This is a genomic window from Pseudomonas chaetocerotis, assembly GCF_015712105.2.
Taxonomy (GTDB): domain Bacteria; phylum Pseudomonadota; class Gammaproteobacteria; order Pseudomonadales; family Pseudomonadaceae; genus Aquipseudomonas; species Aquipseudomonas chaetocerotis.
In genome coordinates this window covers 225,953-338,985 of record NZ_JACFYX020000003.1, presented here as the reverse complement: position 1 = coordinate 338,985, position 113,033 = coordinate 225,953, and the positions used below count along the sequence as shown (strand labels likewise).

Annotated in this window: 105 protein-coding genes and 2 pseudogenes (2 of these 107 running past the window's edge); 49 read left to right on the top strand and 58 right to left on the bottom strand. The window is 63.8% G+C overall.

Going from position 1 to position 113,033, the window contains the following annotated elements; all coding sequences use genetic code 11:
- The 3 genes in view from antC to antA are tightly spaced (at most 19 nt apart) and all read right to left on the bottom strand, a layout consistent with a single transcriptional unit that may run on beyond the window.
- Positions 1-1,010, bottom strand: the 5' portion of a protein-coding gene (gene antC, locus H3221_RS07840) for an anthranilate 1,2-dioxygenase electron transfer component AntC (protein WP_196473389.1). 13 nt of this gene lie to the left of the window's left edge; only the first 1,010 of its 1,023 coding nucleotides appear in the window; its start codon is at positions 1,008-1,010; its stop codon lies off the left edge, out of view.
- 19 nt (positions 1,011-1,029) lie between these two features.
- Positions 1,030-1,521, bottom strand: a complete 492-nt coding sequence (gene antB / locus H3221_RS07835) for an anthranilate 1,2-dioxygenase small subunit (RefSeq protein WP_196473390.1) — start codon at positions 1,519-1,521, stop codon at positions 1,030-1,032.
- Positions 1,521-2,912, bottom strand: coding sequence for an anthranilate 1,2-dioxygenase large subunit (gene antA, locus H3221_RS07830; RefSeq protein ID WP_196473391.1), 1,392 nt, complete (start codon positions 2,910-2,912; stop codon positions 1,521-1,523). Before antA ends, antB begins: the two co-directional genes overlap by 1 nt.
- A 546-nt stretch (positions 2,913-3,458) precedes the next feature.
- Here antA and H3221_RS07825 point away from each other — a divergent pair.
- A complete protein-coding gene (locus tag H3221_RS07825; RefSeq protein WP_196473392.1) occupies positions 3,459-4,463 on the top strand; it encodes an AraC family transcriptional regulator in 1,005 nt (334 codons plus the stop codon).
- Positions 4,464-4,523: 60 nt separating this feature from the next.
- Here H3221_RS07825 and H3221_RS07820 read toward each other — a convergent pair whose 3' ends face one another.
- Together H3221_RS07820 and H3221_RS07815 are read right to left on the bottom strand one after the other, a co-directional pair.
- A complete protein-coding gene (locus tag H3221_RS07820; RefSeq protein WP_160017043.1) occupies positions 4,524-4,904 on the bottom strand; it encodes a carboxymuconolactone decarboxylase family protein in 381 nt (126 codons plus the stop codon).
- Complete coding sequence (locus H3221_RS07815; RefSeq protein WP_196473393.1) at positions 4,858-5,307, bottom strand: MerR family transcriptional regulator; 450 nt, start codon at positions 5,305-5,307, stop codon at positions 4,858-4,860. The genes H3221_RS07820 and H3221_RS07815 overlap by 47 nt, the downstream gene beginning before the upstream one ends.
- Positions 5,308-5,475: 168 nt before the next feature.
- Here H3221_RS07815 and H3221_RS07810 point away from each other — a divergent pair, with 168 nt between their 5' ends.
- The 15 genes from H3221_RS07810 (at position 5,476) to pcaC (ending at position 21,744) form a co-directional block, all read left to right on the top strand.
- The gene (locus tag H3221_RS07810) at positions 5,476-6,321 is read left to right on the top strand and encodes an IclR family transcriptional regulator (RefSeq protein ID WP_160017045.1); all 846 of its coding nucleotides are present in this window, start codon (positions 5,476-5,478) and stop codon (positions 6,319-6,321) included.
- Between the two features lie 339 nt (positions 6,322-6,660).
- Positions 6,661-7,617 (top strand): AraC family transcriptional regulator, encoded by a 957-nt coding sequence (locus H3221_RS07805; protein WP_196473394.1) that lies wholly within the window; start codon positions 6,661-6,663, stop codon positions 7,615-7,617.
- A gap of 281 nt (positions 7,618-7,898) precedes the next feature.
- Positions 7,899-9,260 (top strand): benzoate 1,2-dioxygenase large subunit, encoded by a 1,362-nt coding sequence (gene benA, locus H3221_RS07800; RefSeq protein ID WP_196473395.1) that lies wholly within the window; start codon positions 7,899-7,901, stop codon positions 9,258-9,260.
- Entirely contained in the window at positions 9,261-9,749 is a 489-nt protein-coding gene (benB, locus tag H3221_RS07795; protein WP_196473396.1) for a benzoate 1,2-dioxygenase small subunit, read from the top strand.
- Between the two features lie 172 nt (positions 9,750-9,921).
- Complete coding sequence (gene benC, locus H3221_RS07790) at positions 9,922-10,932, top strand: benzoate 1,2-dioxygenase electron transfer component BenC (protein WP_196473397.1); 1,011 nt, start codon at positions 9,922-9,924, stop codon at positions 10,930-10,932.
- Positions 10,933-11,003: 71 nt separating this feature from the next.
- On the top strand, positions 11,004-11,768 hold the full coding sequence (locus H3221_RS07785) for a 1,6-dihydroxycyclohexa-2,4-diene-1-carboxylate dehydrogenase (protein WP_196473398.1): 765 nt from the start codon (positions 11,004-11,006) through the stop codon (positions 11,766-11,768).
- A 119-nt stretch (positions 11,769-11,887) separates the two neighbouring features.
- Complete coding sequence (locus tag H3221_RS07780) at positions 11,888-13,231, top strand: MFS transporter (protein WP_196473399.1); 1,344 nt, start codon at positions 11,888-11,890, stop codon at positions 13,229-13,231.
- Between the two features lie 100 nt (positions 13,232-13,331).
- Complete coding sequence (locus tag H3221_RS07775) at positions 13,332-14,546, top strand: benzoate/H(+) symporter BenE family transporter (RefSeq protein ID WP_196473400.1); 1,215 nt, start codon at positions 13,332-13,334, stop codon at positions 14,544-14,546.
- A 240-nt stretch (positions 14,547-14,786) separates the two neighbouring features.
- On the top strand, positions 14,787-16,067 hold the full coding sequence (locus H3221_RS07770; RefSeq protein WP_196473401.1) for an OprD family porin: 1,281 nt from the start codon (positions 14,787-14,789) through the stop codon (positions 16,065-16,067).
- Positions 16,068-16,213: 146 nt separating this feature from the next.
- Positions 16,214-17,062 (top strand): CoA transferase subunit A, encoded by an 849-nt coding sequence (locus H3221_RS07765; protein ID WP_196473631.1) that lies wholly within the window; start codon positions 16,214-16,216, stop codon positions 17,060-17,062.
- A complete protein-coding gene (locus tag H3221_RS07760; protein WP_196473402.1) occupies positions 17,062-17,844 on the top strand; it encodes a CoA-transferase subunit beta in 783 nt (260 codons plus the stop codon). The genes H3221_RS07765 and H3221_RS07760 overlap by 1 nt, the downstream gene beginning before the upstream one ends.
- Entirely contained in the window at positions 17,841-19,046 is a 1,206-nt protein-coding gene (gene pcaF, locus H3221_RS07755; RefSeq protein WP_196473403.1) for a 3-oxoadipyl-CoA thiolase, read from the top strand. Before H3221_RS07760 ends, pcaF begins: the two co-directional genes overlap by 4 nt.
- 79 nt (positions 19,047-19,125) lie before the next feature.
- The gene (locus tag H3221_RS07750) at positions 19,126-20,478 is read left to right on the top strand and encodes a 3-carboxy-cis,cis-muconate cycloisomerase (RefSeq protein WP_196473404.1); all 1,353 of its coding nucleotides are present in this window, start codon (positions 19,126-19,128) and stop codon (positions 20,476-20,478) included.
- A gap of 9 nt (positions 20,479-20,487) precedes the next feature.
- The gene (gene pcaD / locus H3221_RS07745) at positions 20,488-21,276 is read left to right on the top strand and encodes a 3-oxoadipate enol-lactonase (RefSeq protein ID WP_196473405.1); all 789 of its coding nucleotides are present in this window, start codon (positions 20,488-20,490) and stop codon (positions 21,274-21,276) included.
- Between the two features lie 72 nt (positions 21,277-21,348).
- Complete coding sequence (gene pcaC / locus H3221_RS07740; protein ID WP_160017059.1) at positions 21,349-21,744, top strand: 4-carboxymuconolactone decarboxylase; 396 nt, start codon at positions 21,349-21,351, stop codon at positions 21,742-21,744.
- A gap of 81 nt (positions 21,745-21,825) precedes the next feature.
- On the opposite strand, the gene H3221_RS07735 is transcribed toward pcaC, so the two are convergent.
- The 8 genes and pseudogenes from H3221_RS07735 to pobA all read right to left on the bottom strand — a co-directional run bounded on the left by H3221_RS07735 (position 21,826) and on the right by pobA (position 31,639).
- Positions 21,826-23,520: an FAD-dependent oxidoreductase gene (locus H3221_RS07735; protein WP_196473406.1), complete on the bottom strand. Its 1,695-nt coding sequence runs from the start codon at positions 23,518-23,520 to the stop codon at positions 21,826-21,828.
- A 246-nt stretch (positions 23,521-23,766) separates the two neighbouring features.
- Positions 23,767-24,630 carry a methyl-accepting chemotaxis protein gene (locus H3221_RS25780; RefSeq protein WP_397427992.1) on the bottom strand — a complete coding sequence of 288 codons (864 nt, stop codon included), beginning with the start codon at positions 24,628-24,630 and terminating at the stop codon, positions 23,767-23,769.
- Positions 24,622-25,629 (bottom strand): annotated as a pseudogene (locus H3221_RS25775) (methyl-accepting chemotaxis protein); the annotation flags it as partial. The gene H3221_RS25780 and the pseudogene H3221_RS25775, both read right to left, overlap by 9 nt.
- Positions 25,630-25,808: 179 nt before the next feature.
- Positions 25,809-27,068: an OprD family porin gene (locus H3221_RS07725; protein WP_196473408.1), complete on the bottom strand. Its 1,260-nt coding sequence runs from the start codon at positions 27,066-27,068 to the stop codon at positions 25,809-25,811.
- A gap of 125 nt (positions 27,069-27,193) precedes the next feature.
- Entirely contained in the window at positions 27,194-28,516 is a 1,323-nt protein-coding gene (locus H3221_RS07720; protein WP_192980506.1) for a TRAP transporter large permease, read from the bottom strand.
- Positions 28,513-29,043, bottom strand: a complete 531-nt coding sequence (locus H3221_RS07715) for a TRAP transporter small permease (RefSeq protein ID WP_196473409.1) — start codon at positions 29,041-29,043, stop codon at positions 28,513-28,515. The genes H3221_RS07720 and H3221_RS07715 overlap by 4 nt, the downstream gene beginning before the upstream one ends.
- Positions 29,044-29,101: 58 nt before the next feature.
- Positions 29,102-30,154, bottom strand: a complete 1,053-nt coding sequence (locus H3221_RS07710; RefSeq protein WP_045736188.1) for a TRAP transporter substrate-binding protein — start codon at positions 30,152-30,154, stop codon at positions 29,102-29,104.
- 300 nt (positions 30,155-30,454) lie between these two features.
- Positions 30,455-31,639 (bottom strand): 4-hydroxybenzoate 3-monooxygenase, encoded by a 1,185-nt coding sequence (gene pobA / locus H3221_RS07705; protein ID WP_196473410.1) that lies wholly within the window; start codon positions 31,637-31,639, stop codon positions 30,455-30,457.
- Positions 31,640-31,774: 135 nt separating this feature from the next.
- On the opposite strand from pobA, the gene H3221_RS07700 reads away from it, so the two are divergent.
- A complete protein-coding gene (locus H3221_RS07700) occupies positions 31,775-32,644 on the top strand; it encodes a helix-turn-helix domain-containing protein (RefSeq protein WP_196473411.1) in 870 nt (289 codons plus the stop codon).
- A 55-nt stretch (positions 32,645-32,699) separates the two neighbouring features.
- Here the strand turns inward: H3221_RS07700 and H3221_RS07695 are convergent, their stop codons facing one another.
- From H3221_RS07695 to H3221_RS07685, 3 genes are all read right to left on the bottom strand, one after another.
- Complete coding sequence (locus tag H3221_RS07695) at positions 32,700-33,701, bottom strand: tripartite tricarboxylate transporter substrate binding protein (protein ID WP_160017067.1); 1,002 nt, start codon at positions 33,699-33,701, stop codon at positions 32,700-32,702.
- A gap of 67 nt (positions 33,702-33,768) precedes the next feature.
- Positions 33,769-35,283, bottom strand: a complete 1,515-nt coding sequence (locus tag H3221_RS07690) for a tripartite tricarboxylate transporter permease (protein ID WP_072424460.1) — start codon at positions 35,281-35,283, stop codon at positions 33,769-33,771.
- 13 nt (positions 35,284-35,296) lie between these two features.
- Complete coding sequence (locus tag H3221_RS07685; RefSeq protein WP_196473412.1) at positions 35,297-35,767, bottom strand: tripartite tricarboxylate transporter TctB family protein; 471 nt, start codon at positions 35,765-35,767, stop codon at positions 35,297-35,299.
- Between the two features lie 547 nt (positions 35,768-36,314).
- On the opposite strand from H3221_RS07685, the gene H3221_RS07680 reads away from it, so the two are divergent.
- From H3221_RS07680 to H3221_RS07655, 6 genes are all read left to right on the top strand, one after another.
- The gene (locus tag H3221_RS07680; protein ID WP_196473413.1) at positions 36,315-37,091 is read left to right on the top strand and encodes an IclR family transcriptional regulator; all 777 of its coding nucleotides are present in this window, start codon (positions 36,315-36,317) and stop codon (positions 37,089-37,091) included.
- Between the two features lie 395 nt (positions 37,092-37,486).
- On the top strand, positions 37,487-38,536 hold the full coding sequence (locus H3221_RS07675; protein WP_196473414.1) for a Gfo/Idh/MocA family protein: 1,050 nt from the start codon (positions 37,487-37,489) through the stop codon (positions 38,534-38,536).
- 13 nt (positions 38,537-38,549) lie between these two features.
- Complete coding sequence (locus tag H3221_RS07670; protein ID WP_196473415.1) at positions 38,550-39,368, top strand: sugar phosphate isomerase/epimerase family protein; 819 nt, start codon at positions 38,550-38,552, stop codon at positions 39,366-39,368.
- Positions 39,369-39,473: 105 nt separating this feature from the next.
- The gene (locus tag H3221_RS07665) at positions 39,474-40,358 is read left to right on the top strand and encodes a DMT family transporter (RefSeq protein ID WP_045736194.1); all 885 of its coding nucleotides are present in this window, start codon (positions 39,474-39,476) and stop codon (positions 40,356-40,358) included.
- 190 nt (positions 40,359-40,548) lie between these two features.
- Positions 40,549-42,456, top strand: a complete 1,908-nt coding sequence (quiC, locus tag H3221_RS07660; RefSeq protein WP_196473416.1) for a 3-dehydroshikimate dehydratase QuiC — start codon at positions 40,549-40,551, stop codon at positions 42,454-42,456.
- Between the two features lie 86 nt (positions 42,457-42,542).
- A complete protein-coding gene (locus H3221_RS07655) occupies positions 42,543-43,214 on the top strand; it encodes a TetR/AcrR family transcriptional regulator (RefSeq protein ID WP_196459496.1) in 672 nt (223 codons plus the stop codon).
- 70 nt (positions 43,215-43,284) lie between these two features.
- Here the strand turns inward: H3221_RS07655 and H3221_RS07650 are convergent, their stop codons facing one another.
- The 11 genes from H3221_RS07650 to H3221_RS07600 form a co-directional block, all read right to left on the bottom strand.
- Positions 43,285-44,136, bottom strand: a complete 852-nt coding sequence (locus tag H3221_RS07650; protein WP_196473417.1) for a shikimate dehydrogenase — start codon at positions 44,134-44,136, stop codon at positions 43,285-43,287.
- Between the two features lie 4 nt (positions 44,137-44,140).
- Positions 44,141-44,581 (bottom strand): type II 3-dehydroquinate dehydratase, encoded by a 441-nt coding sequence (gene aroQ, locus H3221_RS07645; protein ID WP_055987317.1) that lies wholly within the window; start codon positions 44,579-44,581, stop codon positions 44,141-44,143.
- A gap of 204 nt (positions 44,582-44,785) precedes the next feature.
- Positions 44,786-45,808, bottom strand: coding sequence for a response regulator (locus tag H3221_RS07640; RefSeq protein WP_196473418.1), 1,023 nt, complete (start codon positions 45,806-45,808; stop codon positions 44,786-44,788).
- A gap of 62 nt (positions 45,809-45,870) precedes the next feature.
- Positions 45,871-46,875: a chemotaxis response regulator protein-glutamate methylesterase gene (gene cheB, locus H3221_RS07635; RefSeq protein WP_196473419.1), complete on the bottom strand. Its 1,005-nt coding sequence runs from the start codon at positions 46,873-46,875 to the stop codon at positions 45,871-45,873.
- Complete coding sequence (locus H3221_RS07630) at positions 46,872-49,136, bottom strand: hybrid sensor histidine kinase/response regulator (RefSeq protein WP_196473420.1); 2,265 nt, start codon at positions 49,134-49,136, stop codon at positions 46,872-46,874. The genes cheB and H3221_RS07630 overlap by 4 nt, the downstream gene beginning before the upstream one ends.
- Positions 49,133-49,816: a chemotaxis protein CheW gene (locus tag H3221_RS07625; protein ID WP_196473421.1), complete on the bottom strand. Its 684-nt coding sequence runs from the start codon at positions 49,814-49,816 to the stop codon at positions 49,133-49,135. Before H3221_RS07625 ends, H3221_RS07630 begins: the two co-directional genes overlap by 4 nt.
- Positions 49,809-51,056 carry a CheR family methyltransferase gene (locus tag H3221_RS07620; protein ID WP_196473422.1) on the bottom strand — a complete coding sequence of 416 codons (1,248 nt, stop codon included), beginning with the start codon at positions 51,054-51,056 and terminating at the stop codon, positions 49,809-49,811. The genes H3221_RS07625 and H3221_RS07620 overlap by 8 nt, the downstream gene beginning before the upstream one ends.
- A 4-nt stretch (positions 51,057-51,060) precedes the next feature.
- Positions 51,061-51,555, bottom strand: a complete 495-nt coding sequence (locus tag H3221_RS07615; protein WP_196473423.1) for a chemotaxis protein CheW — start codon at positions 51,553-51,555, stop codon at positions 51,061-51,063.
- Positions 51,556-51,557: 2 nt separating this feature from the next.
- Positions 51,558-53,195 carry a methyl-accepting chemotaxis protein gene (locus H3221_RS07610; RefSeq protein ID WP_450091409.1) on the bottom strand — a complete coding sequence of 546 codons (1,638 nt, stop codon included), beginning with the start codon at positions 53,193-53,195 and terminating at the stop codon, positions 51,558-51,560.
- A gap of 146 nt (positions 53,196-53,341) precedes the next feature.
- Positions 53,342-53,869: an inorganic diphosphatase gene (gene ppa / locus H3221_RS07605; protein WP_074679082.1), complete on the bottom strand. Its 528-nt coding sequence runs from the start codon at positions 53,867-53,869 to the stop codon at positions 53,342-53,344.
- A gap of 78 nt (positions 53,870-53,947) precedes the next feature.
- Positions 53,948-54,775, bottom strand: a complete 828-nt coding sequence (locus H3221_RS07600; RefSeq protein WP_196473425.1) for a M90 family metallopeptidase — start codon at positions 54,773-54,775, stop codon at positions 53,948-53,950.
- A gap of 114 nt (positions 54,776-54,889) precedes the next feature.
- Between H3221_RS07600 and H3221_RS07595 the strand changes: the two genes are divergently transcribed.
- Positions 54,890-56,473, top strand: a complete 1,584-nt coding sequence (locus tag H3221_RS07595) for a serine/threonine-protein kinase (protein ID WP_196473426.1) — start codon at positions 54,890-54,892, stop codon at positions 56,471-56,473.
- A 27-nt stretch (positions 56,474-56,500) separates the two neighbouring features.
- Here H3221_RS07595 and H3221_RS07590 read toward each other — a convergent pair whose 3' ends face one another.
- Positions 56,501-56,956: a GNAT family N-acetyltransferase gene (locus H3221_RS07590; RefSeq protein ID WP_160017087.1), complete on the bottom strand. Its 456-nt coding sequence runs from the start codon at positions 56,954-56,956 to the stop codon at positions 56,501-56,503.
- 249 nt (positions 56,957-57,205) lie between these two features.
- On the opposite strand from H3221_RS07590, the gene mpl reads away from it, so the two are divergent.
- The 4 genes from mpl to H3221_RS07570 all read left to right on the top strand — a co-directional run bounded on the left by mpl (position 57,206) and on the right by H3221_RS07570 (position 59,879).
- Complete coding sequence (gene mpl / locus H3221_RS07585) at positions 57,206-58,558, top strand: UDP-N-acetylmuramate:L-alanyl-gamma-D-glutamyl-meso-diaminopimelate ligase (protein ID WP_196473427.1); 1,353 nt, start codon at positions 57,206-57,208, stop codon at positions 58,556-58,558.
- Between the two features lie 102 nt (positions 58,559-58,660).
- Positions 58,661-59,290, top strand: a complete 630-nt coding sequence (ubiX, locus tag H3221_RS07580) for a flavin prenyltransferase UbiX (protein ID WP_160017090.1) — start codon at positions 58,661-58,663, stop codon at positions 59,288-59,290.
- 11 nt (positions 59,291-59,301) lie between these two features.
- Positions 59,302-59,592 (top strand): DUF2845 domain-containing protein, encoded by a 291-nt coding sequence (locus H3221_RS07575; protein ID WP_196473428.1) that lies wholly within the window; start codon positions 59,302-59,304, stop codon positions 59,590-59,592.
- The gene (locus H3221_RS07570) at positions 59,589-59,879 is read left to right on the top strand and encodes a YceK/YidQ family lipoprotein (RefSeq protein WP_196473429.1); all 291 of its coding nucleotides are present in this window, start codon (positions 59,589-59,591) and stop codon (positions 59,877-59,879) included. Before H3221_RS07575 ends, H3221_RS07570 begins: the two co-directional genes overlap by 4 nt.
- Positions 59,880-60,032: 153 nt before the next feature.
- Here H3221_RS07570 and H3221_RS07565 read toward each other — a convergent pair whose 3' ends face one another.
- The 6 genes from H3221_RS07565 to H3221_RS07540 form a co-directional block, all read right to left on the bottom strand.
- Positions 60,033-60,512 (bottom strand): YbaK/EbsC family protein, encoded by a 480-nt coding sequence (locus H3221_RS07565; RefSeq protein ID WP_192980530.1) that lies wholly within the window; start codon positions 60,510-60,512, stop codon positions 60,033-60,035.
- 163 nt (positions 60,513-60,675) lie between these two features.
- Positions 60,676-61,542 carry an MBL fold metallo-hydrolase gene (locus H3221_RS07560; protein WP_196473430.1) on the bottom strand — a complete coding sequence of 289 codons (867 nt, stop codon included), beginning with the start codon at positions 61,540-61,542 and terminating at the stop codon, positions 60,676-60,678.
- Between the two features lie 104 nt (positions 61,543-61,646).
- Positions 61,647-62,825, bottom strand: a complete 1,179-nt coding sequence (locus H3221_RS07555) for an acetyl-CoA C-acetyltransferase (RefSeq protein WP_196473431.1) — start codon at positions 62,823-62,825, stop codon at positions 61,647-61,649.
- Positions 62,826-62,966: 141 nt separating this feature from the next.
- Entirely contained in the window at positions 62,967-64,739 is a 1,773-nt protein-coding gene (locus tag H3221_RS07550) for an acyl-CoA dehydrogenase C-terminal domain-containing protein (protein WP_196473432.1), read from the bottom strand.
- 59 nt (positions 64,740-64,798) lie between these two features.
- Positions 64,799-66,172 carry a solute carrier family 23 protein gene (locus H3221_RS07545; protein WP_196473433.1) on the bottom strand — a complete coding sequence of 458 codons (1,374 nt, stop codon included), beginning with the start codon at positions 66,170-66,172 and terminating at the stop codon, positions 64,799-64,801.
- A 100-nt stretch (positions 66,173-66,272) separates the two neighbouring features.
- Positions 66,273-67,892 (bottom strand): acyl-CoA synthetase, encoded by a 1,620-nt coding sequence (locus tag H3221_RS07540; RefSeq protein ID WP_196473434.1) that lies wholly within the window; start codon positions 67,890-67,892, stop codon positions 66,273-66,275.
- Positions 67,893-68,033: 141 nt separating this feature from the next.
- Between H3221_RS07540 and H3221_RS07535 the strand changes: the two genes are divergently transcribed.
- On the top strand, positions 68,034-69,944 hold the full coding sequence (locus H3221_RS07535; protein ID WP_196473435.1) for a PAS domain-containing sensor histidine kinase: 1,911 nt from the start codon (positions 68,034-68,036) through the stop codon (positions 69,942-69,944).
- Between the two features lie 136 nt (positions 69,945-70,080).
- The gene (locus tag H3221_RS07530) at positions 70,081-70,719 is read left to right on the top strand and encodes a response regulator transcription factor (protein ID WP_196473436.1); all 639 of its coding nucleotides are present in this window, start codon (positions 70,081-70,083) and stop codon (positions 70,717-70,719) included.
- A gap of 4 nt (positions 70,720-70,723) precedes the next feature.
- Here the strand turns inward: H3221_RS07530 and H3221_RS07525 are convergent, their stop codons facing one another.
- The 6 genes from H3221_RS07525 to H3221_RS07500 all read right to left on the bottom strand — a co-directional run bounded on the left by H3221_RS07525 (position 70,724) and on the right by H3221_RS07500 (position 77,457).
- A complete protein-coding gene (locus tag H3221_RS07525; RefSeq protein ID WP_196473437.1) occupies positions 70,724-73,333 on the bottom strand; it encodes an EAL domain-containing protein in 2,610 nt (869 codons plus the stop codon).
- Between the two features lie 69 nt (positions 73,334-73,402).
- Positions 73,403-74,014: a class I SAM-dependent methyltransferase gene (locus H3221_RS07520; RefSeq protein WP_196473438.1), complete on the bottom strand. Its 612-nt coding sequence runs from the start codon at positions 74,012-74,014 to the stop codon at positions 73,403-73,405.
- Positions 74,015-74,017: 3 nt separating this feature from the next.
- The gene (locus H3221_RS07515) at positions 74,018-74,359 is read right to left on the bottom strand and encodes a DUF5629 family protein (protein WP_196473439.1); all 342 of its coding nucleotides are present in this window, start codon (positions 74,357-74,359) and stop codon (positions 74,018-74,020) included.
- A gap of 16 nt (positions 74,360-74,375) precedes the next feature.
- The gene (locus H3221_RS07510; RefSeq protein ID WP_196473440.1) at positions 74,376-75,017 is read right to left on the bottom strand and encodes an oxidoreductase; all 642 of its coding nucleotides are present in this window, start codon (positions 75,015-75,017) and stop codon (positions 74,376-74,378) included.
- A 122-nt stretch (positions 75,018-75,139) separates the two neighbouring features.
- On the bottom strand, positions 75,140-76,864 hold the full coding sequence (locus tag H3221_RS07505; protein ID WP_196473441.1) for a C13 family peptidase: 1,725 nt from the start codon (positions 76,862-76,864) through the stop codon (positions 75,140-75,142).
- 137 nt (positions 76,865-77,001) lie between these two features.
- Positions 77,002-77,457, bottom strand: a complete 456-nt coding sequence (locus H3221_RS07500) for a MaoC family dehydratase (RefSeq protein ID WP_192980540.1) — start codon at positions 77,455-77,457, stop codon at positions 77,002-77,004.
- Between the two features lie 414 nt (positions 77,458-77,871).
- Between H3221_RS07500 and H3221_RS07495 the strand changes: the two genes are divergently transcribed.
- From H3221_RS07495 to H3221_RS07485, 3 genes are all read left to right on the top strand, one after another.
- Entirely contained in the window at positions 77,872-78,240 is a 369-nt protein-coding gene (locus tag H3221_RS07495; RefSeq protein WP_196473442.1) for a CidA/LrgA family protein, read from the top strand.
- Positions 78,237-78,953 (top strand): LrgB family protein, encoded by a 717-nt coding sequence (locus tag H3221_RS07490; protein ID WP_196473443.1) that lies wholly within the window; start codon positions 78,237-78,239, stop codon positions 78,951-78,953. Before H3221_RS07495 ends, H3221_RS07490 begins: the two co-directional genes overlap by 4 nt.
- 61 nt (positions 78,954-79,014) lie before the next feature.
- Entirely contained in the window at positions 79,015-79,599 is a 585-nt protein-coding gene (locus H3221_RS07485) for an LON peptidase substrate-binding domain-containing protein (RefSeq protein ID WP_196473444.1), read from the top strand.
- A 9-nt stretch (positions 79,600-79,608) separates the two neighbouring features.
- Here the strand turns inward: H3221_RS07485 and H3221_RS07480 are convergent, their stop codons facing one another.
- Both H3221_RS07480 and H3221_RS07475 read right to left on the bottom strand, forming a co-directional pair.
- The gene (locus tag H3221_RS07480) at positions 79,609-80,925 is read right to left on the bottom strand and encodes a bifunctional DedA family/phosphatase PAP2 family protein (protein WP_196473445.1); all 1,317 of its coding nucleotides are present in this window, start codon (positions 80,923-80,925) and stop codon (positions 79,609-79,611) included.
- Positions 80,922-81,641: a DNA-3-methyladenine glycosylase gene (locus H3221_RS07475; RefSeq protein WP_196473446.1), complete on the bottom strand. Its 720-nt coding sequence runs from the start codon at positions 81,639-81,641 to the stop codon at positions 80,922-80,924. Before H3221_RS07475 ends, H3221_RS07480 begins: the two co-directional genes overlap by 4 nt.
- Before the next feature lie 243 nt (positions 81,642-81,884).
- On the opposite strand from H3221_RS07475, the gene H3221_RS07470 reads away from it, so the two are divergent.
- The 11 genes from H3221_RS07470 to lipB all read left to right on the top strand — a co-directional run bounded on the left by H3221_RS07470 (position 81,885) and on the right by lipB (position 92,045).
- Positions 81,885-83,150 carry a glutamate-5-semialdehyde dehydrogenase gene (locus tag H3221_RS07470; RefSeq protein ID WP_196473447.1) on the top strand — a complete coding sequence of 422 codons (1,266 nt, stop codon included), beginning with the start codon at positions 81,885-81,887 and terminating at the stop codon, positions 83,148-83,150.
- Entirely contained in the window at positions 83,151-83,810 is a 660-nt protein-coding gene (nadD, locus tag H3221_RS07465) for a nicotinate-nucleotide adenylyltransferase (protein WP_196473448.1), read from the top strand.
- A 66-nt stretch (positions 83,811-83,876) separates the two neighbouring features.
- Positions 83,877-84,230 (top strand): ribosome silencing factor, encoded by a 354-nt coding sequence (rsfS, locus tag H3221_RS07460; RefSeq protein ID WP_003240193.1) that lies wholly within the window; start codon positions 83,877-83,879, stop codon positions 84,228-84,230.
- Positions 84,231-84,239: 9 nt separating this feature from the next.
- A complete protein-coding gene (gene rlmH / locus H3221_RS07455; protein ID WP_192980546.1) occupies positions 84,240-84,707 on the top strand; it encodes a 23S rRNA (pseudouridine(1915)-N(3))-methyltransferase RlmH in 468 nt (155 codons plus the stop codon).
- Between the two features lie 10 nt (positions 84,708-84,717).
- The gene (mrdA, locus tag H3221_RS07450) at positions 84,718-86,610 is read left to right on the top strand and encodes a penicillin-binding protein 2 (protein WP_196473449.1); all 1,893 of its coding nucleotides are present in this window, start codon (positions 84,718-84,720) and stop codon (positions 86,608-86,610) included.
- Positions 86,607-87,752 (top strand): rod shape-determining protein RodA, encoded by a 1,146-nt coding sequence (gene rodA / locus H3221_RS07445; RefSeq protein ID WP_196473450.1) that lies wholly within the window; start codon positions 86,607-86,609, stop codon positions 87,750-87,752. Before mrdA ends, rodA begins: the two co-directional genes overlap by 4 nt.
- A 19-nt stretch (positions 87,753-87,771) precedes the next feature.
- Positions 87,772-88,782 (top strand): lytic murein transglycosylase B, encoded by a 1,011-nt coding sequence (gene mltB, locus H3221_RS07440; RefSeq protein WP_160017112.1) that lies wholly within the window; start codon positions 87,772-87,774, stop codon positions 88,780-88,782.
- A complete protein-coding gene (locus H3221_RS07435; RefSeq protein WP_196473451.1) occupies positions 88,779-89,792 on the top strand; it encodes a septal ring lytic transglycosylase RlpA family protein in 1,014 nt (337 codons plus the stop codon). Before mltB ends, H3221_RS07435 begins: the two co-directional genes overlap by 4 nt.
- A gap of 111 nt (positions 89,793-89,903) precedes the next feature.
- Positions 89,904-91,079 (top strand): D-alanyl-D-alanine carboxypeptidase family protein, encoded by a 1,176-nt coding sequence (locus H3221_RS07430; protein ID WP_196473452.1) that lies wholly within the window; start codon positions 89,904-89,906, stop codon positions 91,077-91,079.
- A 64-nt stretch (positions 91,080-91,143) separates the two neighbouring features.
- Entirely contained in the window at positions 91,144-91,422 is a 279-nt protein-coding gene (locus H3221_RS07425) for a DUF493 domain-containing protein (protein ID WP_160017115.1), read from the top strand.
- Between the two features lie 5 nt (positions 91,423-91,427).
- Positions 91,428-92,045, top strand: coding sequence for a lipoyl(octanoyl) transferase LipB (gene lipB, locus H3221_RS07420; RefSeq protein ID WP_196473453.1), 618 nt, complete (start codon positions 91,428-91,430; stop codon positions 92,043-92,045).
- A gap of 177 nt (positions 92,046-92,222) precedes the next feature.
- On the opposite strand, the gene lipA is transcribed toward lipB, so the two are convergent.
- The 6 genes and pseudogenes from lipA to leuS all read right to left on the bottom strand — a co-directional run bounded on the left by lipA (position 92,223) and on the right by leuS (position 99,439).
- A complete protein-coding gene (gene lipA, locus H3221_RS07415; protein WP_192980552.1) occupies positions 92,223-93,275 on the bottom strand; it encodes a lipoyl synthase in 1,053 nt (350 codons plus the stop codon).
- Positions 93,276-93,454: 179 nt separating this feature from the next.
- Complete coding sequence (locus H3221_RS07410) at positions 93,455-94,711, bottom strand: lytic murein transglycosylase (RefSeq protein ID WP_196473454.1); 1,257 nt, start codon at positions 94,709-94,711, stop codon at positions 93,455-93,457.
- A gap of 81 nt (positions 94,712-94,792) precedes the next feature.
- Positions 94,793-94,939 (bottom strand): annotated as a pseudogene (arfA, locus tag H3221_RS07405) (alternative ribosome rescue factor ArfA); the annotation flags it as partial.
- Between the two features lie 129 nt (positions 94,940-95,068).
- On the bottom strand, positions 95,069-96,103 hold the full coding sequence (gene holA, locus H3221_RS07400; RefSeq protein ID WP_196473456.1) for a DNA polymerase III subunit delta: 1,035 nt from the start codon (positions 96,101-96,103) through the stop codon (positions 95,069-95,071).
- 57 nt (positions 96,104-96,160) lie between these two features.
- Positions 96,161-96,772, bottom strand: a complete 612-nt coding sequence (locus tag H3221_RS07395) for an LPS-assembly lipoprotein LptE (protein ID WP_196473457.1) — start codon at positions 96,770-96,772, stop codon at positions 96,161-96,163.
- A gap of 54 nt (positions 96,773-96,826) precedes the next feature.
- Positions 96,827-99,439, bottom strand: a complete 2,613-nt coding sequence (leuS, locus tag H3221_RS07390; protein ID WP_196473458.1) for a leucine--tRNA ligase — start codon at positions 99,437-99,439, stop codon at positions 96,827-96,829.
- 178 nt (positions 99,440-99,617) lie between these two features.
- Between leuS and H3221_RS07385 the strand changes: the two genes are divergently transcribed.
- Together H3221_RS07385 and H3221_RS07380 are read left to right on the top strand one after the other, a co-directional pair.
- Positions 99,618-100,046: a hypothetical protein gene (locus H3221_RS07385; protein ID WP_196473459.1), complete on the top strand. Its 429-nt coding sequence runs from the start codon at positions 99,618-99,620 to the stop codon at positions 100,044-100,046.
- Between the two features lie 88 nt (positions 100,047-100,134).
- Positions 100,135-100,905 (top strand): YdcF family protein, encoded by a 771-nt coding sequence (locus H3221_RS07380; RefSeq protein ID WP_196473460.1) that lies wholly within the window; start codon positions 100,135-100,137, stop codon positions 100,903-100,905.
- Between the two features lie 129 nt (positions 100,906-101,034).
- Here H3221_RS07380 and lnt read toward each other — a convergent pair whose 3' ends face one another.
- The 5 genes from lnt to miaB all read right to left on the bottom strand — a co-directional run bounded on the left by lnt (position 101,035) and on the right by miaB (position 106,414).
- Complete coding sequence (gene lnt, locus H3221_RS07375) at positions 101,035-102,558, bottom strand: apolipoprotein N-acyltransferase (protein WP_196473461.1); 1,524 nt, start codon at positions 102,556-102,558, stop codon at positions 101,035-101,037.
- 114 nt (positions 102,559-102,672) lie between these two features.
- Entirely contained in the window at positions 102,673-103,512 is an 840-nt protein-coding gene (locus tag H3221_RS07370; protein WP_017675494.1) for an HlyC/CorC family transporter, read from the bottom strand.
- A 6-nt stretch (positions 103,513-103,518) separates the two neighbouring features.
- A complete protein-coding gene (gene ybeY / locus H3221_RS07365; RefSeq protein ID WP_196473462.1) occupies positions 103,519-103,998 on the bottom strand; it encodes an rRNA maturation RNase YbeY in 480 nt (159 codons plus the stop codon).
- A complete protein-coding gene (locus H3221_RS07360) occupies positions 103,991-104,983 on the bottom strand; it encodes a PhoH family protein (protein WP_196473632.1) in 993 nt (330 codons plus the stop codon). The genes ybeY and H3221_RS07360 overlap by 8 nt, the downstream gene beginning before the upstream one ends.
- An 87-nt stretch (positions 104,984-105,070) precedes the next feature.
- A complete protein-coding gene (miaB, locus tag H3221_RS07355) occupies positions 105,071-106,414 on the bottom strand; it encodes a tRNA (N6-isopentenyl adenosine(37)-C2)-methylthiotransferase MiaB (RefSeq protein WP_196473463.1) in 1,344 nt (447 codons plus the stop codon).
- 189 nt (positions 106,415-106,603) lie between these two features.
- Between miaB and H3221_RS07350 the strand changes: the two genes are divergently transcribed.
- Positions 106,604-106,927 carry a DUF1820 family protein gene (locus H3221_RS07350; protein WP_013717157.1) on the top strand — a complete coding sequence of 108 codons (324 nt, stop codon included), beginning with the start codon at positions 106,604-106,606 and terminating at the stop codon, positions 106,925-106,927.
- Between the two features lie 119 nt (positions 106,928-107,046).
- On the opposite strand, the gene H3221_RS07345 is transcribed toward H3221_RS07350, so the two are convergent.
- The 5 genes from H3221_RS07345 to H3221_RS07325 form a co-directional block, all read right to left on the bottom strand.
- Positions 107,047-107,595: a tetratricopeptide repeat protein gene (locus H3221_RS07345; protein WP_196473464.1), complete on the bottom strand. Its 549-nt coding sequence runs from the start codon at positions 107,593-107,595 to the stop codon at positions 107,047-107,049.
- A 105-nt stretch (positions 107,596-107,700) separates the two neighbouring features.
- Positions 107,701-108,333, bottom strand: coding sequence for a DUF6962 family protein (locus H3221_RS07340; RefSeq protein WP_196473465.1), 633 nt, complete (start codon positions 108,331-108,333; stop codon positions 107,701-107,703).
- A complete protein-coding gene (gene hemL, locus H3221_RS07335) occupies positions 108,333-109,622 on the bottom strand; it encodes a glutamate-1-semialdehyde 2,1-aminomutase (RefSeq protein WP_196473466.1) in 1,290 nt (429 codons plus the stop codon). The genes H3221_RS07340 and hemL overlap by 1 nt, the downstream gene beginning before the upstream one ends.
- 22 nt (positions 109,623-109,644) lie before the next feature.
- Entirely contained in the window at positions 109,645-110,268 is a 624-nt protein-coding gene (thiE, locus tag H3221_RS07330) for a thiamine phosphate synthase (RefSeq protein ID WP_196473467.1), read from the bottom strand.
- A gap of 10 nt (positions 110,269-110,278) precedes the next feature.
- Positions 110,279-111,076, bottom strand: coding sequence for a hydroxymethylpyrimidine/phosphomethylpyrimidine kinase (locus H3221_RS07325; protein ID WP_196473468.1), 798 nt, complete (start codon positions 111,074-111,076; stop codon positions 110,279-110,281).
- Positions 111,077-111,219: 143 nt separating this feature from the next.
- Here H3221_RS07325 and H3221_RS07320 point away from each other — a divergent pair, with 143 nt between their 5' ends.
- Positions 111,220-112,380: an MFS transporter gene (locus tag H3221_RS07320; protein WP_196473469.1), complete on the top strand. Its 1,161-nt coding sequence runs from the start codon at positions 111,220-111,222 to the stop codon at positions 112,378-112,380.
- Positions 112,381-112,574: 194 nt separating this feature from the next.
- Positions 112,575-113,033, top strand: the 5' portion of a protein-coding gene (locus tag H3221_RS07315; protein WP_196473470.1) for an ABC transporter ATP-binding protein. It continues 309 nt past the right edge of the window; 459 of the gene's 768 nt are visible here — the first part of the coding sequence; it begins with the start codon at positions 112,575-112,577; the stop codon falls past the right edge of the window.

Sequence of the window (113,033 nt, the reverse complement as noted above, 5' to 3'; positions counted from 1 at the left end):
TGGGTGAATTTCTCGTAATACAGATGGCCATTGTCCAGGCCATTCTCTTCGAACCAGTGTTTGACCGAGTCGACCATTGGCGGTGGACCGCACAGATACATGTCGAACGCCCGGGCGCGCAGGGCCTCAGCGTCCATATGTTCGATCACGTAACCGCGCTTGCCCTGCCAGCTCTGCGCCTCGTCGCTGATCACCGGGGTGAAGCTGAAGCCGGGAATGCGCTCGGCGTAGGCCTGGATACGCGATAGTTCGCACAGATCCGCAACCTGACGTACGCCGTAGTACAGCTGTACCGGCTGGCCGCAAGCGCCGCGTTCGGCCAGTTCATCGAGCATGCCGAGGAAGGCGGACAGCCCGGTGCCACCTGCTACCAGCACCAGTGGCCGTTCGACATGGCGCAGGTAGAAGGCCCCCAGGGGCGCTTCCAGGTGAATTACGTCACCCACCCGACAGCGCTTGCGGATGTAGTCGCTCATGACCCCTTGCGGCAGCAGGCGGATCAGAAACTGCAGCTTGTTGTCCGCACCCGGCCGGTTGGCGAAGGAGTAGGAGCGGCGGGCGTCGGTGCCGGGCACGTGCAGGCGCGCGTATTGTCCTGGCAAGAAGTCCAGCTGCTGGCTGTCGCTGCCGTCCAGGTGGAGGATGGCGGTGGTCGGTGAAACCTGCTCGACGTGGCTGACCACGCCGCGCCACTGCACCGCTTGGGCGGCGCTGCAGCGGCTGGCATCGAAGTCGAAGTAGAAGGAGGCGTCCGACTTCACACGGGTCTGGCAACTGAGAATCCGGCGCTGGGCGAGGTCCTGTGGCGAGAGGGCTTCCTCATCCACATAGTCCATTTCGTAGAGACCCGACTCGCAGCGGCCCGCGCAGGTTCCACACACGCCTTCACGGCAGTCCAGTGGGATGTTGAGGCCGTTGCGCAGGGCGGCATCGAGCAGGATTTCATTGTCCTGCACGGGGAAAAACAGGGTTTTGCCGTCGGCAAAACTGAAGGCGACCTTGTGCGTCATGAGCTGTCTGTCCGGCTGTTCAGAGGTGGTAGAAGTCGAGCACCGCGTTGATGGTGTCGTTGAGCAGCACGATGTGCTTGCGGGTGATCTTCCAACTCTCGCCGTGCGGTTTGAGGTGATAGGTGGTGTAGCCGAAGAACTGGTCGCTCGCGCCTAGGCGGTGGAACAGCGTCTGCCAGTTGGTCTTCACCTCCAGTTGGCCGTCTTCAGCCTGGGCGATACGCACGTTGCTGATCATGTGCAGGGTGCGCGGCATCGGAATGGTGGAGGCGGCTTTGCCAGTGCGAATGCGGAACACGCGGTCTTCCAGGCCCGAGCGGTTGGCGTAGTAGATCAGCGACATACTGCGCTTGGGGTCCTGGGTGTAGGCGTGCTCGCTTTCCCATTGCGGCAGGTGGTACTCGCAGTGCTCATCGAACAGGTCCAGGTAGGCATCCCAATCCTGTGCGTCGCACAGCGCCGATTTGCGGTAGAGGAACTGCTCGATCTGGTAGTGCAGTTGCGCGTTCATCATTGCACCTCCTTCAGGCTCAGGGCTTTCTTGGCCAGACCTTCGAGCAAAAAGCGCTGCCAGTTGCCGTGCTGGTTCACGTAGAGACCTTCGTGGGTTGCCTCGGTGCCGGTCATCACAGGTTTGATACCGAGGGTTTCGCTGTTGGCGGTGGGACCTATGTGCCACTTGTCGTAGCCGCGCGAGATGTCACTCCAGCGCTCCAGGCGTCCCTGGAAGCCGCGCTGCTGTTCGCGAAACTCCACCAAGTCATCCGGTGTGCCCATGCCTGAGACGTTGAAGAAGTCTTCGAACTGGCGGATGCGGCTTTCACGGTCGGCGTCGGATTCACCCGTCACGCCGATGCACTGGCTGATGACTTCAGTCTTGTTCCAGGCCAGCGGACGAACGATACGCAGCTGGGAGCTGATCTGATCCATGAAGAACAGGCTGGGATAGATGTTCAGGTTGCGCAGGCGATGCATCATCCACTCGGCGCGGGCCTGGCCATAGGTTTCGACCAGACGCGGCATGACGGTCGCATAGCCGGGGCGCACACTGGGGTTGGGCATGTCACTGAACAGCACGCTATGACCGTTGTGGAAGGAAAACCAGCCGTCGTCGGTCTGCGCATCACCAGCACCGAGTTTGCTGTAGTCCAGGGTCTGGCTGGTGGTGCCGGCTTCGGCGTTGACCTGCTGGCGATGCTGTACCGTGGCCACGTAGTTGTAGTGCACGGTACTCACGTGATAACCGTCCAGGCCGTTCTCGTTCTGCAGTTTCCAGTTGCCGTCGAAGGTGTAGGTGGAGCGTCCCGGAATGACCTCAAGTTCGCCGGTGGGGGATTGCGCCACCATCATGTCGAAGAACACGCGGGCGTCGCCGAGAAAATCTTCCAGGCTGTCGCTGGCAGTGACGTCGAGACTGATGAAGACGAAGCCCTTGTAGCTCTCGATGCGCGCTTTTTTCAGACTGCGCGTGACTTTATCGAAGCCCTCCGGGTACTCGCCCGGCGCCTTGACCTTCACCAGACGTCCATCGCTCTTGTAGCACCAGGCATGGAAGGGGCAGGTGAAGGTGGACTGGTTGCCCTTGCTCACGCGCGTCAGCGTGGCCCCCCGGTGCTGGCAGGCGTTGACCAGGGCATGCAGTTGGCCATTGCCGTCGCGGGTGATGATCATCGGCTGGCGACCGGCACGCATGGTGATGAAGTCGTTCGGCTTGGCAATCTCGCTCTCGTGACAGGCGTAGATCCAGTTACGCTCGAAGATCAGCTCCATCTCCAGATCGAAGAGTTCTGGCTCGGTGAACATGTCGCGGGCCATGCGGAAAACGCCATCGTCAGGGCGAAAATCCAGGCAGCCGCTTATGTAGTCTTTCCACTGGTCAATATTTTTGTTGGAAGTATTCATGGCGTCGCACCTTGCGCGTCGGGCAATTCGAGATGCCATTAGAAAGAGTGCGGCAAATGCCGGTCTATCCGCTTAGTTGACGAAGTCGGGCCGCTTATTTGGTCGGGATGTCAGAAGCTGGAGTTTGGTAGCCCTTGGTAACGCTCCGGGGCAATTGCGGGCGATGGGGTAACGCTTTGTCGGCGTTCACCTGCTGTCAGGGAGTAGAGCGTGGTGAGCGGCGATGCGCGTTGATCAGCGTCGCTGCCTCGCCTTCCGAGCGGCCACCGGCGGGTTAAAAAACTTCGAAAATGCTGATTTAACCTGTGAAAACTCCGCTTTCCGTCTGTTTTTCCGGGCAATGTCGGCATTGCGCCGATTACTTGGCCAGAGCTTTCAGGGATGCCGACAGGCGAGGATTCACCGAGTCTGGCCGAAAAGTGCGCAATTACTATCCGTTTCTTTCGGTTCGCTGTCAGGCAGGTGTTGATGGCATACCGCTTGCGTTGAATGCATCGAGTGCATCGTCAGAACGTGCCTGCCTATTGCCGTGTCGAGAGTTACGTGATGAATAGCCCCTCCCAGCATTATCGAGATATCTCCGCCGATCATTACGATCTAGCCGGAGCCCGTGCCTGGATGGCCACTGTGTGCGGGCCGCATCATCTATATGTGGCCCGGCCTGAGTGCATTGAGTTTCACCACAGTGGAAACGTGCTGCCTTCGATGTCGACGACACTGGGTTATGTCGAGTACGGCACGGATGTCACTATCGGCATCGGTGATGGTCATGCGCTGAACTGTTACAGCCTGAGTCTGCCGCTTAGCGGCGAGCAGGAGCTGGAAAAGGGCGGTCAGCGACTGCTATCGGATCGAGGCTGTGGCGTGATCGTCTCGCCTCATGAAACGCAGCGGCTGACCATCGCCGGCAACTGCCACAAGCTGCAAGTCGCCATTGGCCGTGCGGCCATGCAGAAAACCCTCGAAGAACTGCTGCAGCGTCGGGTGGATGCTCCGCTATGTTTCGAGCCGCGAATGAATGCCTTGAAGGGTGCTGCTGCCGGCTGGTGGCGTATGGTTCGGCACCTGAGCGACGAGCTGGAGTACAGTCGCGACCTTTACGGACAGATGCTTTTCACCCGTGACATCGAAAGCGCGCTGATCAAGGGCTTGATTCTTTCTCAGCCGAGCAACTACGCCGACGAACTGCGTGAACGTCTGGCGCTCAAGTTGCCGCATTATCTGGTGCGTGCGCGTGACTTCATTCATGCCCATGCCCGCGAGCAACTGGCGCTGGATGATGTCGAGCAGGTAGCAGGCGTTTCCCGCTTCAAGCTGTTCGAGGGGTTCAACCGCTACTTTGGGCAGACGCCCATGGCGTACCTGAAAAAATACCGTCTGACAGCCGTGCGCCAGGAGCTACTGGAGGATCGCTTTGCGCGCAATATTTCGGTTATCGCCATGGCCTGGGGGTTCAATCATCTTGGGCGCTTTGCCAGCGAATACCGCAAGTTGTTTGGCGAAACGCCCACGATGACCCAGCAACGCCTGGAAGCGTTGCGACGGCCATGAGGTGTCTGCGGCGGCGGGGGCAGGTTGGCACGCGTCCTTGCGCACTCGGTCGGCCCGTACTCAGGCTGCGTTGCGGGCGAATACCTCCCTTGCAGCGCTCAGGCCATTGAGGGCAGCCGGGAAACCGGCGTAGACGGCCATCTGCATCATGATCTCGACGACCTCCTGGCGGGAAACGCCAACATTCAAGGCTCCCTGAATGTGAACCTTCAGTTGCGGGCTGGCGTTGCCCAGTGCGGTCAGTGCTGCCACCACGGCGATTTCCCGGCTGCGCAGATCCAGTCCAGGGCGCGAATAGATATCGCCAAAGGGAAACTCGATCAGGTAGCGGGCGAAGTCCGGAGCAATGTCGCCCAGGCTGTCCAGTACCTGTTCGCCGGCTTCTCCATCTATTTCACGGAGTTTCTCCAGTCCGCGCTGGTAACGGCTTTGTGTGGTCATCGGGCAGGTTCTCCTCAGGGTTGAAGGTTGAGCGGTGGCATGGTTCGAGCGAGTGGTAGTGCTCGATCTTCTCCTGCAGTGCCGCGACGCAGCGATTCATGGCCTCGAGTTCGATCTGTACTTCGGCCAAATGCGTTTGCAGCAAGTGGCGACGCTGGGAAATGGTCGAGTCCGCGGCGCTGCGCAGGCCCGCGAAGGCCAGCATCTTGCTGATGGGCATATGGGTCGTGCGCAGACGCAGGAGAAACTCGATCCAGGCGATGTCCGCCGGGCCATAGCGCCGCTGCCCTCCTGCTGCGCGAGCAATGGGGCTGATCAGGCCGATTCGCTCGTAGTAGCGCAAGGTATGCGCGGTCAGGCCGGTGCGTTTCGCGACGTCGTCGATGCTGAGATGAGATGCCATGCAAAGGAGCCTATTGGTTTGAGCGCGCTCTAAGTCAATACCCTGTTTTGTGCCACTGGCAACCCGGTACGCTGAAACTGCCGTAGCTACGGCTGTGGCAGCGAATTGCGATTACCGCACGATGGTTCGATAATCGCCTGGTGCTGTCCATTCCGTTTCGGAGGCCCCATGAGCGAAACCCGTCCGCCGCTTACCAGTCTTGCTCCGCCACCCTACGTGTCGCCGGCCAAGCGTATCGAGGAGTTCGCCGGCGATCCCAATTTCATGACCTCCCTGGCTCGCGGCCTGGCGGTGATCAATGCCTTCCAGGAGCGCAAGCGTCATCTGACCATCGCCCAGATCAGCCACCGTACCGAGATTCCTCGCGCCGCCGTGCGCCGCTGCCTCTACAGCCTGATGAAGCTGGGCTACGTCACCACCGACGGGCGTACCTATTCGCTGCTGCCCAAGGTGTTGACCCTGGGCCATGCCTACCTGTCGTCGACGCCTTTGGCGGTGTCCGCCCAGCCCTACCTCGACCGCCTCAGCGAGCAACTGCACGAGGCTTGCAACCTGGCCACCCTGGAAGGTGAGCAGGTGCTCTACATCGCCCGTTCGGCAATTCCGCAGCGGCTGATCTCGGTGGATCTCAGCGTCGGCAGCCGCTTGCCGGCCTACTGCACTTCCATGGGCCGCATCCTGCTGGCCGCGCTGGACGACGACCAGCTCCAGGACTACCTGGCTCACGCCGAACTGCAACCCAAGACCAGCCGCACCTTGCACACTCCCGAGGCGCTATGGGAATGCCTGCAGCGTGTGCGTCACCAGGGCTGGTGCGTCGTCGATCAGGAACTGGAACAGGGCCTGCGTTCGCTGGCAGTGCCGGTGTATGACTCTGCCGGCCACGTGCTGGCGGCGATGAACGTCAGCACCCACGCCGGGCGTGTGCCGGTCAGCGAGTTGGAGAAGCGCTACCTGCCGTTGATGCTCAGCGCCAGCCGCGAGCTCAGTAGCCAGTTGTTCCGGCCGGCCTGAGCGGCCGTCTCGACGCTTGTTCGCAGGCGCTGCGCTCCGGGGCGAAGGTGCGTTGCCTGCTTGATCGCTATCACCCCGGGGCGGGGCTCCTACAAAGACTGCGGGGATTGAGGTCCTGCTACGCCACTTCACGAAACCGGGCGGTAATCGCCCGCAGTGATATTCGTCCAAGGTCCGATTGCCTAAGCTCGTCGAGCCGCTAACCTGCTGCGGTCAACCGTTGATCGGTTTGTGATCAGGTATGGGCCATTTGCCTGTATCTATGGTTCGAGCGAGGAGGGCTGCCTTGGCCCGTCAGTACCCGCTACTCAAATAACAACGATAAGAGTGCCGTGAGTCATGGACTGTCGCCTGCTGAACGAGAAGAGTCGGCTGTTCGCCAATGCCGACCCCTATGCGGTATCCGACTACGTCAACCAGCATGTCGGCTCGCACTGCATCCGCCTGCCCAGCAGCGGCCGTCCGGCCGCCAGCCTCAGCCATCGCAGCTTCGCAAGTCTTGACCTGTGCCGTATCAGCTACGGCGGCAGCGTGCGCGTCACCTCGCCGGCGCTGGAGACCATTTACCACCTGCAGGTGCTGCTACAGGGCCACTGTCTGTGGCGCGGCTACAGCCAGGAACACTACTTCACCCCCGGCGAACTGCTGTTGATCAACCCGGATGATCCGGTCGACCTGACCTACTCGGACGATTGCGAGAAGTTCATCGTCAAGCTGCCGGCCCAGTTGATCGAGCGCGCCTGCAGCGACAACCACTGGCAGCGCCCGGCCGATGGCGTGCGCTTCGCCTCGCGCCACCAGCTGCAGCAGCTCGAAGGCTTCACCAATCTGCTCGGTCTGGTCTGCGACGAGGCCGAGAGCGAGCAGTCGCTACCATCGGTGCAGGAGCACTACACGCGGATCATCGCCAGCAAGCTGCTTGGCCTGCTGGGCAACAATGTCAGTCGTGTGGAGTTGGCCGAGAGCAACCCTTCGTTCGAGCGCCTGGTGCAGTTCATCGACGACAACCTCAAGCAGGACATCAGCCTCGAGCAGCTGGCTCAGCTGGCCCATATCAGCCCGCGCTCGCTCTACGGGCTGTTCGACAAGCATCTGGGCACCACGCCCAAGCACTACATCCGCCAGCGCAAGCTGGAGCGGGTGCATGCCTGCCTCAGCGATCCGTCGGCCAAGGTGCGCAATATCACCGAGGTGGCGCTGGACTACGGCTTCCTCCACCTTGGCCGCTTCTCCGAGAGCTACAAGAGCGCCTTCGGCGAACTGCCCTCCGATACCCTGCGTCGCCGCGAGGGGTAGGGGTGGTGTAGGCGGAGAGCCCCTCTCCCGCCCTTCGGGCACCCCGCTCTGCGCCCCGGCCTGATCGCTTCGCGGTCAGGCGCTCATCGGCGCAGGAAGCGATGCTTCCAAAAGCACGCCTCTTCGCCCCGCAAGCGGGAGAGGGTCATCAGTAGGCCGCGTAGCGGCCGTTTATTTATCCTGCAGAAAACGGATAAAGGTCCTGCACGAACTGGATATTGTCGGACAATCAGGCGGCATAGCCTTGGAACCGTTGAAACAATAACAACGGAGCCATGGCCATGAACCTGGGACTCGACTACCTCAATAGCCTGCTTGAAGAAGACAAGGACAAGGGCATTTTCCGCTGCAAGCGCGAGATGTTCACCGACCCCCGGTTGTTTGACCTGGAGATGCAGCACATCTTCGAGGGCAACTGGCTGTATCTGGCCCACGAGAGCCAGATTCCCAACGTCAACGACTACTACACCACCCACATGGGGCGTCAGCCGATCTTCATCGCGCGCAACAAGGACGGTGAGCTCAACGCCTTCATCAACGCCTGCAGTCACCGCGGCGCCATGCTCTGCCGCTTCAAGAGCGGCAACAAGGCCAGCTACACCTGCCCGTTTCACGGCTGGACCTTCAACAACAGCGGCAAGTTGCTCAAGGTCAAGGACCCCAAGGAAGCCGGCTACCCGGACAGCTTCAATTGCGACGGTTCCCACGACCTGAAAAAGGTCGCCCGCTTCGAGTCCTACCGCGGCTTCCTGTTCGGCAGCCTGCGTGAGGATGTGGCGCCGCTCGAAGACTTCCTCGGCGAGTCGAAGACGATCATCGACATGATCTGCGACCAGTCCAGCGAAGGCCTGGAAGTGCTGCGCGGCTCCAGCACCTACGTCTATGAGGGCAACTGGAAGCTGCAGGCGGAAAACGGCGCCGACGGCTACCACGTCACCGCCGTGCACTGGAACTATGCGGCCACCCAGCAGCAGCGCAAGCTGAAAGAGGCCGGCGACGATATCCGCGCCATGAGCGCCGGCGGCTGGGGCAAGAAGGGCGGCGGTTTCTACTCGTTCGAGAACGGCCACCTGCTGCTCTGGACCCGTTGGGACAACCCCGAGGACCGCCCGCTGTTCGCCGATCGCGAGCGACTGGCCGCCGAGTTCGGCGAAGCCCGTGCCGACTGGATGATCGGCCATTCGCGCAACCTCTGCCTGTACCCCAACCTGTACCTGATGGATCAGTTCGGCTCTCAGCTGCGCATCGCCCGCCCGCTGTCGGTGGACAAGACCGAAGTGACCATCTACTGCATCGCGCCCAAGGGCGAGAGTGCCGAGGCCCGCGCCCGTCGTATCCGCCAGTACGAAGATTTCTTCAACGTCTCCGGCATGGCCACCCCCGATGACCTGGAAGAATTCCGCGCCTGCCAGCAGGGCTTCGCCGGCCGCGCCATGGAGTGGAACGACATGTCCCGCGGCGCCAAGCACTGGATCGACGGCGCCGACGACTCGGCCCAGGAGATCGGCCTGCGGCCGTTGATGAGCGGCGTGCGCACCGAGGACGAAGGTCTGTTCGTGCTGCAGCATCACTACTGGCAGCAGCAGATGATCCAGGCGGTGAAGAAAGAACAGGACCAACTGATCCACGTGGAGGGTGCGTAAATGAGCCTTTCCTATGACGCCGTGCGCGACTTCCTCTACCGCGAGGCGCGCTACCTGGACGACAAGCAGTGGGATCAGTGGCTGGAGCTGTACGCCCCGGATGCCGAGTTCTGGATGCCGGCCTGGGACGATGCTGATCAGTTGGTGGAAAACCCGCAGACCGAAATCTCGCTGATCTGGTACGGCAACCGCGGCGGCCTGGAGGACCGGGTGTTCCGCATCCGCACCGAGCGCTCCAGCGCCACCATCCCGGATACCCGCACCTCGCACAACATCAACAACATCGAGATCGTCGAGCAGCAAGAGGGCCTGACCAAGGTGCGCTTCAACTGGCACACCCTGAGCTTTCGCTACAAGACCGTCGATCACTTCTACGGCAGCAGCTTCTACACGCTGGATACCCGCGGCGAGAACCCGCTGATCAAGGCCAAGAAGGTGGTGCTGAAGAACGATTACGTGCGCCAGATCATCGACGTCTACCACATCTAAAAATACGCCCTGAAGCTATTGCGCTTGCTCATGCTGCGTTGCAAGGCGGTTCGAAATGCTCATTCACAGTCGTGAACTGCGCTTTCTCACCCCCTCGCGCCCTGCCTGAGCCGCGCTCATGACGCTTCAGACCGCGTTTTGCCATTTTCAGAACTGCTTAGCGAGGTGCGCCATGAGCCACAAGATCGCACTGAATTTCGAAGACGGGGTTACCCGCTTTATCGACGCCAACCTGGGTGAGACGGTGGCCGACGCCGCCTATCGCCAGGGCATCAATATCCCGCTGGACTGCCGCGATGGCGCCTGCGGCGCGTGCAAGTGCTTCGCCGAAGCCGGCCAATACGACCTCGGCGAGGAATACATCGAGGACGCCCTGAGCCAGACCGAGGCCGAGCAGGGCTACGTGCTGACCTGCCAGATGCGCGCCGAGAGCGACTGCGTGATCCGCGTGCCGGCGTCCTCGCAAGTGTGCAAGACCCAGCAGGCCAGCTTCGAGGCGGCCATCAGCGCGGTGCGCAAACTGAGCGACAGCACCATCGCCCTGTCGGTCAAGGGCGAGGCGCTGAGCCAGCTGGCCTTCCTGCCGGGCCAGTACGTCAACCTGCAGGTGCCGGGCAGTGAGCAGAGCCGTGCCTACTCCTTCAGCAGCCTGCAGAAGGATGGCGAGGTCAGCTTCCTGATCCGCAATGTGCCGGGCGGGCTGATGAGCAGCTTTTTGACCAATCTTGCCAAGGCTGGCGACAGCATCAGCCTGGCCGGGCCGCTGGGCAGCTTTTACCTGCGCGAGATCAAGCGCCCGCTGCTGCTGCTGGCAGGCGGTACGGGCCTGGCACCCTTCACCGCGATGCTGGAGAAGATCGCTGCCGAAGGCTGCGAGCACCCGCTGCACCTGATTTACGGCGTGACCCACGACCATGATCTGGTCGAGCTGGACAAGCTGGAAGCCTTTGCCGCGCGCATCCCCGGCTTCAGCTTCAGCGCCTGCGTGGCCAGCCCCGAGAGCAGTTATCCACATAAGGGCTACGTGACCCAGCACATCGAACCTCAGCACCTCAACGACGGCGAGGTGGACATCTACCTGTGCGGCCCGCCGCCGATGGTCGAGGCGGTCAGCGCCTACATCCGCGAACAGGGCATCGCTCCGGCCAATTTCTATTACGAGAAATTTGCTGCCAGTGCCTGAGAAGTTGGCTCCCCTCTCCCGCAAGCGGGAGAGGGGATAGATAGCGGATACCCCGGATTGAGGTGGGCAAGATGAACAAGCGTTTCCAAGACAAAGTCGCCGTGGTCACCGGCGCCGCCCAGGGCATTGGCCGACGGGTCGCCGAGCGGTTGCTGGGTGAGGGCGCGCAGGTGGTGGCGGTGGACCGCTCCGAGCTGATCAATGAACTGGCCGAGCAGGTCGGCGTGCTGTGCCTGACCGCCGACCTGGAGCAGGCCGGCGACTGCCAGGGCGTGATGCAGGCGGCGGTCGAGCGTTTCGGCCGCCTGGACATCCTGATCAACAACGTCGGCGGCACCATCTGGGCCAAGCCCTTCGAGCATTACGCAACGGAGCAGATCGAAGCCGAAGTGCGTCGCTCGCTGTTCCCCACGCTGTGGTGCTGCCACGCCGCATTGCCACAGATGCTGAAGCAGGGAAGTGGTGCCATCGTCAACGTCTCCTCCATCGCCACCCGTGGGGTCAACCGTGTGCCCTACGGCGCGGCCAAGGGCGGCGTCAACGCACTAACTGCCTGCCTGGCGTTCGAGACTGCCGAGCGCGGCATTCGCGTCAACGCCACCGCTCCTGGCGGCACTGAGGCGCCGCCGCGCCGCATCCCGCGCAACGCCGCCGAGCCGAGCGACCAGGAGAAGGCCTGGTACCAGCAGATCGTCGATCAGACCGTCGAGAGCAGCCTGATGAAGCGCTACGGAACCCTCGACGAGCAGGTCGGCGCGATCCTCTTTCTCGCCTCCGACGAGGCCTCCTATATCACCGGCGTGACCCTGCCGGTAGGTGGCGGGGATCTCGGCTAGTCCCCTGATCGCGTAGGAGCCGGCTTGCGGGCGATCCATCAACTGCATCGCCCGCAAGCGTGCTCCTACAAACATCAACCGAGCAGTTCACAACAAAAACAAAACCGAGAACCGATGCCATGCGACAGATAGACGTTCACCCCGTTATCGACAACGCGCGTTTTTCCCGCTTTCACTGGATGGTCATGGCGCTCTGCGCGCTGCTGCTGATCTTCGACGGCTACGACCTGTTCATCTTCGGCGTGGTGCTGCCGTCGATCATGCAGGAGTGGAACCTGACCCCGCTGGAGGCCGGCGCTCTGGGCAGCTACGCGCTGTTCGGCATGATGTTCGGCGCCCTCGGCTTCGGCACCCTGGCCGACCGGATCGGGCGCAAGAAGGGCATCGCCATCTGCTTTGTGCTGTTCTCCACGGCGACCATCCTCAATGGCTTTGCCTCCAGCCCCACCGAGTTCGGGATCTTCCGCTTTATCGCCGGGCTAGGCTGCGGCGGGCTGATGCCCAACGCCGTGGCGCTGATGAACGAGTACGCACCCAAGCGCCTGCGCAGCACCCTGGTGGCGGTCATGTTCAGCGGCTACTCGCTGGGCGGTATGCTCGCTGCCGGCGTCGGTATCTACATGCTGCCGCGCTTCGGCTGGGAATCGATGTTCTTCGCCGCCGCCGTGCCGCTGCTGCTGTTGCCGCTGATCCTGTGGAAGCTGCCGGAGTCGGTGGGTTTCCTGGTGCGCCAGGGTCGCAATGAGCAGGCCCGTGCGGTGCTGGCCAAGGTCGAGCCGGGCCTGAGGATCGATGCCGCCGACCAACTGCAAATGAGCGATGGCAAGGGTCAGGGCGTTGGCGTATTCGAGCTGTTTCGCGACGGTCGTGCGCTGCGCACCCTGTGCCTGTGGTTGGCATTCTTCTGCTGCCTGCTGATGGTCTACGCGCTGAGCTCCTGGCTACCGAAACTGATGGCCAACTCCGGCTACAGCCTGGGTTCGAGCCTGTCGTTCCTGCTGGCGCTGAACTTCGGCGGCATGGCTGGAGCGATCCTTGGCGGCTGGCTGGGCGACCGCTTCAACCTGGGCAAGGTGATGGTGGCCTTCTTCGTCGCCGCCGCCGCCTCGATCAGCCTTCTGGGCTTCAACAGCCCCACGCCGGTGCTCTACGGGCTGATCTTCATTGCTGGCGCCACCACCATCGGCACGCAGATTCTGCTGTACGCCGGTGCCGCGCAGTTCTACGGCCTGTCGATCCGCTCCACTGGCCTCGGCTGGGCCTCGGGCATCGGCCGCAACGGCGCCATCGTCGGCCCACTGCTCGGTGGTGCGCTGATGGCGATCAACCTGCCGCTGCAACTGAATTTCATCGCCTTCGCCGTGCCCGGGGCCATCGCCGCCCTGGCCATGGCGGTGTTCACCCTCAGCGGCCAGCGGCGACAGGCGGCAGCGACCGCGGCGCTGGTGTCTGCCAAGGCCTGAGCCGCATGCCGAGCCCCTGCCTGTGAGCAGACAGGGGCCCGTCGTCACGACACCGAGCGCCTTCCGCTGCTGGAAGGCCACACTGACTTGCGAGGCTGACATGCACGCTTTGCTGCGCGACTGTTCTCTGCCCGCCCTGGTGGCCGGGCTGCTCGCCACCACCATCTCCTACGCCGGGCCGCTGGTGCTGATCTTCCATGCCGCGGAAAGCGCCGACCTGTCGCAGGCACTCCTGTCGTCGTGGGTCTGGGCGATTTCCATTGGCAGCGGCGCGCTGGGCCTGCTGCTCAGCCTGCGCTACCGCACGCCGGTGGTGATCGCCTGGTCGATCCCCGGTAGCGCGCTGCTGGTCGGCGCCCTGCCGGAGCTGGGCCTGAACCAGGCCATCGGTGCCTACCTGGTGGCCAACCTGATCCTGTTGTTGATTGCCCTGAGCGGCAGCTTCGACCGGCTGATCGTCAAACTGCCCGGTTCCATCGCTGCCGGCCTGCAGGCCGGCATTCTGTTCGCCTTCGGCATCGAGGTGTTCAAGGCGCTGCCGGAGCAGCCGTTGCTGATCGTCAGCATGTTCGCCACCTACGTGCTGCTGCGTCGAATAGCGCCGCGTTATGCGGTGGCCGGCGTATTGCTGGTGGGCGCGGCGCTGACCCTGCTCGGCGGCCAGCTGCGCAGCGAGGCGCTGGTGCTGGAGCTGGCCACGCCGCAGTGGATCGGCCCCGAGTTCAGCCTGGCCGCCAGCCTCAACCTGGCGCTGCCGCTGGTGCTGGTGGCGCTCACCGGGCAGTTCATGCCGGGCATGGCGGTGCTGCGCGGCGCCGGCTATGACACACCGGCCAGCCCGATCATCGGCGCCAGTGCCATTGGTGGCGCGCTGTTGGCGCCGTTCGGCTGCCACGGCCTGAACCTGGCGGCGGTCACCGCCAGCCTCTGCACCGGCCGCGAGGCTCATGAAGACCCCAAGCGGCGCTACATCGCCGCAGTGGCCGGCAGCCTGGCCTACCTGCTGCTGGGCATTGGTGGCGCCACCCTGGTGTCGCTGTTTGCCGCCTTTCCCGCCGCGCTGATCGCCGCCCTCGCGGGACTCGCGCTGTATGGCGCGTTCAGTGAGGCGCTGGCGCGCAGCCTGAACGAGCCCAGGGAGCGCGACGCCGGGCTGTTCACCTTTCTGGTGACGGCCTCCGGGGTGAGTTTTCTTGGTTTGTCGGCGGCCTTTTGGGGCCTGCTGTTCGGTCTCGCCGCACACCTGCTGTTGCGAGCACGGCAGCAATCGCCAAGCGCCATGAGTAACCCGAGGGCCGCGCCGGTGCGCGAGTGAACGACGCTATATCCGCGTCTGGACCGGCTTTCGTAGGGTGCGCCATGCGCACCAACCATTGCCACATCGCGCGTATCAACAGTTGCCGTCTGTATTGGTGCGCATGGCCTAGGCGGCCCCGCGACACCCTACAAACCGCGATATAGCTCCAATCGACCCGATCCATCTACCCCCAACCGGCTTCCCAATGGCTGCCGGGCGGGTTTCTGCAACCTCGATAACAACAAGAGCACGCTACCGATGAAACACAGCCCACGCCTTTGCCTGCTGTCCACCGCCATTGCCGCCTGCCTGCCGAGCCTGAGCCAGGCTGGTGAGGGAGGGTTTATCGAAGACGCCAGCGCCACGCTCACGGCGCGCAACTACTACTTCAGCCGCGACTTTTCCGACATCGTCGGGCCGAACCGGCAGTCCCAGGCCGAGGAGTGGGCGCAGGGCTTTATCCTCAACGTCAAATCCGGCTACACCCCTGGGCCGGTGGGGTTCGGCGTGGATGGCATCGGCCTGCTCGGCCTCAAGCTCGACAGTAGCCCGGATCGAGTCAATACCGGTCTGTTGCCGACCCGCGAGAGCGGCAAGGCCGCCGACGACTACAGCCGCCTGGGCCTGGCAGCGAAGCTGCGTGTGTCCAGGACCGAGCTGAAGGTGGGCGAATTGCAACCCAACCTGCCAGTGCTGACCTATTCCGATATCCGCCTGCTACCGCCCAGCTACCAGGGCGTCAGTGTCGTCTCCAACGAGTTCGCCGGACTGAGCCTGCAGGCCGGGCATCTCAATTCCACCAGCCTGCGCAACGAGGCTGGCGACGACAAGATGCTCGCCATGCTCGGTCACCTGCCGCAGCGCGCGGCGACCAGCGACGCTTTCAACTACGCCGGCGGCGACTATGCCTTCAACGCCGGGCGCACCACCGCCAGCGCCTGGTACGCGCAACTGGAAGACATCTACGACCAGCGCTTCCTCGGCCTCAAGCACAGCCAGCCGGTTGGCACCTGGACCCTGGGCGCCAACCTCGGCTTCTACGACTCGGCCGAAGACGGCAAGCAGTTGCTCGGTGAGATCGACAACCAAGCGCTGTTCGCCCTGCTGTCGGCCAGGCACGGTGGCCACACCTTCTATCTCGGCTATCAGGCAATGTTCGGCGATGACGCCTTCCCACGCGTATTCGCCAACGTCAGCCCGCTGGGCAACGAGGTGCCGACATTCGAGTTCGCCTCGGCCGACGAGCGCTCCTGGCAGCTGCGTTACGACTACGACTTCGCCGCAATGGGCGTACCTGGATTGGTGGCCGGGGTGCGCTATATCCACGGCGACAACGTCGACGTCCAGGCCACCAACCGTGGCGGTGCGCGCTACGAAGGCAAGGACTGGGAGCGCGATCTGGATATCGGCTACACGCTGCAGAGTGGCGCGCTCAAGGGGCTCGGTGTGCGCGTGCGCAACGTCACCGCGCGCTCCAACTACCGCAGCGATATCGACGAGAACCGCCTGATCCTCAGTTACACCTGGAACCTGCTGTAAGGCGCTGTCAGCACCATCAATCAGGAATGGTTCGATAATCGCACCATAAGGCGATTATCGGATTGTTCCGCCGCATGGCGCGCCCTAATCTGAACTCACCGCCACCCCTGCCCGGTGGCACCTGCAACCCAAGCGAGAACAACACGATGGCCGACATCATCACCCTGGGCGAAGCCATTTCGCGCCACGTCAACGACGGCGACTGCGTCGCTCTCGAAGGCTTCACCCATTTGATCCCCACTGCCGCCTCCCACGAGCTGATCCGCCAGGGCAAGAAAGACCTGCATCTGGTACGCATGACCCCGGACCTGGTCTACGACTTGCTGATCGGCGCCGGTTGTGCGCGCAAGCTGACCTTCTCCTGGGGTGGTAACCCCGGCGTCGGCTCGCTGCACCGCCTGCGCGACGCGGTAGAGAAGAAGTGGCCGAACGCCCTGGAAATCGACGAGCACAGCCATGCCGACCTGGCCAACTCCTATGTCGCTGGCGCCTCCGGCCTGCCGTTCGCCCTGCTGCGTGCCTATGCCGGCTCCGACCTGCCGAAGGTCAACCCGAACATCAAGTTCATCGACTGCCCCTTCACCGGCGAGAAGCTGGCGGCTACCCCGGCGGTGCGCCCGGACGTCACCGTGATCCACGCGCAGAAGGCCGACCGCAAGGGCAACGTGCTGCTGTGGGGCATCCTCGGCGTGCAGAAGGAAGCGGCCCTGGCGGCCAAGCGCTGCATCGTCACGGTCGAGGAGATCGTCGACGACCTCAAGGCGCCGATGAACGCCTGTGTGCTGCCGAGCTGGGCGTTGACCGCCGTCTGCCATGTGCCTGGCGGCGCGCATCCGTCCTACGCCCACGGCTACTACGAGCGCGACAACCGCTTCTACCAGGCCTGGGACCCGATTGCCCGCGACCGTGAAACCTTCTGCGCCTGGATCGATGAATACATCCGTGGCACCGCCGATTTTGCGGCATTCCAGAAAAAGATTGCGGAGGCCAAGTGATGAGCCACTACAGCACCAATGAAATGATGACCGTCGCCGCCGCCCGCCGCCTGAAGAACGGCGCGGTCTGCTTCGTCGGCATCGGCCTGCCGTCCAAGGCTGCCAACCTGGCGCGCCTGACCTCCTCGCCGGACGTCGTGCTGATCTACGAATCCGGCCCCATCGGTGCCAAACCCAGCGTGCTGCCGCTGTCGATCGGCGACGGTGAGCTGGCCGAAACCGCCGACACCGTGGTGCCCACTGGCGAAATCTTCCGCTACTGGCTGCAGGGCGGGCGCATCGACGTCGGTTTTCTCGGCGCGGCCCAGGTCGACAAGTTCGGCAATATCAACACCACCGTGATCGGCGACTACCACAATCCGAAAGTGCGCCTGCCCGGTGCCGGCGGCGCGCCGGAGATCGCCGGTAGCGCCAAGGAAGTGCTGATCATCCTCAAGCAGTCGCATCGCACCTTCGTCGACAAGCTGGCCTTCATCACATCGGTCGGTTTCGGCGAGGGCGGCGACCACCGTCAGCAGCTCGGCCTGCCCGGCAAGGGCCCGGTGGGTATCATTACCGACCTGTGCATCATGGAGCCGGAAGCCGGTAGCAACGAGTTCATCGTCACCTCGCTGCACCCGGGCGTGAGCCGCGAGCAGGTGATCGAGAATACCGGCTGGGCCATCCGTTTCGCCGACGACCTGGCCGTGACCGAGGCACCGAACGACACCGAGTTGGAAGCGCTGCGTGCCCTGGAAGCGCGTACCGCCGCCGCCCACGGTCAGGCCGGGGGTGAGGAATGAGCCGCGATGTATACATCTGCGACGCCATTCGCACGCCCATCGGCCGCTTCGGCGGCGGTCTGGCGCCGGTGCGTGCCGACGACCTGGCGGCGGTGCCGCTGAAGGCGCTGATCGAGCGCAATCCGCAGCTGGATCTGGCCGCCATCGACGAAGTCTTCATGGGCTGCGCCAACCAGGCCGGTGAGGATAACCGCAACGTCGCGCGTATGGCGCTGCTGCTGGCCGGCATCCCCGACAGCGTGCCGGGGGTTACCCTCAACCGCCTGTGCGCTTCCGGCCTGGATGCGGTGGGCAGTGCCTTCCGTGCCATCGCCGCAGGTGAGATGGAACTGGCCATCGCTGGCGGCGTGGAGTCCATGTCCCGTGCGCCCTACGTGATGGGCAAGGCCGACAGTGCCTTCGGGCGTAACCAGAAGATCGAGGACACCACCATCGGCTGGCGCTTCATCAACCCGCTGATGAAGGCGCAGTACGGCGTCGACGCCATGCCGCAGACCGCCGACAACGTCGCCGACGACTATCAGGTCAGTCGCGCCGACCAGGACCTGTTCGCCCTGCGCAGCCAGCAGCGCGCTGCGCGGGCACAGGCCGAAGGCTTCTTCGCCGAGGAAATCGTCCCGGTGGTGATCAAAGGCAAGAAGGGTGAGACGGTGGTCGACACCGACGAGCATCCGCGCGCCGACACCTCTCTGGAAGCGCTGACCAAACTCAAGCCGGTCAACGGCGAGGGCAAGACGGTCACCGCAGGCAATGCCTCGGGCGTCAACGACGGCGCTGTGGCGCTGATCCTGGCGTCCGCCGAGGCGGTGAAAAAACACGGCCTGACCCCGCGTGCCAGGGTGCTCGGCATGGCCAGCGCCGGCGTGGCGCCACGCGTAATGGGCATCGGCCCGGTGCCGGCGGTACGCAAGCTGCTGGAGCGCCTGAACCTGGGCATCGACCAGTTCGACGTGATCGAACTCAACGAAGCCTTCGCCGCCCAGGGGCTGGCGGTGATGCGCGAGCTGGGTTTGGCCGACGACAGCGACAAGGTCAACCCCAACGGCGGCGCCATCGCCCTCGGCCACCCGCTGGGCGCCAGCGGCGCGCGCCTGGTGCAGACCGCGCTGCATCAGCTGGAGAAATCCGGCGGCAAGCTGGGCCTGGCGACCATGTGCGTGGGTGTCGGCCAGGGGTTGGCGCTGGCGATTGAGCGGGTGTGAGTGTTGGTCGGTGCGCACCACAGCCCGACATTGATGCCACACTAGGCCAAATGCCCATTTCCGCAGGAATCCGCCGCTCGTGAGCAACCAACTCTTCGATGTCTACTTCACCGCACCGGCGATACGCGCGGTGTTCTGCGACGCCGGCCGGGTGCAGGGCATGCTCGACTTCGAGGCCGCGCTGGCGCGGGCCGAGGCACGCGTGGGGCTGATCCCGCCTGAGGCGGTGGCGCCCATCGCCGCCGCCTGCCGGGCCGAGCTCTACGACTTCGCCGCCCTGGCCCAGGCCATCGCCACCGCCGGCAATTCCGCCATTCCGCTGGTCAAGGCCCTGGGCAAGCGTATCGCTGCGACAAGCCCCGAGGCCGAACGTTTCGTACACCTCGGCGCGACCAGCCAGGACGCCATGGACAGCGGCCTGGTGCTGCAACTGCGCGCGGCCATTGACCTGATCGAAAGCGATCTCGCCAACCTGGGCGATGCCCTGGCGGCGCAGGCCGAGCGCCATGCCGACACGCCGCTGGCCGGGCGCACCTGGCTGCAGCAGGCCACCCCGGTGACCCTGGGCATGAAGCTGGCCGGCGTGCTCGGCGCCATCACCCGCCATCGTCAGCGCCTGAATGAACTCAAGCCGCGCCTGCTGAGCCTGCAGTTCGGTGGTGCCTCCGGCAGCCTGGCGGCGCTCGGCGAGCAGGCATGGCCGGTGGCCGAGGCGCTGGCCGCCGAGCTGCAGCTGAACCTGCCCGAGCAGCCCTGGCACACCCAGCGCGACCGCCTGGTGGAGTTCGCCTGCCTGCTCGGGCTGATCGCCGGCAGCCTGGGCAAGCTGGGCCGCGATCTGAGTCTGCTGATGCAGACCGAGGCCGGTGAAGTCTTCGAACCCTCGGCGCCGGGCAAGGGCGGCTCGTCCACCATGCCACACAAGCGCAACCCGGTTGGTGCTGCGGTGCTGATCGGCGCCGCCACCCGCGCGCCGGGCTTGGTGGCGACGATGTTCGCCGCCATGCCGCAGGAGCATGAGCGCAGCCTGGGCCTGTGGCACGCCGAATGGGAAACCCTGCCGGAACTCTGCTGCCTGGTTTCCGGCGCGCTGCAGCAGGCGCTGTTGGCGGTGCCGGGGCTGGAGGTGGATGCCGCGCGCATGCGTGCCAACCTCGAACTGACCCAGGGCCTGGTGCTGGCCGAGGCGGTGAGCATCGCCCTGGCCCAGCGCATTGGTCGCGACGCCGCCCATCATCTGGTCGAGCAGTGCTGCCGCCAGGCGGTGCAGCAGGGCGTGCACCTGCGTGCGGTGCTCGGCGCCAATGCCGAGGTCAGCGCAGAGCTGTCCGCTACCGAGCTGGAGCGTCTGCTCGATCCGGCCCATTACCTGGGACAGGCCCGCCGCTGGGTGCAGCGGGCCGTCGCCGAACACCAGCAATTTTCGCGTTAGGAGTTATCCATGCCTGCCGTACGTCTCGCCGATGGCGACCTCAACTACCAGCTCGAAGGGCCGACCGGTGCGCCGGTGCTGGTGCTGTCCAACTCCCTGGGTACCGATCTGCACATGTGGGATGTGCAGATGCCGACGCTGACCCGCGATTTCCAGGTGCTACGCTACGACACCCGTGGCCATGGCCAGTCGCTGGTGACTGAAGGGCCCTATAGCATCGAGCAACTGGGCCGCGACGTGCTGGGCCTGCTCGACGCGCTGGATATCGCCAAGGCGCATTTCTGCGGGTTGTCCATGGGCGGGTTGATCGGTCAGTGGCTGGCGCTCAACGCGCCCGAGCGCATCGCGCGCCTGGTGCTGTGCAACACCGCCGCCAAGATCGGCACACCGGAGGTGTGGAACCCGCGTATTGAAACCGTGCTGGCCGGCGGCGCGCAGGCCATGCGCGATCTGCGCGACGCCTCGATCTCGCGCTGGTTCACTGCCGGTTTCGCCGCAACGCAGCCGCAGCAGGTCGAGCCCATCGTCGACATGCTGGCGCAGACTGCGCCCGAAGGTTACGCCGCCAACTGTGCAGCGGTGCGCGACGCCGATTTCCGCGAGCTGATTGCCGGCATCCAGTCGCCAACGCTGATCGTCTGCGGCAGCCATGATCCGGTCACCACCGTCGAAAACGGCGGCTTCATGCAGCAGCGGATCACGGGTGCGCAACTGGTGGAGTTCCACGCCGCGCACCTGTCCAACGTCGAGGCTGGCGATGCCTTTACTCAGGCGCTGCTGGATTTCCTCAACCAGTGAAACCATCGGTGCGCACGGCGCACCCTACGGTAGGGTGCGCCGTGCGCACCGATGCTTACCCGGAGTGATGCTATGGACGAAAAACAACGCTACGAAGCCGGCATGCAGGTGCGCCGCGCGGTGCTGGGCGACGCCCATGTCGACCGCAGCCTGGAGAAGCTCACGCCGTTCAACAGTGAGTTCCAGGAGATGATCACCCGTCACGCCTGGGGCGATATCTGGACTCGCCCCGGCCTGCCGCGCCACACCCGCAGCCTGATCACCATCGCCATGCTGATCGGAATGAACCGCGAGGGCGAACTGAAACTGCACCTGCGCGCAGCGAAGAACAACGGCGTGACCCGCGACGAGATCAAGGAAGTGCTCATGCAGAGCGCGATCTACTGCGGCATCCCGGCAGCCAATGCCACCTTCCACCTGGCCGAGGAAGTCTGGGACGAATTGGGCGTGGAATCACTGGAAGACTGATTCGTACGAGCAATGGGGCGCTACCCGGACCACGCATCCGGGTGGCGCTTTTTTATGCCTGCCACCCATGGCCGGCCGATATCACAATGTGGCCGCGTGGCGTCCAGCGATATAGCCAAAGGTCAATGCGGGGCCGAGATTGATGCCACCCGACGGGTAGTGCCCACCCATGGGACTGGCCATGTCCGTACCTGCTGCATACAGCCCGGGTATCGGTTGGCCTGTACCATCGAGCACCCGCGCATGCCCATCGCTGCGCAGTCCGGCGAAGGTGCCGAAGCAGCCCGGTTGTACTTTCACGGCATAGAACGGCCCATGCTCGATGGGCGCAACGCAGGGGTTCGGACCGCTATGCAGGGCATCGCCGCTGCGACGGTTGAACGCTGTGCTGCCACGGCCGAACAGTGGGTCTTCACCCATGCGCGCATGCTGGTTGAACTCGTCGACGGTGGCAGCGAGCCCGATCGGGTCGATGCCACAGGCCTGCGCCAGTGCTTCCAGGCTGTGGCCGCGCTTGAGGTAGCCATTGCGGATATGTGGCCACAGCGGTATTGGCGCCGGGCGAGCGAAGCCGAGGCCGTAGCGGCGCTGGAAGCGGTGGTCGCAGATCAGCCAGGAGCAGGCCTGCTGATCCTCGGGGATGGCCTTGAGCATGGCGTCGACGTAGTCGTAGTAACCGCCAGCCTCGTTGACGAAGCGCTTGCCGTTTTGCAGCACACCGATGATGCCGGGCTTGCCGCGGTCGATGATGTGCGGGAAATGGCCGACGCTGCCGTCGGCGTAGGGCACCTTCGAAACCGGCGCCCAGGCCACCGGCGAGCGCAGGTCGTCGGCCACGTGGCCGCCCGCTGATTCGCCCAGGCGCAGGCCGTCGCCAGAGCAACTGGCAGGCGGCAGGGCGAGGTTGTCGTGGCCGCTGGCATCGCGCGGGAATATCGCCTTGCGGCGTTCGGGGTCGTTGGGAAAACCGCCGGCAGCCAGTACCACCGCTTTGGCGCGGATAGTCATTTCCTCACCGGCGTGCAGCACCATGGCACCGCATACGTTGCCGTCTTCGATGATCAGGCGCTGCGCGGGCGTGGACACCATCATTTGCACGCCGAGATCCTGCGCCGAGCGCGCCAGGCGTGCGATCAGCGCTACGCCGTTGACCAGGTGCATGGCGCGTCCGTAGCGGGCCAGGTGATACAGGTGGGTGGTGAAGCGCCGGATCACGTGCAGCAGCGCCTTGGGTGAACGGGTCATGTTGAGGAAGGCGGCCAGGTCTGCGCCGGCCATGATCGGCATGCCCATGAAGGACGTCTCGCGCATGGTCTTGCGCAGGCGCGGCAGCAGGTCGAGCACTTCGCGACCATCGTAGGGCGCGGCGATGACCTGATGGCCACCGTTGGCGGCACCAGGCGTGTTGCCGTGCATATCGGGGATGCCGTTGCCGTCGACAAACTGCAGGGCAGTGTGCTGCTCGAAGAACGCCACCATCTCGGGGCAGTACTGCAGAAAGGCGTCCACCAACTCGGCGCGGTAATGTTCGCCCAGCTCGTTACGCAGATAGGTGCGCGGTTGCTCGATGTCCTCGACGATGCCGGCGCGCCGGGCCAGCGGATTACGTGGCGCCCACAGCCAGCCGCCGGACCAGGCGGTGGCACCGCCCAATACCGGGTCCTTTTCTACCAGGATCACCCGTTTGCCCAGGTGCGCGGCGCTGACGGCGGCCGCCAGGCCGGCCGCGCCGGAGCCGACCACCAGCAGGTCGCAGTCGAGTAGGGCGTTGGCCATGGCAGATCTCCGCATTTGTTATTTATTGGAACTTGGTTCCGAATTTTATGTGGCGACTGCCGGGGCGCCAAGCACTGTCGGATGATTTGCCCGGGAAGTCGTGCGGTTAGCGGTCATTTATTGTCGGTGTAGCCGGATGCAATCCGGGAAAGGGCCGCGATTGCGTCTTGCTCGTGAGCAGCGGCGGTGGACAAGCTTCGCGTTGTCCACCCGACGGCCTTGATGATCAAGGCCAGTTTCTCGGCCTCAGGTACGAAAGCGGCCGATGCGCAGCTGCAATTCACCGCCCAGTCTGGCCAGTTCGGCGCTCGATAGCGCGGTCTGCTCGGTGGCGCTGGCGCTCTGCTCGCCGATGCCGCGTACGTTGTCCAGGCTGCGGTTGATCTCCAGGGCAACCGCACTCTGCTGTTCGGCCGCGCTGGCGATCTGCTGGTTCATCTGCTCGATCAGTGCGACCGCCTGATTGATGCGCGTCAGGCTCTGGCCGGCCAGCTTGACGCTGCTCATCGCGTCCTGGCTCAGCGTCTGGCTGGCCTGAGTCTGGGTAACGGCCGTTTGTACCCGGCTCTGCAGGCTGGTGATCAGCGCCTCGATCTCGCGGGTGGAGTCCTGAGTACGGCGCGCCAGGGCACGCACTTCATCGGCGACAACAGCGAAACCGCGACCTTGTTCACCGGCGCGTGCGGCCTCGATGGCGGCGTTGAGCGCCAGCAGATTGGTTTGCTCGGCGACTGCCTTGATTACATCCAGCACACTGCCGATACGTTGGCTCTCGCCTTGTACCAGGCCAACCGTCTGTCCGGTATGCGCCACTTCGCTGGCCAGGCGTTCGATCTGCTCGACTACCCGATGCACCTGGCGGTCGCCATCACGGGCCTGCAATTCTGCCTGTTGCGCGGCCTGCGATGCCTGCTCGGCATCACCGGCCACCTGCTGCACGCTGGTGACCATCTGTTGCATGGCGCAGGCCGTCTGGCTGGACTCTTCGCTCTGCTCGCGCACACCCGCGCGGGTCTGTTCGCTGACTGCCGAGAGTTGCTCTGCCGCAGCGGCAATCTGTGTCGCGCTGCCACCGATCTGCTCGATCAATTCGCGCAGGTGGTCACGCATGGTTTGCAGTGCGCCCAGAAGCTGGCCGACCTCATCACGCCGCACGGCAATGCGACTGCCACTGAGATTGCCGGCCGCGACCTGCTGGGCCAGCAACAGGCAGTGTTGCAGCGGCCCGACGACCAGGCGGCGGATAAGCCAGCTGGCGAGCAGAGCCAGTAGCAGTGCTGCAGTCGTGAGCAGGGCAAGGGTTTGCAGGGAGGTGCGGTTGCCTGCTTGCATGGCGCGTTGCTGGTGCTGCTGCAGGTCGTTGCCATGCTGCAGCATGCCTTGCGCCAGGTCGGCCAATTGGCTGCGACTGCGCTGCTCGGCCTCGCGACTATGGCGGTAGTGCTCGAAGGATTCGCGATAGCTGTCGAGTGCGCGCAGGGCCTCGTCCAGGGATGCCTGCTGCAGGGCCGCGAGTTGCGCGCGCAGTTGCTGAGCTGCCTCGGTCATGCTCGCGAAGCGCGTTTGCCAGAGATCGGCATCGACCTTGTCAGCGCTCCGGATGAACTGGCTTTCCGCCAGGCGCAGCTGCAACAGGGTGTGGCTCAGGCGCGCCGCTGCTTCGGCCTGGTCGACGCTGCTCTGCGTGCCCGTTTCGCCATCGTACAATTGATCGCGAATCAGGTTGAACTGGTCCTGGGTGATCATCTCGAACTGGATCAGCGCTTCGTCGGCGCGAATCGCCATGCCGGTCTGTGCGGTGCTTGCCTGAGACTGCGCCGCGCGCAGTTGAGCGAATTGCTGCAGGTAGGCGTCGTTGCCGTGCTGCAACAGCTGGAGTTGCTCGGCGTCGGTGGGCAAGTCAGCCAGCTCTGCGGCGATGCGCGCATGTTGCTCGGTGATGCCTGCGTCATGACCAGCCAGCGGCGCCAGCAGGTAATCCTTCTCCTGCAAGCGCAGTTGCAGGATCTGTTGCTTGATGTCCGCCACCTGGAGCGACTGACCGGCATGCCCGAGAATCTCGCTGGCTGTGCGCCAGCCGCCCAGGGCGACTGCCAGGGTCAGCAGCATGACCAGTGAGAAGCCCAGCAGGAGTTTGTGCCCGACCTTGAGGTCGGCGCTACGTTCGATAATCCAGCGCATGGGGGTACTTCCTCGAACAGTTGCACATCAAAAAAAAGCCCGTCACGAGGACGGGCTGAACGTGCCGTAACACTAGGAGTCACTTGTGCAGCGATGTCGCGTGATGCTTACAGGATCGACAGCGGGTAGTTGATGATCAGACGGTTCTCGTGCAGATCCTGGCCCACGTCACGGCGCACATCGGAGTTACGCCAGCGGATGCTCAGGTTCTTCAGCGTGCCTTCCTGAATGGTGTAGGCCAGCTCGGATTCACGACCCCACTCTTCGGCATCGGTACGGCCGCCGGTGTGGATGTTGGAGCCGCTGACGTAGCGGTTCATCAGGGTCAGGCCCGGGATGCCGAGGCCGGCGAAGTTGTAGTCGTGGCGAACCTGCCAGGAGCGCTCTTCAGGGTTGTCGTAGCTGTTGGTGAAGCCGTCGTTGACCAGGGTGCCGCCACTGGCGCCGTCGATGCGCATGAACTTGGTGTCACCGCTCAGTCGCTGGTAGGCCAGCATGAAGGTGTTGTTGCCGGTCTTGGCCGTGAATGCGCCTTGATAGACCTTGTTGTCCAGATTGCCGGCCTTGGCCGCGCCTTCTTCCTTGCCGGTGACATAGCCGAGGTTGGCACCCAGTACCCAGTCACCGACCGGTTGGCTGTGGGTCAACTGCACGTAGCTTTGCTGGTAGACGTCTTCCAGGCGGGCATGCCAGACGCCGACCATGGTGTTGTTGCCGTTGAAACGGTACTCACCACCACCGAAGTTGAAGTCGTCGCCCTTCACGCCACCGAACGACATGTCTTCACGGCTGGCATCGTTGCGCTGGCTGTTCTTCCAGAACTGGCCGCCGTACAGGGTCAGGCCATCGATCTCGTTGGAAGTCAGCTGGGCGCCCTGGAAGGTTTGCGGTAGCGAACGACCGTCGTCGGCGCGCAGGATCGGCAGCACGGCGAACCATTCGCCGACCTTCAGTTCGGTCTTGGAGAGCTTGGCCTTGGCGGCCACGGCGGTGCGGCCGAACTGGTCGGCGGCCTGGCCATCATCGTGGATCGGCATCAGTTGGGTGTTGGCGGCGCCACGGTTGCCATCCAGCTTGATGCTGTACAGACCGAGCACATCGAGGCCAAAGCCGACGGTGCCCTGAGTGAAACCGGAGCGGGCATCGAGGATGAAGTTCTGCGTCCAGCCTTCGGCCTGGCCCTGGCGCTCGCCACGGATCACCGGATCGGTGCCGTTGAGGTAGTTGCGGTTGAAGTAGTAGTTGCGCAGGCCGAGGGTGACCTTGGCGTCTTCGACGAAGCCGGCGGCCTGAACGCCGACCGAGAGGCTGGAGGCCATGACTGCAATGGCGATTGCGCTGGGAGCGAGGTACAGGGTTTTTTTCATTGTTATCGTTTCCTTTTTCAAGGTTGAAAGCTCCCCTCCGCAGCGGCGGATACGCTTCTACATCGGGGAGAGTGGTGGCAGTTATTCGGGGTTCAGCGGCGTTCGTCTGAATGCATCGCGAGTCCTCAGTTCAGCCAGCGCACCAGGCACAGGGTGATCGATGGGAAGAGCACAAGGATGACCACGCGCACAATGTCCGAGATCAGGAACGGCACGATGCCTCTGAAGGCTTCACTCATGGGGATATCGCGCGCCATGCCGGCAATCACGTACACGTTCATGCCCAGTGGCGGGGTGACCATGCCGATTTCCACCACCATCAGGGCCAGGATGCCGAACCAGATGGCCTTCTCGGTCTGGTCCAGTCCATAGAAGTCCAGCCCCATGATCACCGGGAAGAAGATCGGGATGGTCAGCAGGATCATCGACATGGTGTCCATCACGCAGCCGAGGATCAGGTACAGGACGAGAATTCCGGCCAGCACCAGGAAGGGCGGCAGACCTGCGCCGCTGATGGTTTCGGCGATGAAGTTGGGCAGTTGCGAGATGGCCAGGAAGGCATTCATCACATCGGCGCCGAGCAGGATCATGAAGATCATGGCTGTGGTCACGCCGGTGCCCAGCAGCACCTCCTTGAGTTCGGTCAGGCGCATCTTGCCCAGGGTGAAGGCGAAGAACCCCGTGCCCACGGTGCCGATGGCTGCAGCTTCAGTAGGGGTGAACCAGCCGCCGTAGATACCCCCGAGCACCACCAGGAAAATCAGCAGTACCGGCCACACACCCTGCTGCGCCTGCAGTCGCTGTTTCCAGCTCGAGCGCTCCTGCGCTGGCCCGGAGTCCGGGAACAGGCGCACATAGATGGCAATGGCGATCATGTAGCCGATGACGGCGAGAATGCCCGGCACGAAGGCGGCCATGAACAGCGTGGAGATGTTCTGCTGGGCGAGGATGGCGTAGATCACCAGCACCACCGAGGGTGGGATGAGAATGCCCAGGGTGCCGCCGGCCGCCAGGCAACCCACTGCCAGCGAGTTGGAGTACTTGTAGCGACGCAGCTCCGGCAGGGCCACCTGGCCCATGGTCGCGGCGGTTGCCACCGATGAGCCACAGACCGCGCCGAAGGCTGCGCAGGAACCGATGGCGGAGATCGCCAGGCCACCGCGCCAGTGCCCGACCATGGCGGCTGCGGCACGGAACAGGCCGGTAGCCAGGCCGCCACGCGAGGCGAACTGCCCCATCAGCAGAAACAGCGGGATCACCGACAGGTCGTACACGGTGTAGCGGGCGTAGGCCACCGTCTTCAGGTAGTTGAGCAAGGGGTCCCAACCGCTTATCGAGACGTAGCCGCCAATACCGGTCAGCAGCATGGCGATGGCGATTGGAATGCGGATGGCCAGTAGAACCAGGAGGAAGGCGAGGAAGAGTCCGCCCAATGCGACGCTGCTCATTGTTGGCCTCCCTCACCGCGCAGGTCGAGCCAGGCGGTGTACAGGGAAACGACGGCGAGCAGAGCGAAAGAAGGCGCGAAGGGCGTCATCGACCACCACATCGGAATGCCCATGATGATCGACTCTTCACCGTTGCGGTAAGTATCCAGGGTGCCGATTATCGAGCGCCAGGCCAGCAGTGCTGCACAGGCGGCCATCAGAAGGCAGCCGATCGTGTCGAGATAGCGCCGGGTGCTGGCTGAGGCGCGCAAGGTGAAGGCGTCGACGATGACATTGTTGCGACGCAACTGGCACAGCGGCAGGAAACTCACCACGGCAATGCCGCAGCCCATCTGCACCAGCTCGACGTCACCGAGCAGTGGCGCATCGAACAGGCTGCGCATGGTGATGCTGTAGGCCGACAGCAGGGTGATGGCGACCAGCACCAGGCCACCAGCCAGTGCCAGCCAACGTGCCAGGACATCGAGCAACTGGCCGAACGGGCGCGTGCGCTGATGCTGCCCGGGCAACGCAGGGTTTTCGATCATGAGAGGACTCCGCAAGACCGGCACCGCAGGTGCCGGCCAACACTACGAGGGTTAACGATCAGTGCGGCAGCTTGGCGTTGTAGCTTTCGATCAGGTCGCGTACTTCTTGCAGCAGCGCAGCACCGTTGTCGTTGCCTTTGCTCTCGACTTCCTTGATCCAGTCGTTGTCCAGCTTGCGGCCGATGGCCATCCACTTGGCCTGTTCTTCGGCGGGCAGTACGTAGATCTCGTTGCCACGCGATTGCGCCAGCTTGTGCCCGGTCTCGATCACGTTGGTATCCCAGATATGGCCGGCCTGGCGTGAGAGTTCACGGCCGCTGTTGGCGTCGATGATCTTGCGCAGGTCATCGGGCAGGCTGGCGTACTTGGCCGGGTTCATCGCCAGTACCAGCGCGGTGTGCATCAACGCTGGCTGACCCGGCGCCATTTCGGTGTGGTACTTGACCAGTTCCTGCAGCTTCAGTGCAGGGACCACGTCCCAGGGCAGCACGGCGCCGTCGACCACACCCTTGGACAGCGCTTCCGGCACCTGCGGTACCGGCATGGCCACCGGGGTGGCACCGAGCATGGAGATCAGCTTGGTGGAGATGCGGTTGGCCGAGCGCAGTTTCAGGCCACGGAAGTCGGCCAGGCTACGCACCGGCTTCTTCGCCGTGTGCAGCAGCGCGCCATCGGTCAGGTGAGTCGCGAGCAGATGCACGTCGGCGAACTCCTTCTGCCCGTGGGCTTCGAGGAAATCCCACATGGCCTGGCTGCTGGCTTCCGAAGAGCGGCTCATGAACGGCATCTCGAATGCAGATGCCAGTGGGAAGCGGCCGCTGGTGTAGCCAGGCAGGGTCCAGACGATGTCGGCGACGCCGTCACGCGCCTGGTCGATCAGTTGCGGCGGGGTGCCGCCCAACTGCATGGAAGGGTAGAACTGAAACTGGATTCGACCATTGGATTCGGCGGTGATCTTCTCTGCCCAGGGCTTGAGAAAGTCGGCCTGGGTCACCGAGTGCGCCGGCAGGAAGTGGTGAACCTTGAGGGTGACCTCGGCCTCGTCGGCGTTGGCCCAGGTCATGACGCTGGTGGCAAGCAGCGTCAGCAAAGCCTTGGAAAGCTTGTGCATCGCAAATGTCCTTTCTTATTCATTGTTAGTAGGCGATTCAGGTACAGCCAAATTCGGCTGCAAGACTGCCGCCGCTAGGATTCGCTGCTCGCATGGTGCGAGTTAGCGAGGGGCTATTCAATTCGATTAACGACTTAGTGTGCGATAAACGAACGAATTGCGTGAGCCTGGGACGTGCCAGAAGCGCGCCGGGCGATTATCGATCAAGGGCTCCTGTGCGAGGGCCAGGGTGCACCGTGCGCACCAATGGCCCGCAGTTTGGCTGGGTGCGCGTGGCGCACCCTAGGGCTGAGAAATGAGTCATTCGATGGCTTCGTAGGGCAGGCCGACGTAATTCTCGGCGATGGTCCTGCGGCCGGCTTCGGAGCTGACGAAGTAGTCCAGTTCGGTCTCCTGCATGCGGCGGCTGAAGGCATCGGTGTCGGGAAAGCGATGCAGCATCGAGGTCATCCACCAGGAGAAGCGCTCGGCCTTCCAGATGCGCCGCAAGCAGATCGCCGAGTAGCGTTCGAGCAGATCCACGCGGCCTTCGCGGTAGACCTTGAGCAGGATGCGGTACAGCGTGCTGACATCGCTGGCTGCCAGGTTCAGGCCCTTGGCGCCAGTCGGCGGAACGATGTGTGCGGCATCACCGAGCAGAAACAGGCGGCCGTACTGCATCGGCTCGACCACGAAGCTGCGCAGCGGCGCGATGCTCTTCTCGATCGAAGGTCCGGTGACCAACTGGCTGGCGATCTCGTTTGGCAGGCGGCGTTTGAGTTCGTCCCAGAAGCGCTCGTCGGACCAGTCTTCGACCTTCTCCTCGGCGCCCACCTGCACGTAGTAACGCGTGCGTGTCGGCGAACGCATGCTGCACAGGGCGAAGCCACGCGCGTGGTTGGCGTAGATCAGTTCCTCATGCACCGGCGGGGTGTCGGCAAGAATGCCCAGCCAGCCGAACGGATACACCCGTTCGAACTCCTGAAGTACCCCAGCCGGAATGGATTGTCGCGATACACCATGGAAGCCATCGCAGCCCGCGATGTAATCGCACGTCAGGCGCTGCGTGCGGCCCTCATGCTCGAAGGTCAGGTAAGGGCGCTCGCCCTTGAGTTCGTGCAACTGCACCTGGCTGGTGTCGTAAAGGGTGACGGCGCCGCTGGCCTGGCGTGCTTCCATCAGGTCGCGAGTGACTTCGGTCTGGCCGTAGACCATCACGCTCTTGCCAGCGGTCAGCCCCTTGAGGTCGATGCGCTCGCAGCGGCCATCGAAGGCCAGCTGAAAGCCATCGTGCGGCAGGCCTTCGCGATCCATGCGCGCGGCCACGCCGGCCTCGCGCAGCAGGTCGACCATACCCTGTTCGAGCACGCCAGCGCGGATGCGGCCGAGCACGTAGTCGGGGCTCTGGCGTTCGAGGATGACATTGTCGATGCCGGCGTTGTGCAGCAGTTGGCCGAGCAGCAGGCCGGAGGGGCCAGCGCCGATGATGGCGACCTGAGTGTTCATTATTGTTCTCCAGTACGTGATCGGCTGTATGTCGATTCACAGGCTCAGGTCTGTATTTTTTGTGGATACATGCCCGGGTAGAAGGCAATATCGAAAAGGATTCTTGGACTTTTCGATGATTTTAAGAGCCCGCTCATGACTGCTTCGAAAGCTCCCCTGGTGCCGGTATTCAAGCTGTACGGTGAGACGGCCGAATGGCCAACCCCCGACCTTATCCACTGTGAATCGATTCCCGAGCGCAGCCAGTTGCACGGTTGGGAAATCAAACCGCACCGTCACGCTGATCTGTTGCAGTTGCTCTATATGCAGTCAGGTGAAGCCGAGCTGGAGGTGGAGGGGCAGGTGCGGTTGGTGCGCAGTGCTTCGCTGCAGGTCGTGCCGGCGCTGTGCGTGCACGGCTTTCGTTTCTCGTGTGATGTTCAGGGCTATGTGCTGAGCCTGGCGCGGCCTCTGGTGGAGCAACTGGCCGCGCCGCTGGGCCAGCAATGCTTGCAGAGTCCCATGTGCTATGAGGTTGGCGAGCAGCGCCGTTATCTGGATGCCTTGTTCGAATCGATCAGCCAGGAGTACGGCCGTCTGGAGCCAGCGCGGGAGCTCATGCTGCAATCGTTGATCAGTGTCCTGCTGGTTGCCATCGCGCGCCGGCAACTGGCGCGAAGCGAGGCGCAGGAGCCTGCCGATGGCCGAGGGCGCGAGCACGTGCAGGCCTTCGTGCATTTGCTCGAAGTGCACTTTCGCGAGCATCTACCGATCGAACATTACGCCTCGCGCCTGGGGATCAGTGCCGCTCACCTCAATGCGCTGTGCCGGCGGTTGGCCGGGCAATCCGCATTGCAGCTGATCAATCAGCGTCTGTTGCTCGAGGCCAAGCGCTGTCTGGTGTACACCACCATGACGGTGAGCCAGATTTCAGACAGTCTGGGTTTTTCCGAGCCGGGCTATTTTTCCCGCTTCTTCAAGCGTGGCAGCGGGCTTTCGCCCAAGGCGTTTCGCCTGCATCGCTGAACAGCGATGCAGGCGAAAGAGAGGCAGGCGCCGAAGGCACCCGCTGGGGAAGGGCTCAGGGCTTGGCGATGCCGACCGAGTCCGGGGAAATTTCGATGGCCTTGGCCTTGTACATCGACCAGGTGGTGACCGACTGCCAGCGCTTGAGGAACTCTTCGGCTTCGGCACCGTTGAGGTTCAGGCTCTGCGCGCCGAAGTTCTTCAAAAAGCCCTGGAACTCGGGGTTGGCAACGGCCTTGGCGTAGGCATCGACCAGTTTCTGCTTGACGTCGTCCGGGGTGTCCTTGTGCACGAAGGCGCCCCAGAACGGGCCCCAGGGCAGGTACTCGGCGATGGCCGGCAGGGACTTGGTGATCGGCTCCACGCCCGGCAGTTCCGGGGTTTCCTCGGTGGCGAACACGGCCAGTGCCTTGAGCTTGCCGCTGCGTACCAGTTCACGGGCGGCGGCCAGGCTCAGGGGCATGAAGTCGATGTGCTTGCCCATCAGCGCAGTGATGCCGGGGCCGTCGCCACCGAAGGTCACTTCACGCACTTTCAGCTCGTCCACCGCGTTGATCATCGCGCTGACGGTGCTCGGCAGGCCGCCGGCGCCGGTGGAGCCCATGCGCAGGGTGTCCGGGTTGGCTTTGGCAGCGGCCATCAGTTCGGCCATGTTGTTGAACGGCGCGTCGGCGTTGGCGGCGATCACCACCACGTTCTGGCCGATGATGTTGACGGGGTAGAAGTCGGCGTAATCGAAGTCGGCGAGTTTCAGCACTTTATAGAGCTGCGGGTTCTCGGCGCCGAGCAGGACGGTGTAGCCGTTAGGACGCTGCTGCATGACGTGGGTGCTGCCGATCACGGCGGTGCCACCCGGGCGGTTGTTGAGGATGAACTTGCCACCCAGTTCCTTTTCCACGTACGGAGTCAGGCTGCGCATGACGTTATCGGTGGCGCCGCCTGCGCCCCAGGGAATGACCGCCTGGATGCTGCGCTCGGGGTATTCGGCGTGGGCTGGCAGAGCCATGGTGAGGGCGCTGAGTCCGAGAGCGGCGCCAGTCAGTAGCGATTTGAACATGTGGAGACTCTCCATCGGTTGTTGTTGTGAGCCCCTGTCGGCCGGGGCACGCCTTGGAACCTGGGTATCAGCCGCGCGCCGAAGCGGGGCTGAACTTGCTCTTGAGTTTCTTCAGCAGCGGGGTGTTGCCCAGCAGGATCAGCACCACCGCAGCGCTGAGGATCAGCGACAGCGGGCTGGTGACCAGTCCTTGCAGCAGCTCCACCGGGTTGTCACCGGCCGAGGACATGGCCTGGCGATACGAGGTGTCCATCAGTGGGCCGAGGATGGCGCCGAGGATGATCGGGCCCATCTGGAAGCCAAAGATCTTCAGCAGATAGCCGAGTACCCCGAAACCGAGCATCCAGTACACCTCGGTCATGCTGCTGTTGATCGAGTAGGTACCGACCACGCAGAGCACCAGGATCAGTGGAATCAGCACGGCCTTGGGCATTTCCACGAACTTGGCGAAGAGCTTGATGCCCATCAGGCCGAAGATCATCAGAAACACGTTGGCCAGCAGCAGGTTGCCGACGGTGAAATAGAAGATGTGCGGGTTTTCCACCATCAGCATCGGGCCGGGATTGAGGCCATGCACCACCAGGGCGCCGATGATCACTGCGGTGACTGCATCACCGGGCATGCCCAGCGTCAGCATCGGCACGTAGGCGCCACCGACCGCCGCGCTGTTGGCGGTTTCCGGGGCTACCAGGCCTTCGTAGGCACCCTTGCCGAACGGCCTGGACGGATTCTTCACGGTGCGCTTGGCGTGGTCATAGGCCATCAGCGCCGCGATGTCGCCGCCGACGCCCGGCAGCACGCCGACGATGACGCCAATGATCGAGGTGCGGATCGACAACGGCAGGAATTTCAGCACCATGGCGAAGGACGGCAGGATCTTGTCCACCTTCTGGCGGATGACCGGGCTGTCGAGGTTGTGCAGTTGATAGAAGGCCTCGGCGACGCCGAACAGGCCGATCATCAGCACCACGTAGTGGATGCCACCCATCAGTTCGACCTGGCCAAGGGTGAAACGCCCTTGCGCTGTCACCGGGTCCATACCGACCAGGCCGATCACCGCGCCGAGGGCTGCGGCGAAGATGCCTTTGGCCAGCGAACCTTCGGCCAGGCTGCCGACCAGCAGCAGGCCGATGGCGGCGACCAGGAAGTAGTCGCGCGGGGCGAAGCGCAGGGCCAGTTCGCCGATCAGCGGTGCCGCGCTGGCGAGCATGATGGTGCCGACGATACCGCCGACCACCGACATCACGGTGCTCAGGCCGATGGCGCGACCGGCTTCGCCCTGTTGTGCCAGTGGGTAGCCGTCGAAGGCCGTGGCCACCGAGGAGGGCGCGCCGGGGATGTTCAGCAGGATGGCGCTGCGTGAGCCACCGTAAACGCCGCCGATGAAGATGCCTACGATCAGCGCCAGCGCATCGTTGACATCCCAGGAGAAGGTGAAGGACACCAGGATGGACACTGCCATGGTCACCGACAGGCCCGGGATGGCGCCGATATAGATGCCGGCAAAGGTGCCCAGCGCAGTCAGCATCAGCAGCTGCGGGTCACTCCAGGCCATCAGCAGGTAGGAAAGGGTATCGCTCATCTCGGGTGCCTCGTTATGGCAGGTAAACGCTGAACGCCAGGCTGAACAGCAGATAGATCAGCACCAGCAACACAGCTGCGATCAGGATGGCGTTGAGGACGCGGCCTTTGCGCAGGTAAACGATCGACAGCACCAGAAAAAGGAAGGTGCTGACGTAGAAACTGACCCACTGGATCGCCGCCAGATACGCCACGGCCAGCAGGCCGAAGACCAGGGTGCGGCGCGGGAAGTGGGTGTCGCGAAACTGCTGGAAGGCATCCAGCCAGCCGCTGCAGTCGGGTTTGGCCTTGCCGATCAGTTCGACGCCGATCTTCACTGCGGAGAAGATCATCACCAGCGCGACGCCGATGGGAAATGCCCCGGGGGAATTGATCGAGGAGAAACCGGAAATCTGGTAAGCCAGGTAGAACACCACCAGGCTCGCCAGCACCAGCAGGACACAGAAGGTGCGCTCGCCGACCAGCATCTTGTCTGTCTTGTTCATGCTATCGCTCCGACAGGGTTGGGGAGGGGGCTGGTCAGGATTCGCACGCAGGTTGCCATTTGGCTGTCAGCGCGCTGATCAGGCGCCGCCAGGAGACCTTGCACATGCCCTGATGGGCAGGGGCGAGGACGGGCATAGCCAGAGTGGATAGAGAGGACCAGTCGTCGAGCAACGAGCTGGGCGTCGGACGAGGAGCGATCCTCGCTGTGGCGTGGGTGGCCGGGGCACGCAGGTGCATAGGCTGTGACATGACAATTGACCTTCTTATATTTATTGGCTGCTGAACATTCGAAGCGTGATGCACCAGGCAGAAGATCACTTCGGTTTCAGGCGTGGTAGGAATAGTGGGCCGACCAGGCTGGCCATTTCAATTCGCTAAACGGGGTTTTGTTCGATAACCGAACAAGAACGAACCGGTTAGTACATTGTGCGTCGCGCTGGCAGTATCGCGCGTCCGTGGCCCAGCATCCAGAGGCATGCGCCGGTCTGGCTCGCGTCACCGGGCGCTTGTCTCTTAGAATCGGCGCAAATTTTTCAGGACATTCTCATGGCCGGCAGTCAGATCGAACGCGCGCTCAGCCTTCTCGAAAGCCTCACTCGCGATGCCCGTGGCATGCAGATGCAGGCGCTGGCCGATGAGCTGGATATTCCCAAGAGCGCCACGCATCGCATGCTCGCCGAGCTGATGCGTCTGGGCTATGTGCGCCAGGATGCGCTCACCAGTCGCTATCGGCTCTCGACCAAACTGGTAGCGCTGGGCTTTCGCTATCTGGCCAATAGCGGCGCCGACGTGGTGCAGCCGATTCTCGATGGTTTGGCTGAAACCAGCGGCGAGCTGGTGCGCCTGGGCGTGATCGAGGGCGAGCGCCAGACCTGGATCGCCAAGAGCCAGGGGGCTCGCTCTGGTTTGCGTTACGACCCGGACATGGGGCGTGACGCACCGCTGTTCTACACCGCTTCCGGGCATGCCTGGCTGGCCAGCATGAGCGACGCAGACGCTCTGGCGTTGGTGGCGCGGCAGGGTATCGCCGACCCTGCCGAGTTCGGCCCCAATGCGCCGCGTAACCAACAGGAATTGCTGCAGCGGCTGGCCCTGGCGCGCCAGCAGGGATACGCCTGGGTGATGGAAAGTTCGTCGCTGGGTACCGCTGCGCTGGCCGCTGTGGTGCGTCACCCCGTCGAGGAACGGGTAATCGGCGTGCTCAGCATTGCCGGGCCCAGTGCGCGCCTGTCGCTGGCGCGTATCGAGCAACTGGCGCCTGAGCTGCTGGCCGCCGCCGCCGAGCTGTCCGCCGCCAGCCCAGCTTCCGAACTGTTCGTCTGATCGGTTGGAAAGCGACACGCCCACCTCATTGTCGGAGCGGCTGGGCGGCACTCCGCTTCAGCCGCGAATCAGCGTCCTTCTTGGCACCGTCGCGCCTGCAGCTGATCTGCGGGCTGATGCCGGATCCGATGCTTGCGTCGGTTCTGGTGCGCACGGCGCACCCTACGTACTGAGTCGTCACGGGCGCAATGCATCGGTTGATGCGACTGGCTTGTAAGGTGCGCCGCGCCCACCGGCTTCAACTTCTTCCTCTCGCCGACTTCCCATCAAGGGCAATCCGTTAGCCCCAATTCGCGCTTGCGATTTTTCTGGAACTGAGTTCTAAATTAAAAAAGAGGCGCTGCAGGACCTCCCTGGCAGCGCCCGCGCAAATACGACAAAAAGAGGATCAACGCGTGATTTCCCCCCTGCGTATTGCCCTGATCGGCGCTGGTGTCATGGGCCGTCAGCACCACCAGCACCTGCAGAGTCTGGCCGAAGCGCAACTCTGTGCCATCGCCGATCCCGGCCCACAGGCCGCCGAGTTTGCGGCGCAATGCGGCGTGCCTTTTTTCGCCGATCACCAGCAGATGCTGGAGCAGGTGCGGCCTGAAGCAGTGATCGTTGCCAACCCCAATGCGCTGCATGTCAGTACCGCGCTCGACTGCATTGCAGCGGGTGTGCCGGTGCTGCTGGAAAAACCGGTGGGCGTCCACCTGGACGAGGTTCGCGAGCTGGTTGCGGCCAGCGAACGCAGTGGCGTGCCGGTGCTGGTGGGGCATCATCGCCGGCACAATCCGCTGATCGCACGTGCCCGCGAGTTGATCGAAGAGGGCGCTCTGGGCCGACTGACCACGGTGACTGCGCTGTGGCAGGTGCAGAAACCCGATAGTTACTACGACATCGCCTGGCGCCGCGAAGCCGGTGCCGGGATGCTGCTGACCAATCTGATTCATGACCTCGATCTGCTGCGCCATCTGTGTGGTGAAGTGCGTCAGGTGCAAGCCATCACCAGCAATGGCGTACGCGGTTTCGCCAACGAGGACAGCGCGGCGGTGCTGCTGCAGTTCGAAGGTGGCGCGTTGGGCAGCCTGACCGGTTCCGATGCGGTCGCTGCGCCCTGGAGCTGGGAGCTGGATTCCGGCGAGAACCCGGTCTACCCGCATCAGGCCGATCAGCCCTGTTACCTGCTCGCCGGCACCCGAGGTGCCCTGAGCATTCCGCAGCTCAAGCGCTGGCATTACAGCGAGGCGGGCGCTGGCTGGCACCAGCCGCTGCAGCAGGTGCAGGAGCACTTCGACGCAGGCGAGGCCCTGTATCGCCAGTTGCAGCATTTCGTCCAGGTCGCCCGTGGCCTGGTTCAGCCGCTCGTCAGCGCTGCCGATGCCGGTCGCACCCTGGCGCTGATCGAGGCCATCCGTCTGGCGGCGGAAAGTGGCCAGGCCTGCGTCCCCGAAACCCTCTGAGCAGAGAGTCATCATGAGCGAACGTATTCTTTCCCTGGCCGCCCTGACTGTGCTCGAGCTGTCGCCGCCCGAGATGGTCGAGGTGGCGGCACGTGCCGGCTACAGCCACGTCGGCCTGCGCCTGGTGCCGGCCACGCCGGAAGAACATCACTTCCCACTGGTGGCCGATGCCGCGCTGCGTGCGCAGACTCTGAAGCGTTTGCGCGATACCGGCATCCAGGTCCTCGACGTGGAAATTCTGCGCCTGAAGGCGCAAACCCGCGTCAGCGACTTCGAGGCCATCCTCGCTGTAGGCGCCGAGTGTGGTGCCGGCGAATTGCTGGTGGCCGGCAATGATCCAGATGAAGCGCGACTGACCGACAACTTCGCTGCGCTCTGTGATCTGTCCGAGCAGTACGGCTTGCACCCGCACCTGGAATTCATGCCCTGGACCGATGCCCGCGACCTCACCCAGGCGGCGCGTATCGTCGCCGCGGCGGGGCGAGCCAATGGCTGCGTGCTGGTCGATGCTTTCCACTTCGATCGTTCAGCCTCGCGCCTGCAGGATCTGGCGGCGGTGCCCGCCGAGCGTCTGCGCTACGCTCAGTTGTGCGATGTGGCCGGGCCGTGCCCACAGGACATGGACGAAATCCTGCGTCAGGCGCGAAATGAACGGCGCTTCCCCGGCGACGGCGACTGCGATCTGCTTGGCTTGCTGCGAACCCTGCCGATGGACATCCCCTTGAGCCTGGAAATTCCGACCCGGCAACTGATGGAACAGGGTGTCAGCGCATTGCAGCGAGCCCGCATGGCGCTGGATAAGACCCGGCAGTTGCTCGACCGTCAGTCGTGATGGAGTCAGCGCCGGCCGCGGTGGAGGTAGGTGTTGATCCGTCGTGGTCTGTATAGTTGGTTGTCTTGCTATCTTTTTGCGGCGAGTCCGCCTTCCGGGTATTTCATGAGTCTCACTCCATTGTCTGGCGCCAATCACCCGCTCAAGGGGATCGGCCTGATGGTGCTGGCGACCTTCCTGTTCGCCAGTCACGATGCCATGTCCAAATACCTGTCGGGTTTCTATCCGATCATCCTCATCGTCTGGGCGCGCTACCTGGTGCACACCTTGCTGATGGCCGGCATCTTCCTGCCGCAATCCGGCTTGCGCGTGCTGCGTACCAAGCGGCCTGGACTGCAGGTGCTGCGGGCGCTGTGCCTGCTGGGTGTGAGCCTGCTGTTCACCACGGGTCTGATGTTCATCCCGCTGGCCGAGGCGACCTCGGTGATCTTTCTGGCGCCGCTGCTGGTCACGGCGCTATCGGTGCCCTTGCTCGGTGAACGCGTCAGCGCGGGCCAGTGGGCTGCGGTGATAGTCGGCTTCGTCGGGGTCCTGATCATCGTGCATCCGGGCGGCAGCCTGTTTACTCCGGCCGTGCTGTTGCCGCTGAGCGCGGCGTTGTGTTTCAGCTGTTATCAGATCCTCACCCGGCGTCTCAGTGAAGTGGACAGCGCGACGACCAGCAACTTCTTCGCCGGCCTGGTCAACACGCTGGTGATGAGTCTGCTGGTACCGTTCTTCTGGCATGTGCCGAGCCTCACGCACGGTCTGATGATGTTGGCGCTGGGCGGCTGTGGCATGGCCGCGCACCTGCTGCTGACCCACGCCTTCCGCCATGCCGCGCCGGCTTTGCTGGCGCCGTTCGGCTACGTGCAGATCGTCTTCGCCGGGCTGCTGGGGCTGCTGGTGTTCCAGCACAAGCCGGATACCACGGCGATGATCGGTATTCTCATCATCTGCCTGAGCGGTTTGGCGGCTGCCTGGCAGAACCGGAAACAGCCCCGGAAGTGATGATGTTCGATTATCGAACGGAAAACTAACCAGTTCGTTCATTTTGAATTGCTGATCTCCCTGACCCTGCCAATAATCCAGGCTACGAACAATCCATGAGCGCCGACCAACCGGCCGAGTGAGGGCTCATGAGCGCGTCTCGCCTCCCTCACTTTGCCCGCCACGGCGCCGCCTCAGCCCGGAGCCGTCTATGCAGCGTTCAATTGCCACCGTTTCCCTCAGCGGTACCCTGCCCGAGAAGCTCGAAGCCATTGCTGCCGCCGGATTCGACGGTGTGGAAATCTTCGAGAACGACCTGCTCTACTACGACGGCAGCCCCAGCGAAATTCGCAAGCGCTGCGCTGACCTGGGCATCGCCATCACCCTGTTCCAGCCATTTCGCGACTTCGAAGGCTGCCGCCGCGACCGCCTGCAGCGCAACATCGACCGTGCCGAGCGCAAGTTCGACCTGATGCAGGAACTGGGCACCGACCTGGTGCTGGTGTGCAGCAACGTCGCGGCCGACTCGCTGGGCGACGATGAAATCCTCATCGACGACCTGCGCCTGCTGGGCGAGCGCGCTGGTGCGCGCGGCCTGCGAATTGGATACGAGGCCTTGGCCTGGGGCCGTCACGTCAATACCTACCAGCAGGTATGGAATCTGGTTCGTCAGGCCGATCACCCGGCCGTCGGGGTGATCCTCGACAGTTTCCATACGCTGTCGCTCAAGGGCGATCCGGCAGCCATCGCCGATATCCCCGGCGACAAGATCTTCTTCGTGCAGATGGCCGATGCACCGATCCTGGCCATGGACGTGCTGGAGTGGAGCCGCCATTTCCGCTGCTTCCCGGGGCAGGGCGAATTCGATCTGGCCGGTTTCCTCGCGCCGATCCTGCGTACCGGCTACCGCGGTCCGCTGTCGCTGGAAATCTTCAACGATGGTTTCCGTGCCGCGCCGCCGCGTCAGAACGCCGCCGACGGCCTGCGCTCGCTGCTCTATCTCGAGGAAAAGACCCACAAGCGTCTTGAGAAAGAGGGCCATCAGATCGAGCCGGGCGTGCTCTTCACCCCGCCTGCGGCACACCGCTACGACGGCGTGGAGTTTCTCGAGTTCGCCGTCGACGAAGCCGTCGGCGCGCGTCTATCCGGCTGGCTGAAGCGACTGGGCTTTGCCCATGCCGGCCAGCATCGTTCCAAGGACGTCAGCCTGCTGCGTCAGGGCGATATCAATATCGTGCTCAACGCCGAACCCTATTCTTTCGCGCACAACTTCTTCGAGTCGCACGGTCCGTCGCTGTGTGCCACCGCGTTGCGGGTGAAGGATGGTGCCGCTGCGTTGCAGCGCGCCTGCGACTACCGGGGTCAGCCCTATCGCGGCCTGGTCGGCCCCAACGAGCGGGAAGTGCCGGCAGTGCGCGCTCCCGATGGCAGCCTGATCTATCTGGTGGAGCAGGCGGGAGCGGGTCAGACCATCTATGACACTGACTTCAGCCTGAATCAGGCGGCCGAGACCAGTGGTGGCCTGCAGCGCATCGACCACATGGCGCTGGCACTGCCGGCCGAGTCGTTGGACAGTTGGGTGCTGTTCTACAAGAGCCTGCTGGATTTCGAGGCAGACGACGAAGTCGTCCTGCCCGATCCTTACGGCCTGGTAAAAAGCCGCGCGATTCGCAGCCGTTGCAGCTCGATTCGCCTGCCGCTGAACATCTCGGAGAACCGCAACACCGCCATTGCCCATGCCCTGTCCAGCTACCAGGGCTCTGGCGTGCACCACATCGCGTTTTCCTGCGAAGACATCTTCGCCGAAGTGGCGCGGGCCAAGGAAGCGGGCGTGCCGCTTCTGGAAATTCCGCTGAACTACTACGATGATCTGGCCGCGCGCTTCGATTTCGACGACGAGTTCCTCAGCGAGCTGGCGTACTACAACGTGCTCTATGATCGTGATACCCAGGGGGGCGAGTTGTTCCACGTCTACACCGAGCCGTTCGAGGAGCGCTTCTTCTTCGAAATCATTCAGCGCAAGGGCGGCTACGTGGGCTATGGCGCGGCCAATGTCGCGGTGCGTCTGGCGGCCATGGCCAAGGCGCGCAGCGGTGGCTTGAAGCGTCCACGGTTATAAGTGGGTGCAGGTGGCTGCCTGTCCGGTTACCGCTGCGGCCTGCCATAATCCGCTCCACCAATACCTATAAAAAAGACCATTGCCGTATGACCGAAGCCGTTGCCAACCTGACCACTCAACCTCTCGAGGTAGTGCGCAAGGTACGTAAGAACAACCCGGAAAAAACCCGCGAGAGCATTCTCCAGGCCGCCATCACGGAGTTCGTTCAGCAGGGCCTTTCCGGCGCCCGTGTGGACGCCATCGCCGAGCGCACCGCGACCTCGAAACGGATGATCTACTACTACTTCGGCAGCAAGGAACAGCTCTATCTCGAAGTGCTGGTCAAGCTCTACGGCGATATCCGCGGCACCGAGAGTCGCCTCGATCTGGCCTCCTTGCCGCCAGTGCTGGCGATCCGTCGGCTGGTGGAGTTCACCTTCGATCACCATGACCGCAACGTCGACTTCGTGCGCATCGTCAGCATCGAGAACATCCACTACGGTGAGTACGTCAAGCAGTCGCCGGTCATCCGCCAGATGAGCAACGTGGTGCTCGATACCCTCGGCAAGACCCTGCGTCGCGGCGAGCAAGAGGGCGTGTTCCGCCCCGGTATCGATGTGCTCGATGTACACCTGCTGATCAGTTCGTTCTGTTTCTACCGGGTGTCCAACCGCCACACCTTTGGCGAGATCTTCCAGATCGATCTGCCCGACGAGCAGGTCAAGCAGCGACACAAGGCGATGATCTGCGAGGCGGTGCTGCGTTATATCCAGGGCTGAAGATCGGTGCGGATATGAAAAGGGCCCTGGCCGCGTTGTCGCTGCCAGGGCCCTTTTTGCATGAGTGTGCTCAGAAACTGGCGAAGTGCGCCTGCATGCGTTCGGCATCTGCCGGGCGGCCACTGAACAGTTCGAACGCCTTGACCGCCTGGAACACCGCCATGGTGCCGCCATCCAGCGTGCGGCAGCCAAGGGCACGGGCGTGGCGCAGCAGTTCGGTTTCCAGCGGGAAGTAGATGATCTCGGCGACCCACAGCCCGGCATGCAGCAACTCCACCGGCAGCGGTGTGCCCGGCAGTTTGGCCATGCCCACCGGCGTGGTGTTGACCAGTCCGTCGGCAGCGGTGACTTCACCTGCCAGGTCTTCGCCCGCGATGGCGCGCTCGGCCCCAAAGTGAGCGTTGAGATTGTCCGCCAGGGACTGGGCGCGGCCGGGCTCCACCTCGAAGATGCACAGGCGTTCGACGCCTTCGGCGAGCAGGGCATGGGCCACGGCTGCGCCGGCACCGCCTGCGCCCATCTGCACCACGCGACGGCGAGCCACGTTGGGCAGGCCACGGCGCAAGCCCTCTGCGAAGCCCAGGCAGTCGGTGTTGTGGCCGACACGCTTGCCGTCCTTGAGCACCACGGTGTTCACCGCGCCAATGCCACGGGCCTCGCTCGACAGCTCGTCGAGCAGCGGGATGATCGCCTGCTTGGCCGGGAAGGTGATGTTGAGACCGGTAAAGCCCATGTGCTGCGCCGCATCGAGCAGGCTCGGCAGCGCATCGAGGTCGAGGCCCAACTGGTCGAGGTCGATCAGGCGGTAGAGGTAGCGCAGCCCCTGCGCATCGCCTTCGCGTTCGTGCATGGCGGGCGTGCGGGAAGCCTGAATGCCTTTGCCGATGAGGCCGGCGAGAATGCCGCTGGTAACGGAGGACATGGTCTTAACCCTTGAGCGATTGAGCGAAGTACTGCAGGCCCAGTCGATAGCCCTGACTGCCGAGCCCACAAATGACACCGACGGCGATCGGCGAGACGAAGGAGTGATGGCGGAACGGTTCGCGCTTGTGCACGTTGGACAGATGCACCTCAATGACCGGCAGTTCGCTGGCTACCAGGGCATCGCGGATGGCCACCGACGTGTGAGTCCAGGCTGCCGGATTGATCAGGATGCCGGCGCAGCGCCCGCGCGCGGCGTGAATCCAGTCGAGCAGTTCGCCCTCGTGGTTGGTCTGGCGAAACTCGATCTTCAAGCCGTGTTCGGCGGCAGTGTCGGCACAAAGCCGGGAAATGTCGGCCAGGGTTTCATGGCCATAAGTGGCCGGTTCGCGGGTTCCAAGCAGGTTCAGATTGGGGCCATTGAGTACAAGAATGCAGGGCGTCATGGGGTATCTCTTGTTGTTGTGACGTGACTGCGAGAAAAATGTACTAACTGGTTAATTCAGTCAATTCAGTGGTTGTCTGGTAAGCATGCAAGAAAAAGCCTGGCGCCCTCGGTCAGGGCGTCAGGCTCAGTAAAATCAAGGGTTGTGGAAGAGTTCGGCCAGGCAGAAGGGGGCTTGTAAAGTGGGCGATTATCGCCCGGCGCTTTAGCCGTTTTCGCCAGCCTGCGCCACCTGATTGCGGCCGCTGTGCTTGGCCAGGTACAGGCCTTCATCGGCCTTGATCACCAGACTCAGCGGATCATGTTCCACAGAGGGCCGGATGGTGGCGATACCGATACTCACGCTGATCGGAGAGCCGGGCTTGGGCAGGTCGTGGGGAATGCCCAGTGCCTCGACAGCACGACGGATCTTTTCTGCCTGCAGACGCGCGCCGCCGGCGGCGGTGCCGGGCATGATCACGGCAAACTCTTCGCCACCGTAGCGTGCAGCCAGATCAGAGGCGCGCGTGCAACTGCCGCGCAGCGACTCACCGACGCGGCGCAACACTTCATCGCCGGCGACGTGGCCGTGCTGGTCGTTGTAGGCCTTGAAGTAGTCGACGTCGATCATCAGCAGCGACAGTTCGCTCTGATCACGCAAGGCGCGGCTCCATTCGATTTCCAGGTACTCGTCGAAGTAGCGGCGGTTGGCCAGACCGGTGAGGCCGTCGGATTTGATCAGGCGCTGTAGCACCAGATTGGTATTGAGCAATTGCTGCTGGCTTTCGCGCAGGGCACGGTAGGCCTCGTCGCGCTGCAGCAGGGTCAGGTAGGAGCGCGAGTGGTAGCGGATGCGTGCGAGCAGCTCGATCACGTCCGGCAGCTTGACCAGGTAATCGTTGGCCCCGGCGGTGAAGGCGGCGCTCTTGACCTTGGGGTCTTCCTTGGTCGACAGCACGATGATCGGTACATCGCGCAGGCCGGGCGCCGCGCGGTATTGGGCGAGCAGTTCGAGTCCGTCGACACCGGGCATGATCAGGTCCTGCAGGATCACCGTCGGCTTGATCTGCTGGGCCACGCTAAGCGCCTGATGCGGGTCGGAGCAGAAGTGAAAGTCGATGTCGCTCTCTTCGCTCAGCGCACGCCTCACGGCTTCGCCGATCATGGCCTGGTCATCGACCAGCAGCACCATCATCGAGTAATCGGGCAGGCCGTAATGATGATTGGAGTTCCCTTGAGGCCGTTGCATAAGTGCGTCTCCGCCTTTGTCTTGGTAGGTTGCGCGGCTGCTTTGGCCGCGGGTTGGCGTTCTTAGCCCAGGCGCTCGAGCAGGCGCGCCGCAATTCTGTCCAGAGGCAGCACTTCTGCTGCGGCGCCCAGAGTCACTGCGGCCTTGGGCATACCGTAGACGGCGCTGCTGGCCTGGTCCTGGGCGATGGTATGAAAGCCGCGTTCGCGCATCAGCTTCAGGCCCCTGGCGCCATCGCGCCCCATCCCCGTCAGCAACACGCCAATTGCATCGCCTCGCCAGTAGGTGGCCACGCTCTCGAAGAATACATCGATAGAGGGCCGGTAGACCTGATCGGTCGGCTCGGGTCGATACACCAGGCGCCCCTCCGGCGCCAGGTACAGGTGATTGTTGGTTCCGGCCAGGAGCACGGTGGCCGGTTGCAGTACTTCGCCCTCTCGGGCCAGGCGCACCGGCATGTGCGATTCGCTGCCGAGCCACTGGGCCATGCCGGCCGCGAAAACTTCGTCGACATGCTGCACCAGCACGATGCTGGCGGGAAAATCCGGTGGTATCTGTCGCAGCAGCTCTACCAGCGAAGCCGGGCCGCCGGCCGATGCGCCGATGGCCACCAGGCGCTTGCCACGGTTCTCAGTGCTGCGCACAGGCGTCGGTTTGACCGAGCGCGAGGTCTTGTGGCCGATCATCCAGGCGATGTTGTGGATCTTGCGCCTTACCGTCGCAGCATCGAGCACTTGTTGCGGGCCGAGCGACGGCGCGGCGACCACATCCAGCGCACCGGCACCCATGGCATCGAATACCCGCGACATGTTGCGTTCGACGTCCGAGGTGACGATGAGGATGGCGCAGGGCGTGTCGTGCATGATCCGCCGGGTCGCTTCCACGCCGTCCATACCGGGCATGAGCATATCCATCAGCAGCAGGTCGGGCAGGTCGTCGCGGCAGCGGCTGACCGCCTCTTCGCCGTTGCTGGCGACCCAGATCAGCTGGTATTCGGGCTCTGCCGCCAGGGCGCGGCGCAGGGCTTCGACTGCCAGGGGCATGTCGTTGGCAATGGCGATCCTCATTCGCGGGCCTCACCGATCAGGGTTTGTACGGCATCCAGCAGCGCTTCGTCATGGAAGCTGGCCTTGGCCAGGTAATAATCGGCGCCCGCCTCCAGGCCGCGACGACGATCCTCTTCGCGGTCCTTGTACGACACCACCATTACTGGCAGAGAGCGTAGGCGAGGGTCCTGGCGCACGTGTGTGACCAGCTCGATGCCGTCCATGCGCGGCATGTCGATATCGGTGATCAGCAGATCGAAGGTCTCGGCGCGCAGGGCGTTCCAGCCGTCCATGCCATCCACGGCGACCGACACCTGATAGCCACGACTGAGCAGCAGCTTGCGCTCCAGTTCGCGCACGGTAAGTGAGTCATCCACCACCAGCACACGCTTGCTGACAGCCTGGCGCGCATGGCTGGCATGGTCGACGCGCTCCAGGTGACCGGTGCCGAGCAATTTGCCCACCGAGTTGAGCAGGTCGTCAACGTCGAGGATCAGCACCGGCGTGCCGTCGTGCAGCAGGGCGCCGGCGGCAACGTCGCGCACCTTGCCCAGGCGCCCATCGAGCGGCATCAGCACCAGGGTGAACTCGCCGAGGAAGGCTTCGACCGCCAGGCCGTGGTATTGCTCGCGGTCGCGAATCAGCACGATGGGAATGCTGTCATCGTCGCCCTGTTTCTCGTTGCATTGCAGCAGCTGTGCGGCGGAGATCAGGCCGACGTGCTCGTCCTCCAGCCAGAAGTGCTGGCGCCCCTCGAGCTGGACGATGGCGCTGCGAGGCAGGCGCAGCATGCGTTCGATCTGCGCCAGCGGGAAGGCATAGGCCTCGCCGCCGATGGTCACCACCAGCGCGCGCACCACCGAGAGGGTCAGCGGCAGTTCAAGGTGGAACAGGCAGCCCTGATCAGGGTTCTGCAGCAGGCGCACATTGCCGCGCATGCGGCGAATCTCGTGTTGCACCACATCGAGGCCGACACCCCGACCGGACACCTCGGTGACCTGCTGGCTCATGCTGAAACCAGGCAGGAAGAGGAAGGCCAGCAGCTCTTCCTCGGTCATCTGCTCGACCTGCTCGGCAGTGGCGAAACGACGCTTGATCACCGCCTCGGCGACGCGCTGGAGGTCGATGCCGGCACCGTCGTCACTGACTTCCAGCACCAGCATGCCGGCATGATGACGTGCGCGCAGTTGCACCACGCCTTCTTCCGGCTTGCCCTTGCGGGCGCGCAGCGCCGGTGGCTCGATGCCGTGGTCGACGGCGTTGCGCAGCAGGTGCGTCAGGGGGGCTTCCAGGCGCTCCAGCACGTCGCGGTCGACCTGAGTGTTGTCGCCCTCGATCTCCAGACGCACCTGTTTGCCCAGCGAGCGACCCAGGTCACGAAGCATGCGCGTGTGCCCGGTCAGCACATCGGCGAACGGGCGCATGCGCGAGGCCAGTGCCAGGTCGTACAGCTGCTGCGTGCGTTGCCCGCCGTACCAGACGAAGTCGTCGAACAGTTCCTGGTGGGCCTGCAGCTGTTGCTGGCATTCGATCAACAGGTTGCGGCTCTCGGCGAAAAGCGCCTGGGCGGAGGCGTCCAGATCGGTCCCCAGTAGATGCTCGCGCAATGTCTCCAGGGTGCGCCGTGCCGACTCCTGCTGGCGCTTGAGGCGATGCAGCGAATCGTTCAGCGGCTTGGTGCGCTGGAACTCCACCAGCGATTTGCCGGACAGGTCGATCAGGTGGTCGAAGCGTTCGGCCGACACCCGCAATACGCGACTGATGCGTTCGTCGGCCACGGGCTCGGCTGGCTGAGGGCTAGGCGCAATGGGCGTTTCGTGCGGGCTGGTCGGTGTGGCTTCGGCGGCAAACAGGGTGCTGTCACCAGGCTGCACGCGCAGTGCCGGCACGGCATTGCCAAGCAGCACCTGCAGGCGTGTGGTGACGGTTTCCACCCGCGCTTCGAGCTCGGCGTCCTGCTGCGCCTGGCCGATGCGCAGAAGCAGGTCGGAGCCTTGCAGCAGGGCGTCGATATGATCGGGCAGCAGGCGCAGCAGGCCTTCCTGGGCGGCGACCAGCAAGTCCTCCATGGCGTGGGCGACCTGCACGCCATTGTCCAGGCCGACGATGCGTGCCGCGCCCTTGAGCGAGTGCGCGGCGCGCATGCAGGCTTCCAGCTGGCCGGCGTTGGTCGGATCGCGCTCGAGAATCAGCAGGCCGGTGTCGAGCACCTGCTTCTGCGCCTCGGCCTCCAGCCGGAACAGGTCGAGTAGCGATGCATCCCTCATCTGGTCCGGTGTCACGCGAGGCTCCCGATCATGGTTTGCAGCAACTGTTCGTCGTCGAGCAGGGTAATGCTCTGTTCCTGCCACTGCAGAACGCCCGCAGTGAAGCGGCTAATGGTGCGCTTGTCGTCGTGCTTGGCATTGCGGATGTGCGCCACGGGGATGCGCTGGATGCCGCTGACCTCATCCACCTGTGTCACCAGTGGGCCGCTGTCGCTCTCCATAATCAGCATGCGCGGAATCACTCGCCGCTCGCCACGGCGCGGATCCTGCTGCGTGTCGAGATCGAGCAGTTCGGCCAGTGACAGGCAGGCGACCAGGGTGCCGCGTACGTTGGTCACACCCAACAGGCCACGGCTGTTACGGTGCGGCAGCACGTGGATCGGTGATACCGGCATCACCTCGGCCAGGCAGCGCGTGGCGATGGCCAACCATTGCTCGCCAAGGCGGAAGATCAGCAGTGAGCGCTGCGCACCCTGAACGTCCTCGGTTTCGCCTTGGGCGTAGTCGTCATCGCCACGTTCCAGTGCGCTGCCATAGCGGTCGAGCAGGGCGATTGCCGCTGCGCCGTAAACCTCGCAGTTGCGGCAATGGATATGCCGTTCCAGCTGCGGGCAGCTCTTGTCGCCGAACACGCCGATGCGATTCCAGCAGTCGTCCACGGCTGCTTGGCTGTGCAGCAGATCCTGATCAGTCACGTTCGCCTACCTCGGGGTTCTGCGCGCGTCGATACAGGCGTAGGGCGCCGGTCTGATCGCCCTGCGCTTCCAGGTGCGCGGCCAGATGGGTGAGTGCCTCGCGGTGTTGCGGTTCGAGATAGATCGCCTTGCGGTAGTAGGCGCACGCCTGGTCGCCCTGGCCTGCCGCGTCGCAGAGCAGACCCAGCCAATAATAGGCTGCGGAGCTGGGGCCGTTTTGCTGCAAATGCTCTTCGCTGCGCTGGCGCGCCTCGTCGGTGCGGCCGGCGTTGGCCAGGTTGGCGACTTCGCTCCAGACATCCACTGCCTGTAAGTTTGGCGCCGCTGTATCCAGCGCTCTGCTCGTGGAGCGTGGCCTGCTTGGCTGGATGGCGCGCATCGGTATGGCCACAGCTGGGCGCGAGCGGCTGACGGGTGCCCGCGTCGGCACGCTTATGACCGGTTGGGCCGGGGCCATGCGAAAGGCAAAGGTCTGCTGGCGGCCCAGCGGCTGCAAACCGTTCTGGCTGGCCAGGCTGGCCTCGGCGGGGCCAATGAACAGTGTGCCGCCTTCCTGCAGCTGGCGCTTGAGCAGCTCCAGCACGCGCACTTGGGTCGGGCGGTCGAAATAGATCAGCAGGTTGCGGCAGAAGATGAAATCGTAGCTGGGCTCGCCGGCAAACAGGCTGGGATCGAGCAGGTTGCCGGTGCGCAGCCTGACGCACTTGCGCACCCGCTCGTCGAGGAGAAAGCCCCCGGAGTCCTGCTCGTGGAAGAAGCGATCACGAAAGGCCAGGGTATCGCCGCGGAACGAGTTGCGCCCGTACAGGCCCTTGCGAGCCTGCTCCAGCACCTTGTCGCTGACATCCAGTGCCTCGATCTGGAACTGTTCGGCGGCAAAACCGGCATCTAGCAGGGTCATGGCGATGGAGTAGGGTTCTTCACCGCTGGAACAGGGCAGGCTGATCAGGCGCAGCGGCCTGGCCGCATGCAATTGGGCGTGACGTTCCTGCGCCAGGCTGGCCAGCGCGTTGAACGATTCCGGGTAGCGGAAGAACCAGGTTTCCGGCACCACCACGGCTTCCACCAGCGCCTGCTGCTCGCGTGGCGAGCCGCCGAGGGTGGTCCAGTAGTCTTCCAGGTTCTGCTGACCGAGGGCGCTCATGCGCTGGCGGACAGCGCGTTCGATTACTGTGCGCCCAACCGATTCGGCTTCCAGACCGATGCGGCTCTTCAGCAGGCGTTCGATGTGCTCGATCATGCCGTCAGCCCTGCTGCGTCGGTTGGAACAGCAAGGCACGGACTTCGTCGTCGAGCAGCCCGGCGACCTCGATACGCTGGATCATGCCCCGGGCATCGCGTTGCAGTGGCCCCAGGTAATCCGCCTGGCCTGCTTCCAGGCCGCTGGCCTTGAATGCCTCGCTGGGCAGGCGCAGGGTGTCTGTGGCCTGCTCCAGAATCAGGCCGAGCACCGGCGATTGCTCATCCAGTTGCATGTCAAAGCGCACCAGCACCAGCCGCGTACTGCTGCGCGGCTGGGCGGGGCGCCCGAGCACGCGGCGGCTGAGATCGATCACCGGAATCACACGGCCGCGATGCTCGAAAAGCCCGGCGACCCACTGCGGTGCTTCGGGTACCTGCTTCAGGCGGCGCAGCGGCAGCACTTCGACCACCTGGCTGGCGGGCAGGGCATAGCGATCATCACCGAGCTGAAACTGCAGGTGCAGTTCGCCCGCGGCTGCTTTGCTGGTGGCTGGCATGTTCAGACCTTGAAGCGGCTGACGCCAACGCGCAGGTTGTTGGCCACCTGGTTGAGTTCATCGATGGCCGCGCCGGCCTGGCGCAGCGAGTCGACGGTCTGGCTGCTGGCTTCGCCGAGCTGCACCAATGCCTGATTGATCTGTTCGGCGCCGGTGGATTGCGCCTGCATGCCTTCGTTGACCATCTGGATGCGCGGCGCCAGGGCCTGCACTTGCTGGATGATCTGGCTGAGCTGGTCGCCCATCTGCGCCATCTCGCCGATGCCGCGGCGCACCTCTTCGGAGAACTTGTCCATGCCCATCACCCCAGCCGATACGGCGGACTGGATCTCGCGCACCATCTGCTCGATGTCATAGGTGGCCACGGCGGTCTGGTCGGCCAGGCGACGCACTTCCACGGCGACCACGGCGAAGCCCTTGCCGTACTCGCCGGCTTTTTCCGCCTCGATGGCGGCGTTGAGTGACAGCAGGTTGGTCTGATCCGCCACCTTGACGATGGTGGTGACCACCTGGGTGATGTTGCCGGCCTTCTCGTTGAGGATCGACAGCTTGCCGTTGACCACGTCGGCAGCGCCCATCACCTGATGCATGATCTCTTCCATGCGGGCCAGGCCCAGCTGGCCGGTGCCGGCGAGAATCGAGGTCTGCTCGGCGTTGTCCGATACCTCGCCCATGGTGCGGACCAGGTCGCGCGAAGTGGCGGCGATCTCCCGTGAAGTGGCGCCGATCTCAGTGGTCGTGGCGGCAGTTTCGGTGGCCGTGGCCTGCTGCTGGCGCGAGGTGGCCGCAATCTCGGTGACCGAGGTGGTCATCTGCACAGCCGAACGCTGGGTGTTGCCGACCAGATTCTTGAGCTCGCCGACCATACTGTTGAAGCCCAGCTCGATGGCGTTGAATTCGTCGCGCCGGTGCAGGTCGAGCTTCACTGACAGGTCGCCGCTTTCCAGGGATTTGAGGGTGCTGACGATGCGGTTCACCGGTTTGGTGATGGCGTTCATCAGCAGCCAGCCGCACACGGCGGAGACGAGGATGGCCAGCAGGATGGCAATCAGCAAACCTGCTTCCATGATGCGCACCGCACCACGAATTTCGTGCGCGGCGGCCTCGGCCTGGCTGCGATTCATCTCGATCAGCTCGCTCAGCAGGCTTTCGCCTTTGTCCCACTCGGGAAACACGCGTTCGGCACTGAACTGACGAGCCTGCTTAAGTTCGATGCTTGGCAAGCTGTCGAGCAGTTGCCCGTGGCGGTTCAGATACTGAAGCTGCACCTGACGGAATTGCTCTGCCAGAGCAAGCTCCTGCGCGTCCGCCGTAGCGCTCTGGTAACGACCGAATTCCTCATCGAGCGCCTGCTCCAACGTGGCGAACTGGTCGCGGTAGGTGTCGAGCACGATGGCAACGTCTTCATCGACGGCACGTAGCAGCAGGCGGCGGGTGTCGAGCATGTGACGGGACCAGAGCTCCTGCGCCTTGCTCGGATGATAGAGGCCGGGGATAGATCCGTTGCGGATGCCATTGGCCTCTTTCTCGATCTGCACCAGGCGAGCGTAAGAGGCGCCAGCCAGCAGAACCAGAATGGCGATGATCAGCAGGAAGCTGACAATGATTCGATTACGTACGGTCAGGTTCATCATGTCCATTGGGCCTGGCAGGTCAGTTTTGCTAATCGATTACAGCACACCGGCGTGTCGCCGTTTTGCCTGGGTGTAACGAATGTGTACCGGTTGCCTGGCGAAAGGCAATAAAAAAGCCGGCTTGTGGCCGGCTTTTCGGAGGTGGTCAGGGCTTATTTTTGGTAAGCCGCGACTGCCTTGTTGATCAGGCCACGGGCTTCTTCAGCGCCGCCCCAGCCTTCTACCTTGACCCACTTGCCCTTCTCCAGATCCTTGTAGTTCTCGAAGAAGTGCTTGATCTGCTCGATCAACAGCGCGGGCAGGTCGGTGTATTCCTGAACGTCCTTGTACAGAACGCTCAGCTTGTCGTGCGGAACGGCAACCAGCTTGGCGTCGCCGCCCGCTTCGTCGCTCATGTGCAGTACGCCGACCGGACGGGCGCGGATCACCGAACCCGGAGCAACCGGATAAGGGGTCACGACCAGCACGTCGAGGGGGTCGCCGTCGTCAGCCAGGGTGTGCGGGATGAAACCGTAGTTGGCCGGGTAGAACATCGGGGTGGCCATGAAACGATCGACCATCAGGCAGTCGGTGTCGTGGTCGATTTCGTATTTGATCGGCGCGTGGTTGGCCGGGATTTCGATGGCAACGTAGATGTCGTTCGGCAGGTCTTTACCAGCCGGGATCTTGCTGTAGCTCATGGGGGAAACTCCCAGGGAGGGCCAAAAAAGTGGGGCGCATTATAGGCGTATTCGCAGTGCGTTACTACGGCGGCCTACTCAGCCATTGGTCGCGTTTTCGACCTGCCTGTAGTCAGGGTGTTCTGCCTGCAGACGCCGCAGTCGTGCCAGGCTGTCCTGGCGGTAGAACAATGCCAGTTGGCGGTAGACGTCCGGGAAGGCATCCGCCAGCAAATCCGGTGCGCTGAAGAAGTATTCGCTGGTCACCGCGAAGAATTCCGCCGGGTCCTCGGCTGCGTACGGGTCGATGGCGGTTTCGGCGTCGGGGTTGGCGTCCAGCTCGGCGTTCAGTGCGTCATAGGCACTCTGCATGGCATTGGCCCAGTCCTGCACGCGCATGTCGCGGTGCAGCGGCGGCAGGCCATTGGCGCCGCCTTCGAGCATGTCCAGCTTGTGTGCCAATTCGTGGATCACCAGGTTGTAACCTTCCCAACCGCCGCTGGCTTCAACCCCGGGCCAGGCGAGGATCACCGGGCCTTGTTGCCAGGCTTCACCACTGCGGGCGTCATCCCATTCATGTTCGATGCCACTGGCGTCGCGGTGGCGCTGGGGGCTGAGGAAGTCGTCCGGGTAAAGGACGATTTCGTGAAAGCCCTGGTACCAGTCCAGGTCGCCCAGGTGCAGCAGTGGCAACTGTGCCTGAGCTGCCAGCAGCAGTTGCTCGACTGGCCCGAGTTCCAGGTCGGGCAGGGCGGTCAGGTGCTTGTCATGCAGAAACAATACGGCGCGCTCGCGCAGATGACGCTCTTCGCGTTCGTCGATGCCGTCGAGAATCGGCAGGCGCCTGCGTACTTCGGCCCAGTGGGCGGGGTCGACAGGGTTGCTTTCGAGGGTGCGCCGACGGCGCCAGGCCTTGAAGGACCACATGCATGCAGGCTCTTTGGGATGACCACTCCACCATAAGGGCGCCAGCGCCTGGCTACAAGTCGGCACAAAGGCTGCAACGCTACTGGCAGCTTCGCTGATGCAGGAGGGCTGAGCATGGCGCCGCAACTGCTGGAACACCCTGGAATCACGCTGGCGTCCGGCACCGGGCTGGACTTGCCGCACCAGGCTGCGCGCGCTCGGGCGATATGGCTGGCCGGTCGCCAACAACGTCCACCCTTGTTGCTGGTTGTGCTGCTTTGGGCGCGCCATTGCCCCGATGTGGTGCAGCGCCTTGAACGTCATCTGGACGCCCTGTTCGCCGATTTTCGCTGTACGCCTGAGGCCTGGAGCGAAACCCAGGCTGTGCGACAGGTGCTGGCAGCCCTGAATCTTCAGCTGTTTCGCCAGCAGCAGGCTGGGCAGGGCGTCGCCGACTTGCATGCCGGTGTGCTTTTGATGCAAGGCGATGAGTTGCAGTTTCTGCAGGCGGGCAGTGTCGGCCTGGCGCGTGCGCATAAAGGCACCTTGCAAATCCTCACGGGGTGTGAGGGGCAGGCTCTCGGCGCCCAGGCCGAGCTGGCGCTGGTTCAGCACAGCCTGGTGCCAAGCTGCGGCGAGCATCTGCTGCTGGCACCGCAACCGCTGCTCGATGTGAGTGATCTGCAAGGGCTCTGTCTCCAGGCGGAGGGTGCGCTTGGCGAGCGGCTGCAGCCGCTGTTGCAGGCCCCCGGCGCTGCAGTTTTGCTCTGCGTGGGCGAAACCCAGTGCCTGACGCCGGCGCCGTCCGCGCCGGCGCGCCCGGCGTTGACGCAGATCACCTGTGGCCAGCAGCTCGATGGTTGGACGCTGCTGAGCCAATGTCCTTATGGGCCGCCCGGGCGGCTGTATATCGGGTGTGATGAATCCGGGCGGGAAGCCGTGCTCTGGTTCGCCGAGGAAGACGCAGGGGAAGCCTTCTGGCAGCGCGAGTGGGCGTTGCGGCGTAGTGCGCAGCAGGCGTTGCCGCAGGTGCTGTCGCCGCATCAGGCGCGCAGTCACGCGTATCTGGTACTGGCCAAACCGCCCCGCGGCATGCGCAATCTGTTCGATTGGGTGGCCGCCCATGGTGCGCCGGATACACAGACGCTGATGGGGATAGTGACGCAGCTGATCGCTGCCGTGCGTTCGCTGCAGCGCCGTGGCATGCAGGGGCTTTGGCTGAGTCCCAGGCAGATTCTGCTCGGTGATGACGGGCGCGTGCTGTTTCTGCCCGGAGCGGCTGTCATTCTGCCCGGCGTTGCGCGTCAATCTGTGCCTGAACAGGCTGTACCACTGGCGCCGGAGCTGCGCAGTGGCCGTGCGCTGGATGGTCGTGCTGATCAGTTCGCACTTGCGTCGCTGGTCTACTGGCTGATGTCCGGGCAATGGCCGGAGGCGGCGCGCAGCGACGTCAGGCCCGGTCACTGCTACGTGCCGCTGGCGACCTTTGGCGTGCATGTACCGCAAGGCTGGGATGGTGTGCTGGCACGTGCCCTGGCGCCGCAGCCACAGGCACGTTTCGATGCACTGTCGGAGTTTCAGCTGGCATTGCAGCAGCCGTTGCAGGCGCGTCGCAGTCAGGCGCTGCGGCGGTTGCCGTTGCAACCGGCACGGCTGGCTGTTTTAGGCCTGGTCACGTTGCCATTGCTGTTCGGGCTGCTGCTCAGTCTTGGCGGCTGACGGGCAGCCGCTGTGCCTGCTGCTCGCTCAATCGGAGTTGATCGGCAGTACGTAGTTCTTGAACTGCTCGTCCTCGACGAAGCCGATGGACTCGTAAACCTTCTGCGCCACCTCGTTGTCGCGGCTGGTAGCCACGCGCATGCGCACGGCGTTGGTTTCCCTGGCCATCTGCTTGGCAGTGTGCAGCAGGCGGTCGGCAACCAGTTGGCGGCGAGCATCCTCGGCGACGTAGATGTCGTTGAGAATCCACACGCGCTTGAGCGACAGCGAGGAATAGCTGGGGTAGAGCTGGCAGAAGCCGAGCAGCTTGTCTTCGTCGTCGGCCAGGGCCAGGTAGATCACCGATTCCTTGCGGCGCAGGCGCTTCTCGAGGAACTTGCGCGACGACTCGGGGTAGGGCAGTTCGTTGTAGAACTCGCGGTATTTGACGAACAGCGGGGTCAACAGGTCCAGGTGCTCCAGGGTGGCTTGGACGATGCGCATGGTGGGCCTCGGCTTCTCTCTGTGGTGGGGCAGCAGTGGCGATGCAGCTGTTGTGCCAGCGGGTTAGTCGATGCTGCCTCAAAGCCAGTTGAAAGCGCAATCCAAGCAAGCGTTTGATTTTCCTGCTGCGAGGCAATTTGGTATTCGCACATCTGTCTGAACAGGGCGCAGCAGCCGCCTGGCGGGCGCTGTGCTAACCTGCCGCCATCGCTTCAAGCCCTGTGAGTAGGGCGCGTTCAGAGGTCATTAATGCACATTCATATTCTCGGCATCTGCGGCACCTTCATGGGATCGCTGGCCGTTCTGGCCAAAGAGCTTGGCCATCGCGTCACGGGCTCCGATGCCAACGTTTACCCGCCCATGAGCACCCAGCTGGAAGCCCAGGGTATCGAGCTGATGCAGGGCTACGACCCCGCGCATTTGCAGCCGGCGCCCGATCTGGTGGTGGTGGGTAACGCCATGAGCCGTGGCAACCCGGCGGTGGAGTACGTGCTGAACAAGGGCCTGCCCTACGTTTCCGGCCCGCAGTGGCTGGCCGATCACGTGCTGCAGGGGCGCTGGGTGATGGCGGTCGCTGGTACCCACGGCAAGACCAGCAGTTCCAGCATGCTCGCCTGGGTGCTGGAGCACGCCGGCATGAGTCCGGGCTTTCTGATTGGCGGCGTGCCGCAGAACTTTGGCATTTCCGCGCGGCTGGGCGACACGCCTTTCTTCGTGGTCGAGGCTGACGAATACGACAGCGCCTTCTTCGACAAGCGCAGCAAGTTTGTCCATTACCGCCCGCGTACGGCCATTCTCAACAATCTGGAATTCGACCACGCCGATATATTCCCGGACCTGGCGGCCATCGAGCGACAGTTTCACCATCTGGTGCGCATCATTCCCGGCGAGGGCCTGGTCATCCACCCCGCCAGCGAAGCCGCGTTGGCGCGAGTCATCGAAATGGGCTGCTGGACACCTGTGCAGACCACCGGCGAAGGCGGGCAATGGCGGGCACGCCTGCTCAGCGCGGATGGCTCGCGCTTCGAGGTGAGCTTCGACGGCAAGGTCGAGGGTACCGTGCAGTGGAACCTGACTGGCCAGCACAACGTCGCCAACGCCCTGGCCGTGCTCGCTGCAGCGCGCCATGTCGGCGTGGTGCCGGCGCTGGGCATCGAGGCGCTGGGTCAGTTCATCAACGCCAAGCGGCGCATGGAGAAGGTCGCCGAGGTGAATGGCGTGACCGTCTTCGATGACTTCGCCCATCACCCGACCGCCATTGCCACCACCCTGGACGGGCTGCGCAAGCGCGTCGGTGACGATACTCAGGTGATCGCGGTGATCGAGCCGCGCTCCAATTCGATGAAGCTGGGCGCCCATCGCGATGGCCTGGCCGAGTCGGCCGAACAGGCCGATGCGGTGTTCTGGTACGCCCCTCCGAATCTCGGCTGGGACCTGGGCGCGACCGTTGCCGGGGCGACCAATGCGACCCAGGTGTGCGATTCGCTGGAGTCGATCATCGACGGTGTGAAGGCGCTGGTGCGTCCCGGCACCCAGGTAGTGATCATGAGCAACGGCGGCTTCGGTGGTTTGCATGGCAAGCTGGCCAAGGCCCTGGCCTGAAGCTGGCAGTGGGGCGGGTGAAACCCGCCATGGTTCAAGTCCCGGCGGGTTGCACCCGCCCTACGCAGCATAGGCAAGCGCAGCAGCTTTGAGAGTGAATGTATGAGCGGTCCCGATAGAGTTACCCTGGCCATGACCGGCGCCTCGGGCGCGCAATATGGTCTGCGCCTGCTCGATTGTCTGGTGCAGGAGGATCGCGAGGTGCACTTCCTGATCTCCAAGGCCGCGCAGCTGGTCATGGCCACCGAAACCGACGTGGCGCTGCCGGCCAAACCGCAGTCCATGGCGCAGTTCCTCACCGAGTACACCGGCGCGGCGCCGGGGCAGATTCGCGTCTACGGCAAGGAGGACTGGATGGCGCCAGCCGCCTCCGGCTCCGGCGCGCCGACCGCGATGGTGGTGGTGCCCTGCAGCACCGGCACCCTGTCGGCCATCGCTACCGGTGCCTGCAACAACCTGATCGAACGCGCTGCCGACGTGGCATTGAAGGAGCGCCGCCAGTTGATCCTGGTGCCCCGCGAGGCACCGTATTCGAGCATCCATCTGGAGAACATGCTCAAGCTGTCCAACCTGGGCGTGACCATTCTGCCGGCTTCGCCCGGGTTCTATCACCAGCCGCAGACGCTGGATGATCTGGTTGACTTCGTTGTCGCGCGCATCCTCAATTGCCTGAATATCCCTCAGGACATGCTGCCGCGCTGGGGCGAGCATCATTTGGTGACGGATGACTAAGGAGAGTACTGATGTCCATTGCGAGTCGCTGTTTGCTGGGAAGCATCCTCACACTGTCGTTGCTGCCGGTGGCCGAGGCCTCGATGCGTTGTGGAACCGCCCTGGTCTATGAAGGCGAGCGTAGCGTCGAGGTGCTGCGCAAATGCGGTGAGCCCGATCAGCGTGAGGTGACACCACCCAGCAACCCGCAGGGCGGGGGGGTGACGGTGGAGCAATGGGTGTATGGGCCTCGCAATGGCGTCTATCGTTATTTGCGCTTCCTCGATGGCAAGCTGGTGGAAATAAGGGCCGAGCGCGGATGAGACGGTCTTCAGTGTTTGCCTTGCTGCTGACGCTGAGCCTGACCGGCTGCGCCACCGTGCGCACCCTGGACGCGGCCAAGCCCGATGCGCCGGTGGTATACGCCGGGACGCGGCTGGACTGGTATGCGATCAATGGCGGCTGCTGCCCGCTGGATCGTTTCGGCGCCGAGGCGCCGCGTTATCCAGGGTTGGATCTGCCGGCCAGTGCGCTGCTCGATACCCTGCTGCTGCCGCTCTCGCTGGCCACGGCGCTGGGTGTGAGCCTGGGCGTCAGCGGCGGGTTGTAGCCCGGATGCAATCCGGGAAAGGCGCTAGTGCCATGACACCGTAGGGTGCGCCGTGCGCACCGAATCTCGGCTGCAGTGGTGCGGCCTAAGGTTGTAGGCTGGGATGTCATCCGGGAAAGCCCGGTGCGCGTGGCGCACCCTACGGAAGGCTGTTCAGCAGGGTTCGGTTTCCACTTCCTGGCACACGTCGATCCACTCGGCATCGACCAGCTCGGCCATGCGCTGCGGGGCGATACGCACGGCGCTGTGGGTGGCGCCGGCGGCTGGCAGCACTTCGTTAAAGGCCAGCAGCGAGCGGTCGCAGTAGACGCTGAGCGGTGTGGCCAGGCCGAACGGGCAGACGCCGCCGACCGGGTGGCTGGTCAGCTCGACAACGGTTTGTGCATCGAGCATGCGCGCCTTGGCGCCGAAGCATTCCTTCATCTTGCGGTTGTCGATACGGGCGTCACCGCGGGCGACGATCAGCACGTCGCGTTCGGCGATGCGAAAGGCCAGGGTCTTGGCGATCTGTCCCGGCGATACGCCATGCGCTTCGGCTGCCAGCGCCACGGTGGCGGTGCTGGACTGCAGTTCGATGATCGCGATATCGGGCGCCTTGGCGGCGAAGAAGGCGCGTACAGAGGCCAGGCTCATGAAACGATCCCCCAGGGCTGTCGAGGTGGGCATGGCACGACGGCCAGTCTCTCGCTGGCCAAGCGCAGCCCCCTTCCTGGGGTGCTGGTGTGGTCGTGACCACGGCGAAAAAACAAGCGGCCATGCTCGCGCTGCATGAACGGCGCGTCAAGGCCTGATGGCGTCAGTTTGCCAGCAGATGTGCTGTTTTTACCGCCTCAACGAGCCCGTAGCGACCTTTTTCGTCTCGCGTTACCCGTCCCATGGCCACTTGCGGGTCATGGGTGAACACCAGCCGGCCGTCACGGGAAAACAGGTCGCCGAGAAGTGCTTGCTTTTCCTCGATCAGGCCTTCGGGGAAGCGGTCATAACCCATGGTGATCGGTAGATGGACCCAGGGCGCGCCGGGAATCAGGTCACCGGGAAACACCACCGGTCCGCCCGGCATGGCTATTTCCGGCAGCAGTTGGCCCGGCGTGTGGCCGTCGCTCCAGTGCAGGCGCCAGTCGGGGCCGAGCAATTCGCAGTACTCGGTTTCGTCGATCAGGTGCAGGCGGGCGCTGTTTTCCAGGAGGTCGAGCAGTTCCGGAATATAGGAGGCCTTATCCCGGGCGTGTGGGTTGCAGGCACGCTGCCACTGGCGTCGGCCTGTGATGAAGCGCGCGTTGGGGAACAGCAATCGCGCGGGCTGACCCTCTTGCCAGGAGGCTAGCAGGCCGCCGGCATGGTCGAAGTGCAGGTGGGTGAGCACCAGGATGTCGATGTCGGCGTCAGTCAAGCCCACGGCCGCCAGGCTGTCGAGCAACACGTGGCGATCTTCCTGCACGCCAAAGCGCTGCTTGAGTTCGGGGCTAAAGAAGGCACCGATGCCGGTTTCGATGAGGATGTTGCGCTCGTCCTCCTGCACCAGCAGGGCACGGCAGCCGAGGTCGATGCGGTTCAGTTCGTCGGCCGGCATCCAACGTTGCCAGAGAGCCTTGGGCGCGTTGCCGAACATGGCGCCGCCGTCGAGTTTCTGGCTGTTGCCGGTGAGGGTGGTCAGGGTTCGCATGGGTGTTCTCTTGTTCTTGTCTGGGATTGCGTGTTGGATCGGTGAAGCGTGATCCACCCAGGGTGGATCACGCTTTCTACATCCACCGGCTCGTTTGTTCCAGGCTAGCGTTCTATGGCCAGCGCCACGCCCTGGCCACCGCCGATGCACAGGGTAGCCAGGCCACGGCGGGCATCGCGGCGCTGCATCTCGTGGATCAGGCTGACCAGGATGCGGCAGCCGGAGGCGCCGATGGGGTGGCCGAGGGCGATGGCACCGCCGTTGACGTTGACCTTGGCGCTGTCCCAATGCAGCTCGCGGCCGACGGCGATGGCCTGGGCGGCGAAGGCTTCGTTGGCCTCGATCAGGTCGAGCTGTTCCAGGCTCCAACCTGCCCGCTCCAGTGCCTTGCAACTGGCGAATACCGGGCCAATGCCCATCACCGCCGGGTCGACCCCGGCGCTGGCGTGGGCGGCAATGCGCGCCAGCACCGGCAGTTGCAGTTCATCGGCCTTCTCGGCGCTCATCAGCAGTACGGCAGCGGCGCCGTCGTTGAGCGTCGAGGCGTTGCCGGCGGTCACCGTGCCGTCGTTCTTGAAGGCCGGGCGCAGCTTGCCGAGGCTGTCCAGGCTGGTGCCGGCGCGCGGCTGTTCGTCCTGGGCAAAACGCAGCGGTTCGGCGCCGCGTTGGGGGATTTCCACGGGGACGATCTCGCTGGCAAAACGGCCGGACTCGATGGCTGCCTGGGTGCGCTGCTGCGAGCGCAGGGCGAAGGCATCCTGTTCGGCGCGCGTGACGCCGTACTGCTCGGCCAGGTTCTCGGCGGTGATGCCCATGTGGTAGTTATTGAAAGCGTCCCACAGACCGTCCTGGATCATCGTGTCGACCAGCCCGGCATGGCCCATGCGCAGGCCGCTGCGGGCGCCGGGCATGACGTAGGGCGCCAGGCTCATGTTCTCCTGGCCTCCGGCGATAATGATCTCGGCATCGCCACCACGAATGGCCTGGGCACCGAGGATCACCGCCTTGAGGCCGGAGCCGCAGACCTTGTTCAGGGTCATGGCCGGCACCGTATGTGGCAGGCCGGCGAGCAGCACGCTCTGCCGTGCCGGATTCTGCCCTGAGCCCGCAGTAAGCACCTGGCCAAGAATCACTTCATCGATCTGCTCGCCTGCAATGCCTGTGCGGGTGAGGAGTTCTCGTATCACTGCCGCGCCCAGCTGCGGGGCTGGAATGCGGCTCAACGCGCCCTGGAAGCTGCCGATGGCAGTACGGCAGGCGGCGACTATCACGACTTCACGCATAAGGACTCCTCGTCGGCTGGGCAGGGCCAGCCGAGACTTGAATAAAAAAGCGCGGCGCCGAAGCGCCGCGCAACACGCTCAACCCTGCAGGGCGGGTGAAACCCGCCAGCTCGGCGGTGGCGGGTTGCACCCGCCCTACGTTCAAAATTGCTCGGCGGCCAGGCCGTAGAGCGACTGGCTACCACCACGAATGCTCGCCTCCAGGCTCAGGGTGCGTGGCAGCAGGCGGGCAAAGAAGAACTCGGCGGTGGCCTGTTTGCCGCTGTAGAAGGCGTCGTCCTCGCTCTGCTTTTCCTGTGCCACGGCGGCCATGCGCGCCCACATGTAGGCGTAGGCGACGTAGCCGAACAGGTGCAGGTACTCCACCGAGGCGGCACCGACTGAATTGGGATCGCTCTTGGCCTGCTCCAGCAGCCAGCCGCTGACCGCTTCAAGACGTTCCAGCGCTTCCACCAGGCGCTCGCCGTGAGGCGATTCGTGAGCATGGGCGAAGTCGCGCACTTCGCCGGCGAACAGGCGCAGCGCGGCGCCGCCGTTGGCCACCACCTTGCGCCCGAGCAGGTCGAGCGCCTGGATGCCGTTGGTGCCTTCGTAGATCTGCGCGATGCGCACGTCACGCACCAGCTGCTCCTGGCCCCACTCGCGGATATAGCCGTGGCCGCCGAACACTTGCTGGCCGTGCACGCAGCTCTCCAGCCCGGTGTCGGTGAAAAAGGCCTTGGCCACGGGCGTCAGCAGGGCGACCAGGGCTTCGGCGTTCTGCCGCTCATCAGCCTCCTCGGCGTACTTGGCCAGGTCGAGTTGCTGGCCGACGCAGCAGGCGAAGGCGCGACCACCCTCGTTCAGCGCTTTCATGGTCAGCAGCATGCGACGCACGTCGGCGTGGACGATGATCGGATCGGCGATCTTGTCGGGAGTCACCGGGCCCGTGGCGGCGCGGCTCTGGACGCGTTCGCGGGCGTAGCTGACGGCCGACTGGTAGGACGCCTCGGCACAACCGATGCCCTGGATGCCGATGGACAGGCGCTCGTAGTTCATCATGGTGAACATCGCCGCCAGACCCTTGTTGACCTCACCGATCAGATAGCCGGTGGCGCCGTCGAAGTTCATCACGCAGGTGGCCGAAGCCTTGATGCCCATCTTGTGCTCGATGGAGCCGCAGCTCACGGCGTTGCGCTCGCCCAGACTGCCGTCGGCATTCACCATCACCTTGGGCACCAGGAACAGCGAAATGCCCTTCGGCCCAGCCGGTGCGTCTGGCAGCTTGGCCAGCACCAGGTGGATGATGTTCTCGGTCAGATCCTGCTCACCGCCGGTGATGAAGATCTTGCTGCCGGTGACCTTGTAGCTGCCGTCGGCCTGCGGCTCGGCGCGGGTTCTGATGATGCCCAGGTCGGTGCCGGCGTGGGCCTCGGTCAGGCACATGGAGCCGGCCCAGCGGCCCTCGTACATCGGCGGCAGGTAGGTGGTTTTCAGTTCTTCGCTGGCATGGGCGTCGATGGCCAGGCAGGCGCCGGAACTCAGCGCCGAATACAGCGCGAAACTGGAGCCAGCGGCGTAGAGCATTTCCTCGAAGGCCACGGCGAGCATCTTGGGCATGCCCATGCCTCCGTACTGCGGGTTGCCGGACAGGCCGACCCAGCCGCCTTCGGTGTAGGTGGCGTAGGCCTCGCGGAAACCGGCTGGGGTGCGCACGTCGCCGTCGACCCACTGCGCGCCTTCCTCGTCGCCGCTGCGGTTGAGCGGGGCGATCAGGCTGCCGGTGACCTTGGCGGCTTCTTCGAGGATGGCGTCGGCGGTGTCGGCATCGACGGTTTCCGCCAGGGCCGGCAGACGTGCCCACAGGCTCGGCGCCTGGAAGACTTCATGGAGGACGAAGCGCATATCGCGCAGCGGGGCGTTGAACTCGGGCATGGTGCAACCTCGACAGCAGTGGCGCCGCGACGAGCGCGGCGCGTGTGGAACGAAATCCGTCAGTCGGCTTCCGCCGGACTTTGCGGCTTATCCTTGACGCTGGTGAATTTAAGCAGATGGGTACGTTCGACCAGGATGTACAGAGCCGCGCCCGCAGCCAGGCCCCAGCCCGCGCCGTAGACGGCGAGCACCACACCCATGGTGCCGGCGATGCCGCGCTCGGTGTTGTTGTTGAGTTGCTCGAAGCCGACCATCAGGCAGATGTAGCCGGTGAGGATCAGCGTCAGCGACAGGGCGATCGGCAGCACCGGCTGGAAGAAACTGACCAGCGGCAGCATGAACAGCGCGGCGAAGCCGGTGATCCAGAACGTGCCAGCGCCGCTGTAGATCGAATCCATCGCCTTGCGTCCGTATTTGTAGCGTTCGGCCATGGTTGCCGCCACCGCCGTCCACAGCGGACCGGCCAGGCCCGGGTAGGGTGCGAAGAAGGCATGCAGGGCGTTGCGGATGGCGGTCACCAGATGCACGCGGTCGACGTTGTTTTCGATCACCTCGTCGGTGCGCAGTTCATCGGCGCGTTGCATCAGCGACTGACCAACGATGATGTCGCCGAAGGCGATCACATAGGCGATCACCGCCGTGGGCACGGCCAGCAGGAACACGTCCAGGCCGGGGAAGCCGACGCTGAACGGCAGGTAGTTCCACATCTCGGTGAAGGCCGGCGCGGTGATGCCCCATTTCACGTCCGGCATCTTGTACTCACCCACGCCGATGCCGATGAAAATGGCGATCAGCATGCCTGGCACCATGCCGTAGTTGACGATCTTGCGCGCCATCGGCACACGCTCGGTCAGGCCCTTGAACGACACGGAGAACATCAGGTACAGGCAGATCAGGCTACCCAGCACCAGGGAGATCGGCGTGTTGGCCAGGCGGCCCCCGGCGCTGATCTCGCCCATCAGTGCGGCGATGCCGGCGCCGATGATGATGCCGCCCTTCATCGAGTTGGGGATCAGCCGCACCAAGGCGCTGCCCAGACGCGTGACGCCGAGCACGAGGAAAATCACGAACACCAGGAACTGCAGGGCGAACAGCGCCTGGATGGCCTGCGGGCCCGGCTCGAAGTCGCCGAGAAACAGCAGCACCACGGGGATGCCAGGGGTGATCCAGCCGGGTACGAAGGGCACTCCGAGCAGCGCTGGCAGCATGAAGCCGATGCCACACACCACCACATAGGCCAGGGCCACGTCATAGGGCAGGCCGAGGTATTTCTCCAGCAGCGGGATCATCGCCAGGCTGACCACGAACATGATCAGCGCTTGCAGCATTTCCGCCGTTTCCCAGCGGTAATGCACGAAGGGCAGACGCACCTTGAACGGCCCGAGGGGCCAGTGTGGTTGTTCGTCGCCGTCACGGCGCTTGAAAATTTGCATGAGGGTTCTCCGTCGGCCGCCAGGGCCGGTTCTTGTTGTTGTGCAAACGGTTCATTCACCCCTCTCCCACCGGGAGAGGGGCCGGGGGTGAGGGTCGCTTCTACAGCGCCTTGGCCATATCGCGCAGGACGAACTTCTGGATCTTGCCGGTGCTGGTCTTGGGCAACTGGGTGAAGACCACGGTCTTGGGCACCTTGAAGCCGGCCATGTGGTCGCGGCAGAAGCTCATGATCTCGCTGTCGCTGGCTTGCTGACCGGTCTTCAGGGTGATGAAGGCGCAGGGCGTCTCGCCCCATTTCTCGTCCGGGCGCGCCACCACGGCCGCCTCCAGCACGGCGGGGTGGCGATAGAGCACGCCCTCGATTTCGATGGTGGAGATGTTCTCGCCGCCGGAGATGATGATGTCCTTGAGGCGGTCGCGGATTTCCACGTAGCCGTCGGCATGGCACACGCCCAGGTCGCCGGTGTGGAACCAGCCGCCCTCGAAGGCCTCGGCGGTGGCGCTGGGGTTCTTCAGGTAACCCTTCATCACGGTGTTGCCGCGCATGAAGATCTCGCCGATGGTCTGGCCATCGCGCGGCACCGGCTCCAGGGTTTTCGGGTCGGCGACCATCACCCCTTCCAGGGTCGGGTAGCGCACGCCCTGGCGCGCCTTGATGGTGGCGCGCTCTTCCAGCGGCAGTTCATCCCATTCGGCGTGCCAGGCGCACAGCGTGACCGGGCCGTAGACTTCGGTGAGACCATAGACGTGGGTCACGGTGATGCCCATCTCTTCCACCGCACCGATCACCTTGGCCGGTGGTGCGGCGCCAGCCACCATGGCCTTGACCGGATGATCGATGGCGGCCTTGGCTTCGGGCGGCATGTTGACCAGGGCATTGAGCACGATGGGCGCGCCGCACAGGTGAGTAACCTGCTCGTCGCGGATCAGAGTGAGGATCTTCGCCGGGTCGACGCGGCGCAGGAACACATGCACGCCGGCCAGGGCGGTGATGGTCCAGGGGTAGCACCAGCCGTTGCAGTGGAACATCGGCAAGGTCCACAGATAGACCGGGTGGTTGCCCATGGCCCAGGTCATCTGGTTGCCCATGGCGTTGAGGAAGGCGCCACGGTGGTGATAGACCACGCCTTTCGGGTTACCGGTAGTGCCGGAGGTGTAGTTGAGGCTGATGGCCTGCCACTCGTCCGCCGGCCACTGCCAGGCGAACTCGGGGTCGCCTTCGGCGAGGAAGGCCTCGTAGTCCAGATCGCTGACTGCCTGGCCTTCGCCGTACTCAGGGTCGTCGACATCGATTACCAGAGGCGGGTGGTCGAGCATGCCGATGGCGGCGTGGATCACGTCATGGAACTCGCGGTCGGCGATCACCACCCTGGCCTCGCCATGCTGCAGCATGAAGGAGATGGCCTCTGCATCCAGACGTACGTTGAGGGTGTTGAGCACTGCGCCGATCATCGGCACGCCGAAATGCGCTTCGAGCATGGCCGGGATGTTCGGCAACATCACCGCCACCGTATCGCCCTTGCCGATGCCTCGGCCGGCCAGCGCCGAGGCCAGGCGCCGGCAGCGCGCGTAGGTTTCGGCCCAGTTACGCCGAATCGAGCCATGCACCACTGCCGGGTAGTGTGGGTATATCGCCGCAGTGCGTTCGATGAAGCTCAGGGGGCTGAGGGCGACATGGTTGACGGCGGCGCGGCCGAGGCCCTGCTCGTAGATCGACATGGCGAATACACCTTTGGCTGATTGTTAGCTCTGGTTATTCCGGTAATGATGAAGGTATTACCGAAGTTTTCTGACGGTTATTTATAGTTTATTTCTATTTTTTATGGAAGTTGCACCAAGGTTTTATAGAATAATTACTATATGAGTCTTTCGAGTGATCAAGCGGCCGTGCCGCTGCAGGCCTGGCTGCGCATCCAGCGTGAAGCGCCATCCCTCAACGAGCGGGCGGCGGCCTTGCGCCGCGCCGTGCTGGGTTGTCCACAGGTGCGCCAGGCCTGGTACCTGACCTGGCAGCCGGCCAGTCGTACCTATGCCCAGGACGATGATGGGCCGCGCCTGCCTCCGGGGCAGGGGGATCCGCTGGCTGCCAGCGATCAGGCTTTGTTCGAGGTGCTGACGACACAGCCCTGCCTGAGCCTGGAGACTTTGCGTCAGATGCCGTGCTGGCTGGCCGGGCGACTGCGCCGCGCCGCGATTCATCACGGCCAGGCGCTGGTGCTGAGCCTGAAGGAGGGTGGTGCCGGTCTGTTGCTGCTGCAGGTGGACGAAGACGCCGGTCTGCAATGGCTGCCCTGGCTGCGCGAGCTGCTGGCGCAACTGATCGCGCTGTCCGGCGGTATGGCGCGCAGCGCGCCGCTGCTGTCGGCAGATCCGCAGCCGGCGCTGCTGCTCGACGAACAGGCGCGCCCGCTGGAGTTCAACCACGCGTTGCTGACGCTGCTAGGCGAGCGCGCGTTGGCGCTGGTGGGCGCGCTGTTGCCGGTGAATCATGTGCCGCTGGTGCGTGCCTGTCTGGAGCAGGCCCGTGCCATCGAGGCGGTGGAGGCGCAGGACGGCGAGCGCATCCTGATCTGGAGCTTCATCCCCGACCTCGCCGAACGTCGCGTGCTGGCACGCTGCCGCGAAGCGACCCAGGAAATTCGCGAGCAGCGCGAAGCTGCGCGCGCACGCAGGTTGTATCGGTTGATCACCGAGAACACCACCGACCTGATTTCCCGGCATACGCCGGACGGCGTGTTTCTCGATGCCACGCCTGCAAGCTGGACGTTGCTCGGCTACTGGCCGGAAGAGTTGCGCGGCATGGCGGTCGACGGCCTGCTGCATCCACAGGACCAACTGCAGCAGGCCAAGCAGGCGCGCGAGGCGCTGGAGCAGGACGGTTATCACACCATGACCTACCGCATCTGCCACCGCGACGGCCACTACCTGTGGTTCGAGACCGCCAGTCGTGCCATCCGCGAGACCTACACCGGCGCGGTGGTGGAGGTGGTCAGCGTTTCGCGCGATATCACCGCGCGTATCCATGCCGAAGAGAACAAGCGGCGCCTGGAGGACGAACTGGCACACACCACGCGTTTGATCACCCTGGGCGAGCTGGCGTCGGGCATCGCCCATGAGATCAACCAGCCACTGGCAGCGGTGGTCAACTACGCCAGCGCCAGTCAGCGCTACCTGCAGGGTGTTGGTGGAGACCCGGTGGGGGTCGACAAGGTGGCGCAGGGGCTAGCGCGAATCACTGAACATGCCAATCACGCCTCGGCGGTGATCAAGCGTCTGCGCGCCTTCCTGCGCAAAGGCCAGCGGCGCATGCAGGCGCTGAACCTGGCCGAGGTGGCACGCGAGGCCGTGCGTTTGTGCAACTGGGAGGCGGGCGCAGCACAGGTGGCGGTCAGCGACGCCTTGCCGGACAATCTGCCGCTGGTATTCGCCGACCGTGTATTGCTCGAGCAGGTGTTGCTGAACCTGCTGCGCAATGCCATCGAGGCGAATCGCGACCAGCATCCAGGCAGCGCATCGCAGATACGCCTGGAGGCTCGTGAAGGCAACGGCAGCCTGACGATCAGGGTTATCGACCAGGGACCGGGCGCCAGCGACGAGCAACTGGGCAAGCTGTTCACGCCGTTCTACACCAGCAAGGCGGACGGCCTGGGGCTGGGTCTGTCCATGAGTCGCAGTATCATCGAGGGTTTTGGTGGGGCGCTGGAGGCATTGCCTGCCGAGGGTGGCGGGTTGTGCCTGGAGTGTCGTTTGCCGCTGGGCAGAGAGGATTAGGTTGATCTGTAGGAGCCGGCTTGCCGGTGATCAGGACTCGTGGCGCGACGCGAATCGGCGGACTGTTCGCTGGCGCTCCTGAATCTGCCCTACGAGCGGCCGAGTCACTGATAACAACAAGAGGAGCTGCATAGGGATGCAACAACTGGTTTATGTGGTCGATGACGACCAGGGCATGCTCGACTCGACCCTCTGGCTGCTGGAATCGGTAGGCCTAAAGGGCTTGCCGTTCACCAGCGGTCGCGCCTTTCTCGAGGCCTGCGATGCGCTGGCCAATGCCTGCGTGCTGCTCGATGTGCGTATGCCGGGTATGGGCGGCCTGAACGTGCAGGAGGAGATGCGTGCGCGCGGCATCGACCTGCCGATCATCTTCGTCAGCGGCCATGCCGACGTACCCATAGTCGTGCGCGCGTTCAAGGCCGGCGCGGTGGATTTCATCGAAAAGCCCTACAACGAGCAATTGCTGCTCGACAGTGTGCAGCAGGCGCTGGAGCGTCGTGCGCCTCCGGTCCGGCTGGATCCGCGTCTGGCCGACGTACAGGCACGGCTCGATCAACTTACCCCGCGTGAGCGTGACGTGCTGTTGCCACTGGTGCGCGGCTACACCAACCGTGAAGTGGCCGAGCAGCTCGATATCAGCGTGAAAACCGTCGACCTCTATCGCTCACGGGTGATGAAGCGCATGCAGGCCGAAAGCCTGCCGGAACTGGTGGGCATGGCCATCGCCGCCGGTCTGGTGGACAGCCTGGCGTTGCGTAAGCCGGCGCGCGCCTGAGCCTTCAGGCTGTGCCCGGGTGCAGGTCGAGGGTGGTTCGGCCATAAGTACCGATCTGTTCGACCGGCTGCGGGACGCCATACAAGTAACCCTGGAAGTAGCGGCAGCCCAGACGTAACAGCGCATCGCGCTGTGCCTGGCTCTCCACGCCTTCGGCGATGACGCGCAACTCCAGCGCCTGACCCAGGGCGAGAATGGTCCGCACGATGGCGGTATCGCTGGCGTTGTCGAGCAGGTCGCGAACGAAGCTGCGGTCGATCTTCAACTGGTCGAGTGGTAGACGCTTCAGGTAGCTGAGCGATGAGTAGCCGGTGCCGAAGTCATCCAGCGAGAAGCGCACGCCATGGGCTCTGAGCTGGACCATCTTGTTGATAAGCGCTTCGATATCCTGGACCAGCTGACTTTCGGTCAGCTCCAGCTCCAGCCTGTGCGGGTTGGCTCCGGTCTCCTGCAGTGCAGCGAGTACGTCGGTGACGAAGTCCGGATGATGGAACTGGCGGGCGCTGACGTTGATCGCCACGGTCAGCGCCGCGCGCTCCGGGTCATTGGCCCATGAGGCTATTTGCTGGCAGGCCGTGTGCAGAATCCAGCGGCCTATGGGCAGGATCAGCCCGGTGCTTTCCGCCAGCGGGATGAACTCGCCAGGCGGTACCAGACCGCGCTGCGGGTGCTGCCAGCGTACCAGCGCCTCGGCGCCGAGCAGCTCCCCCCGTTCATCTACCTGCGGCTGGTAGTGCAGAAGCAGCTGAGCCTCGCTCAGGGCGTGACGCAACTCGTGCTCCAGGGTAGCGCGGGCCGCCAGTGCCTGCTGCATGCGCGGGTCGAAGAAGCACAGGGTATTGCGCCCGGCGGCCTTGGCTTCATACATCGCCAGGTCGGCGTGCTTGAGCAGCTCCTCGGGCTTGTCGTGCGGTTGCGAGAACAATGCGACACCAATGCTGGCGCTACCGCTGTGGCTATAGCCGGGCAGCTCGAACGGGGTGGCCAGAGCGCGCAGCAGTTTTTCTGCGACATGCTCGATGGCGGCGATGGCTGCCTGAGGTTCGGGGTCGAGGTTCTCCAGAGTCAGTACGAACTCATCACCGCCGAGTCGCGCCAGGCTGTCTTCGAGGCGCACTTGATTGAGCAGACGGTCGCTGACCTGTTGCAGCAGCAGGTCGCCCATGTCGTGGCCGAGGGTGTCATTGAGCTGCTTGAAATTGTCCAGATCGATGAACAGCAGCGCGCCCTCACGTCGACTGCGTGCGCTGCGGGCCAGGGCGAACTGCAGGTGTTCGAGCAGCAGGCGGCGATTGGGCAGGCCGGTGAGCGCGTCGTAATAGGCGAGCTGATGGATCTGTTCGAGGTTCTTCTTGTGCTCGGTGATGTCGGTGGAAATGCCGCACAGGGCGTAGATCTTGCCATCGGCCGTACGCAGCGGCAGCTTCACCGAAAAGTAGGTGCGCTCGTTACGGCTGTAGCGATCACGGTTGGTTTCCTCGCTCTCGATGCGCTCGCCAGCCAGTACGCGTCGGTCGTTGAGGCCCAGTGCTTGCGCCGTGTCACTGTCGAAGAAGTCGGTATCGCTATGGCCGATGACCTGTTCGGCGCTGCGTCCGAACAGCTCGCAGACCTTGCGATTGACGTACTGATAACGCAGTTGCGGGTCCTTGATGTAGATATGCGCCTCGACGCTGTCGAGGATGGTATTGAGGCGCGCTTCGCTGGTCTTGAGATGTCGGGTCTTGTCCGCGACCTGGCGGCGCAACAGCAGGCTACCGCCAATGGCCAACGTCAGTAGCGCGGCTAGCAGCGCCAGGCCCCACCAGAGCAGGACGGGAACGCTGCGCTGCTGAGGTGCGCCGCTCCAGCGTTGCAGCACCTGAAAGTAGATAGAGCCAGGCGCTGATTGCCAGTTTTGCAGGTGCTGGTCGATGGCGCTGAGCAGCTCGCCGTTGGCACCCTTGCGCGTGGCATAGAACAACTGTGCGGGTTGGAACATGATCGGTGTCGCGCTCAGGCGGTAGTTGGCGGCGTGATAGTCACCGAACAGCTGATTGGCCACCACCGCATCGGCCTGTTCGGCAAGCACCATGGCAAAGCCCTGACTCAGGTCGCTGAGCGGAATCATCTGCGCCTGCAGGCCGAAGCTGTCGAGCAGGCTCTGCAGATACTGGTATTGAATCGACCCCTCCAGGGCGGCGATACGCAGGTCGCGTAGGTCGAGCACGCTCTGCAGATGCAGCTCTTCGTGGCTGTACAACTGTGACCAACTGAATAGCGAAGGCACCTGGTGGAAGTCCATCAGTTGTGCGCGTTCTTCGCTGAAGGCGACGTCCGGCAGCAGATCGATCTCGCCGTCCTGCAGCATCTGCAGACATTGCTGCCAGGCGCAGGGCACTGTCTGCAGATGCCAGCGCTCCTCGTTGGCAATGGCCTGCAGCAGTTCACCGAGAATGCCCGATGGCTGTGCGTTGGCATCGGCAAAGATCTTTGGCTCGTTGGCGTAGACACCGACCCTGACCGTGCGTGTCTCTGCGGCAATGTTCCAGGCGCAGCCCAGCAGGCACAGGCACAGCAGCAGGTGAACGAGGCGGGGTGAAGAGAGCGGCTTCATGCGCGGGTCGACTTCCATTGGCAAAGTTCCAGCAACCTGTTCTGCAGTATGGCCGCCTATGCCGAGTATGCGAGCTCAGGACGGTGCTCAGTCGGCCCAGCCGCAATAGACGTGGGTCATGGGCCTGGGCCCCTTCAGGTAACCGGTATCCAGCTGGCGGATATGAAAACCACCGGCGGTAATCAGCGCGGGTATGTCGCGGTCCAGGTGGCAGCCGCCGGCCAGCGGCTTCCACAGTGGGGTGAGGCGTTTTTGCCAGCGCACCACAGAGAGATCCGGCGCCAGGCCGTGTTCGCAGAACAACAGACGGCCGCCGGGTTTGAGCACCCGGCGCATTTCGCCCAGGGCGGCGACCGCATCGGGGATGGTGCACAGAGTGAAGGTACAGACGATATCGTCGAAGCTGGCGTCCTCAGCCTGAATCTGGCCCAGCTCCAGGGCGATCATTTCCACCGGCATCTGGCAGCGCGCGGCGCGGTCGCGAGCCAGGCGCTGCATGTCGGCGGACGGGTCGACGCCGACGACTACCTCGACGCGCTGCGGATCGTAGAAACTGAGGTTGAGGCCGCTGCCGATGCCGATTTCCAGCACCCGTCCCTTGGCCAGCGGTACGACCTGCGAGCGTGCCTTCATGACCGCGCCCATGCCGCAGGCGAAATCGATCAGATACGGCAGCACATGGCGGTCATAGAGCCCCATGGTTCAGGCTTCGTCTTGCTCGACGTCGTCATCGTTGTCGCCGCGATAGGCAGCGAAGCATTTGAGGCTGTGGCTAGCCTCGTTGCCTTCGATGAGCCAGCTGTCGTCCGCTTCGCTGTACCGCGCAGCCTGCACCGACGCCAGGGAAAACTTCCACAGGCGGCGTTCGCGGCCATCGATGCAGTGCACCTGCAGCAGGGGTTTGGCAGAGCTGTCGCTGCCCGCCGTGCCGGCGCTGATCTGCGCCAGCAATTCGGTGTCGATGTCGAACTGCCAGGCATACAGACCATCGATCTCCAGCATGTCGGCGTCCTGCAGGGCCTCGATCAGGCTTGTCGGTTTCATCGCATCACCCACGGCATCAGCGCCCCAGGCGGCGCAGGTCGGAAGACTCTATCACGCGCACGCCGTCTTCCTCTTCCAGAGCCAGGCGCCACAATGCACGGGCAAGGGCGCAGGCGTCGATGCCGCGGTACTTGCCCGGCAGCCAGCGCAGGAGCGGCGCCGCCAGGCGCTCGCCGAGACGAAATTCGTGCCGCGCACCGAGCAGCAGCGACGGGCGGGCGATGGTCAGTTGCGGCCAGTCCATGGCCTTCAGCGCCGCTTCGGTCTCGCCCTTGACGCGGTTGTAGAACACCTTTGATCCGGGGTTGGCGCCCAGGGCGCTGATCACCACCAGATGCCGTGCGCCCAGCTCGCGAGCGCGGCGAGCGAAGGCCAGCACCAGGTCATGGTCGACGGCGCGGAAGGCTTCCTGCGAGCCGGCCTGCTTGAGGGTGCTGCCCAGGCAGCAGAAAGCGGTATCGACCTGGCCGGACAACTGCGGCAGCAGCGCTTGCAGGTCGCCCACCGGGTTTTCCAGATGAGGGTGCGTGGCCAGCGGCCGGCGGGTAGGCGCCAGCACGCGGGCGACCGTCGGCTCGCTTAGGAGGCGGTCGAGCAGGTGTTCACCGGTGAGTCCGGTGGCACCAGCGAGAAGGATGTGCTGCGGGGTCAGGTACATGCAATTGTCTCTTGTCCATTACAGTTCAGCTTAACAGGCTGTTGAAAAACTACCTCGGCTTTGGCCTCCTGCGTCGCTCTACCTTCTGCATCCATGCGTCGTCTACGATTTTCAACGGCCTGTCAGTCCTTTGCAGGGCCGCTGGCCACGGCGCTGAGCGCTCGCTCGGCCTGGCTCTGGCGCAGGTTACGCCAGTGCTGGAGTACGCCGCGTGGTGCCCAGATCTGCGGTTCGGAAGGTTCGAAGCCGTCGCTCTGCTCACGCTCGGCGACGCGTTCCTTGGCCAGCTCGAAGGCACGCTCGAGGTTGTCGGTCTCGCCCAACGCCTCGGCGAACAGGGCACGCCCGAAGTAGGTGAAGTCGTTTTCCTCGCTGCAGCCGAAGGACACCCGATCGGCGCGTGCGGCGGTCATCACCAGAGTCTTCTCGTCTTTCAGTAGCGGGATGAAACCGCCGGAATAGCAGGCAGAGATCACTACCACCTTGTTGCGCTGCTTGAGCGGAGCAAGCAGAGCGGCCAGCTCGCTGGCGGGCAGGTCGGCCAGCTGCAGGCGTGGCTGGTCGAGATTGAGCTCGTGACGGCGCGAGCCGTGACTGGTCAAGTAGATGAAAATCAGGTCTTCTTCGCCGCTGCGCTTGGCCAGGGCCTGAACCGCGCGGGTGAGATTCTCGCGGGTGGCCAGCGGGCGGTCGGCGAGATGGTCGCGATGGTTGATCAGGCTGATGCTGCCATAGGCACCGAAGCGCTCGCGCATCAGCCGGCTGACGTAGTCGGCTTCGCGCATGAATACGCTTTGCTTGCCGTCGCCGGCCAGAGTCAGCGCATACAGTTCGCGCGCCGAGGTTGAGGCTGGGATCGCGGCGATGGCTTGATCGAGCAGTTGCCCTTGCTGCAGCAGACCCAGTTCGAGGCTGTCGGGCAGCACCTGGCCCTGTTCGTCACGCACCAGGCGGCCGCGTTGCCAGGTGCCGGACTGGCGGCTGCCATCGGCCAGGGTCAGGGTGCCTTCGCCGCTGTACTCGCCACCCGAGAAATGTCCGCGGTAGGCGCTGCCATCGGTCAGGGTGAGCAGGCCTTCGCCTTCGTATTGCCAGTCGGTGAATTCGCCGAGGTAGCGGGTGCCGGCGCCGTCGGTGTATTCACCGGGGCCCTGCATCACGCCCTCGATGAACTCCCCGGCCCAGGTTTCGCCGCTGGCGCTCTGGTAGCGACCCTTGCCGTGGAATTCGTCATTCTGGAAACCGCCGCTGTAGTTATCGCCATCGGCATTGTGGTAACTGCCCTGGCCACTGAGCAGGCCCTGGGCGAACACGCCGCTGTACTGGTTGCCATAGGCATCGCTGCGCACGCCCTGGCCTTCTGGCTGACCCTTGACGAACTGGCCCTGGAAGCTGCTGCCATCGGCCATCTCCAGTTTGCCCAGGCCATGGAAGCGGTCGTTGAGAAATTCGCCCTGGTAGCGTTGGCCGCCTTGTTCGAGCAGGCCTGCGCCACTGAAACGGTTGCGTTCGAAACCGCCCTGATAGCGACTGCCATCGCTGTAGGTCAGGGTGCCCTGGCCATGGAACATGCCTTGGTGGAATTCCCCCAGGTAGTGTTCGCCGCCAGGACCTTGCCATTCGCCGCTACCTTCGAGCATGCCGTCCTTGAAGTGACCGACGAACCAGCTGCCGTTGCGGTAGTCCAGGCGCCCCGGACCTTGCAATAGCCCATCGACTATCTCGCCGCGATACTGCCCACCGTCCGGCAGCGTAGCATTGGCCGGCAGCAGCGGGCGCGCTTCCTCGCAACCGGCGAGCAGCAGGGACAGACAAAGAGGCAGTAAGCGCAGGGCAAGGGGATTCATGACGGACGTCCAGGTCGGTGCTTTGTCCGCAGTATGCCGCAAGCCTGGACGCTTGCGTTGCCGAATCGCACGCTTTGCTGATGCGAGAACGCTCCCGCCCCGGCGGCGGCTGCTGCCGGAAACGGGAGCAGTCAGGGTCAGACGAAGCAGAGGGTCAAGGGTTCGGCAATATAGGCCGGCTTTTCCTGGCCTTCTATCTCCAGTACGGCGCGGGCCTTGAGCAGCCACTGGCCGGGGTTCTTCTCGGTGGCGTCGGTCAGGGTCACCGTCAGGCGCACTTTGGAGTCAACCTTGACCGGTTGGATGAAACGCACGCTGTCGAGGCCGTAATTCACAGCCATTTTCAGGCCCTGAGGCATGATCATGATGCCTTCCATCAGCATCGGTACCAGCGACAGCGAGAGGAAACCGTGGGCGATCGTGGTGCCGAAGGGGGTCAGCTTGGCCTTTTCCGGGTCGACGTGGATGAACTGGTGGTCGCCGGTGCACTCGGCGAACTGGTTGATGCGCTGCTGGTCGATGGTCAGCCACTCGGACTTGCCGAGTTCCTTGCCAACATGATCCTTGAGCTCTGCTACGGGTACGAACGGCATAGTTCCTCCTTGAGGACGCGGGTGTTTTTCTTGTGTGCGTGGAACCGTTGCGGCCTAGATCATCACGGGGCCGGCAGCGGGTCAAGCCTGCCTTGGCGTAATGAATGACGCGGCATAGGCCAGCCCGACGAAGCAATACAGGGGCCAGCGAGGGGGCATCGCGCCTATAATGGCCGACATGCCTCAATAGATGCCCGGAATCCCCTCTGGTAGGTCGCTGAAAAACTACCTACGTTGCCATTGCTGCGTTAAAAACAGGCTCGTGCGCGAGTCCGATCAGAATGCTCATTTACAACTCGTAAACTGCGCTTCCTCGCCTGTTTTTGCCTTGCACTGACTGCCTCGCCTACGTTTTTCAGCGGCCTACTCGCGAGCGGAAACGCGGCCATCGCTCGTCTTCTGGAGACCTCAAACATGCTGCTTCGCGGCCTTTCCTGGCTGGTGCTGTGCCAGTTGCTGGGTACCGTTCTCAATGTCCTGCTGTTACCGATGCTGCCTGGCCCGATCATCGGCATGCTGCTTTTGTTCGCCTTTCTCATGCTGCGCGGCGAGGTGGGCGAGCCGCTGAGCGTCGCGTCCAGCAGCCTGCTCAAGTACCTGCCGCTGATTCTGGTACCGCCCGCCGTGGGCGTGATGGCGTACGCCAGCGACATCGCCGCCGACTTCTGGGCAGTGGTCGGTGCGTTGGTGCTGTCGCTGCTGGTGTCGCTGGCCTTCGCCGGCTGGCTGATGCAGAAACTGATCGAGCGCCAGCAGCGCCAGCAGCGCCGGGAGGACGTATGAGTCCCGATTGGCAGGGCGCCTGGCAGGCGCTGACCCATCACCCGTTGTTCGGCATCGGCATCACCCTGGGCGCTTATCAACTGGCCATGGCCGCCTACGAACGCACCCGCTGGGTATTTCTGCAGCCGGTGCTGGTATCGATGCTCACGGTGATCGGCATTCTGTTGCTGTGCGGTCTGAGTTTCGCCGAATACCGGAGCAGCGTCGCGGCGCTGACCCTGCTGCTCGGCCCGGCTACCGTGGCCCTGGCGGTGCCGCTGTATCTCAATCTGCGGCGGATTCGCCAGCTGTTCTGGCCGATCATCCTGACCCTGCTGGTCGCCGGCACCTTCGCCACCGTGCTTGGCGCGGGGCTGGCCTGGTTGTTCGGCGCCGAGCGGCTGATGCTGATGAGCATGGCGCCCAAGTCGGTGACCTCGCCGATCGCCATGCTGGTGGCCGATCAGATTGGTGGTATCGCGGCGCTGGCGGCGGTGTTCGTGATGATCACCGGAGTCATCGGTGCCATCGTCGGGCCGTCCATTCTGCGTCTGTGCAGGGTTCATCATCCGGCCGCGCAGGGCATGGCGCTGGGTATCACGGCGCACGCCGTGGGTACGGCGCGAGCACTGCAGGAGAGCGACGAATGCGGTGCTTTCGCGGCTTTGGCGATGAGCCTGATGGGGGTGATTACCGCCGTGCTGTTGCCTCTGGCGATTGCTCTGCTGCTGTGAGAGCCTGCCAGGCGATCACTGATGCCCTGGCACCACTGCGTTGATAACAGGCTGTGAAACCATGAATCTGCCGCTGTTCCCTCTCAATACCGTACTGTTTCCCGGCTGCGTGCTCGACTTGCAGATATTCGAGGCGCGCTATCTGGACATGATCAGCCGCTGCATGAAACAGGGCAGTGGCTTCGGGGTGGTGTGCATCGTCGAGGGGGATGAAGTCGGCGAAGCCGCCAGTAGTTTCTCCGCTATTGGCTGCGAGGCATTGGTGCGCGACTTTCAGCAGCGCACCAATGGTCTGCTGGGGATTCGTGTGGAAGGCGGGCGGCGTTTTCATGTCGAGCGAGCTCAGGTTATGCCTGACCAACTGACCGTCGCCGAGGTGCAGTGGCTGGAGGAGCAGGCAAACAGCCCGCTGCAGGCCGAACATGCCGATCTGGCCGCCCTGCACGTTGCCCTGGCCGAGCATCCGCTGGTGGCTGGCCTAGGCATGACGAGCGTGGTCGCCGGGCAGCAGCAGCTGGCCAATCAGCTGGCCTATCTGCTGCCACTGGAGCCGGCGCAGAAACTGCAGTTACTTCAGCTCGATGATCCCGCTCTGCGCCTGGAGCAACTGCATGTCATGCTGGAAATGCTCCAGGGCGATGCCTGAGTCGACGTGTCAATACGCATAGCGCAGCAGCGCGGTGGACAGCTGCCAGGTCGCCATGGCGCCTAGTACCGCGATACAGGCCGGCAGGACAATCCACCACAGACGCGCCGATAGCGCCGGCAGCGTTTCCTGGCGCTGACACAGCGCCAGGCTCAGGCCGCAGACGGCCGAGGCCAGCAGTGCGCCGGCGATGATGTCGCTGGGCCAGTGCACGCCCAGGTAGACCCGCGACAAGGCGATCGCCAGAGCCGGCAGGCTTGCCACTACCAGCCAGGCCAGGCGCAGTCGCGCCGATTGACCGCGACCGGCCAGCACCCCCAGCACCAGGAAGAAGGCAAAGGCTGCCGAGCTATGGCCGCTGGGAAAGCTGAAAGTGGTCAGTGGCTCACTCAGTACGTCGGGGCGCGCCCGGGCAAAGCCATGCTTGAGGGTGGTGTTGCCCAGGGCCGTGATCAGTAGCGTCGAGCCGGCGAACAGCAGGTGACGCCAGCGGCGTGCCAGCAGCAACAAGGTGCACAGTACCGCTGCTGCAACCAGCTGGATATGGAAGTCGCCCAGTCGTGTGATGGTGGCGATCCAGCGATCCAGGTGCGCCTGGCGTTGTTCCTGGATCAGCGTCATCAGGCCCTGATCCAGTGCATCGAGATGCGGCCAGCCAATGACGATGGCTATCAACAGCAACAGGCTGAGGCCGCCGCCCAACAGACTGGCGCGCGGTTTTTCCGCCAGGCTGGCCTGAATGGTCAGCAGCAGGATCAAGCCAATACCGGCCAGCAGCACCGCTGCTTCGGTCCAGAAGCCTTCCGCTATCGGCAGACGCAGGGCGGCACCGGTCGCCCAGCCCGGCAACAGGTAAGCCACCGCCCAGCCGGCTGCCGCCACCAGGCTGACCAGAATGAAACGCAGCAGTGGCATGTTCAGCATACCGGCCACCATGGGCAGCATCGGCCGCAGTGGGCCAATGAAACGACCGACCAGCAGGCTGGCCACACCGTAGTGATGGAAATAGAGTTCGGCGCGCAGGATCCATTGCGGATGGTGACGCAATACCGGCAGGCGGCCGATGTTGTGCTTGAAGTGTCTGCCCAGCGAATAGGAAATCATGTCGCCACACAGCGCGCCGGCGTAGGCCAGCAGCAAGGTCTGCCACAGCGTCAGTATGCCGCTGCCGGCCAGCAGGGCAACGCTGAACAGCAGCACCACGCCGGGCAGCAGAATGCCCACCAGTGCCAGGCACTCGAGCAGGGCGATAAGGAAGATCGCCAGACCCAGCCATTGTGGGTTGCCACTCAGCCAGGTAGTCAGGGTGTCCAGCCAGGCGCTCATCGTTGTGCTCCCGAAACGCTCAATAATCGATAATCACGCCCTTCGATCTGCCCACGACGCAGGGGGTTGCGTGTGCAATGGCGGGCGTAGGCAGCATCAACGAAACGGTAGGGCAGATGTTCGTCGCGGCCCTTGGGGATACCCAGTCGTGCGCACTGGATGATCGTATGCGGTCGTTCTCCGACATCCTCGACGAACAGCTGCTGTAGGTCGAAGCGGCGCGCATCCCAGTCCGGTACCTTCAGGGCCAGCGCCTTGCACAGTAGTGTCTGTCCGGCGCACAGGCGTTCGGGCGCGCGGGGCTGGCCGAGGCTGCTCGGGTTGTTGCGTTGCATCGCCGCCAGGGCATCGGGGCCGCTGAAGGCATCGACCCAGGGATGCGCGGATTTGATCAGCACCGCGTTGCCGGGCCCTTGGGCACTGAAGTTCAGCGAATCGCCGCCACGTGCGTAGTACATATAGATGTGCCCGCCATCAGCGAACAGTGCTTTGCGCTTCTCGGTGTAGCCGAGCGATGCGTGGCTGCCCTTGTCGACCAGGTAATAGGCCTCGGTCTCGATGATCCGCGCGCTCAGCCACAGCGCGCCGACGCGATGGCGGATGACCTTGCCGAGCAACTCGCGGGCCAGCAACTGCGCGTCGCGGTCGAAGAAGGTATCGGGCAATGGCCTGGCGTCGGGCCAGGGCACGCTGAGAGTAGGTTGGACTGGTGTCATCTGTCGTATGGGCTAGGTCTCGGGCGGCGAGCATAACAACAAGAAGCTTAAAAATGCCTGAACGTTCCTGCGCCCGTCACGCCCATGTCTGCCCCTCGGCGCGTTACCCCCGCGACGTCCGGCATTGCTCGGCATTCAGTACCTGGCGGACGAGCTGCCTACCGCTTGCCAGACGCCGCTGGGCGTGGACTTGCGAGCCCGCTATAATCAGCCCCTTTTTCCAATTGCCAGACCTCCGCCGCCATGACCGAGTCCGTGCACGACTACATGACCCGCCTGGGCCAGGCCGCCCGCCAGGCCTCGCGGGTGCTCACCCGCGCCAGCACCGCGCAGAAGAATCGCGCGCTGCAGGCGGCTGCCAACGCCCTCGACGCCGCTCGCGCCGAGCTTGCCGCCGCCAACGAACTGGACTTGGCTGCCGCCCGCGCCAACGGTCTGGAGCCAGCCATGGTCGACCGCCTGGCGCTGACGCCAAAGGTGATCGACAGCATGATCGAAGGGCTGCGCCAGGTTGCGACCCTGCCTGACCCGATCGGCGAGATTCAGGGCATGCGCTACCTGCCATCCGGTATCCAGGTCGGCAAGATGCGCGTGCCGCTGGGCGTGATCGGCATCATCTACGAGTCGCGCCCGAACGTGACCATCGATGCGGCCAGCCTGTGCCTGAAGTCCGGCAACGCCACCATCCTGCGTGGTGGCTCCGAGGCCATTCATTCCAACCAGGCGATTGCCCGCTGCATCCAGAAGGGGCTGGCCGAGGCCGATTTGCCGGCGGCTGCCGTGCAGGTGGTGGAAACCACTGACCGCGCTGCGGTGGGTGAGCTGATCACCATGCCCGAATACGTCGACGTCATCGTGCCGCGCGGTGGCAAGGGTCTGATCGAGCGCATCAGCCGCGACGCCAAGGTGCCGGTGATCAAGCACCTGGATGGTGTCTGCCATGTTTATGTCGATGTCGCTGCCGATCTCGACAAGGCCATCCGCGTCTGCGACAACGCCAAGACCCAGCGCTACTCGCCGTGCAACGCCATGGAAACCCTGCTGGTGCACCAGGCCATCGCCGCGCGCGTGCTGCCGCCGCTGGCTGCCATCTACCGCGACAAGGGCGTGGAGTTGCGCGGTGATGCCGCTACTCGCGAGCTGCTCGGCAGCGCTGTGCTGCAAGCGAGCGAGGACGACTGGTTCGCCGAGTACAACGCACCGATCCTGGCGATTCGCATCGTCGATTCGCTGGATGCGGCCATCGAGCACATCAACCATTACGGCTCTCAGCACACCGACTCGATCATCACCGAGAACTTCAGCGATGCCCGGCGCTTCCTAACCGAGGTGGATTCCGCTTCGGTGATGATCAATGCCTCGACCCGCTTCGCCGATGGTTTCGAGTACGGCCTGGGTGCTGAGATCGGTATCTCCACCGACAAGCTGCACGCACGCGGCCCGGTTGGCCTGGAGGGCCTGACCAGCGAGAAGTACGTGGTCTTTGGCGATGGACACATTCGCACATAAATGAAACGGATCGGCGCCCGACGCATCGGCCTGCTCGGCGGTACCTTCAACCCGGTGCATATCGGGCATCTGCGTGCCGCACTGGAAGTGGCCGAGTTCATGGCGCTGGACGAGCTGCGGCTGATTCCCAGCGCCAGACCGCCACATCGCGACACGCCGCAGGCAACGGCCGAGCAACGGCTGGCCATGGTCGAGCTGGCAGTGGCTGACGAGATGCGGCTGACGGTTGATGACCGCGAGCTGCGCCGCGACAAACCGTCGTATACGGTCGACACGCTGGAGTCGGTGCGCGCCGAGTTGGCGGCGGACGATCAGTTGTTTCTGCTGCTCGGCTGGGACGCTTTCTGCGGCTTGCCGAGCTGGCATCGCTGGCAGGAGTTGCTCGAGCATTGCCACCTGCTGGTATTGCAACGGCCGGATGCCGACAGCGAGGCGCCCGAGGCGCTGCGCGATCTGCTGGCCGCGCGCAGTGTCAGCGACCCGCTGAGCCTGCAGGGTGCTGGCGGGCAGATCAGTTTCATCTGGCAGACTCCGCTGGCGATTTCCGCCACGCAGATTCGCCACTTGCTGGCAACCGACCGCTCGGCGCGATACCTGCTGCCGGATGCGGTACTGGCCTACATCCAGGCGCACGATCTGTACCGTGCGCCCAATGCTTGAAACGTCGCGCATGTGCGCTGGCGTCCATTACACGAGGCAAATGAGTCATTTATGAGCAAGCAGAACATGCCCAGCGAAGAGCTGGTCAAGATCGCCGTGGCGGCGCTGGAAGAGATCAAGGCGACCGACATCACCGTGATCGACGTCAAGGACAAAACCAGCATCACCGACTTCATGGTGATTGCCAGCGGTAGCTCCAGCCGTCAGGTCAAGTCGCTGGTGGAGAACGTGCTGGAAAAGGTCAAGGAACAGGGCGTGCGCCCGATCGGCAGCGAAGGTCTGGACAGCGGCGAATGGGCTCTGCTCGACCTGGGCGACATCGTCGTGCACGTGATGCTGCCTACCGCGCGCCAGTTCTATGACCTCGAACGCCTGTGGCAAGGCGCCGAGCAGAGCCGCGCTCAGCACAGCGCCGAGTAAGCGCAAACCGTGCGGATCAAATTGATCGCCGTCGGTTCGCGCATGCCGCGCTGGGTCGAGGAAGGCTGGCAGGAGTACGTCAAGCGTCTGCCTGCCGAATTACCGCTGGAACTGGTGGAAATCCCCCTCAATACCCGCGGCAAGAATGCCGACGTCGCCCGCCTGATCCGTCAGGAAGGCGAGGCCATGCTGAGCAAGGTACAACCCGGCGAACGTATCGTCACGCTGGAGGTCCATGGCAAGCCATGGAGCACCGAGCAGTTGGCCGCGGAGCTGGATCGCTGGCGTCTTGATGCGCGCAACGTCAACCTCATGGTCGGCGGCCCGGAAGGGCTGGCGCCGGAGGTCTGCGCGCGTAGCGATCAGCGCTGGTCGCTATCGCCACTGACCCTGCCGCATCCGCTGGTGCGTATCCTGCTTGGCGAGCAGATCTACCGAGCCTGGACCGTGCTGTCCGGCCATCCGTATCACAAGTGATCACCTAGTCATGCCGCAGCCGATTCGCCTCAAGGATCACGAAAAGGACGCTCGCCTGGTCAAGCGCCGGGTGCTCGTCGGCGGCGCGGTGATCATCCTGCTGACCTGCGTGCTGATCTTGCGCATGTACTATCTGCAGGTGATTCAGTACGAGCATCACAGCACCCTGGCGGAAAACAACCGCATTCACGTGCAGCCGTTGCCCCCGACCCGTGGGCTGATCTACGACCGCAATGGTGTGATCATCGCTGACAACCGGCCGAGCTTCAGCCTCACCGTGACCCGCGAGCGCGCCGGTGACTGGCGCGGCGTGCTCGATACGGTGGTCGAGGTGCTGGCGCTTTCCGAGGAAGAGCGCGCGCTGTTCGAGCGTCGGGTGCGCCAGGGCCGGCGCCCGTTCGAGCCGGTACCGATCCTGTTCGAACTGTCCGAAGAGCAGATCGCTCGCATTGCGGTCAACCAGTTCCGCCTGCCGGGCGTTGAGGTGGCTGCGCAACTGGTGCGGCACTATCCGCAGCAGGAACACTTCGCGCATTCGGTCGGCTATGTCGGGCGCATCAACGAGCAGGAGCTCAAGCGCCTGGATCCAACCGACTACGCCGGTACGCACCATATCGGCAAGACCGGTATCGAGCGTTTCTACGAGGAAGAACTGCACGGCGAAGTCGGCTACGAAGAGGTCGAGACCAATGCCCGTGGTCGCGTGCTGCGTGTGCTCAACCGCGTCGATCCGAAACCGGGCAAGGACATCGTCCTCAGTCTCGACGTGAAGTTGCAGGAGGCTGCGGAGAATGCGCTTGGCGGTCGCCGTGGGGCCGTGGTGGCCATCGATCCGAACAACGGCGAAGTGCTGGCGATGGTCAGTCAGCCGAGCTTCGACCCAAACCCTTTCGTCACCGGCATCAGCTTCAAGGCCTATGGCGAGTTGCGAGACTCCATCGACCAGCCTTTGTATAACCGGGTATTGCGCGGTCTCTATCCGCCGGGCTCGACCATCAAGCCCATGGTCGCCGTGGCGGGGCTCGATGCGGGTGTGATTACCCCCACTTCGCGGGTGTTCGACCCCGGTTTCTATCAGTTGCCCAATCACAGCCACAAGTACCGTAACTGGAACCGCAACGGTGACGGCTGGGTCGATCTGAACCTGGCCATTGCGCGTTCCAATGACACCTATTTCTACGATCTGGCGCACAAGATGGGCGTCGATCGCATGCATGACTACATGAGCCGTTTCGGCCTCGGGCAGCGCGTGGCGCTGGACATGTTCGAGGAAACCGCCGGCCTGATGCCCTCGCGTGACTGGAAGCGGGCGCGTTATCGCCAGCCGTGGTACCCGGGCGAGACGCTGATTCTTGGCATCGGACAGGGGTACATGCAGACCACGCCACTGCAGTTGGCACAGGCCACCGCGCTGATGGCCACGCGCGGCAAGTGGATTCGTCCGCACCTGGCCAAGAGCGTTGACGGCCGCCGGCCTGCGGACCCCAACCCGATCCCGGATATCGTCCTGCGCGATCCCAAGTTCTGGGACTATGGCATCCATGGCATGGAAGAGGTACTGCACGGTGCCCGCGGGACGGCGCGCAAGGTCGGTGATAGCGCCGTCTATCGCATCGCCGGCAAGAGCGGTACGGCGCAGGTGGTGGCGATCAAGCAGGGCGAGAAGTACGACCGTAACAAGATACAGGAGCGCCATCGTGACCATGCGCTGTTCGTTGGGTTCGCGCCTGCGCAGAAGCCGCAGATCGCCGTGGCGGTGATGGTCGAGAACGGTGAGTCAGGCTCTGGCGTTGCTGCACCCGTGGTAAAGCAGGTGATGGACGCCTGGCTACTGGACAAGGAAACCGGTCAGCTCAAGGCCGAGTTCGCCTTGCCCCAGACTGCCGAGGTCAGTCAGCGATGATCAGTAATTTCGACCGTACCCTGTCCGATGAGGACGTACTTCGTCGTCGCGCCAGTCTGTTGCAGCGTATGCACATTGATGGCTGGTTGCTGTTGCTGCTGCTGATTCTGGGTGCCGGCAGCCTGTTCATTCTCTATTCGGCCAGTGGCAAGAATGTCGACCTGCTGCTCAGGCAGGCATCGTCCTTCGGCCTCGGCATGGTCGCGGTGATCGTGATCGCCCAGTTCGACCCGCGCTTCATGGCGCGCTGGGTACCTCTGGCTTATGTGGCGGGCGTCGCCTTGCTGATAGCGGTGGAGGTGATGGGCCATACGGCGATGGGGGCGACGCGCTGGATCAACATCCCAGGCGTGATCCGCTTCCAGCCCTCGGAACTGATGAAAATCATCATGCCGATGACTGTCGCCTGGTACCTGTCACGGCATAACCTGCCGCCACGGTTCAAACATATCGTCGTCAGCCTGACGATGATCGGCATCCCCTTCGTGCTGATCCTGAAACAGCCGGACCTGGGCACCTCATTGCTTATTCTCGCCTCGGGCGCCTTCGTGGTGTTCATGGCTGGCCTGCAGTGGCGCTGGATCATCGGTGCCGCCGCTGCTGTTGTGCCTATCGCGGTGGGTATGTGGTACTTCGTCATGCACGACTACCAGAAGCGGCGCGTGCTGACGTTCCTCAACCCGGAAAGCGATCCGCTGGGGTCGGGCTGGAACATCATCCAGTCCAAGGCTGCTATCGGTTCCGGCGGCGTATTGGGCAAGGGCTGGCTGCTGGGTACCCAGTCGCACCTGGATTTTTTGCCGGAAAGCCACACGGACTTTATCATTGCCGTGCTCGCGGAGGAGTTCGGCCTGGTCGGCGTCTGTCTGTTGTTGCTGCTGTATCTGCTGTTGCTGGCGCGTGGCCTGGTGATTACCGCCCAGGCGCAGACGCTGTTCGGCAAGCTGCTGGCAGGGGCGCTGACCATGACCTTCTTTGTCTACGTATTCGTCAACATCGGCATGGTCAGCGGGCTGCTGCCGGTGGTTGGGGTTCCGCTGCCCTTCATTAGTTATGGCGGAACCCATCTGGTCACGCTGTTGTCAGGCTTCGGGATATTGATGGCGATCCACACTCACAGAAAGTGGATCGCTCAGGTTTGATTTTGGGGGTTTTGAGTCAATGCATTCTTTGCGTAGTTGGGCTGCTCGTACGTTCATCGGAGTCGGTGTCGCCGGCGTGCTCGGCACAAGCGTCCAGGCGCTGGCTGCCGATTACGACGGCTCGCCGCAGGTAGCCGAGTTCGTCGAGGAAATGACGCGTGACTATGGCTTCGCCAGTGAGCAACTGGTCAGCCTGTTTGCCGAGGTGGAGCGCAAGCAGGCGATTCTCGACGCCATTTCGCGTCCGGCTGAAAAGGTCAAACCCTGGAAGGACTATCGCCCGATCTTCATCACCGACAAGCGTATCGCCCAGGGTGTCGAGTTCTGGAACAAGAACCAGGCAGCGCTGGAAAAGGCCGAAGCCGAGTACGGCGTGCCGCCGCAGTTCATCGTCGCCATCATTGGCGTGGAAACGTTCTACGGCGGCAATACCGGCAGCTGGCGGGTGATGGACGCACTGTCGACCCTGGCCTTCGATTACCCGCCGCGTGCGCCGTTCTTCCGCAAGGAACTGCGTGAATTTCTGCTGCTGACCCGTGAGGAACAGGTCGACCCGATCACCCTCAAAGGCTCTTACGCGGGTGCCATGGGCCTGCCGCAGTTCATGCCGAGCAGTTTCCGTGCTTACGCCGTGGACTTCGACGGTGACGGTCATATCAACATCTGGAGCAACCCCACCGATGCCATTGGCAGTGTTGCCAGCTATTTCAAACGCCACGGCTGGCAGGCTGGCGGTCAGGTCGCCAGTCGCGTCGAAGCCAGCGGTACGCGCGTCGAGGAAGGCCTGACGCAAGGCCTGGACCCGGTGAAGAACGTAGCCGAGCTGCGCGAGCTGGGCTGGAAGAGCGGAGACAAGCTGGCCGAGGATTTACCGGTGACTGCGTTTCGTCTGCAAGGCGCGGAAGGTGACGAATACTGGTTCGGTTTGCCCAACTTCTACACCATCACCCGCTACAATCGCAGCGTGATGTATGCCATGGCGGTCAACCAACTGGCTGAACTGCTGGTCGAAACGCGGGGTAATCGATGAGTGCGTCCAAACTGCTGCCGCTGGCAGCCTGCGTAACGGCGGCGCTGTTGCTGGCGAGCTGCTCTTCCAAGCGTGCACCGCAGCCAGCAGTGACGCCCGGTCAGTCTGCCGGTATCTCTGGCCCGGAGGATTTCAACCGACCACACAGGGATGGCGCGCCCTGGTGGGACGTCGACGTTTCGAAGATTCAGGACGCCATCCCCATGCCCCATTACGGGCCGGTCAAGGCCAGCCCCTATGTGGTGTTCGGCAAGCAGTACTACCCGATTCAGGACGCCCGTCGCTACCAGGCGGTCGGTCCGGCTTCCTGGTACGGCACCAAGTTCCATGGCCAGGCCACCGCCAACGGCGAAACCTACGATCTGTACGGCATGACCGCAGCGCACAAGACATTGCCGCTGCCCAGCTATGTACGGGTGACCAACCTGGAGAACGGCAAGGTCGTGATCCTGCGGGTCAATGATCGTGGGCCGTTCTACTCGGACCGCATCATCGACCTGTCCTTCGCTGCAGCGAAGAAGCTCGGCTATGCCGAGAAAGGTACTGCGCGAGTCAAGGTAGAAGGCATTGACCCACATGAGTGGTGGGCACAGCAGGGCCGCCCGGTCCCGCTGGTACTGGCCAACAACCAGCCGGCCAAGGCTGCCGTTGCTCAGCCCGTGGTGCAGCCTGTGCCGCAGGTCGTCGAGCAGTACGCGCCGCCGCCCGCGCAGCACGCCGCTGCGGTGGTGCCCGTGCAGATCGACGCAAAAAAAAACGATTCACTCGGAGCCTCTGGCCTGTATCTCCAGGTGGGAGCCTTCGCCAATCCGGACGCTGCGGAGCTGCTCAAGTCCAAGCTGAGCCAGACCAGCAGTGTGCCGGTGTTCATCAGCTCAGTGGTGCGCGACCAGCAGATCCTGCATCGGGTCCGAATGGGGCCGATCAGCAACCAGGGCGAGGCTGAGCAGCTGCAGAGCAGCGTGCGCCTGGCCAACCTGGGGCAGCCTACGCTGGTGCGCGCTGACTGATGGCAACTTAACCGGCTTTTGCCGGACTAAATCCGAGGCTCGCCTTGATAGCGAGTCGAAAGATGGCTCTTCGGGGCCGTACAACCCAAGCAATGATTTTTCGAGAGACGGATGAACATCACCAGCTTCGTGCAACGTGCTTCACTGGTACTGACCCTTCTGGCCGCGCCACTCGCAATGGCCAACCAGCAGGTGGTGCCTGCGGCGCCGCAACTGGCCGCCAAATCCTACGTTCTGATGGATGCCGCCAGCGGCAATATCCTGGTCGAGAACAATGGCGACGAGCGCCTGCCGCCCGCCAGCCTGACCAAGCTGATGACTGCCTACATCGCTACCCTGGAAATCCGAAACGGCAAGATCGGCGAGCAGGATCTGGTAACCATCAGCGAGCATGCCTGGCGCACCGGTGGTGCCGCCTCCGGTGGCTCCACCATGTTCCTGCCACTGAACAGCCAGGCGACGGTCGACGACCTGTTGCACGGCATCATCATCCAGTCCGGCAACGACGCCAGCATCGCCATTGCCGAGTACATCGCCGGTAGCGAAGATGCCTTTGCTGACATGATGAACGCCACCGCCCAGCGCCTCGGCATGAAGAACAGCCACTTCGTGAACGCCACCGGCCTGCCGCATCCCGAGCAATACTCCAGCGCCCATGACATGGCCATTCTGGCCCGCGCGATCATCAATGAGGACGCCGAGCATTACGCGATCTACTCGCAGAAGGAGTTCCTCTGGAACAACATCAAACAGCCCAACCGCAACCTGCTGCTGTGGCGTGACCGCACTGTCGACGGTCTGAAGACCGGCCACACCCAGGAGGCAGGCTTCTGCCTGGTGGCTTCGGCCGTGCGTGATGGCGCGCGCATGATCACCTCGGTATTCGGCACCGACAGCGAGCAGGCTCGCGCAGCGGAAACCCAGAAGCTGCTGACCTACGGCTTCCGTTTCTTCGAAAGCCGTACCTTCTACCAGAAGGGCGCAGAACTGGCGCAGGCCACCGTCTGGAAAGGTGCTGCTAATCAGGTCAAGGCTGGCCTGGCTGAAGACCTGACCATGACCTTGCCCAAGGGGCAGCTGGAAAAACTGCAGGCCAGCATGGTCCTCAACCCGCAGCTGATCGCGCCGATCCAGCAGGGCGACGTGATCGGCAAGGTCGAAGTCAAACTGGGTGATGAAGTGGTGCGCAGCACTGACCTGGTAGCGCTGGAATCGGTAGAAGAGGGCGGTCTGTTGCGTCGCCTGTGGGACAGCATTCGCCTGTTCTTCTTCGGCCTGTTCAACTGATTTAGCCTGGCCGCTCCAGCTCGGGGCGGCCCTCTTACGGACGGGCCACAAGCCCGCTGATGCCATGACCGATAACGATGTTCAACCGCCCAAAATCGAATTCCCCTGCGAGCGTTACCCGATCAAGGTGATCGGTACCGCCGGTGAGGGTTTCTCCGACCTGGTGATCGAAGTGATCCAGCGTCACGCCCCGGATCTGGATGCATCCACGCTGGTGATGCGCGACAGCCGCAACGGTAACTTCCTTTCCGTTCAGGTGCTGATCACTGCCACCGGCGTCGAGCAATTGCAGGCGATTCACGTTGACCTGCGTGCCACCGGTCGCGTGCACATGGTGCTGTGATACCCATGTCCGAGCTTGTCGTCCGTCATCTCGGTCTGGTCGACTACCAGCCCACGCTGGAGGCCATGCGCCAGTTGACTCGTGAGCGCGATGCACAGGCCCCGGACGAGATCTGGTTGCTGCAGCATCCCAAGGTGTTCACCCAGGGCCAGGCTGGCAAGGCCGAACATGTGCTCGCGGCGGGCGATATTCCGGTGATTCAGGTCGAGCGAGGTGGGCAGGTGACCTATCACGGTCCTGGCCAATTGGTCGCCTATCTGATGCTCGATCTGCGTCGCCTCGATCTCGGCGTGCGTGAGCTGGTGACTGCCATGGAGCAGAGCCTGGTCGAGCTGCTGGCCAGTTATGGTATCGAGGCTGCGCCCAAGGCGGATGCGCCGGGCGTATACGTGGCAGGTGACAAGATCGCCTCACTGGGCCTGCGCGTCAGCCGTGGCTGCTCGTTTCATGGCTTGGCGCTGAACGTCGATATGGACATGTCACCCTTTCTGCGCATCAATCCGTGCGGTTATGCCGGGCTGAAGATGGTGCAGATGAGTGACCTGCTGTCATCGCCGCCGGCCTTCGACGAGGTAGCGCAACGTCTGGAACAGGCGCTACGCAAAAGGTTGGGTTACGCGTAGCGTTTCAGCGGCTCGATATTCGCGGTTTCTCGGTGCGCGCGGTGCCCCCTACGGATGATCGCGCCAAGCGTAGGGTGCGCTGTGCGCACCAATGAGGCGACAGCATGGCGCACCCTGACTGTCAGCAACGAAAAAGGGACGCCGAGGCGTCCCTTTCGTTTGCCGTGAAGACCTGTCTCAGTTCAGATTCAGCGCCGGAATCAGGCTGGCGTTGATCTCCTGGCCGGGCACCGGTACGGGTGCGGCGAGGCCCAGGTTGTTCTTCTCGAACACGCGATCAGCACGGTAGCTGGAGCGTACCAGCGGGCCGGCGGCAACTTCCATGAAGCCTTTCTCCAGGCCGATTTCGCGGAAACGGTTGAACTCTTCAGGGCTGACCCAGCGTTGCACCTTGAGGTGGTTGCGTGTGGGTTGCAGGTACTGGCCGAGGGTGAGGATATCCACGCCGATGGCGCGCAGGTCATCCATGGTTTCCAGGATTTCCTCGTCGGTTTCACCCAGGCCGAGCATCAGGCTGGTCTTGGTCAGCACGTCAGGACGGTGCTTTTTCGCGTGTTCGAGCACCTTGAGGGTCTTCTCGTAGCCGGCGCGCGGGTCGCGTACCACGTAGGTGAGGCGTTTGACCGTCTCGACGTTTTGCGCGAAGACTTCGAGACCGGAGTCGACGACGCGCTCGATGGCCTGGTGATCGCCATCGAAATCCGGGGTCAGGGCCTCGACCACCACCTGCGGGGTGTTTTCCTTGATCGCACGCACGCAGGCTGCATAGTGCCCGGCGCCGCCGTCTTCCAGGTCGTCACGGTCCACCGAGGTCAGCACGATGTAACGCAGAGCCATCAGCTCCACCGACTTGGCGGTGTTCTGCGGCTCTTCCAGATCCAACCAGCCATTGGGGTTGCCGGTGTCCACGGCGCAGAAGCGGCAGGCACGGGTGCACACCGAGCCCATCAGCATGATGGTGGCCGTGCCGTTGGACCAGCACTCGCCCATGTTCGGGCAGTGCGATTCCTGGCAGACGGTGCTCAGGCGATGTTCGCCGACGTTACGCTTGACCGCCTCGAAACGGCTACCGCCAGGAGCCTTGACCCGTAGCCACTTGGGCTTGGGTTCGAAAACCTGGGGTTCGGCCGAGGCGCGGCGCTTCTGACCATCCTTGATCGCGGTGATGCCTTGGGCGGTGCGAAATTTTTCGCCGCTGGCGACGGATTTGGGCGAGGAGGTGTCGGACATCGGAAATCTGGGCTCCGGTAGAGGCTCCGTGGGCAGGTGGCTTTTGGCCGCCGGCCAGTCTATCACAGAAGGTGTATGCAGACGCTGGAGCCGCCTGTCGACAAAACACCGGAAAGGCGTTTCTGGGGGCAAGGCGCTCGTCAGTGATGGCAAGACCCCGGGGGGGGCAGCGCCCGGATTCAGCGTGTACGCAGCTGTTGCAGCAGTTGGGTGTTGGGGTAGCCATCGGCTGGCCAGTTCAACTGCAGTTGCAGGGCGCGAATGGCCTTGCGCGTATTGGCGCCGATGATGCCGTCGGCCGGGCCTGGGTCGAAGCCGGCCTGGGCCAGAAGTTCCTGCAGCTCCACACGTTCACTACGGCCCAGTTGACGCTCACCCCGGGGCCATTGCCCCTTGATTTCGCTGGTGCGCAGCAGGTTGTCGGCGAGCAGGCCGATGGCCAGCGCGTAGGACGTGGAATTGTTGTACTTGAGGATGCTGCGGAAGTTATCCAGCAGCAGGAAGGCCGGGCCTTGATGTCCGGCGGGCAACTGCAGGCTGGCGCGGGCATTGGCGGCGGTACCGGTCGGTGCCAGAGGACGGATACCGAGCTCTGCCCATTCGGCCAGTGTGCGGCGCTGATCCGGGTCAGCCAGGGCGTAGTCGAAGTCGTTCGGCAGGCTCACTTCGAATCCCCATGGTTGGCCACGCTGCCAGCCGGATGCCTGCAGATAGTGGGCGGCTGAGGCCAGGGCGTCGGTCGAGGAACTCCACAGGTCGCGCTTGCCGTCGCCGTCGAAATCGACCGCATGTTGGTTGTAGGTGGTGGGCATGAACTGGGTCTGGCCCATGGCGCCGGCCCAGGAGCCGATCATGCGTTCGCTGGGTACATCACCGTTCTGCAGGATTTGCAGTGCGGCCAGTAACTGAGCACGCCAGAAGCCCTGGCGGCGACCGTCATAGGCCAGTGTGGCGAGGGAGCGGATTACGCTGTGGCTACCGATGTTGTTGCCGAAGTTGCTCTCAAGGCCCCAGATGGCCACCAGGATCTGGGCTTCGACGCCATATTGCTGCTCGATGCGTTGCAGCACGGTGTTGTGTTGGGCCAGCAATACCCGGCCGCGACCAATGCGGCTGGAGGAGACGGCACCGTCTAGGTATTCCCAGACCGGGCGTGTGAACTCGGGCTGGCTGCTGTCGGCCTTGAGCACCGCAGGGTCAAGGGTGACGTCAGCGAATACGCGATCGAACAGCGCCGCATCGATGCCGGCGGCAATCGCTTCGCCACGCATTGCCTGCCGCCAGTCGGCGAAACTGGGCAAGGGTTTTTCGGCCGTAGTCTGGAGCGCTGCAGGGGCTGTGGCGCTAGGCAGGTTTTCCGCCGGGGCCTGGGCGCAGGCCGCCAGCAGCAGAAGAGGAAGCAGAGCCAGGACGCGACGAGGAAGCTGGTGTGGCATGTCTATCTCAGGACGTTTAAGCAGGCGCTTACCTTAGCATGCTCGGGCAACAGTCAGGGCCATCAGTGAATCAACATACCCCATAAAGCAAGAAGCCTCCCAAGTGTGGGAGGCTTCGCGGCGGTAGCTGCCTTTGCCTTTCTGCGGTCGTTCCTGGCGGGAGCGAAACAGTGGCTGGGCGACGATGGATTTGGCCTTGTTCGGCCGTTTGCCGGTTTTCTTGCTCATGGCATTTCCTCATGCAGACTGGCCTGCGCCAATGCAGGCGGCGAGGACTATGCGCCGCTGTACAGAAAATGTCCAGATAAGGCGTAGAGCGAGTGCAGCCGCATCACCAGATGGCAGGTTGCACGCGTGCTACGGAGCGAGGCGTAGCCGCTGTCCGGCCAGTTGCAAGGTCAGCATGGACAGGTTGCTCCACGGATCACCGGGTGCCTGACCCTTGATCTGCGCGTCGATCAACTGTGCCTGCTGTAACAGCTCGCCCCAGCGTTTGCTGCTGTGACGATGCAAGGCTTTGGAAACCAGCGGCCTGCGTTTGTCCCAGACGGGCGGACGGGCGCTGGAGAAGGCCTTGTCCAGCGGTATGCCCTGGCTCTGCTGATGGGCGATGCCGGCCAGCAGGCGAATCTCGCGGGCCAGTGCCCAGAGGATCACCGGGGTTTCCACGCCCTCGCCGCGCAGGCCTTCGAGCATGCGCAGGGCATGTGCGGCGTCGCCGCCGAGGGCGCAGTCGATCAGGCCGAAGACGTCGAAGCGGGCGCTGTCGGCCACCGCCGCCTGTACGGTCTCGGCATCGACCTGATTGCCATCGGCGAGCAGCTTGAGCTTTTCCACTTCCTGAGCGGCGGCCAGCAGGTTGCCCTCCACTCGTGCGGCGATCATTTCCACCGCATCGGCGCTGGCGCTCAGGCCCGCCTGAGCCAGGCGCTGACGAATCCACTGTGGCAACTGGTTGGCGTCTACCGGCCAGATCTGGATGAACTGGCTCACCTGGCCGTCGATCAGCGCTTTGGCCCATTTGGATTTCTGCGTACTGCCGTCGAGCTTGGGCAGGCTCAGCAGCAGGACGGTGTCCTCGGGCGGGCGGGCCAGGTATTCGAGCAGGGCGGCTGTACCCTTGTCGCCTGGTTTGCCGGAAGGCAGGCGCAGTTCCAGCAGGCGCTTTTCGGCGAACAGCGACAGGCTGGCACCCGCTTGCAGCAGGTTGCCCCAGTCGAAGTTGGCTTCGGCATTGAACACCTGGCGTTCGCCGAACCCCTGCTGGCGGCAAGCATTGCGAATGGCGTCAGCGGTTTCCTGGCACAACAGCGGCTCGTCGCCGCTGATCGCATAGACAGGTGCGAGAGTGCCTTGCAGGTGTTTGCCGAGTTGCGCGGGGGCGAGCTTCATCGAGGTGATGTCATCAGGCGGGCATGGCGTCGGGCCGTAGTTGCGGCCCTTGGGCCTTTAGCGGGACGGCAGTTCGATCGGCGACTGCTGTGGTGCGACCTGGCTCTCGCGAGCCCGGCGCTCTGCTTCCAGTGCTTCGGCTTCGGCCTTGGCGCGGGCTTCGGCGGTCTGTTGCAGTTGGTCCAGTCGCTCTGGCGTGATCTGCTGCAGGCTGAACATCAGTTGCTGGATCATTTCACGGCGTAGTTCACCGCGCAGCAGGGCCGCTTCCTGGTCGGAGCCGGCCAGGTTGTTGTCATCCTGCTGGTAGTAGTTCTGGACTTCCACCTTGTTGCCGGCCAGCAGCAGGTTCCGCGCGCCGCGGATTTCATACTCCAGACCCATGGTCAGCTCGTACTCGGCGGTACGGGCACCGCTGCTGTAACTGGCGCCGCGACGATCTTCGGTTTCACGGGTGATCACCAGCTTGTAGGGCGCGCCGGAGTAAACGCGAACGTCGTTGTCTTGCAGTACTTCACGCACTTGCTGCACGGTGTCGCCGTAAGCATCGCGCGCGCTGACGTCGAGCTCCTTGAGGGCGAACTGCACATCGCCAGTGCCACGCAGCTGGAAGCCGCATGCGCTGAGCAGGCCGGCCAGGCCGATGACCAGCAGATTCCGTTTCATCATTCTCATATCCCCTTGGCGGATCACGGCGCCACACATGTGTGGCGCCGAGCTTAATCAGTTGGCGACTATGTTGACCAGCTTGCCCGGTACCACGATGACCTTGCGAATGCTCAGGCCTTCGGTGAAGCGCAGCACGTTCTCGTTGGCGCGGGCGGCAGCTTCGACGTCCTCGCGGCTGGCGCTGGCCGCCACGATGATCTCGCCACGCAGCTTGCCGTTGACCTGTACCACCAGGGTCAGGCTGTCCTGCACCAGAGCGGATTCGTCGACCTGCGGCCACTGCGCATCGATCACGGCATCGGCGTGACCCAGGCGCTGCCAGAGTTCGTGGCTGATATGCGGGGTGATCGGCGCGAGCAGCAGGGTGACGATCTTCAGGCCTTCCTGCACCAGCGCACGATCCTGCTCTGTCGCGGTGGCGGCTTTTTCCAGTACGTTCATCAGGGTCATCACCTGGGCGATGGCGGTGTTGAACTTGTGGTGCTGGCCGATATCGTTGCTGGCCTGTTTGATCGCCAGGTGAATGGCGCGGCGCACGGCCTTCTGCTCGTCGCTCAGGGTGGCGACATCCAGCTTGCCCGGCAGGCCGGCGCTGACGTGGCTCTGAGCCAGGCGCCAGACGCGACGCAGGAAGCGGTTGGCACCTTCGACGCCGGCATCCGACCATTCGCAGCTCATGTCGGGCGGCGAGGCGAACATCATGAACAGGCGGCAGGTGTCGGCGCCGTACTGGTCGATCATGTCCTGCGGGTCGACACCGTTGTTCTTCGACTTGGACATCTTCTCGGTGCCGCCGATTTCCACCGGCAGACCATCGCTCTTGAGCTTGGCGCCGATGACCTTGGCCTTGGCGTCGCGCTCGACCTCGACGTCGGCCGGGTTGAACCAGTCCTTGCCGCCATTTGCCAGGGTGCGGTAGTAGGTCTCGGCGACCACCATGCCCTGGGTCAGCAGGTTCTTGAACGGCTCATTCGATGACACCAGACCTTCATCGCGCATCAGCTTGTGGAAGAAGCGCGCGTACAAGAGGTGCAGGATGGCGTGCTCGATACCGCCGATGTACTGGTCCACCGGCAGCCAGTGGTTGGCCGCCTGTGGGTCGACCATGCCGCCCTCGTAGTTTGGGCTGGCGTAGCGGGCGAAGTACCAGGACGATTCCACGAAGGTGTCCATGGTGTCGGTTTCGCGTTTGGCCGGGGCGCCGCATTTCGGGCAGGTGCATTCGTAGAATTCCGGCATCTTCGCCAGCGGGCTGCCGGCGCCGTCCGGCACCACGTCTTCGGGCAGCACGACCGGCAGTTGGTCTTCCGGCACCGGTACGTCGCCGCAGCTGTCGCAGTGGATGATCGGGATCGGGCAGCCCCAGTAGCGCTGGCGGCTGATGCCCCAGTCGCGCAGGCGGAACTGTGTCTTGCGGGCGCCGTGCTTGCGGGCTTCCAGATCGCCGACGATGGCGTCGAAGGCGGCGCCGAAGTCCAGGTTGTCGTACTTGCCGGAATTGATGGTGGTCAGACCGGTCTTGTCGCCATACCAGTCCTGCCAGGTGCTGGCGTCGTAGTCCTTGCCCTCGCCGGTGTAGACCTGCTGGATCGGCAGGTCATACTTGATGGCGAATTCGAAGTCGCGCTCGTCATGTGCAGGCACGGCCATCACTGCGCCTTCGCCGTAGCCCCACAGCACGTAGTTGGCGACGAATACAGGCAGCTTGTCGCCGGTCAGCGGGTGGATGACGAACTGGCCGGTGGCCAGGCCCTTCTTCTCCATGGTGGCCATGTCGGCCTCGGCCACGGAGCCTGCCTTGCACTCGGCAATGAAGGCAGCGATCTGCGCACTGCCTTCGGCGGCGCGCTGGGCCAACGGGTGCTCGGCGGCCACTGCGACGTAGGTGGCGCCCATCAGGGTGTCGGGGCGAGTCGAGTAGACCTTCAGTTGCCCCTCGATACCCACGCTGGCGACGTCGTAGTCGAAGACGATGTCGGCACCGAAGCTCTTGCCGATCCAGTTGCGCTGCATGGTCTTGACCTGCTCGGGCCAGCCATCGAGCTCATCCAGGCTGCTCAGCAGCTCTTCGGCGTAAGCGGTGATCTTGAAGTAGTACATCGGGATTTCGCGCTTCTCGATCAGCGCGCCCGAACGCCAGCCACGGCCGTCGATGACCTGCTCGTTGGCCAGTACGGTCTGGTCCACCGGGTCCCAGTTGACGGTGCCGTTCTTGCGGTAGATCACGCCTTTCTCGAACAGGCGGGTGAACAGCCACTGCTCCCAGCGGTAGTAGTCCGGCTTGCAGGTGGTGACTTCGCGTGTCCAGTCGATGGCCAGGCCCAGCGATTTGAGCTGGGACTTCATGTAGGCGATGTTCTCGTAAGTCCATTTGGCCGGCGCCACCTGGTTCTTCATCGCGGCGTTTTCCGCTGGCATGCCGAAGGCGTCCCAGCCCATCGGCTGCAGCACGTTCTTGCCCTGCATGCGCTGGTAGCGCGCGATCACGTCACCGATGGTGTAGTTGCGCACGTGCCCCATGTGTAGCTTGCCGCTGGGGTAGGGGAACATCGACAGGCAGTAGAAGGTGTCCTTGCCAGGCTGTTCGCTGACGACGAAGGATTTCTGCGCGTCCCAATGGGACTGCGCGGCGGCTTCTATTTCACGGGGCGAGTACTGTTCGTGCATGGCTCTGGCGCTGAAGGAATGGGGCTTGCGGAAAACGTCGTAGCATACATGAGCGCCGTCTATCGAGGGAAACCCAGATTGTGCTGCGTCCGCCGTTTGTCGCGGCGCCGGGCTGCGTGCGGGGCCTTCGCTAAGCTTTATTCAAGGCCCGCGATTGTCGGGGCTCGCGAGGTGTTAGATGGCGGATGCACGGCAAGTGGAGCGGGGAGGTGGCCTTTACGAGCGACTGCTGCAAAGGCTTGCCCTGGCGCTGGAGGAAGCCGATACCGCCAGCCGCCTGCATGCCGAGCCGCTGCGTGAGCTGGAACTCGATGGGTTGAGCCCGGCGGAGCTGGATCTGATTCGAGCCTATCTCAACCGTGACCTGAACTGGTTGCGTGGCTGGCATGCTGCGGCCGAGGAGCTGGCGCTGATCCAGCGCCAGCCAATGCGCGTGGGCAAGGGTGTTTCTGCCGGCCCTATGGCCAAGGCAAAACCCCTGCTCAAGCGGCGCCAGGCCTTGTGTTGTGCTCTCTGCGGCACGCCGGTGACCTGGCAGCGTGGGCAGAATGCCCAGGCCTGTCAGGCCTGCGGCTCGAAGTTGTTTCGTAGCGGTAATCCCCGCTAGCTGCCTCGCCTCGGAACTTTCTGCATCCATGTAGTCGTCGCCTGCGGTTTCAGCAGCCTGATAGGCTTGTGCGCTCAGGAGGTGCCTGATGCCGATTCGCTACATCCTCAAACAACTGTTGATGCCGCCAGGCGTCCTGCTACTGCTGATGCTGTTGGGTTGGTGGCTGCGCCGTCGGTTTCCCCGGATGGCGATGGCTTGTTTCGCGACAGGTTTTTGTGGGCTCTGGCTGATGAGCCTGCCGGCGGTGATGCAGGCGGGGGCTCGATTGCTCGAGCGTGAGCCGGTGCTGGAGGAGGCGCAATGGGTGACGCTGGCGCAGCGTGCCGACGCCATCGTGATTCTCGGTGCCGGGCGTGAGCAGAACGATCCGGGCTGGGGGGGCACCGATCAGCCCGGTCTGATGGCGTTGGAGCGATTGCGCTATGCAGCTCGCCTGGCACGCGCGTCCGACCTGCCATTGGCGGCAACCGGTGGCCTGCATTACGGCCAGCCGCCCAGTGAAGCGGCGTTGATGGCCGATGCCATGCACCGGGACTATGGGCTGCAGATCCGCTGGCTGGAGGAGCAGAGCCGCACCACCTGGGAAAATGCTCAACTGAGCGCTGAGCTGTTGCAGCCTCAAGGCGTTCGTCGTGTGGTGCTGGTGACACAGTCCTGGCACATGCCGCGTGCGCGCTGGAGTTTCGAGCAGGCCGGCTTCGAGGTGATCACGGCGCCGATGGGCTATCTCAGTGCCGGCTACGAGCGCCCGCTGGGCGGCTGGTTGCCGGAGTCGAGAGTGATCTGGCAGAGCAGTCAATTGCTCAACGAAGCCATCGGTTTGTTCGCGTACCCATTGACCTACGGTCAGCGTTGAATGGCAAGAACGGCTTACCGTGGCCTGGGTGGGGTGCGCCATGCGCAGCAAATGAGCGGCGCCGGTCGTGTTCCCGGTGCGCGCGGTGCACCCTACGTGTAGCCCGGATGCAATCCGGGCTACACCATCTTAAAGCGTCTTGGCCATGCGGTTGGCCAGCAGTGCCCAGCCCAGCAATAGGGCGCAGAGAATCGCCAGCGGCCAGATGCGCCATTGCAGATAGGGCGTGAGCCCCTGCATGGGCAGCACTTCGCCGTAGAGCACGCCTTGTTCGAACTGCGGTAAGCCGAACTGGATACGTCCTTGCGGGTCGATTACCACGGTCATGCCGTTGTTGGTGGCGCGGATCATCCAGCGTCCGGCCTCCAGTGCGCGCATCTGCGCCATCTGCAGGTGCTGCAGCGGGCCGATGGAAGTGCCGAACCAGGTGTCGTTGCTCACCGTAAGGAGGATCTCGCTGTCCGCTGCCAGTGCTGCGGCGAACTCCGGGTAGACCACTTCATAGCAGATGAAGGGCGCGATGCGATGCCCCTTGGCCAGCAGCGGTGGCTGGTCGGCCGGGCCACGGGCGAAGTCGGACATCGGCAAGTCGAAGAAGGCGATCAGGCCGCGCAGCACTTCCTGCAGAGGGACGTATTCGCCGAATGGCACCAGCTTCTGCTTGAGGTAGGTGCCCTGGCCTTCACCAAAGCTGGTGATCGCATTGTAATAACGCAGCTCGCCACGTTCGTTGGACTGGCGCACTGGCACGCCGCTGATCAGCGCACTGTTACGATCACGGGCGAAGCGATCCATCACGCCGATATAGCCCTGGGCCATGTCCTTGAGTACCGGGATCGCCGTTTCCGGCCAGACCAGAATGTCGACCCGCTCGGTGCTGAAACTGAGGTCGCGATACAGCGCCAGCTGCGCGTTGAGGTGGGCCGGGTCCCACTTCAGGTTCTGCTCGACGTTACCTTGCACGGCGGCAACTGTAAGGCTGTTGCCCGCGGCGCGGGTCCAGTTGTGATCCTTCAGCGCCAGGCCGGCAATCCAGGGGCTCAACAACAGAAGCAGGGCGCAGACGTAGCGTGGTTTGTGCTTGCGCAGGCGCTCCAGATTGATGATCAGCGCTGCCGACAGGGCGATGACGAAGGACGAAAGCCACACGCCGCCGACCGGTACCAGGCCGCTGAGCGGGCCTTCGAGCTGGCTGTAGCCGGCATAGAGCCAGGGAAAGCCGGTGAGGAACCAACCGCGAAACACTTCCTGTGCGACCCATAGCGCGGCGAACGCCAGGGCGTCGGCCAGTGGCGCTTCGTTGCGGCGTATCCAGCGCGCCCAGAGGGCGCCAGTCAGGGCGAACAACAGGCCCAGGCCGGCGACGAAGCCCAGGGTGAGAATGCCGGCCAGTGCCGGTGATGCGGCGCCGTAGTCGTGGATGCTGACATAGACCCAGCTGGTACCGGCGGCGAACAGCCCGAAGCCATAGCTCCAGCCGCGCAGCGCTGCCTGTCCGGGGCGCAGATGGCGCAGGCCGAAATACAACAGGGCAATGGACAGCACGGCCAATGGCCAGAGATCGAAAGGCGCGAGCGCCAGGGTGGTCAGGGCGCCAGCGCCGCAGGCGAGCAGGTGGCCGGGCCAGCCCGGGCGAGTGATCCATTGCAACATGAGCAGATCCTTGAAATCGGGGTGGCGCAAGGGTAGGGGCAGGCAGTGGCGGGCGGCAAGTGGTAGCCCGGATGCAATCCGGGGAGGCTGGTTGCCATCCCCGGGTAGCGGTTGTCAGCGGCTGACTGGCGTCAGGCGCAGCAGGTGGATGCGGCGGCTGTCGGCGTTGAGCACGCGGAAGCGGAACTCGCCGATCTCGGTGACTTCGTTGCGCTTGGGCAGGTGGCCGAAGGCACTCATCACCAGGCCACCGACGGTGTCGTATTCGTCGTCGGAGAACTGGCTGTCGAAGGTTTCGTTAAAGCTGTCGATGGGCGTCAGCGCCTTGATCAGGTAGTCGCCGGAGGGCAGCGGCTTGATGTAGCCGTCTTCCTCGACATCGTGCTCGTCTTCGATGTCGCCAACGATCTGCTCGAGTACATCCTCGATGGTCACCAGGCCGGCGACACCGCCGTATTCGTCGATGACCACGGCCATGTGGTTGTGGTTGGCGCGGAACTCGCGCAGCAGCACGTTCAGGCGCTTGGACTCGGGCACGAAGGTGGCCGGGCGCAGCAGGTCCTTGATGTTGAAGTTGGGTTGTTCACCCTGCAGGATCAGCGGCAGCAGATCCTTGGCCAGGAGAATGCCGATGACGTCGTCGAGACTCTCGCCGACCACCGGGTAGCGCGAGTGCGCCGCGTCGATGATGGCGGGCAGGAACTCGCGGGGCGTCTGGCTGGCCTTGATGCTGATCATCTGCGAGCGCGGCACCATGATGTCGCGTACCTGCAGGTCGGCGACCTGGATGGCGCCTTCGACGATGGCCAGTGCTTCGCTGTCGAGCAGCTTGTTCTGGTGGGCTTCGCGCAGGACTTCCAGCAGTTCCTGGCGGTTTCTCGGCTCATGAGCAAAAGCCTGGGTCAGCTTGTTGAACCAGGACTTCTGCTCGTTGCTCGATCGGTCTTCGCTCATGGCGTTTTACTCGGGGTCCTTGTCAGGAGGGGATTCGTCGTCCGCATAAGGGTCGGGATGACCCAGTTCGGCGAGCAATTGTCGTTCCAGTTCTTCCATCTCGAGGGCTTCGTCTTCCTCGATATGGTCATAGCCCAGCAGGTGCAGGCAGCCGTGGATCACCAGGTGTGCCCAGTGCGCCTCGGGTGTCTTGCCTTGCTCGGCGGCTTCGCGCTCGACCACCGGCACGCAGATCACCAGGTCGCCCAGCAGCGGAATATCGAGGATTCCGTCGGGGATATCGGCCGGGAAGGACAGTACGTTGGTGGCGTAGTCCCTGTGCCGCCAGGTGTGGTTCAGCTCGCGACCTTCGGCCTCGTCGACCAGGCGAATGGTCAGCTCGGAATCTGCCGTGCGCTGGCGCAGGGCCAGTTCGCACCAGCGGCGCAGTTGCGCCTCGTCCGGGTGCTGGCCGTCAGTGGCCAGTTGCAGGTCGAGTTCAAGCATCGTGGCTGTCGGCCTTGCCGTGCAGGCGCGCGTCGTGGCGCTCGTAGGCCTCGACGATGCGCTGCACCAGCGGGTGACGCACCACGTCCTTGGGCTTGAAGTGGGTGAAGCTGATGCCGGGCACGTCACGCAGTACCTCAATGACGTGCGCCAGGCCGCTCTTGGTACCGCGCGGCAGGTCGACCTGGGTGATGTCGCCGGTGATCACGGCGGTAGAGCCGAAACCGATTCGGGTGAGGAACATCTTCATCTGCTCGACGGTGGTGTTCTGACTCTCGTCGAGAATGATGAAGCTGTTGTTAAGAGTGCGGCCGCGCATGTAGGCCAGTGGTGCGATCTCGATCACCTGCTTCTCGATCAGCTTGGCCACGTATTCGAAGCCGAGCATCTCGTAAAGCGCGTCGTACAGCGGGCGCAGGTAAGGGTCGATCTTCTGCGCCAGGTCGCCGGGCAGGAAACCGAGCTTCTCGCCGGCTTCGACCGCCGGACGCACCAGCAGGATGCGGCGCACCTGTTCGCGCTCCAGCGCGTCCACCGCGCAGGCCACGGCCAGGTAGGTCTTGCCGGTACCGGCCGGGCCGATGCCGAAGTTGATGTCGTTGTCGAGGATCGCCTTGACGTAACGCTGCTGGTTGGCGCCGCGTGGCTTGATCACGCCTTTCTTGGTGCGCAGGGTGACCTGTGGCAGGTTGCTGGGATTGACCAGTTCCTCGACGCCGGACTCCTGCAAGTACAGATGCACCAGGTCGGGTGACAGCTCGGTGGCTTTGGTTTCGCGGTACAGCTTGCGCAGCAGGGTTTCGGCGGCCTGGGTCTTTTCGGTGCTGCCAAGCATCTCGAACTGGTTGCCACGGTTGCGGATTTCCAGGCCGAGTCGCTCTTCGATCAGGCGCAGATGTTCGTCGAACTGGCCGCAGAGGTTGGCGAAACGGCGGGCCTCGAAAGGTTCGAGGGTGAAGCGATGAGGTTCTAGAGAGGCGTTCAAGGTGATGGTGTGATCGTCACGTGTCTGGGTATGGAAAGGCAGCATAACGCCGGTCGCCCACAACGCAAAGTGTGGGCAATTACGGCTTTAGTTGAGGGTGCTGGCATCCAGCAGGGTGCCGCGCAGGGAGTGGGGCAGGGCGTCGTCGATGTGGACGTCGACGAACTGGCCGATCAGGCGCGGATTGTCGCAACGGAAATTGACGATGCGGTTCTGCTCGGTGCGGCCCTGGAGCATGCCCGGGTCCTTTTTCGAGTAGTCGCTGACCAGGATGCGTTGCACCGTGCCGACCATGCGCCGGCTGTTCTCGAAGCCGTTCTGGTTGATGCGGTGCTGCAGCAGGGCCAGGCGCTGCTTCTTCACCTCGTCCGGGGTGTCGTCGGCCAGGTCGGCTGCCGGTGTGCCGGGGCGCGAGCTGTAGATGAATGAGAAGGAGAAGTCGAAACCGACGTCCTCGATCAGCTTCATGGTCTGCTCGAAGTCCTTCTCGGTCTCGCCGGGGAAGCCGACGATGAAGTCCGAGCTGATCAGGATGTCCGGCACGGCGGCGCGCAACTTGCGGATGCGCGACTTGTATTCCAGGGCGGTGTGGTTGCGCTTCATTGCCGCGAGGATACGGTCGGAGCCGGACTGCACCGGCAGGTGCAGGTATTTCACCAACTGCGGGATCTCGGCGTGGGCCTGGATGATCGCATCGGAGAATTCCAACGGGTGGCTGGTGGTGTAGCGAATACGTTCGACACCCTCGAGCGCGGCCACGGCATGCAGCAACTCGGCGAAGTCCGCGATATGGCCATCTGGCGCTTCGCCCCGGTAGCCGTTGACGTTCTGCCCGAGCAGGGTGATTTCCTTTACGCCTTTCTCGGTCAGGGAGGTGATTTCCATCAACACGTCGACCAGCGGTCGGCTGACTTCCTCGCCACGGGTGTAGGGCACGACACAGAAGGTGCAGTACTTGCTGCAGCCTTCCATCACCGAAACGAAGGCGCTGGGGCCGTCGACGCGCGGTTCGGGCAGGCGGTCGAATTTTTCGATCTCGGGGAAGCTGATGTCCACCTGCGCGGTCTTGGTGGTGCGCGCGGCGTCGATCATCTCCGGCAAGCGGTGCAGAGTCTGCGGGCCGAACACCACGTCGACATAGGGTGCGCGGTCGCGGATCGCCGCGCCTTCCTGGCTGGCCACGCAGCCGCCGACGCCGATCACCAGGTCCGGGTTGGCCTGCTTCAACTCGCGCCAGCGGCCGAGCTGGGAGAACACCTTGTCCTGCGCCTTCTCGCGGATCGAGCAGGTATTGAGCAGGATCACGTCGGCGTCTTCGGGTTTTTCCGTGACCTCCAGGGCCTGATGCTCGCCCAGCAAGTCGACCATGCGCGAGCTGTCGTACTCGTTCATCTGGCAACCGTGGGTTTCGATATAGAGCTTCTTGGTCATGGCACTGTCTGAGGTGGTTAAAAAATGACCGCGCATTATAGGCGTGTGCCAAGGGGGATGCTACCGCTCAGTTCCCGTGGCCCGGATGCAATCCGGGGCCTTGCGACGTCCGTCTCTGGATTGCATCCGGGCTACGCATGCGTCGCTGTGCTATTCTGCGCACCCCGTTTTTCCTGACTTCGAGTCTTCATGAGCAAGCGCGATCCCATCTACAAGGTGATTTTCCTCAACCAGGGTCAGGTGTACGAGATGTACGCCAAGCAGATCTATCAGAGCGATCTGTGGGGCTTTCTGGAGGTAGAGGAGTTCGTCTTCGGCGAGCGCAGCCAACTGGTGGTCGACCCCAGCGAGGAGAAGCTCAAGGCGCAGTTCGAGGGTGTGGTGCGCAGCTTCGTGCCGATGCACGCGATCATTCGCATCGACGAGGTAGAGCGTCTGGGCACGGCGAAGATCAGCGAGGCCAAGGGCGGCGGCAACGTGATGCCGTTCCCCATGCCGATGCCGGATAAATAAGAGCAGGCCCTTAGGGTGCGTCGTGTGTACCAGCAGTAGGGTGGGCTTCAGCCCGCCAGCGGTATCGAGATGCTACTTGGTGGGCTGAAGCGGAACGCCGCCCGGCCCACCCTGTGGGGTTAGGGCAGCGGCGCGAAGGGCGAGCGACCTTCGGCGGTCTGCAGCTCCAGCAGGTAGCTGCGGAAAATCTGCCCCAGCACCTGGCTGGCGATTTCCAGTTCATCGCGGCGCATCTGCGCCGATACCAGATCAGCACTGTCCATGGCTTCGTCCGAGCCATTGACCGATGCCATCTTCAACACGATGTAGGCCTGTACGTTGTTGGCCGGTACGCCTTCGCCGCGAAAGAACATGGTGCCCAGGCGCAGCTGCGCTTCGGCGTGGCCCTGCAGCGAGGCGCGCTCGAACCAGGTCAGTGCCTGCTTGAGGTCGCGTGGGGTGCGTTTGCCGTCGTAATAGTACTCACCCAGCTCATAAGCTGCCTGCATGTTGCCGGCGCGCGCCATCTCCTGGCAACTGGCCAATGCGTCGGGCATTTCTTCGGGGGAGGCGTTCAGCGCACAGCTGCCGCTAGCCGGGATCAGCAGGGAATTGCCGCCTGCAAACGCAAACAACGGGAGGAAGAGCAACAGGCAGCCCAGGGACAGGGTGCGGCCGGTGCGGTTCATCTGGATAACGGGACCTCGGCAGTTCAGGTCGGGTGACGTGCCCGGTCGGCGCAGAAGGTGCCGACCGCCGCATTATGGAATAACCGCGGGCTTGTTACAAAGGCTTTACCTGGCCTGTCGTTTCGCACTCCCCGGCAGGCGCAGCAGCAGCCAGGCCAGCAGCGGATAAGCCGGCGTCAGCAGCACATGGAACAGATCGATACGGCGCAACGGCCCGATCACACCTTCAGTACCAACCGCCAGACCGGCCAGCAGGAACAGTCCCACCACAGTGATTGCGCCGATCGCAGGCGCGCGGCGCGGCCACTGCACGGCGCCGGCATAGAGGATCAGTACCAGCGTGGTCAGGTTCAGTGCCAGGCGGTAGTCCTCGAGATAGCCCATCTGCCGGAACAGTTCGAAGAAGGCGCACAAACCAAGGACGACACGCCCCCAGTTCGGACGGCTCCAGGCCCAGCGGCGACCCAGCGCCAATGCCGCCGCGCCGAGCAGCGGCAGGCCGAGAAAGCTGCTGGCCTGGCTCAGCCACAGGTGCGCAGGCTGCCAGCTTGGGTCGAAGCCGTAGCGAATCACACCGACGCTGGCCGCTGCCGCCGGCAACAGGAAACCGAGCAGGGCGCAGAACAGCGCCGGCTGGTCGCCCTCGCCGTAGCGCCCGCGTGCCCGACCGATAATCCAGACGCAGGCGGCGCAGGCCAGTGCCAGTAACGCATCACTGAAGGCGGTGCTGTACTGCATCAGGCTTTTTTCAGCTCGGTGAAGGCGCGCTCGGCGGCAGCGAAGGTGATGTCCAGTTCCTTGTCGCCGTGGGCAATGGAGGTGAAGCCCGCTTCGAAGGCGCTCGGGGCCAGGTATACGCCGCCGTCCAGCATCAGGTGGAAGAAACGGTTGAAGCGTGCGCTGTCGCTGGCCATCACGTCGGCGAAGGTGACGATGTCGTCGGCACCGCTGAAGTACAGGCCGAACATGGCACCTGCCTGCGTGGTGACGAAGGGGATGCCGGCGGCATCGGCGCGCTCCTGCAGGCCGGCGAGCATGCGCGAGGTGTAGTCGGTGAGTTCGGTGTGAAAGCCCGGACGGCTGATCAGCTTCAGCGTGGTCAGGCCGGCGGCCATGGCCAGCGGGTTGCCCGACAGGGTGCCGGCCTGGTAGACCGGGCCGAGCGGGGCGATGCATTCCATGATCGCGCGCTTGCCGCCAAAGCAACCCACCGGCATGCCGCCGCCGATGATCTTGCCGAAGGCGGTCAGATCCGGGGTGACGCCGTAGTGCGCCTGGGCGCCGCCGAGAGCGACACGGAAACCGGTCATCACTTCGTCGAAGATCAGTACCACGCCATGCTTGTCGCACTGTTCGCGCAGGCCTTCGAGGAAGCCCGGCGCCGGCGGCACGCAGTTCATGTTGCCGGCCACGGGCTCGACGATGATGCAGGCGACTTCCTGGCCGACCTGTGCCAGGCACTCGGCCACGGCGTCGATGTCGTTGAACGGCAGGGTCAGGGTGTGCTTGGCGAACGCCGCGGGCACGCCGGCGGAGTTCGGCACGCCCTGGGTCAATGCGCCAGAGCCGGCCTTGACCAGCAGGCTGTCGGAGTGACCGTGGTAGCAGCCCTCGAACTTGATGATGCTGTCGCGGCCGGTGTAGCCACGGGCCAGGCGGATGGCGCTCATGGTCGCTTCGGTGCCGGAACTGACCATGCGCACCATCTCCATCGACGGCACCAGGCTGCAAACCAGCTCGGCCATTTCGGTTTCCAGCGCGGTCGGCGCGCCGTAGGACAGGCCGTGTTGCAACTGGCGGCGCACCGAGTCGAGTACGTCCGGGTGGCTGTGGCCGAGGATCATCGGGCCCCAGGAGCCGACGTAATCGACGTAGCGCTTGTCGTCTTCGTCCACGACATAGGCGCCTTCGGCGTGCTTGAAGAACAGCGGCGTGCCGCCGACGCTGCGGAAGGCGCGCACCGGCGAGTTGACACCGCCGGGGATGTGTTTCTGGGCATTGGCGAAAAGGATTTCTGAACGGGACATGGCAGGTCTCTCTGGAAACGAATCAGTCGAACAGCGCGGCAAAGGCGCGGGCGCGGTCTTCCACCTCGGTGGCGGAGTCCGCAGCGAACAGGGCGTGGATCACGGCGACCATGCTGGCGCCACGGGCGATCAGGCCCGGTGCGGTGTCCAGGGTCACGCCGCCGATGGCGACGATGGGCTGGGCAAAACGCGCACGCGCCTCGTCCAGCAGCTCCACGGTGGCAGCCGGAGCACCGGGTTTGGTGTTGGAATTGAAGAAGCGGCCGAAAGCGATGTAACTGGCGCCTTCGCTGACGGCGCGCTCGGCCAGCTCCAGTTGAGCATGGCAGGTGCCGCCGATCACGATATCGGCACCGAGACGCGCGCGGGCAGCGGCCAGTGAGCCGTCGGTCTGGCCAAGGTGCAGGCCGACGCCCAGGCGGGCGGCCAGCTCCAGGTCGTCATTGATGATCAACGTGGCGCCGTGGTGCTGGCACAGTTCGGCCAGGGCCTGGGCTTCATCGAAGCGGCGTGCGGTGTCGCCCGACTTGTCGCGGTACTGCAGCAGACGTGCGCCGCCGACCAGCGCCGCTTCGGCGTAGGGCAGCAGCTTGCCGCCGGCCAGCAGCGGGGTGTCGGTGATGGCGTAAAGACCGCGCAGGTTCACGAACGACTCTTCATTGCAAAAAGTCCAAAGGCAGTCGGCGCGGCACGTATTGGCCGTGGCCGGGTTGTTCGGCGTCGCGCAGGGTGCGCCAGGTGTAATCCAGGGCACTCTTCACTGCACTGACCAGTTCCTCGCCTAGTGCCAGACGACCGGCCAGGGTGCTGGCCAGGGTGCAGCCGGAGCCATGGTAGCTGCCCGGCAGGCGTGCGCAGGTGAAGGTATGACGGCTGCCGTCGCGGCTGTACAGGCGGTTGTGCACTTCGGCTTCGTCGCCGTGGCCGCCGGTGATCAGCAGGTGCTCAATATAAGGCAGAAGCTTGTCGGCACACTCGTCGGCGCTGCCTTGCGGCAGTTCGGCGAGAATGCGCGCTTCCGGCAGGTTCGGTGTGGCGATGGTGGATGCGGCGAACAGGCGCTCGCGCATCGCATAGCCGACGTCATCCTTGCCCAACGAGCCGCCGCCGCCCGCGCGCAGTACCGGGTCACAGACCAGGGGTACACCCGGCAGTTGGCTCATCACCTCGAGCACGGTGTCGACCATGTCCACCGAGCCGAGCATGCCCAGTTTGACGGCGGCCACCGGCATGTCGGCGATTACCGCGCGGGCCTGGGCCAGCACCCAGTCGCGGTCGAGCACGCGGAAGTCGGAGACGTTGACGGTATCCTGCACGGTCAGGGCGGTCACCGTCGGGGCGGCGTGGCAACCTTGAGCCAGCAGGGCTTCGATATCGGCCTGCAGGCCGGCACCACCGCTGGGGTCGTGACCGGACATGCAGAGCACTACGGGGCGGGAGTTTGGCGTTTTCATGGTGCGCGAGCTTATCACTAACAGGCCTTGAGTCGCTGCACGCCATGCCAGTTGGTAGCCTTTCTGATTCTCGTGCGTATTGGCGTTAGCCTGGCTGGAAATGGCATCATGCGCGGCCCTGCCGCCTTGCCCGAATGCCTCCGATGACGCTGCGTACCTGCCTGATCATGATGACCGCCTTGGCGGTGATCACCGATAACCTGATCATTCCTTTTTATCCGCAGTATTTCGCCGAGCGTTTCGACAACCCGCCGGAGCAGTATGTCGGCCTCTACCTGGCTGTGGTCAGCCTGGTGGTGATGTCGGTGTTCCCGCTCTGGGCGCGCCTGGCCAAGCGTGTGCACCCGGTGCGCATTCTGATCAGCGCGCAACTGATGGCCGGCAGCCTGACCGCTGCCTGCTATTTCATCGACTCGCTGCCGCTGTTCTGGGTGGTGTCGCTGCTGATGGTGGTGTTCAAGGGCAGTTACCTGCTGATGTACCCCTACGTGATGAGCCTGCAGCAACAGGACAACCACACCCAGACCATTGGCACGTTGTCGGTGGTGGTGCACTTCGGCGCCATTCTTGGTGCCGCGCTGGGCGGTCTGATTCTGCAGATCATGAACATCGGCGACGTGTTCCTGGTAATGGCCGCCGGCGACTTCATCCAGATGGCCATCTGCATGCATCTGGTGCGTGGCTACCTGCCGGCACCGGGTGAGCAGCCGGCGAGCGACGAGGCGCCGGTGAAGAACGAGTCGCGCAGTCTGCCGGCGATCTACCGTCTGTGCCTGGTGATGCTGCTGTTCTATTTCGTCGGTTACGTCACGCGTCCGTTCTTTGCCGTCTATTGGCAACAGGTGGCGCACTGGAACAGCGAGATGGCGGCCGGCTTCGTCTATGCGCTGCCCGGCGCCGTGGCGGTGCTGGCGCTGTGGTGGGGGCGCCGCGCGACGAAAAAGGGCAATACCCGTGACGGCATTCTTGCCGGTTTGCTGCTGGGCGCGGCGGCCACCTTCATCCAGGGTTTCGGTGATCAGTGGCTGATTCTGCTCGGCCGCGTGCTGTTTGGCTGGGCGCTGTATCAGGTCACCGTGCGCCTCGATGCCTTGTTGTTCGAGCTCAGTTCGCCAGAGCACTACGCGGTGGACTTCAGCAAGATCAACATCTTCCAGTGCCTGGGCAACATGGGTTCGGCCTATGGCGCGGGGCTGCTGGTCAGCCATTACAGCCAGGCCATGCCGTTCTGGGTCGGTGCGGTCGGCCTGCTGCTGACCGCCGCGCTGTTCCCCTTGCTGGTGCGCAAGCCCGAGCCGGCCTGAGTCTTGAGTGGCGAATGATAATTTGATGCAGATGCGTATCGATGATTAAATTCGTCCTCCGCACTGCTGCCGTCGTCCGGGTTCGCCGCGATGCAAGACCTCCATCACCTGCTCGATGTGATTCGTCCCAGCCTGTCCTGGCGTGCTGGCCATCGACGGGCACCGATTGGCCTGCCCAAGGAGCTGGTCCGGGCATGCTGAACCTGCGTGATATCGAAGTACGCCGCGGCGAGCGGGTGACGCTGGCGCTGGACGAACTGCATCTGGACGGTGATCGTTTTACCGTGATCCTCGGCCACAACGGCTCGGGCAAGTCGACCCTGATGAACCTGCTGGCGCGGCAGCTGCAGCCGACCCGAGGCTCGCTGCAGTTGGACGGGCGTGCCCTGGAGGGTTTTTCCGCCCGTGACTTTGCCCGGCGTGTGGCCTTCCTGCCGCAGCATCTGCCCGATGTCGCCGGCCTGACCGTACGTGAACTGGTGCGCCTGGGGCGCTTTCCCTGGCGCGGGCTGCTCGGCCGCTGGCGCGCCGAGGACCATGCGGCCGTTGACCAGGCGCTGGCCCAGACCGATGTCGCCCACTACGCCGATCACCTGGCCGACAGTCTCTCCGGTGGCGAGCGCCAGCGCGCCTGGGTCGCCATGCTGCTGGCC

Bases quoted from the DNA above. Each gene is read 5' to 3' on its own strand.
- antB (WP_196473390.1), bottom strand. From the start codon at position 1,521: ATGAACGCGCAACTGCACTACCAGATCGAGCAGTTCCTCTACCGCAAA.
- antA (WP_196473391.1), bottom strand. From the start codon at position 2,912: ATGAATACTTCCAACAAAAATATTGACCAGTGGAAAGACTACATAAGC.
- H3221_RS07825 (WP_196473392.1), top strand. From the start codon at position 3,459: ATGAATAGCCCCTCCCAGCATTATCGAGATATCTCCGCCGATCATTAC.
- H3221_RS07820 (WP_160017043.1), bottom strand. From the start codon at position 4,904: ATGACCACACAAAGCCGTTACCAGCGCGGACTGGAGAAACTCCGTGAA.
- H3221_RS07815 (WP_196473393.1), bottom strand. From the start codon at position 5,307: ATGGCATCTCATCTCAGCATCGACGACGTCGCGAAACGCACCGGCCTG.
- H3221_RS07810 (WP_160017045.1), top strand. From the start codon at position 5,476: ATGAGCGAAACCCGTCCGCCGCTTACCAGTCTTGCTCCGCCACCCTAC.
- H3221_RS07805 (WP_196473394.1), top strand. From the start codon at position 6,661: ATGGACTGTCGCCTGCTGAACGAGAAGAGTCGGCTGTTCGCCAATGCC.
- benA (WP_196473395.1), top strand. From the start codon at position 7,899: ATGAACCTGGGACTCGACTACCTCAATAGCCTGCTTGAAGAAGACAAG.
- benB (WP_196473396.1), top strand. From the start codon at position 9,261: ATGAGCCTTTCCTATGACGCCGTGCGCGACTTCCTCTACCGCGAGGCG.
- benC (WP_196473397.1), top strand. From the start codon at position 9,922: ATGAGCCACAAGATCGCACTGAATTTCGAAGACGGGGTTACCCGCTTT.
- H3221_RS07785 (WP_196473398.1), top strand. From the start codon at position 11,004: ATGAACAAGCGTTTCCAAGACAAAGTCGCCGTGGTCACCGGCGCCGCC.
- H3221_RS07780 (WP_196473399.1), top strand. From the start codon at position 11,888: ATGCGACAGATAGACGTTCACCCCGTTATCGACAACGCGCGTTTTTCC.
- H3221_RS07775 (WP_196473400.1), top strand. From the start codon at position 13,332: ATGCACGCTTTGCTGCGCGACTGTTCTCTGCCCGCCCTGGTGGCCGGG.
- H3221_RS07770 (WP_196473401.1), top strand. From the start codon at position 14,787: ATGAAACACAGCCCACGCCTTTGCCTGCTGTCCACCGCCATTGCCGCC.
- H3221_RS07765 (WP_196473631.1), top strand. From the start codon at position 16,214: ATGGCCGACATCATCACCCTGGGCGAAGCCATTTCGCGCCACGTCAAC.
- H3221_RS07760 (WP_196473402.1), top strand. From the start codon at position 17,062: ATGAGCCACTACAGCACCAATGAAATGATGACCGTCGCCGCCGCCCGC.
- pcaF (WP_196473403.1), top strand. From the start codon at position 17,841: ATGAGCCGCGATGTATACATCTGCGACGCCATTCGCACGCCCATCGGC.
- pcaD (WP_196473405.1), top strand. From the start codon at position 20,488: ATGCCTGCCGTACGTCTCGCCGATGGCGACCTCAACTACCAGCTCGAA.
- pcaC (WP_160017059.1), top strand. From the start codon at position 21,349: ATGGACGAAAAACAACGCTACGAAGCCGGCATGCAGGTGCGCCGCGCG.
- H3221_RS07735 (WP_196473406.1), bottom strand. From the start codon at position 23,520: ATGGCCAACGCCCTACTCGACTGCGACCTGCTGGTGGTCGGCTCCGGC.
- H3221_RS25780 (WP_397427992.1), bottom strand. From the start codon at position 24,630: ATGCGTGACCACCTGCGCGAATTGATCGAGCAGATCGGTGGCAGCGCG.
- H3221_RS07725 (WP_196473408.1), bottom strand. From the start codon at position 27,068: ATGAAAAAAACCCTGTACCTCGCTCCCAGCGCAATCGCCATTGCAGTC.
- H3221_RS07720 (WP_192980506.1), bottom strand. From the start codon at position 28,516: ATGAGCAGCGTCGCATTGGGCGGACTCTTCCTCGCCTTCCTCCTGGTT.
- H3221_RS07715 (WP_196473409.1), bottom strand. From the start codon at position 29,043: ATGATCGAAAACCCTGCGTTGCCCGGGCAGCATCAGCGCACGCGCCCG.
- H3221_RS07710 (WP_045736188.1), bottom strand. From the start codon at position 30,154: ATGCACAAGCTTTCCAAGGCTTTGCTGACGCTGCTTGCCACCAGCGTC.
- pobA (WP_196473410.1), bottom strand. From the start codon at position 31,639: ATGAACACTCAGGTCGCCATCATCGGCGCTGGCCCCTCCGGCCTGCTG.
- H3221_RS07700 (WP_196473411.1), top strand. From the start codon at position 31,775: ATGACTGCTTCGAAAGCTCCCCTGGTGCCGGTATTCAAGCTGTACGGT.
- H3221_RS07695 (WP_160017067.1), bottom strand. From the start codon at position 33,701: ATGTTCAAATCGCTACTGACTGGCGCCGCTCTCGGACTCAGCGCCCTC.
- H3221_RS07690 (WP_072424460.1), bottom strand. From the start codon at position 35,283: ATGAGCGATACCCTTTCCTACCTGCTGATGGCCTGGAGTGACCCGCAG.
- H3221_RS07685 (WP_196473412.1), bottom strand. From the start codon at position 35,767: ATGAACAAGACAGACAAGATGCTGGTCGGCGAGCGCACCTTCTGTGTC.
- H3221_RS07680 (WP_196473413.1), top strand. From the start codon at position 36,315: ATGGCCGGCAGTCAGATCGAACGCGCGCTCAGCCTTCTCGAAAGCCTC.
- H3221_RS07670 (WP_196473415.1), top strand. From the start codon at position 38,550: ATGAGCGAACGTATTCTTTCCCTGGCCGCCCTGACTGTGCTCGAGCTG.
- H3221_RS07665 (WP_045736194.1), top strand. From the start codon at position 39,474: ATGAGTCTCACTCCATTGTCTGGCGCCAATCACCCGCTCAAGGGGATC.
- quiC (WP_196473416.1), top strand. From the start codon at position 40,549: ATGCAGCGTTCAATTGCCACCGTTTCCCTCAGCGGTACCCTGCCCGAG.
- H3221_RS07655 (WP_196459496.1), top strand. From the start codon at position 42,543: ATGACCGAAGCCGTTGCCAACCTGACCACTCAACCTCTCGAGGTAGTG.
- H3221_RS07650 (WP_196473417.1), bottom strand. From the start codon at position 44,136: ATGTCCTCCGTTACCAGCGGCATTCTCGCCGGCCTCATCGGCAAAGGC.
- aroQ (WP_055987317.1), bottom strand. From the start codon at position 44,581: ATGACGCCCTGCATTCTTGTACTCAATGGCCCCAATCTGAACCTGCTT.
- H3221_RS07640 (WP_196473418.1), bottom strand. From the start codon at position 45,808: ATGCAACGGCCTCAAGGGAACTCCAATCATCATTACGGCCTGCCCGAT.
- cheB (WP_196473419.1), bottom strand. From the start codon at position 46,875: ATGAGGATCGCCATTGCCAACGACATGCCCCTGGCAGTCGAAGCCCTG.
- H3221_RS07620 (WP_196473422.1), bottom strand. From the start codon at position 51,056: ATGATCGAGCACATCGAACGCCTGCTGAAGAGCCGCATCGGTCTGGAA.
- H3221_RS07615 (WP_196473423.1), bottom strand. From the start codon at position 51,555: ATGCCAGCCACCAGCAAAGCAGCCGCGGGCGAACTGCACCTGCAGTTT.
- H3221_RS07610 (WP_450091409.1), bottom strand. From the start codon at position 53,195: ATGGACATGATGAACCTGACCGTACGTAATCGAATCATTGTCAGCTTC.
- ppa (WP_074679082.1), bottom strand. From the start codon at position 53,869: ATGAGCTACAGCAAGATCCCGGCTGGTAAAGACCTGCCGAACGACATC.
- H3221_RS07600 (WP_196473425.1), bottom strand. From the start codon at position 54,775: ATGTGGTCCTTCAAGGCCTGGCGCCGTCGGCGCACCCTCGAAAGCAAC.
- H3221_RS07595 (WP_196473426.1), top strand. From the start codon at position 54,890: ATGGCGCCGCAACTGCTGGAACACCCTGGAATCACGCTGGCGTCCGGC.
- H3221_RS07590 (WP_160017087.1), bottom strand. From the start codon at position 56,956: ATGCGCATCGTCCAAGCCACCCTGGAGCACCTGGACCTGTTGACCCCG.
- mpl (WP_196473427.1), top strand. From the start codon at position 57,206: ATGCACATTCATATTCTCGGCATCTGCGGCACCTTCATGGGATCGCTG.
- ubiX (WP_160017090.1), top strand. From the start codon at position 58,661: ATGAGCGGTCCCGATAGAGTTACCCTGGCCATGACCGGCGCCTCGGGC.
- H3221_RS07575 (WP_196473428.1), top strand. From the start codon at position 59,302: ATGTCCATTGCGAGTCGCTGTTTGCTGGGAAGCATCCTCACACTGTCG.
- H3221_RS07570 (WP_196473429.1), top strand. From the start codon at position 59,589: ATGAGACGGTCTTCAGTGTTTGCCTTGCTGCTGACGCTGAGCCTGACC.
- H3221_RS07565 (WP_192980530.1), bottom strand. From the start codon at position 60,512: ATGAGCCTGGCCTCTGTACGCGCCTTCTTCGCCGCCAAGGCGCCCGAT.
- H3221_RS07560 (WP_196473430.1), bottom strand. From the start codon at position 61,542: ATGCGAACCCTGACCACCCTCACCGGCAACAGCCAGAAACTCGACGGC.
- H3221_RS07555 (WP_196473431.1), bottom strand. From the start codon at position 62,825: ATGCGTGAAGTCGTGATAGTCGCCGCCTGCCGTACTGCCATCGGCAGC.
- H3221_RS07550 (WP_196473432.1), bottom strand. From the start codon at position 64,739: ATGCCCGAGTTCAACGCCCCGCTGCGCGATATGCGCTTCGTCCTCCAT.
- H3221_RS07545 (WP_196473433.1), bottom strand. From the start codon at position 66,172: ATGCAAATTTTCAAGCGCCGTGACGGCGACGAACAACCACACTGGCCC.
- H3221_RS07540 (WP_196473434.1), bottom strand. From the start codon at position 67,892: ATGTCGATCTACGAGCAGGGCCTCGGCCGCGCCGCCGTCAACCATGTC.
- H3221_RS07535 (WP_196473435.1), top strand. From the start codon at position 68,034: ATGAGTCTTTCGAGTGATCAAGCGGCCGTGCCGCTGCAGGCCTGGCTG.
- H3221_RS07530 (WP_196473436.1), top strand. From the start codon at position 70,081: ATGCAACAACTGGTTTATGTGGTCGATGACGACCAGGGCATGCTCGAC.
- H3221_RS07525 (WP_196473437.1), bottom strand. From the start codon at position 73,333: ATGGAAGTCGACCCGCGCATGAAGCCGCTCTCTTCACCCCGCCTCGTT.
- H3221_RS07520 (WP_196473438.1), bottom strand. From the start codon at position 74,014: ATGGGGCTCTATGACCGCCATGTGCTGCCGTATCTGATCGATTTCGCC.
- H3221_RS07515 (WP_196473439.1), bottom strand. From the start codon at position 74,359: ATGAAACCGACAAGCCTGATCGAGGCCCTGCAGGACGCCGACATGCTG.
- H3221_RS07510 (WP_196473440.1), bottom strand. From the start codon at position 75,017: ATGTACCTGACCCCGCAGCACATCCTTCTCGCTGGTGCCACCGGACTC.
- H3221_RS07505 (WP_196473441.1), bottom strand. From the start codon at position 76,864: ATGAATCCCCTTGCCCTGCGCTTACTGCCTCTTTGTCTGTCCCTGCTG.
- H3221_RS07500 (WP_192980540.1), bottom strand. From the start codon at position 77,457: ATGCCGTTCGTACCCGTAGCAGAGCTCAAGGATCATGTTGGCAAGGAA.
- H3221_RS07495 (WP_196473442.1), top strand. From the start codon at position 77,872: ATGCTGCTTCGCGGCCTTTCCTGGCTGGTGCTGTGCCAGTTGCTGGGT.
- H3221_RS07490 (WP_196473443.1), top strand. From the start codon at position 78,237: ATGAGTCCCGATTGGCAGGGCGCCTGGCAGGCGCTGACCCATCACCCG.
- H3221_RS07485 (WP_196473444.1), top strand. From the start codon at position 79,015: ATGAATCTGCCGCTGTTCCCTCTCAATACCGTACTGTTTCCCGGCTGC.
- H3221_RS07480 (WP_196473445.1), bottom strand. From the start codon at position 80,925: ATGAGCGCCTGGCTGGACACCCTGACTACCTGGCTGAGTGGCAACCCA.
- H3221_RS07475 (WP_196473446.1), bottom strand. From the start codon at position 81,641: ATGACACCAGTCCAACCTACTCTCAGCGTGCCCTGGCCCGACGCCAGG.
- H3221_RS07470 (WP_196473447.1), top strand. From the start codon at position 81,885: ATGACCGAGTCCGTGCACGACTACATGACCCGCCTGGGCCAGGCCGCC.
- nadD (WP_196473448.1), top strand. From the start codon at position 83,151: ATGAAACGGATCGGCGCCCGACGCATCGGCCTGCTCGGCGGTACCTTC.
- rsfS (WP_003240193.1), top strand. From the start codon at position 83,877: ATGCCCAGCGAAGAGCTGGTCAAGATCGCCGTGGCGGCGCTGGAAGAG.
- mrdA (WP_196473449.1), top strand. From the start codon at position 84,718: ATGCCGCAGCCGATTCGCCTCAAGGATCACGAAAAGGACGCTCGCCTG.
- rodA (WP_196473450.1), top strand. From the start codon at position 86,607: ATGATCAGTAATTTCGACCGTACCCTGTCCGATGAGGACGTACTTCGT.
- mltB (WP_160017112.1), top strand. From the start codon at position 87,772: ATGCATTCTTTGCGTAGTTGGGCTGCTCGTACGTTCATCGGAGTCGGT.
- H3221_RS07435 (WP_196473451.1), top strand. From the start codon at position 88,779: ATGAGTGCGTCCAAACTGCTGCCGCTGGCAGCCTGCGTAACGGCGGCG.
- H3221_RS07430 (WP_196473452.1), top strand. From the start codon at position 89,904: ATGAACATCACCAGCTTCGTGCAACGTGCTTCACTGGTACTGACCCTT.
- H3221_RS07425 (WP_160017115.1), top strand. From the start codon at position 91,144: ATGACCGATAACGATGTTCAACCGCCCAAAATCGAATTCCCCTGCGAG.
- lipB (WP_196473453.1), top strand. From the start codon at position 91,428: ATGTCCGAGCTTGTCGTCCGTCATCTCGGTCTGGTCGACTACCAGCCC.
- lipA (WP_192980552.1), bottom strand. From the start codon at position 93,275: ATGTCCGACACCTCCTCGCCCAAATCCGTCGCCAGCGGCGAAAAATTT.
- H3221_RS07410 (WP_196473454.1), bottom strand. From the start codon at position 94,711: ATGCCACACCAGCTTCCTCGTCGCGTCCTGGCTCTGCTTCCTCTTCTG.
- holA (WP_196473456.1), bottom strand. From the start codon at position 96,103: ATGAAGCTCGCCCCCGCGCAACTCGGCAAACACCTGCAAGGCACTCTC.
- H3221_RS07395 (WP_196473457.1), bottom strand. From the start codon at position 96,772: ATGATGAAACGGAATCTGCTGGTCATCGGCCTGGCCGGCCTGCTCAGC.
- leuS (WP_196473458.1), bottom strand. From the start codon at position 99,439: ATGCACGAACAGTACTCGCCCCGTGAAATAGAAGCCGCCGCGCAGTCC.
- H3221_RS07385 (WP_196473459.1), top strand. From the start codon at position 99,618: ATGGCGGATGCACGGCAAGTGGAGCGGGGAGGTGGCCTTTACGAGCGA.
- H3221_RS07380 (WP_196473460.1), top strand. From the start codon at position 100,135: ATGCCGATTCGCTACATCCTCAAACAACTGTTGATGCCGCCAGGCGTC.
- lnt (WP_196473461.1), bottom strand. From the start codon at position 102,558: ATGTTGCAATGGATCACTCGCCCGGGCTGGCCCGGCCACCTGCTCGCC.
- H3221_RS07370 (WP_017675494.1), bottom strand. From the start codon at position 103,512: ATGAGCGAAGACCGATCGAGCAACGAGCAGAAGTCCTGGTTCAACAAG.
- ybeY (WP_196473462.1), bottom strand. From the start codon at position 103,998: ATGCTTGAACTCGACCTGCAACTGGCCACTGACGGCCAGCACCCGGAC.
- miaB (WP_196473463.1), bottom strand. From the start codon at position 106,414: ATGACCAAGAAGCTCTATATCGAAACCCACGGTTGCCAGATGAACGAG.
- H3221_RS07350 (WP_013717157.1), top strand. From the start codon at position 106,604: ATGAGCAAGCGCGATCCCATCTACAAGGTGATTTTCCTCAACCAGGGT.
- H3221_RS07345 (WP_196473464.1), bottom strand. From the start codon at position 107,595: ATGAACCGCACCGGCCGCACCCTGTCCCTGGGCTGCCTGTTGCTCTTC.
- H3221_RS07340 (WP_196473465.1), bottom strand. From the start codon at position 108,333: ATGCAGTACAGCACCGCCTTCAGTGATGCGTTACTGGCACTGGCCTGC.
- hemL (WP_196473466.1), bottom strand. From the start codon at position 109,622: ATGTCCCGTTCAGAAATCCTTTTCGCCAATGCCCAGAAACACATCCCC.
- H3221_RS07325 (WP_196473468.1), bottom strand. From the start codon at position 111,076: ATGAAAACGCCAAACTCCCGCCCCGTAGTGCTCTGCATGTCCGGTCAC.
- H3221_RS07320 (WP_196473469.1), top strand. From the start codon at position 111,220: ATGACGCTGCGTACCTGCCTGATCATGATGACCGCCTTGGCGGTGATC.